89 protein-coding genes and 1 tRNA gene (1 of these 90 running past the window's edge) are annotated in these 115343 nt (G+C 31.4%); 57 read left to right on the forward strand and 33 right to left on the reverse strand.

Annotation, left to right across the window (positions count from 1 at the left end):
• Window positions 1–971: OmpA family protein (locus tag GFJ99_RS05130; protein ID WP_153207812.1), on the forward strand; the 971-nt coding region annotated here is incomplete at its 5' end.
• 55 nt (window positions 972–1026) lie between these two features.
• On the opposite strand, the gene GFJ99_RS05135 is transcribed toward GFJ99_RS05130, so the two are convergent.
• From GFJ99_RS05135 to GFJ99_RS05170, 8 genes are all read right to left on the reverse strand, one after another.
• Window positions 1027–1476, reverse strand: coding sequence for a 6-carboxytetrahydropterin synthase (locus GFJ99_RS05135; protein ID WP_153207813.1), 450 nt, complete (start codon window positions 1474–1476; stop codon window positions 1027–1029).
• 6 nt (window positions 1477–1482) lie between these two features.
• Window positions 1483–1662, reverse strand: coding sequence for a hypothetical protein (locus GFJ99_RS05140; RefSeq protein ID WP_153207814.1), 180 nt, complete (start codon window positions 1660–1662; stop codon window positions 1483–1485).
• Complete coding sequence (locus tag GFJ99_RS05145) at window positions 1659–2408, reverse strand: enoyl-CoA hydratase/isomerase family protein (RefSeq protein WP_153207815.1); 750 nt, start codon at window positions 2406–2408, stop codon at window positions 1659–1661. Before GFJ99_RS05145 ends, GFJ99_RS05140 begins: the two co-directional genes overlap by 4 nt.
• A 6-nt stretch (window positions 2409–2414) precedes the next feature.
• On the reverse strand, window positions 2415–5861 hold the full coding sequence (locus tag GFJ99_RS05150; RefSeq protein ID WP_162523949.1) for a T9SS type B sorting domain-containing protein: 3447 nt from the start codon (window positions 5859–5861) through the stop codon (window positions 2415–2417).
• 60 nt (window positions 5862–5921) lie between these two features.
• Window positions 5922–9326 (reverse strand): hypothetical protein, encoded by a 3405-nt coding sequence (locus GFJ99_RS05155; RefSeq protein ID WP_153207817.1) that lies wholly within the window; start codon window positions 9324–9326, stop codon window positions 5922–5924.
• Window positions 9327–9453: 127 nt separating this feature from the next.
• Window positions 9454–9795: a hypothetical protein gene (locus GFJ99_RS05160; protein ID WP_153207818.1), complete on the reverse strand. Its 342-nt coding sequence runs from the start codon at window positions 9793–9795 to the stop codon at window positions 9454–9456.
• 161 nt (window positions 9796–9956) lie between these two features.
• Entirely contained in the window at window positions 9957–11210 is a 1254-nt protein-coding gene (locus tag GFJ99_RS05165) for an aspartate kinase (RefSeq protein WP_153207819.1), read from the reverse strand.
• An 83-nt stretch (window positions 11211–11293) separates the two neighbouring features.
• Complete coding sequence (locus GFJ99_RS05170; protein ID WP_153207820.1) at window positions 11294–11764, reverse strand: GNAT family N-acetyltransferase; 471 nt, start codon at window positions 11762–11764, stop codon at window positions 11294–11296.
• Between the two features lie 114 nt (window positions 11765–11878).
• On the opposite strand from GFJ99_RS05170, the gene fbp reads away from it, so the two are divergent.
• Complete coding sequence (gene fbp, locus GFJ99_RS05175; RefSeq protein ID WP_008254957.1) at window positions 11879–12886, forward strand: class 1 fructose-bisphosphatase; 1008 nt, start codon at window positions 11879–11881, stop codon at window positions 12884–12886.
• Between the two features lie 75 nt (window positions 12887–12961).
• On the opposite strand, the gene GFJ99_RS05180 is transcribed toward fbp, so the two are convergent.
• The gene (locus tag GFJ99_RS05180; RefSeq protein WP_008254954.1) at window positions 12962–13393 is read right to left on the reverse strand and encodes a TerB family tellurite resistance protein; all 432 of its coding nucleotides are present in this window, start codon (window positions 13391–13393) and stop codon (window positions 12962–12964) included.
• 142 nt (window positions 13394–13535) lie between these two features.
• On the opposite strand from GFJ99_RS05180, the gene GFJ99_RS05185 reads away from it, so the two are divergent.
• Genes GFJ99_RS05185 through GFJ99_RS05195 form a run of 3 tightly spaced genes read left to right on the forward strand, consistent with a single transcriptional unit; the run spans window position 13536 to window position 16130 of the window.
• Window positions 13536–14129: a HupE/UreJ family protein gene (locus GFJ99_RS05185; RefSeq protein WP_153207821.1), complete on the forward strand. Its 594-nt coding sequence runs from the start codon at window positions 13536–13538 to the stop codon at window positions 14127–14129.
• Window positions 14129–14557, forward strand: coding sequence for a dCMP deaminase family protein (locus GFJ99_RS05190; protein ID WP_008254951.1), 429 nt, complete (start codon window positions 14129–14131; stop codon window positions 14555–14557). The genes GFJ99_RS05185 and GFJ99_RS05190 overlap by 1 nt, the downstream gene beginning before the upstream one ends.
• 4 nt (window positions 14558–14561) lie before the next feature.
• The gene (locus GFJ99_RS05195; RefSeq protein WP_162523948.1) at window positions 14562–16130 is read left to right on the forward strand and encodes a S41 family peptidase; all 1569 of its coding nucleotides are present in this window, start codon (window positions 14562–14564) and stop codon (window positions 16128–16130) included.
• 6 nt (window positions 16131–16136) lie between these two features.
• On the opposite strand, the gene GFJ99_RS05200 is transcribed toward GFJ99_RS05195, so the two are convergent.
• From GFJ99_RS05200 to GFJ99_RS05215, 4 genes are read right to left on the reverse strand one after another with little or no spacing between them, the layout of a single operon-like run.
• A complete protein-coding gene (locus tag GFJ99_RS05200) occupies window positions 16137–16589 on the reverse strand; it encodes a hypothetical protein (protein ID WP_153207823.1) in 453 nt (150 codons plus the stop codon).
• Window positions 16590–16606: 17 nt separating this feature from the next.
• Window positions 16607–17215 carry an FAD-dependent oxidoreductase gene (locus tag GFJ99_RS05205; RefSeq protein ID WP_153207824.1) on the reverse strand — a complete coding sequence of 203 codons (609 nt, stop codon included), beginning with the start codon at window positions 17213–17215 and terminating at the stop codon, window positions 16607–16609.
• A gap of 6 nt (window positions 17216–17221) precedes the next feature.
• A complete protein-coding gene (locus GFJ99_RS05210) occupies window positions 17222–17416 on the reverse strand; it encodes a hypothetical protein (protein WP_153207825.1) in 195 nt (64 codons plus the stop codon).
• Window positions 17417–17428: 12 nt separating this feature from the next.
• Window positions 17429–18010, reverse strand: a complete 582-nt coding sequence (locus tag GFJ99_RS05215) for a MarC family protein (protein WP_153207826.1) — start codon at window positions 18008–18010, stop codon at window positions 17429–17431.
• Window positions 18011–18462: 452 nt separating this feature from the next.
• Here GFJ99_RS05215 and GFJ99_RS05220 point away from each other — a divergent pair, with 452 nt between their 5' ends.
• The 6 genes from GFJ99_RS05220 (at window position 18463) to GFJ99_RS05245 (ending at window position 28052) form a co-directional block, all read left to right on the forward strand.
• Window positions 18463–19029 carry a DUF3109 family protein gene (locus GFJ99_RS05220; protein WP_008254941.1) on the forward strand — a complete coding sequence of 189 codons (567 nt, stop codon included), beginning with the start codon at window positions 18463–18465 and terminating at the stop codon, window positions 19027–19029.
• A 266-nt stretch (window positions 19030–19295) separates the two neighbouring features.
• Window positions 19296–20273, forward strand: coding sequence for a ribonucleotide-diphosphate reductase subunit beta (locus GFJ99_RS05225; protein ID WP_008254939.1), 978 nt, complete (start codon window positions 19296–19298; stop codon window positions 20271–20273).
• Between the two features lie 252 nt (window positions 20274–20525).
• Window positions 20526–22958, forward strand: coding sequence for a ribonucleoside-diphosphate reductase subunit alpha (locus GFJ99_RS05230; protein ID WP_153207827.1), 2433 nt, complete (start codon window positions 20526–20528; stop codon window positions 22956–22958).
• Between the two features lie 112 nt (window positions 22959–23070).
• Window positions 23071–23295, forward strand: coding sequence for a hypothetical protein (locus tag GFJ99_RS05235; RefSeq protein ID WP_040470453.1), 225 nt, complete (start codon window positions 23071–23073; stop codon window positions 23293–23295).
• 43 nt (window positions 23296–23338) lie between these two features.
• Complete coding sequence (locus GFJ99_RS05240) at window positions 23339–24682, forward strand: deoxyguanosinetriphosphate triphosphohydrolase (protein ID WP_040470311.1); 1344 nt, start codon at window positions 23339–23341, stop codon at window positions 24680–24682.
• Window positions 24683–24770: 88 nt separating this feature from the next.
• The gene (locus GFJ99_RS05245; RefSeq protein WP_153207828.1) at window positions 24771–28052 is read left to right on the forward strand and encodes a PA domain-containing protein; all 3282 of its coding nucleotides are present in this window, start codon (window positions 24771–24773) and stop codon (window positions 28050–28052) included.
• Between the two features lie 249 nt (window positions 28053–28301).
• On the opposite strand, the gene rpmA is transcribed toward GFJ99_RS05245, so the two are convergent.
• A complete protein-coding gene (gene rpmA / locus GFJ99_RS05250) occupies window positions 28302–28562 on the reverse strand; it encodes a 50S ribosomal protein L27 (protein ID WP_008254927.1) in 261 nt (86 codons plus the stop codon).
• Between the two features lie 18 nt (window positions 28563–28580).
• Window positions 28581–29003, reverse strand: a complete 423-nt coding sequence (gene rplU, locus GFJ99_RS05255; protein WP_008254924.1) for a 50S ribosomal protein L21 — start codon at window positions 29001–29003, stop codon at window positions 28581–28583.
• 188 nt (window positions 29004–29191) lie between these two features.
• On the opposite strand from rplU, the gene GFJ99_RS05260 reads away from it, so the two are divergent.
• Together GFJ99_RS05260 and GFJ99_RS05265 are read left to right on the forward strand one after the other, a co-directional pair.
• Entirely contained in the window at window positions 29192–30517 is a 1326-nt protein-coding gene (locus GFJ99_RS05260) for a pitrilysin family protein (protein WP_153207829.1), read from the forward strand.
• A gap of 12 nt (window positions 30518–30529) precedes the next feature.
• Entirely contained in the window at window positions 30530–32581 is a 2052-nt protein-coding gene (locus GFJ99_RS05265; protein ID WP_153207830.1) for a pitrilysin family protein, read from the forward strand.
• A gap of 46 nt (window positions 32582–32627) precedes the next feature.
• Here the strand turns inward: GFJ99_RS05265 and GFJ99_RS05270 are convergent, their stop codons facing one another.
• A complete protein-coding gene (locus GFJ99_RS05270) occupies window positions 32628–33497 on the reverse strand; it encodes a DMT family transporter (protein WP_153207831.1) in 870 nt (289 codons plus the stop codon).
• Between the two features lie 110 nt (window positions 33498–33607).
• Between GFJ99_RS05270 and GFJ99_RS05275 the strand changes: the two genes are divergently transcribed.
• Entirely contained in the window at window positions 33608–33976 is a 369-nt protein-coding gene (locus GFJ99_RS05275) for a heavy-metal-associated domain-containing protein (protein ID WP_153207832.1), read from the forward strand.
• 107 nt (window positions 33977–34083) lie between these two features.
• Here the strand turns inward: GFJ99_RS05275 and gldD are convergent, their stop codons facing one another.
• The 4 genes from gldD to mutY are packed head-to-tail and all read right to left on the reverse strand — an operon-like array spanning window position 34084 to window position 37441.
• Window positions 34084–34641 carry a gliding motility lipoprotein GldD gene (gldD, locus tag GFJ99_RS05280; protein WP_153207833.1) on the reverse strand — a complete coding sequence of 186 codons (558 nt, stop codon included), beginning with the start codon at window positions 34639–34641 and terminating at the stop codon, window positions 34084–34086.
• Between the two features lie 5 nt (window positions 34642–34646).
• Window positions 34647–35936, reverse strand: a complete 1290-nt coding sequence (locus tag GFJ99_RS05285; protein WP_153207834.1) for a gliding motility-associated protein GldE — start codon at window positions 35934–35936, stop codon at window positions 34647–34649.
• Window positions 35937–35952: 16 nt separating this feature from the next.
• The gene (locus tag GFJ99_RS05290; RefSeq protein WP_008254913.1) at window positions 35953–36354 is read right to left on the reverse strand and encodes a single-stranded DNA-binding protein; all 402 of its coding nucleotides are present in this window, start codon (window positions 36352–36354) and stop codon (window positions 35953–35955) included.
• A gap of 37 nt (window positions 36355–36391) precedes the next feature.
• Window positions 36392–37441, reverse strand: a complete 1050-nt coding sequence (gene mutY / locus GFJ99_RS05295; protein ID WP_153207835.1) for an A/G-specific adenine glycosylase — start codon at window positions 37439–37441, stop codon at window positions 36392–36394.
• A 130-nt stretch (window positions 37442–37571) separates the two neighbouring features.
• Between mutY and GFJ99_RS05300 the strand changes: the two genes are divergently transcribed.
• Entirely contained in the window at window positions 37572–37865 is a 294-nt protein-coding gene (locus tag GFJ99_RS05300) for an HU family DNA-binding protein (protein WP_008254909.1), read from the forward strand.
• 326 nt (window positions 37866–38191) lie between these two features.
• The gene (locus GFJ99_RS05305; RefSeq protein WP_153207836.1) at window positions 38192–39742 is read left to right on the forward strand and encodes an Rne/Rng family ribonuclease; all 1551 of its coding nucleotides are present in this window, start codon (window positions 38192–38194) and stop codon (window positions 39740–39742) included.
• 61 nt (window positions 39743–39803) lie between these two features.
• Here the strand turns inward: GFJ99_RS05305 and pbpC are convergent, their stop codons facing one another.
• The 5 genes from pbpC to GFJ99_RS05330 all read right to left on the reverse strand — a co-directional run bounded on the left by pbpC (window position 39804) and on the right by GFJ99_RS05330 (window position 49862).
• Entirely contained in the window at window positions 39804–42161 is a 2358-nt protein-coding gene (gene pbpC, locus GFJ99_RS05310; RefSeq protein ID WP_153207837.1) for a penicillin-binding protein 1C, read from the reverse strand.
• A 47-nt stretch (window positions 42162–42208) separates the two neighbouring features.
• On the reverse strand, window positions 42209–43084 hold the full coding sequence (locus tag GFJ99_RS05315; protein WP_153207838.1) for a hypothetical protein: 876 nt from the start codon (window positions 43082–43084) through the stop codon (window positions 42209–42211).
• Between the two features lie 58 nt (window positions 43085–43142).
• On the reverse strand, window positions 43143–43733 hold the full coding sequence (locus GFJ99_RS05320; protein ID WP_153207839.1) for a transposase: 591 nt from the start codon (window positions 43731–43733) through the stop codon (window positions 43143–43145).
• 113 nt (window positions 43734–43846) lie between these two features.
• Window positions 43847–49336, reverse strand: coding sequence for an alpha-2-macroglobulin (locus GFJ99_RS05325; protein WP_153207840.1), 5490 nt, complete (start codon window positions 49334–49336; stop codon window positions 43847–43849).
• Window positions 49337–49421: 85 nt separating this feature from the next.
• Window positions 49422–49862: a nucleoside deaminase gene (locus tag GFJ99_RS05330; RefSeq protein ID WP_008254900.1), complete on the reverse strand. Its 441-nt coding sequence runs from the start codon at window positions 49860–49862 to the stop codon at window positions 49422–49424.
• Window positions 49863–49921: 59 nt separating this feature from the next.
• Here GFJ99_RS05330 and GFJ99_RS05335 point away from each other — a divergent pair, with 59 nt between their 5' ends.
• The 21 genes from GFJ99_RS05335 (at window position 49922) to GFJ99_RS05435 (ending at window position 75272) form a co-directional block, all read left to right on the forward strand.
• Window positions 49922–50800, forward strand: a complete 879-nt coding sequence (locus GFJ99_RS05335; protein WP_153207841.1) for an energy transducer TonB — start codon at window positions 49922–49924, stop codon at window positions 50798–50800.
• A 36-nt stretch (window positions 50801–50836) separates the two neighbouring features.
• Window positions 50837–52606: a 1-deoxy-D-xylulose-5-phosphate synthase gene (locus GFJ99_RS05340; protein ID WP_153207842.1), complete on the forward strand. Its 1770-nt coding sequence runs from the start codon at window positions 50837–50839 to the stop codon at window positions 52604–52606.
• Between the two features lies 1 nt (window position 52607).
• A complete protein-coding gene (locus GFJ99_RS05345) occupies window positions 52608–53552 on the forward strand; it encodes a DUF3078 domain-containing protein (protein ID WP_153207843.1) in 945 nt (314 codons plus the stop codon).
• 64 nt (window positions 53553–53616) lie between these two features.
• Window positions 53617–53698 (forward strand) — tRNA-Leu (locus GFJ99_RS05350).
• A gap of 136 nt (window positions 53699–53834) precedes the next feature.
• Window positions 53835–54707 (forward strand): hypothetical protein, encoded by an 873-nt coding sequence (locus GFJ99_RS05355; protein WP_153207844.1) that lies wholly within the window; start codon window positions 53835–53837, stop codon window positions 54705–54707.
• 85 nt (window positions 54708–54792) lie between these two features.
• On the forward strand, window positions 54793–55083 hold the full coding sequence (locus GFJ99_RS05360; protein ID WP_153207845.1) for a helix-turn-helix domain-containing protein: 291 nt from the start codon (window positions 54793–54795) through the stop codon (window positions 55081–55083).
• A gap of 2 nt (window positions 55084–55085) precedes the next feature.
• Window positions 55086–55415 (forward strand): hypothetical protein, encoded by a 330-nt coding sequence (locus GFJ99_RS05365; RefSeq protein WP_153207846.1) that lies wholly within the window; start codon window positions 55086–55088, stop codon window positions 55413–55415.
• The gene (locus tag GFJ99_RS05370) at window positions 55412–56608 is read left to right on the forward strand and encodes a primase-helicase family protein (RefSeq protein WP_153207847.1); all 1197 of its coding nucleotides are present in this window, start codon (window positions 55412–55414) and stop codon (window positions 56606–56608) included. The genes GFJ99_RS05365 and GFJ99_RS05370 overlap by 4 nt, the downstream gene beginning before the upstream one ends.
• A 217-nt stretch (window positions 56609–56825) precedes the next feature.
• Window positions 56826–57116 carry a helix-turn-helix domain-containing protein gene (locus tag GFJ99_RS05375; RefSeq protein ID WP_162523947.1) on the forward strand — a complete coding sequence of 97 codons (291 nt, stop codon included), beginning with the start codon at window positions 56826–56828 and terminating at the stop codon, window positions 57114–57116.
• Window positions 57117–57266: 150 nt separating this feature from the next.
• On the forward strand, window positions 57267–60467 hold the full coding sequence (locus GFJ99_RS05380) for a DNA methyltransferase (protein ID WP_153207849.1): 3201 nt from the start codon (window positions 57267–57269) through the stop codon (window positions 60465–60467).
• 3 nt (window positions 60468–60470) lie between these two features.
• Window positions 60471–61694, forward strand: a complete 1224-nt coding sequence (locus GFJ99_RS05385) for a HEPN domain-containing protein (RefSeq protein ID WP_153207850.1) — start codon at window positions 60471–60473, stop codon at window positions 61692–61694.
• A 24-nt stretch (window positions 61695–61718) separates the two neighbouring features.
• Window positions 61719–62006: a helix-turn-helix domain-containing protein gene (locus GFJ99_RS05390; protein WP_153207851.1), complete on the forward strand. Its 288-nt coding sequence runs from the start codon at window positions 61719–61721 to the stop codon at window positions 62004–62006.
• A 260-nt stretch (window positions 62007–62266) separates the two neighbouring features.
• Complete coding sequence (locus GFJ99_RS05395) at window positions 62267–62551, forward strand: hypothetical protein (protein ID WP_153207852.1); 285 nt, start codon at window positions 62267–62269, stop codon at window positions 62549–62551.
• A 216-nt stretch (window positions 62552–62767) separates the two neighbouring features.
• Window positions 62768–64402 carry a T9SS type A sorting domain-containing protein gene (locus tag GFJ99_RS05400; protein ID WP_153207853.1) on the forward strand — a complete coding sequence of 545 codons (1635 nt, stop codon included), beginning with the start codon at window positions 62768–62770 and terminating at the stop codon, window positions 64400–64402.
• A gap of 13 nt (window positions 64403–64415) precedes the next feature.
• Entirely contained in the window at window positions 64416–67799 is a 3384-nt protein-coding gene (locus GFJ99_RS05405; RefSeq protein ID WP_153207854.1) for a hypothetical protein, read from the forward strand.
• Between the two features lie 6 nt (window positions 67800–67805).
• Entirely contained in the window at window positions 67806–71303 is a 3498-nt protein-coding gene (locus GFJ99_RS05410) for a DUF6443 domain-containing protein (protein ID WP_153207855.1), read from the forward strand.
• Between the two features lie 5 nt (window positions 71304–71308).
• A complete protein-coding gene (locus tag GFJ99_RS05415) occupies window positions 71309–71788 on the forward strand; it encodes a hypothetical protein (protein ID WP_153207856.1) in 480 nt (159 codons plus the stop codon).
• Between the two features lie 350 nt (window positions 71789–72138).
• Window positions 72139–72606, forward strand: a complete 468-nt coding sequence (locus GFJ99_RS05420) for a hypothetical protein (RefSeq protein WP_153207857.1) — start codon at window positions 72139–72141, stop codon at window positions 72604–72606.
• Window position 72607: 1 nt separating this feature from the next.
• Window positions 72608–73822: a protein kinase gene (locus GFJ99_RS05425; protein ID WP_153207858.1), complete on the forward strand. Its 1215-nt coding sequence runs from the start codon at window positions 72608–72610 to the stop codon at window positions 73820–73822.
• Window positions 73823–74419 (forward strand): hypothetical protein, encoded by a 597-nt coding sequence (locus GFJ99_RS05430; RefSeq protein WP_153213618.1) that lies wholly within the window; start codon window positions 73823–73825, stop codon window positions 74417–74419.
• A gap of 154 nt (window positions 74420–74573) precedes the next feature.
• Window positions 74574–75272 (forward strand): IS1 family transposase, encoded by a 699-nt coding sequence (locus GFJ99_RS05435; RefSeq protein WP_153207860.1) that lies wholly within the window; start codon window positions 74574–74576, stop codon window positions 75270–75272.
• Between the two features lie 13 nt (window positions 75273–75285).
• Here GFJ99_RS05435 and GFJ99_RS05440 read toward each other — a convergent pair whose 3' ends face one another.
• Window positions 75286–76578, reverse strand: a complete 1293-nt coding sequence (locus tag GFJ99_RS05440; RefSeq protein ID WP_153207861.1) for a site-specific integrase — start codon at window positions 76576–76578, stop codon at window positions 75286–75288.
• Window positions 76579–77110: 532 nt separating this feature from the next.
• Here GFJ99_RS05440 and GFJ99_RS05445 point away from each other — a divergent pair.
• Window positions 77111–77572, forward strand: a complete 462-nt coding sequence (locus GFJ99_RS05445; RefSeq protein WP_153207862.1) for a hypothetical protein — start codon at window positions 77111–77113, stop codon at window positions 77570–77572.
• A 311-nt stretch (window positions 77573–77883) separates the two neighbouring features.
• Here the strand turns inward: GFJ99_RS05445 and GFJ99_RS05450 are convergent, their stop codons facing one another.
• From GFJ99_RS05450 to GFJ99_RS05465, 4 genes are all read right to left on the reverse strand, one after another.
• The gene (locus GFJ99_RS05450; RefSeq protein ID WP_153207863.1) at window positions 77884–80775 is read right to left on the reverse strand and encodes an alpha-amylase family glycosyl hydrolase; all 2892 of its coding nucleotides are present in this window, start codon (window positions 80773–80775) and stop codon (window positions 77884–77886) included.
• Window positions 80776–80842: 67 nt separating this feature from the next.
• Window positions 80843–81904 carry a SusE domain-containing protein gene (locus tag GFJ99_RS05455; protein WP_153207864.1) on the reverse strand — a complete coding sequence of 354 codons (1062 nt, stop codon included), beginning with the start codon at window positions 81902–81904 and terminating at the stop codon, window positions 80843–80845.
• 16 nt (window positions 81905–81920) lie between these two features.
• Window positions 81921–83516 (reverse strand): RagB/SusD family nutrient uptake outer membrane protein, encoded by a 1596-nt coding sequence (locus GFJ99_RS05460; RefSeq protein ID WP_238990084.1) that lies wholly within the window; start codon window positions 83514–83516, stop codon window positions 81921–81923.
• 13 nt (window positions 83517–83529) lie between these two features.
• Complete coding sequence (locus GFJ99_RS05465; RefSeq protein ID WP_008254881.1) at window positions 83530–86460, reverse strand: TonB-dependent receptor; 2931 nt, start codon at window positions 86458–86460, stop codon at window positions 83530–83532.
• Between the two features lie 224 nt (window positions 86461–86684).
• Between GFJ99_RS05465 and GFJ99_RS05470 the strand changes: the two genes are divergently transcribed.
• The 9 genes from GFJ99_RS05470 (at window position 86685) to GFJ99_RS05510 (ending at window position 100038) form a co-directional block, all read left to right on the forward strand.
• Window positions 86685–87710, forward strand: a complete 1026-nt coding sequence (locus GFJ99_RS05470) for a LacI family DNA-binding transcriptional regulator (RefSeq protein ID WP_153207866.1) — start codon at window positions 86685–86687, stop codon at window positions 87708–87710.
• Between the two features lie 197 nt (window positions 87711–87907).
• Window positions 87908–89314, forward strand: coding sequence for an MFS transporter (locus GFJ99_RS05475; protein ID WP_153207867.1), 1407 nt, complete (start codon window positions 87908–87910; stop codon window positions 89312–89314).
• Between the two features lie 10 nt (window positions 89315–89324).
• Window positions 89325–89981, forward strand: a complete 657-nt coding sequence (pgmB, locus tag GFJ99_RS05480) for a beta-phosphoglucomutase (protein ID WP_153207868.1) — start codon at window positions 89325–89327, stop codon at window positions 89979–89981.
• Window positions 89982–89985: 4 nt separating this feature from the next.
• Window positions 89986–92304, forward strand: coding sequence for a glycoside hydrolase family 65 protein (locus GFJ99_RS05485; RefSeq protein WP_153207869.1), 2319 nt, complete (start codon window positions 89986–89988; stop codon window positions 92302–92304).
• 3 nt (window positions 92305–92307) lie between these two features.
• Complete coding sequence (locus tag GFJ99_RS05490) at window positions 92308–94422, forward strand: glycoside hydrolase family 97 protein (RefSeq protein ID WP_153207870.1); 2115 nt, start codon at window positions 92308–92310, stop codon at window positions 94420–94422.
• Window positions 94423–94516: 94 nt separating this feature from the next.
• On the forward strand, window positions 94517–96352 hold the full coding sequence (locus GFJ99_RS05495) for a glycoside hydrolase family 13 protein (protein ID WP_153207871.1): 1836 nt from the start codon (window positions 94517–94519) through the stop codon (window positions 96350–96352).
• 2 nt (window positions 96353–96354) lie between these two features.
• On the forward strand, window positions 96355–97293 hold the full coding sequence (locus GFJ99_RS05500) for an alpha/beta hydrolase (RefSeq protein WP_153207872.1): 939 nt from the start codon (window positions 96355–96357) through the stop codon (window positions 97291–97293).
• A gap of 14 nt (window positions 97294–97307) precedes the next feature.
• A complete protein-coding gene (locus GFJ99_RS05505; protein ID WP_153207873.1) occupies window positions 97308–98741 on the forward strand; it encodes an alpha-amylase family glycosyl hydrolase in 1434 nt (477 codons plus the stop codon).
• A gap of 76 nt (window positions 98742–98817) precedes the next feature.
• Window positions 98818–100038, forward strand: a complete 1221-nt coding sequence (locus GFJ99_RS05510) for an NAD(P)/FAD-dependent oxidoreductase (RefSeq protein ID WP_153207874.1) — start codon at window positions 98818–98820, stop codon at window positions 100036–100038.
• Here GFJ99_RS05510 and GFJ99_RS05515 read toward each other — a convergent pair whose 3' ends face one another.
• A complete protein-coding gene (locus GFJ99_RS05515; protein ID WP_153207875.1) occupies window positions 100039–100515 on the reverse strand; it encodes a TspO/MBR family protein in 477 nt (158 codons plus the stop codon).
• Between the two features lie 82 nt (window positions 100516–100597).
• On the opposite strand from GFJ99_RS05515, the gene GFJ99_RS05520 reads away from it, so the two are divergent.
• The 6 genes from GFJ99_RS05520 to GFJ99_RS05545 all read left to right on the forward strand — a co-directional run bounded on the left by GFJ99_RS05520 (window position 100598) and on the right by GFJ99_RS05545 (window position 105424).
• Window positions 100598–101683 carry a diphosphomevalonate/mevalonate 3,5-bisphosphate decarboxylase family protein gene (locus GFJ99_RS05520; protein WP_153207876.1) on the forward strand — a complete coding sequence of 362 codons (1086 nt, stop codon included), beginning with the start codon at window positions 100598–100600 and terminating at the stop codon, window positions 101681–101683.
• A gap of 9 nt (window positions 101684–101692) precedes the next feature.
• Entirely contained in the window at window positions 101693–102043 is a 351-nt protein-coding gene (locus GFJ99_RS05525) for a four helix bundle protein (RefSeq protein ID WP_153207877.1), read from the forward strand.
• Between the two features lie 37 nt (window positions 102044–102080).
• On the forward strand, window positions 102081–103019 hold the full coding sequence (locus tag GFJ99_RS05530; RefSeq protein WP_153207878.1) for a mevalonate kinase: 939 nt from the start codon (window positions 102081–102083) through the stop codon (window positions 103017–103019).
• Window positions 103020–103106: 87 nt separating this feature from the next.
• On the forward strand, window positions 103107–104027 hold the full coding sequence (locus tag GFJ99_RS05535; protein ID WP_040470301.1) for a geranylgeranylglycerol-phosphate geranylgeranyltransferase: 921 nt from the start codon (window positions 103107–103109) through the stop codon (window positions 104025–104027).
• Between the two features lie 103 nt (window positions 104028–104130).
• Window positions 104131–105024: a pseudouridine synthase gene (locus GFJ99_RS05540; RefSeq protein ID WP_153207879.1), complete on the forward strand. Its 894-nt coding sequence runs from the start codon at window positions 104131–104133 to the stop codon at window positions 105022–105024.
• Between the two features lie 40 nt (window positions 105025–105064).
• The gene (locus GFJ99_RS05545) at window positions 105065–105424 is read left to right on the forward strand and encodes a nuclear transport factor 2 family protein (RefSeq protein ID WP_008254853.1); all 360 of its coding nucleotides are present in this window, start codon (window positions 105065–105067) and stop codon (window positions 105422–105424) included.
• Window positions 105425–105492: 68 nt separating this feature from the next.
• Here GFJ99_RS05545 and GFJ99_RS05550 read toward each other — a convergent pair whose 3' ends face one another.
• Window positions 105493–106239 (reverse strand): hypothetical protein, encoded by a 747-nt coding sequence (locus GFJ99_RS05550; RefSeq protein WP_153207880.1) that lies wholly within the window; start codon window positions 106237–106239, stop codon window positions 105493–105495.
• Window positions 106240–106338: 99 nt separating this feature from the next.
• Window positions 106339–107334 (reverse strand): tRNA dihydrouridine synthase DusB, encoded by a 996-nt coding sequence (gene dusB, locus GFJ99_RS05555; protein ID WP_153207881.1) that lies wholly within the window; start codon window positions 107332–107334, stop codon window positions 106339–106341.
• A 332-nt stretch (window positions 107335–107666) separates the two neighbouring features.
• On the opposite strand from dusB, the gene lepA reads away from it, so the two are divergent.
• The 4 genes from lepA to GFJ99_RS05575 all read left to right on the forward strand — a co-directional run.
• Window positions 107667–109463: a translation elongation factor 4 gene (gene lepA / locus GFJ99_RS05560; RefSeq protein WP_153207882.1), complete on the forward strand. Its 1797-nt coding sequence runs from the start codon at window positions 107667–107669 to the stop codon at window positions 109461–109463.
• Window positions 109464–109587: 124 nt separating this feature from the next.
• Window positions 109588–113847 (forward strand): choice-of-anchor L domain-containing protein, encoded by a 4260-nt coding sequence (locus GFJ99_RS05565; protein WP_153207883.1) that lies wholly within the window; start codon window positions 109588–109590, stop codon window positions 113845–113847.
• Window positions 113848–113907: 60 nt separating this feature from the next.
• The gene (locus GFJ99_RS05570; RefSeq protein WP_153207884.1) at window positions 113908–115173 is read left to right on the forward strand and encodes a Y-family DNA polymerase; all 1266 of its coding nucleotides are present in this window, start codon (window positions 113908–113910) and stop codon (window positions 115171–115173) included.
• Window positions 115164–115343 carry the start of a LexA family transcriptional regulator gene (locus GFJ99_RS05575; RefSeq protein WP_008254844.1) on the forward strand. Its footprint extends 258 nt past the window's final position, so the window shows 180 of its 438 coding nt (coding positions 1–180); it begins with the start codon at window positions 115164–115166; its stop codon lies off the right edge, out of view. Before GFJ99_RS05570 ends, GFJ99_RS05575 begins: the two co-directional genes overlap by 10 nt.

Below are 115343 nucleotides of genomic sequence, written 5' to 3' on the forward strand. Positions count from 1 at the left end.
GAGGAGAAGATATTTGGAAAGTATCAGTAAACGGAGATGAGTATGGAACACCAGAGAACTTAGGTGCAAAAGTAAATACGGAAGCAAATGAGAGTTTTCCATTCATTACCGATGATAATGTGTTGTTTTTCTCATCAAACGGAAAAACAGGTTTTGGAGGATTGGACGTTTTTAAGATGGACTTAAACAAAAGCGATGAAGGAATTAATGTAGGAGAACCAGTAAATACATCAAAAGACGATTTTGCTTTCACATACAATACATCAAAGAAAGTAGGTTTCTTCTCGAGTAACAGAGACGGAGTAGATAACATCTACAAAGCAGATCCGATTTGTAATTTTAGAGCAGTAACTACTGTAAGAGATGAAATTACAGGAAAAGAAATTGAAGGAGCTTTAGTCGTTTTAACAGATGAAAAACAAAATATTCTATCAAGTTTTACAACTGATATATCTGGAAGAACAGAAACAACATTAAAATGCCTTCCAGTTTATATTAGTTACGCAACAAAATCAGGTTATGAGAACAGTAATGTTTATAAAGTAGAAATTCCAGAAAATGAATTTGGACAAGATATGGCTGTAGGTATAACTTTAAAACCAATTGTTCCAATAATTACAGAAACAGAAGTAATCTTACAACCGATCTACTTTGAGTTCAATAAAAGTAATATTACAGCAGAAGGAGCAGCAGAGTTAGATAAGTTGGTAGCGGTTATGAATGAGTATCCAGAAATGGTAATATTCGCTAAATCGCATACTGATAGCAGAGGTAGTGATAGTTACAACATGAAATTATCAGACCGAAGAGCAAAATCTACTGTTCAATACTTAATCAGTAAAGGAATTGCAAAAGAAAGAATATCAGGACAAGGATTTGGGGAAAGCGAACCAAAAGTAGCTTGCAAATCATGTACAGAAGAAGAACATGCTCAAAACAGAAGAAGTGAATTCTTAATTGTTAAGAAATAACCAATTCAATACTTTTAACAAAAAAGTCCTCAATATATGAGGACTTTTTTGTTTCTTAATTATCACAAGCAAACCATTCTGCAAATGAAGTTTCTGTTTCTTGTAATCTAAGTGAATGTAATTTAATGTTTTCAGGTAAAAGATTTTTAATTTTATTAGAAAAATCAATAACCATATTTTCACTTGTAGGTTGATAATCTACTAAAATAACATCATGACCTCTTGATTTCAATTCGTGTGCTAGTTCTATATGAGGAGTATTTTTATTAAAAACAGTTGCATGATCAAAAACATCAACAATTTGTTCTTTTACAATTTTCTTTAAATCGCCAAAATCTATAACCATACCAAACTTAACATTCGTTTTGTCTGTTATTGGTTTTCCAATCACGGTTACCGAAAGTTTGTAACTATGGCCGTGAACATTTTTGCATTTTCCATCATAACCATATAAAGCATGACCAGTTTCAAAGTTAAATTGTTTTGTAATTCTTATGTTTGACATGATTTGTTATTTTAAATTTTGCTCTTTCTTTTTTGCTCTATAATAAAGGGCATAAGCAATTCCGATTAAAACTATAAAGGGAACAAATGAACCAATTAATACGCCTATTTGATATTGATTATCTGGAGCTGCTTTTAATTTTTGCTCAACATTTACTTGTTGAAGAAAAAGGATTAAACTTCTCATTTTTTAAATTTTTCTAGTGCTTTTTTTGTAAAATCAGATAAAACCAATTTACCTGAAATAGAGGCTCTCTCATAAAGTAAATTTTCCCAATGGTCTGTTCCTTCCCAAAGCACCTTTTTCATTTCAAATAGAGCTTCTTCGTTATATGATGAAAGCTCTTTTGTATATTCTTCAAGCCTAAGATCTAATTCTTCAATAGTCTCAAATAATTCGGAATAAAGTCCTTTTTCAAAAGCCCATTTAGAGGATTTCCAAGCGGTTGGATTTAGTGTCATTTCAGACATGGCTGTTTTGCCAATTTTCCTTGATACAGCTGGTTCGATTACAAACGGACCAATTCCAATAGCAATTTCAGAAAGTTTAATTTCACTTTTGGTACACGCAAATGAATAATCACATGCTGCAGCTAATCCAACGCCACCGCCAACTGCTTTTCCGTGAATTCTACCAATAATTAATTTTGGACATTTACGCATAGCATTAATAACATTTGCAAATCCTGAAAAAAATTGACTCCCTTCTTCAAAATTACTTACTAAAAGCAACTCGTCAAAAGAAGCACCTGCGCAAAAAGCACCTGTTCCTGAGCTTTTAAGTACAATTACTGATATCGATTTGTTGTTTCCTAAAGCATTGATTTCTTCAGTTAATTGTTGCAGTAAAGTGCTTGGAAATGAATTGCTTGATGGATGAAAAAAAAGTAAAGTTGCAACTTTTCCATTAATTATAGTCTCTATTGTTCCCATTGCAAATTATCTTTTTAAACTAAAATGAGATTTAAATTCTTTTCTTGTGTTGTCTTCTATATACTCAACTTTAAACCAATAGTCGGTTGATGGTAATAATCCTCCATTATAGGTGCCGTCCCAACCAGAACTATCTGGGCTAATTTGCTTAATTAATTTGCCATAACGGTCATAAATGGTAATTAAACCTTCGTATTCTATAGGTAAATTAATATTCCATCTGTCATTATAACCATCTCCATTTGGAGTAAAATAATTAGGAAATGTTATGGTTTGAATCGTATTAGTCAATAGCAAACCACATCCCTGAATATCTCTAACGTAAATAGTGTAAGATCCATTAGGTAAGTCGCTAAATAATGGGCTTAACTGCCAGTCTAAAGCGTTTAAGCTATATTCGTAAATTCCAAAACCTCCAACTGCAGTAGCTTCAATGGATGCTAATCCAGAAGAAAATGCAGGTGTTAATAAAGCGGCACTTACACTTTGTGGTTCAGATGAAAATGTTGCGGTTACCGAATCTGAAAAGCTACATGATGTAACTGTATTCGTAACAATAACACTATAGGTGCCTGGAGAGGTTATGTTGTATGTTGCAATATTCCCTGCCGGATTTGCAGGTGTCCAGTCATAGGTGTAATTGCCTGGTGTAGCTGGCGTAGCATTTATTTCTTGAGAACCTATGCCTGTTGTAGGATCGATACAAATAACAAAATCATCACCCAAATTTGTATCAGGTAAAGGATTTACAATTAACTCTAAAAATGGTCCTAGGCCAGCACATTCATATAAATTACTTTCAATTCTAACCCAAATAATTTGATTGTTAGCAACGGTATTTCTGAAATTATTGATGTCTGTTATTGCATTTTGCTCTGTTTCGGCATCTATTTGATTTTGGTAATAGCTAAATGTATAAGATTGTCCTGGTGGAAATTGATTAACTAATACGGTTTCAATTTCTGTTAAATTAAAATATCCAATTCCGTCTCCATCTGGGTCAGTAGCACTTAAATAATCGTCGCAAACATCATCAATATAATATCTAAAAGTTTGAGGTATTGTGGTTGCAGAAACTATTAAGTTTACTCTTGAAGTTCTGTAACAGCCATTACTATTTGAAATTCTAGCCCAAACAAAACTTCCGTTTGATGCCGTAAAAGAAATTTCATTAGAAACAAAATCGTTATTATTTTCTGCTCCAGCTAAACTATTGTGGTATGAAAATATTAAAGTATTGTCGTTTGAAATTAAAATATTAGCTTGAGTTAAGTTGAAAGTTGTACTTGCATCTGTATCGGTGTCACATTGTTTCAAAGTTACTAATGCATTTACAACAGGTTTAGGATTTACAACTAAATTAAACGATGCAGTAAAATAACATCCGTTTGTTGAATTAGTCAATCGTACATGAACGGTTCTATTTGTATCATAAATTGAAGTAATGTTGTTACTCCCAGCAATTGCTTCTGTTATATCGGTATGATACGTAATATTATATCCTGGTACTAAATTTGAAATTTCTGAATTTTTCTGAGTTAAATCAAAAGTTACGAATCCATTTGTGTCATCTCCGTCAAGATTATTATCACATAAATTAAAGTCGGGAATTACAGGAGCCGAAGGAATAGGATTATTAGTTACCGTAACGCTTGCCGAAACAGATTCACATGCGCCACTTGCTAAAATTCTATACGTATAAACTCCTGACATATCTAATGCCGGATTATACATGCTTGTTCCAGAAGAAAGCGCTGGCGACCAAGTGCCTCCCGTAGTTACATTACTTCCTAATAGAGTAAATAAATCAAAAGCATTTGCATTTACACAAGTTGAGTAGTTTAGGCTATTTCCAGCATTAGGTGCTTGTTGTACGATTACATTAATTTTTACCGGAATAGTTGTAGGGGTTGAGTTGCAATCTTTTGTAAATTCATAAATATATTCTCCAGCAATATTCACCGCAGGATCAAAAATATTGTTGTTTAATACTGCACCTCCAACAGGTATAGTCCATGTGCCATTATCACCTGGATTTCCGGTTATCGCATCAAATAAATCTACAGTTTCATTTGAACAAATAGTAATATCAGTGTCCTCGGGTGTGCTTCCAAAACCTGAATAATAACCAGCAAAACCTGAAGCACTACCAAGGTATCCAAAAACGCCTACAGCTAAAGGACCAGTTGATTCGATCGTTACATTATTACTAACATTTGAAATTCTGTACGTAACCCAATCAGTATTTCCTAGCACTGCTTGAGCTTGTGTATTTGGAATAGTGGCTCCGTTTAAAGTTAGGGTTGCAGAAGCATAAGTTAAAACCATTAAATCTGCAGTATAAGATGTTCCTCCAATTCTATTTACACTAGGAATATTAACTGAATTTTGAAAGAAACAACTTAAAGGTGGAATAAAATTTAAACCCGCAGTTGCAGTATCATTTCCTCCTCCTAATAATTGATAGGCATAAACATTTTTTGAAGTTTTTACATAAATATTTCTATTATTAGTTCCTTGATAAAAACTGTTGTCTACTAAAAAATAGTCTCCTGCATTAATTGTTGCTGCAGGTGTTGCAGAACCATTAATAAATATTTCGGTATTATCTTCATTTGCAACGATTAATGGTAACTCCATAGTAGAAAGTCCATTTCCTTCAATAAAAATATATTCGTCGCCAATTTGTGAAGCTGATACTATTTGATCTAGTGCAAAATCAGCTCTTCCACCTTCAATACCTCCTAAAGCATTGCCACTGTTTACAGCAACTGGTTTGTCTGAGGTTATTAAAGCACCTATTGCTCCGTCTAAATTATTAAATACATCGCTATATCCTGTAATAATGACACTTTGCCCCGCATTTAATAGGAAATTTTGAGAAGCAACAATAAGTGTACCTGTACTTGTTGTAAAAACAACATTTGGGTCATAATCAGTAAAACTTACACTAGTATTGTCTTCTGTTGCCATTATACTGGTAACAAATGATTTTCTATTGTCAAAAGATTCGTTAATGATATGTCCTAATCTAAAACTGGTTCCAATGCCAGGTCTCCCTTTTGAAACTAACATTTCGGCATGGTTTTGAGACCTAACTCTAAAACTCACATAAAAATCTTTAGTTCCTTCAAGTATAACACCACGATCATTTAAAACTATATTTACATTTTCCTGACCTACAAACATTTTAGTATTTTGGCCAAAGCCTAAATCTATTGTTAAAGGAGTTGTTGCAGAAATAGTATACGGGTTTGTTCCTATTAAATTACCAGCACCATCCGTAACTGTAATTTGAAAAGGAGTTGTTTCTTGAGTTGATAAATATAAATAATGATCTGCTACAGATCCTGCATCTCTACAATGCAAAGGGGGTAACCAATGTTTGTTACTTAATTGAGAATAACAAATGGTTGTAAATAGAAATAATGTAATAGAAATAGTTTTAAACATAGCATTTTTAAACATAGCTTGTAAAATTAAGCAGAAATGTAGAATTAATCTAAATATTAACTAAAAAAAGGCTCTTAATTGCACATTTCCTGTGTGAATGGTTTTACTAGTTTCGCTATTTCTTCCTTGATAGTTAATATTGATGTCTAAATATTGCGTTAGATTTTTCTGTAAAAGCAAACGCCATGTTTGATTTTTCCCTGGTTGTAATCCTTCTAACATTTGAAATCCTACTGCAGATAGCACATTTCCTTCAAAAGAATTGTTATACATTGAAAACTCTCCATTTATACTAAATCCTTTTTCACTATTAAAAGTAAAAGATGTTCCTAATCGGTTTTGTGTTAAGGTTTCAAATGCACCTATTTGATTTTCTTTTTGTTGGTATTCATAAAAAATATCCCAACTCGCATTTTTGGAAAACAAATAGCCAATTTTAGGCTCTATTTGATAACTGACTATTTCAAAATTTCTACTAGGATAATTTTCAGAATTAGACTTGCTTGTTGTAGCGCTTCCTAAAAGGTTAAATAACCAACTTTTCTTTACCAAATGCTGATATTGTATTTGATGTGAATTATTTTTAGATGAAATACTTCCCACTGAAAGTAAGTTTTGACTTTCGTTTAACAAGTACGAATAAGTGGTTGAATGATATTGCTTACCTCGGTTAAAAAACAAACTATTTCTAAAATTCGTATTCAAACCTATCAATCCATCTTCGCCTTTTGAAAACGGATTCAAATCGAAATTATCACCATTTCTTTTTATTTTTCTGTCGATTAAAAATGATGTTTGATTATAAAAGTGCGAGGCAAATTTCTTAAATCCATTTTCGTTTTGCCATTGGTTAAAATTGAAATTCAATGCTTGAGAAAATTTGTTTTGATGTGTTCTTATAAAAACCTGATTGGGTAAAAACACACGAACATAAATCGCTAAATCTGGATAAGGGGCAATTTCAAATTCTTGCAATTCCTGAATTCCGTTGCCGTTATAATCGTTCCACATGTAAACTCCTTGTCCGGGTTCTACTTGTAAATAGGTGAATTCTTGCTGAGCAATTGTTCCTGAACTGGTTTCATAAGCCGTTGTAGTTTGAAGTATTTGTCCAAAATAACGGTCAGAATACAAAATTCGAGAATTCAAAGAAGGCTCATTTTGCTTGTTCAAATCTTCATATTTCAGTCTTCTGTAATTCAAATACACACTCAAATTACTTTTTTCGGTTTTAATTAATTGCGATTTTAAGTAATACGAATTAGAATGATTCACTTTTTCAATGCGATTATTTTGCAAACTATCATTCTGACGTTGTAAAAATCCCAATTCTACATAAACTTTAGTCGAATCACCTCTTCCCACAAAAGCGCCATATTCGATAAAGCGCTGGCTCAAGCCCGAAAAAGTATTCGTTGCTTTTAGTTTTTCTGAATTATCTTCCAAATTTACAGTGGCTCCAACCCAATTTTTTCCCAATTTATAAGACGAACGATTTTCGCTTCTTGAAAAAGCCGAATTGGAAAGTTCAGAATCGCTTTTCATTACACTTGAATTACTCCAAATCATCCATTTTTTTGTAGCATATCTTCCTGATAGAGTGTGTTTGTTTCCCGAAAAAATATCCCCAAAAGTTAAGTTTTCAAATTGATACAATGCTTTTCCTTTGTTATTGAAATTAAAATCCAATCCTGAAGTTAAAATGCTTTGATTGCCTAATAAAGTTGAAGTAATATTCCAGTCGCGATTAAATTCGATGTTAAATAATCGTTCAATAGGTTTGAAGTTTTCTTGAATTAATTGGTAATTCGCAAAGGCATCAATTTTTGTTTTTCCATCAAAAAGTCGTTGTTTTCCATTGAATTTTCCGGCAAATCCTTTATTGTTAGTATCGTCTAAATTCGAATATAAATTTTGATCGCTATTGCTTAGTGCTACTTCAAAATCTAAATTTGTTTTTTCACTCGGATTGTATTTTCCTAAAATGGTTGCTATTTGAATTTTTGTAGGAGCAATCAAACGAACAATAGGTTCGTAATTTCCTTGCGGAATGCCGCCAATTGGCGCTACATATTCGTATATTTTCCCAACCGCTTGATTGTTGACTAAAATATAATTTCCTACGTTATTTTCCACCAATGAAAATCGAACATTATACAATTCGTCAGTTGGGTTATTGGAATATTCAAACACTTCAACGCCACCAATCAATACTTTTCGATATAAAATTTTATTTTCGGAATAGGAATCTAAATAGGCTGATGGTCCGTTCATTTGCGAAATATCATCACCCGCATTTTGTAAAATAGCAATTTGTTCTGTAGATAAATTTTGTTGTAAAGGTTGGTTTTTTACATCGCTTTCCGAATACACATAACCACCAATTTGCCAATTTTCTCGCTCGTGCGAAATACCTCCATAGGTTATAAATCGCGTATAATTTCTATCGGTATATTGATATTCTACGTTGATTCGCATTTCGGAAGTAATCGGAAATAAAGAAGTAAAAATGATTTCTCCAGCGTTGTAATCGATGATATAATCGTTGTTTTCTCCACGAGTTTTCAAAATTCCGTTTACATAAACGCGCTCCGAACCTGAAATAACTAAAACATACAATTCGTTATTGTTGCCACGCAATTTATACGGACCTTGATTACCTTCTTGTCCTGTAAATGTACTTCGCGCATATTGTCCGCGAACCAAAGCGCCAGAGGCAACGACTTCGGTTTTTTTATCAGGCGTTCCAAAGGCAAAACGAGTCGCTAAACCTTGTACTTTTTTGTTAAAATTCAAGAAAGATGATTTTCTATTTTCCAGAAATAAGTCTCCAGCGCGAATGTTCCATTTATCCGAAAATAATTCGATGAAAATTTGGTCAAACTCATCTAGTTTTTGCGAATATCCTCCTTCTTGCAAAGGAATATTACTGTCTTGAATGGAAGCGCGCAAACTCACTTTATCCGAAATTTTTCCTGTGATTTGCAAATCTAAATTCGAATTCACTACCGTGTTTTGATTGTTTCCAACCGTAATGCCACGCGTAATACTTCCCGAAGTATTTAATCCGTCAAAAGGTTTGAATTTGGTATTTTTTTCTTTTTTGAAAACAACTAATTTTCCAGCTTCGTTCGAAACCACTTTGTCGTCATCATAAATGGAATAGGTTTTTGTTAAAAATTCTGGAAATTTAGAATAACGAACAACTAAAGAATCAGAAGTATTGATTTCTTTGGTAAAAACTAAGGTTCCTTTTTGAAAATTTACATTGTAAAAACTGCTATCAATGACTTTTCCATTTTTATCTTTAATTTCAAAAAAGGAATTGTTTAAACTGAATTTTTCAATTGAAATGGTGTCTTTTGAAAACGCAATTTTCTTAGTTGGATACGATTGTAAGGTTTCCTGAGCAAAACCACTCAAAAAACAAAACAGAAATCCCACTAAAAAAACAATTTTTTGCATAAATACTATAACTCCGAATCTTCAAAAGTAGTATTTATTGTTGGAAAAAAGGAAGTATTTTGTTTGAACCGCAGATTCACAGATTTTTTTAAATAGCAATCTACGAATCTGCGGTAAATTATTTTAACTATTTGTTTTCGTATATAGAAATTATCTCATTATAAATATAATAACTAAATGCTTTGTCTTTGTTTGTAAAACGTTTAAAATTTGATTTACTATTTTTATTGTTCAAATGATAAACATTGTAAAAAAAGAAATTCTTTTCAATAACCCAGCCTTCATCTGTTCGTTTATCTTCACAAAACAATAACCAATTATTATGTGTTGAATTATTTTTAATCAAATATTCATACACAAATAATTCAGAAAAATCATCAAAATAATATCCTTTAACCAAATTATAAACTGATAAATTTGGATTTGAATTCAACTCTTTCGGAATATTTAATAATATTTCTATACTCATAATCACTTTTATGTTTTAAAAAGCAAATTGCAATTTAAAATCAATTTTGAATATATAAAAGTAGGATTTATTGTTGGAAAAAAGGAAGTATTTTGTTTGAACCGCAGATTCAAAGATTTTTTTAATAGTAATCTGCGAATCTGCGGTAATTTATTTTAAGACTACTCCTTCGTAATCACCTGCATCGTTTCTCTCGAAATTTGGCGTAGTAATATCGTTTTATTCGTTTCTACTACTTTTGCAGCGTTTTCATCAAAGTGTCTTATGGTGTAAAGCGATACGTTTTCGTTGTACGAAACTTTGAATTTTTTAGCCAATACTTTTCGCAACTCTTCGAAGTTGTTGTATTTGTCTTCTATACATACCGAGAAACTAATTGCCGTATTTTGAATTAAATTCACTTTTACTTTGTATTTCGCAAACAAAGCAAAAATTTCACTGATGTGATTTTCCATGATAAAATCGAAATCAATAGAGGATAATGATAACAACAATTGGTTTTTCTTAACAATAAAACATGAAGTTTGCGGAATTAAATCGGCTCCTCTTGAAACACTTGTTCCAGGTAATGTTGGGTTTACAAACGATTTTACAAACAACGGAATTTCCTTTTTCTGTAAAGGCTGTAAGGTTTTTGGATGAATTACGGATGCTCCGTAAAATGCTAACTCAATCGCTTCTCTGTAAGAAATTTGATTCAGCAACACCGCATTTTCAAAATATCTTGGATCGGCATTTAAAACACCAGGAACGTCTTTCCAAATAGTAACGCTTTCGGCACCTAAACAATAGGCAAAAATTGCTGCTGTATAATCAGAACCTTCACGTCCTAAAGTCGTGGTAAAATTATTCTCATCTGAGCCTAAAAATCCTTGTGTAATGTTTAACGTTTTTTTCTTTATACCTTTTGTAATCAATTTTTGAGTAGTTTCCCAATCTACTTGAGCATCTCGGTAATTGTTGTCGGTTTTTATCAATGGACGAACATCAATCCAATTGTTTTTCAAGCCACTAAAATTAAAATAATGACTTACAATAGTCGTAGAAACTAATTCGCCAATACTTACCACTTGGTCGTAAACAAAACTGTAATTTGGTGATTTATTGCTACGAATAAAATATTCTAAATCGTCAAAATGCGCGTTTACATCAAAAAACACTTCATGATCTTCGTCTTCAAATAAATCTAATAAAATTTGATTGTGGTATTTTCTAACTTCCTGAAGTGAGGCATTCAATTCATTAGATTTATCAAAATAATTTTTGATAACCAATTCTAAAGCGTTGGTAGTTTTTCCCATTGCAGAAATTACAATAAGAACATCCTCGTATCCAACCGTTTTTAATACTTCTAATACGTTTTTTACGCCTTCGGCATCTTTAACTGATGCGCCTCCAAATTTGAATATTTTCATTTTGAGAATTAGTTGTGTTTATATTTAGGAACACAGATTGTAGAAATTTCTAAAATTTTTAAAATCGGTGTTCCAAAAATAATTTATTCGTTTAAAAAATTAGTAATTCCGTTTTCATCCATGTGCACTACACGCCAATCGCCTAAAACTTTAGCACCCGATTTTTCATAGAAATCAATGGCTGGCGTATTCCAGTCTAAAACGTTCCATTCAATTCTGCGAACATTTTCGGCTTTTCCTTGTTTCATGATTTCTTTATATAAAGCAAAACCAGCTCCTGTTCCTCTATTTTCTGCTTTTACAATTAAATCTTCTAAATGAATCGTTTTTCCTTTCCAAGTAGAATAGCGATAATAATAAAGAGCCATTCCAATAATAGTATTTTCTTCTTCAGCAACAAAACATTGAAAAAGAGGATTTTCTGAAAAGCCATCATGAATTAAATCATCTACCGTTACTACAACTGCAGTAGGTTCTTTTTCAAAAATAGCTAATTCCTGAATTAATTCAAGTACAAATGGCATGTCTTTTTTTGTCGCTTTTCTAATAATCATTTTTAGTAATTTTTTACAAAAGTAAAATTAACTTAAACATCTTTTCAAATTAATATACTCTTTTAACAAAATTCACGATATTTGTGCCTTAAACACAACTACATCGTTTTCGTAATGGAAGAAAGAAACACCACATTAGGCGAATTTATCATTGAACATCAAAATTCGTTTCAGTATTCAACAGGAGAATTATCACGTATTATAAACTCAATACGATTAGCCGCTAAAGTAGTAAATTACAAAGTGAATAAGGCTGGTTTGGTAGATATTGTAGGTGCTGCAGGAGAACAAAACATTCAAGGCGAAGACCAACAAAAATTAGATGTTTACGCTAATGAGGTTTTTATTCAAACTTTAATTAATCGTGAAATCGTTTGTGGAATTGGTTCAGAAGAAAATGATGATTTTATTACCGTTGCTGGTTCGGATAATTCACATAATAACAAATATGTAGTTTTAATGGATCCTTTAGATGGTTCATCTAATATTGATGTAAATGTTTCGGTAGGAACTATTTTTTCGGTTTTCAGAAGAATTACACCAGTAGGAACTCCTGTAACTATTGAGGATTTCTTGCAACCAGGAGTCAATCAAGTAGCGGCAGGCTATGTAATTTATGGAACTTCGACAATGTTAGTATATACTACTGGCGATGGCGTAAACGGATTTACATTAAATCCGGCAATTGGAACGTTCTATTTGTCGCATCCAAACATGAAATATTCAGAAGACGGAAAAATTTACTCAATTAATGAAGGGAATTATGTTCATTTTCCACAAGGAGTAAAGAATTATTTAAAATACTGTCAGTTAGAAGAAGGTGATAGACCTTATACTTCTCGTTATATCGGAAGTTTAGTTTCTGATTTCCATAGAAACATGATTAAAGGAGGGATTTATTTATATCCAACTACTTCTAAAACTCCAAATGGTAAATTACGTTTGTTATACGAATGTAATCCTATGGCTTTTATTGCCGAACAAGCAGGAGGAAAAGCTTCGGATGGTTTTACAAGAATTATGGAAATTCAACCAACCGAATTACACCAACGCGTTCCGTTTTTTTGCGGAAGTAAAAACATGGTAGAAAAAGCAGAAGAATTTATGGAGAAAGCGAAGTAAATTCTTCAAATAATAAAAATAAAAAAAGCACAAATTCTAATGAGTTTGTGCTTTTGTATTTTAAAACAGTTTTGATTATCTGTTCATGTGTTGCATTTCATAAGTGAACGTGTCTAAATCCACATTCATATCTACTAATTTTAACGCTTTATCTACGATATAACCTACGTTTCCAGCAGTAAATCCTAGAGCTAAAGAAAAACGCGTTAATAAATCTTGTTGTTTGTCTCCTAAAACATCGTCGGCATACACCATTCTTGCTAAATCATACAAACGCTCTAAACGGTGCGAATGCATTAAAGGAGGATTAACTGGATATTTTAGAGGGTTTTCTAAAATTTCTTCATATTCTGCATGAGAAATTTCTAATTTGATGGATAATTTCTCTAGGAATTGTTTCTCATTAGGAGTAATTGTTCCGTCTGATAACGCAACTCTAACAATTGCTGAAAAGTGTCCTTTGTTTCTATTTCTAAAACCGCTATCGAATAAATCTGAAATTGACATGTTGTTTATTTTTTTTATTGCGGTAAAATTACACAAAAAATCTATTTTTTTACAACAATTTCACACGCTTTTATGACTAATTATTGGTTTACATATAAAAATAAATCGTAAGTTTGAATTTCACCTAATTAATAATAAAACTATGTCAGAATTTTGGATGTACTTTAATATTGGTCTAAAACACGTGTTAGATGTTAGCGCATACGATCATGTGTTGTTTTTAATAGCTTTGGTAATTCCATATGCTTTTAAAGATTGGAAAAAGGTATTTGTATTAGTGTCACTTTTTACACTGGGGCATACTTTAGCTTTACTTTTATCTGTTTTTGGTGTGGTTCAAATTCAAGCCAGTTTGGTAGAGTTTTTAATTCCTATTACCATTTTAATAACTGCTGTTTTTCAGCTTTTTACTGCTGGTAAAACAGCTAAAAATGAAAGCATCACTTTTGTAGCAATCGTAACATTATTCTTTGGAATTATTCACGGATTAGGGTTTTCTAATTATTTTAAAACCATATTACCCGGAAGCGCTTCTGATAAATTGTTACCGCTTTTAGAGTTTGCATTAGGTATAGAAGCTGCTCAAGTAATTGTTGTTTTGGTTGTTTTAATTATTTCCTATGTGGTGCAAACTTTTTTCCGTTTTTCAAAAAGAGATTGGACTTTGGTTATGTCGGCATTTATAATTGGTGTAGTTTTGCCAATGATTATAGAAAGTGAAATTTGGAACCGATAATGAAAAAGGAAAAAAAAGAGAAATACGATAAAGCGTATTTACGAATTGCCAAAGAATGGGGTAATTTATCCTATTGCCAGCGAAAAAAAGTGGGCGCAATTATTGTTAAAAATAAAATGATTATTTCTGATGGTTACAACGGAACTCCATCGGGATTTGAAAATTGTTGCGAAGATGATGCTAATATAACAAAGTGGTATGTGCTTCATGCTGAAGCAAATGCTATTTTAAAAGTGGCACGTTCTACACAATCTTGCGAAGATGCAACATTGTATATTACACTTTCACCTTGTAAAGATTGTAGTAAATTAATTCATCAATCGGGTATTAAACGAGTGGTGTATCATCAAGAATATAAAGATACTTCGGGAGTTGATTTTTTAAGGAAAGCCGGAGTTGAAGTAGAATTAATTGAAGATTTGAGCTAGAAAAATGAAGATGAATAAAGTATATTTTCCATTAGTAATCGCTGCTGCAGTTGCAGTGGGTTTGTTGCTAGGAAGTAAACTCAATCCTTCTACTGAAAACGCGTTTTTAACTAAAAATGCAAACAAAAACAAACTCAACAAACTTATCGATTTTATTGAAAAAGAATACGTTGATAGTCTCAATACCGATTCTATTGTTGATTTAACTGTTAACGGAATTCTTGAAAAACTCGATCCGCATTCGATTTACATTCCAAAGAGCGAATTACTTGCTGTTGAGCAAAGTATGCGTGGCGATTTTGTAGGAATTGGAGTCAATTTCTACATGTATAACGATTCGGTTACGATTATTAAACCAATTCCAAATGGACCTTCGGAAAAGGCAGGTTTAAAAGCGGGAGACCGAATTCTTTTTGCTGATAAATTTCAACTCTACAATAAAAAATTAGAGAACGACAGCTTGTTTTCTGTCTTAAAAGGAGAACAAGGTTCAAATGTAAAATTAACAGTTTATCGAAAATCTGAAAAGAAGAAATTTGCTGTAAATGTTACCCGGGATGTTATACCGATTAAGAGTGTCGATGTGGCTCAAATGGTAAATAAAACAACAGGGTATATCAAAATCAATCGCTTTGCAGAAAAAACCTACGATGAATTTTTATCGGGTTTAACCCAATTAAAAAAAGAAGGTGCTAATCATATTATTATCGATTTACGAGATAATGGAGGAGGTTATTTAGATTCAGCCGAAAAAATAGCCGATGAATTTTTAAAAAACAAAGAGTTAATTGTAAAAACAAAAAATAAAAAAGGAAAAATTGATACTACTCTTGCTACTGAAAAAGGAATTTTTGAAACAGGAAAAGTTAGTATTTTAATTAATGAAAATAGCGCTTCGGCAAGTGAAATTTTAGCAGGAGCCATTCAAGATAACGATAGAGGTTTAATCTACGGAAGACGCTCTTTTGGAAAAGGATTAGTTCAGCGCGAAATGCCTCTAGGCGATGGGTCGGCTGTACGATTAACCGTAGCTCGATATTACACCCCTTCGGGACGTTCTATTCAAAAGCCTTATGAAGACAAAGGGGAGAATTACTTTAATGAATTTGATAAGCGTTTTCAAAGTGGAGAGTTATACGATAAAGATAAAGTTAAAATTGCCGATAGTTTGAAATTCAAAACCAAAAAAGGAAGAATTGTTTATGGTGGAGGCGGTATAATGCCAGATATTTTTGTACCGTTAGAAGATTCGCACGGGTCAGAAGGTTTAACGATGTTAATGCAATCGGGATTAGTGAATTATTTCGTCTTTGAACAATTGGATCAAAACAGAAAGAAGTTTGAAAAAATTACCACCGAAGTTTTAGATAAAGAAATCAGAACTGGAAATTACTTTAATAATTTCAAGGAATATATGGCAAAAGGAGGCTTGCTTTTTAACTTAGACAATCAAAAGGAAAAAGTGCTATTTTATCTTCATGCAGAATTTGTGCGTCAATTGTTTAACGAAAAAACCTATTACCAATTAATTCTAAAGAAAGACGATATGGTGAATAAGGTGTTGAGTAAGTAATTTATTTTAGAATAGTTTTTTAAAAAGTTTTATTGAAAAATCGCTTAGTAAAATAACTTGAGATAGAACCATTAATCCAAGTATAACTAGGCATAAATAGGTTAAGCGTTCTTTATATCTTATGTTTTTAAGCATTTCTTCAAAGCTTAAAATATCATTTTTGTTAATTTCTTTGATTAAAAACCATATTAAAATCAGACCCAGAATTGATATAATTGTATGAGATGCAATTGTCAAATCATATAATTTTACTTCGTATGTTTTTGATAAAAAATGGATACTAGCTAATAAGAAATAAACGATTGATAATAAAATTCCCAAGTGAGAATTTTTTATAACGTAATAGGTGTCTCCAATATTTACATCAAAAGTTTCTTGAGGCTTAATAAAAGCTAAAACCAATATAATTGGTATTATGATTAAAAATGGTATGTAGGATTTGCTCAATATTAATTCCATGTACTACGGATTAAAAATTATTTCCCCAAAGCATCGTGCACCATTGTATGGTTTCCTTCGTTCCACAATGTTAAAATATCGGTAGCAACCGCAGCACCACTACCGGCAGCTATACTCAACTGACTTCTATGTCCGGCTAAAACGCCAGCTACATAAATGCCTTCAGTAACTAAATGGTCGGTGTTTTTCAATTGGATTCTATTTTTTATCGCTGGAATTTTCTGATGAGGTTCAATAAAACGCTCCAACCCTTCAATTGTAAACGGATTTCCAGCACCAATTGTAATAACTACATTTTTTGCTTGGTAAATAGATTTGTTTGTAGTAATTGTAAAATTTCCGGCTTCACCCAAAACAGAGATAACTTTCTCTCCATGAATTTGTTGTACATGTGGATAAGAGTTCGTCAAATGTTCCAAACTTTCATCCAATAATTCGCTTCCTAATTTCCCGGCAGAGATTCCATAAGCATTATTAAAAACAGCATTTTGTAATGAAGACGCTTTTTGATGTGCAATAATAGCAATCTTTTTATCTGTAGCAAATGGTTTGTTTTGAGCAGAACCTAAAATTAAAGCACACGAAACGCCAGAAACACCTGCGCCAATTACTAAAACATCAAGCATAATATTTTATTTTGTTTTATCTACAATAATTTTTGAATAACGCAATAGTACTAGTAATAAAACGGCACAAATACCAGCAACTACTCCAATTAATGCTACAGTACTTTGACCTTCAAACGGATTTGAATAATCAATTTGAATTAAATTAAAAATTATTAATCCTAAAGCAATGGCAATCGCCACATAAGTAAATATTTTCATTTTTGTAATTTTCTATATAAATAAACCTTTAACATTGGCAGCAAATAGTTTTACCGCTATAGCGAGTAAAATTACGCCAAATATTTTACGAATTACGCCTAATCCGTTATTTCCTAAAAAACGTTCAATTTTTCCAGACGATTTTAAAACAGCATAAACAACTACTACATTTAATACTATTGCAATTATAATATTTATTTTGTCATAAGCTGCACGAAGTGAAAGAATGGTTGTCATTGTTCCTGCGCCAGCAATTAATGGAAAAGCAATGGGTACAATTGAAGCTGTACTTGGGTTGTCTTCTTTGTACAATCTAATTCCTAAAATCATTTCTAATGCTAAAAAGAACAAAACAAACGAACCAGCTACGGCAAACGAATTAGCGTCAATACCAATTAATTTAAGGATTTCTTCTCCAACAAATAAAAAGGCTATCATTATTACAGCTGCCACAATTGTTGCCTTTTCCGACTGAATGTGTCCCATTTTACTGCGTAAATCCACAATAATCGGAATACTTCCTACAATATCAATTACTGCAAAAAGAATCATCCCAATTGTAAATACGTCTTTCCAATTAATTCCTAATTCCATACAAACTGAATATTTCTGCAAATATAAGGATATTGAACAAAGTACGATTTTAATTTAACGATACATTATCAATTACAAGGGCAAAAATCAAGGGCAAATTCAAGTAGCTATACGATTTAAACGCAAATCCCGAAGCTTCGGGAGCAAAGGTTTTTCGCAAAGAGCGCCAAGAAGAAAGTGAAACGTCCGAAGCTTCGGACTCGGTGTGTCTCTAATCAACGCAATCAAATTCATGAAATCTCAGTGTAGCTCTGTGAAAATTTAATCACAAAGAGCGCCAAGTTTTTTTTACAAATAATTACAAAAGAACTCTGTGAAACTTTGTTTTAAAAAAATCCGTCATCATTCGCGCTTCGTAGAATCTGTGTCATCCGCGTGCCAATATCAAGTTCGATTTAAAATCTGAAAATCTAAATTCAAAATCGTATCTTTGCACTTTAATATACACCTATATGTTTCAGCTAAATAAAACCATCGTCTCGGAAGAAATCTTTGAAAAAGAATTTGTTTGTAACCTATCAGCTTGTAAAGGAGCTTGTTGCGTTGACGGAGATGCTGGGGCACCTTTAGATGAAGCAGAAACTAAAATTTTAGCCGAAATTTATCCAAAAGTAAAACCGTTTCTTCGCCCTGAAGGAATAAAAGCTATTGAAGAACAAGGAACACATGTTACATCTGATTTTGGTGAATTAGAAACACCACTTATTGAAGGGAGAGATTGTGCGTATGTAATTTTTGATGGAAAAACGGCGCTTTGCGGAATTGAGCAAGCCTATAATCAAGGAATTGTAGATTGGAAAAAACCAGTTTCTTGTCATTTATATCCTATCCGTGTTAAAGAATATTCTGATTTTGCTGCCGTTAATTATCATAAATGGCATATTTGTTCAGATGCTTGTGCTTTAGGAGAAGAATTAGGTGTTCCGGTATATCAATTCGTAAAAGAAGCACTGGTTAGAAAATTCGGACAAGAATGGTTTGACGAGTTAGATAAAGTAGCTCAGGATTTAAAAAAATAACCTCTTTTTTTTATCTAAAAATCTTATGTGAATAGCTGATTTTTCAGTTACTCACAAGGTTTTAACTTTTGTTTCAACTGTTTTTAAGTAATTGACAATCAGGTAATTAAAAACCTATATTAATTTACTGACAATTTTCAACTTTGTTAAAAACTTCGCATAATTGTGAATAAGTTTGGCTTTCATTTCTCGTTTCAAATGACAAACTTTGTAATCCCCAAATAAGTCATTTAACCAATCATTAACATTATAAAAATCAAATAGCTATGTCTATAGTAGAGCCTATTTTGCAAGAAAACAAAGATCGATTCGTAATTTTTCCAATCAAACACCAAGATATTTGGGAATGGTATAAAAAACAAGAAGCGTGTATTTGGACTGCAGAAGAAATCGATTTACATACCGATTTGAACGATTGGAATAATAAATTAAATGATGATGAAAAATATTTCATTAAACACATTTTAGCATTTTTTGCTGCTTCTGATGGAATCGTAAACGAAAATTTGGCTGAAAATTTTGTAAATGAAGTACAATATCCAGAAGCTAAATTTTTCTACGGATTTCAAATCATGATGGAAAACATTCACAGCGAAACCTATTCGTTGTTGATTGATACCTATGTAAAAGATGAAGTAGAAAAAAATAAATTATTTCATGCGATTGAAACATTTCCTGCGATTAAGGAAAAAGCACAATGGGCATTAAAATGGATTGAATCAGATTCTTTTGCAGAACGTTTAATTGCATTTGCTGCTGTTGAAGGAATTTTCTTCTCAGGTTCGTTTTGTTCTATTTATTGGTTAAAAAAACGTGGATTAATGCCGGGATTAACGTTTTCAAACGAATTAATCTCTCGTGACGAAGGAATGCATTGCGATTTTGCAGTTCATTTACATTCACATCATATTGTGAATAAAGTACCAAAAGAAAGAATTACTGAAATTATAGTTGATGCTTTAAATATCGAGCGTCAGTTTATTACAGAGTCACTTCCGGTAAGTTTAATAGGAATGAATGCGACTTTAATGACACAATATTTAGAGTTTGTTACTGATAGATTGTTAGTAGAATTAGGTTGCGATAGAGTGTATAATTCTTCAAATCCGTTTGATTTTATGGACATGATTTCATTACAAGGAAAAACAAATTTCTTTGAAAAACGTGTAGCTGAATATCAAAAAGCAGGTGTAATGAATTCTGATTCTGAGTCTGGCAAAATTAGCTTCGACGCTGATTTCTAAAAATATTTAAACACATAGGCACATAGTTTTTTCTTAGAGTTTAAGACATTATACTTTTTAAAAGTTGACAAAGTACTATGTGTATTCAGAATGAACTATCTAAATCTGTTTTTTTAAAAGTTTTATCTATGTTTCTATGTGTTTAAAAAAATACAAAGCGCTATAAAATGTCGGGAGACTTGCGCTTGAATTCAATTAATAATAATCGAAAATAGAGAAGGGATTGTCTGTTTTCAAAAAACTAAAAAGCTTATGTATGTAGTAAAAAGAGATGGCCATAAGGAGCCAGTAATGTTCGACAAAATCACTGATAGAATTAAAAAACTATGTTATGGATTAAATGACATGGTAGATGCTGTAAAAGTGGCAATGCGTGTAATTGAAGGTTTATACGACGGAGTAACCACTTCTGAATTAGATAATTTAGCAGCAGAAACCGCAGCATCTATGACTGTTTCTCATCCAGATTATGCGCAACTTGCAGCTCGTATAGCAATTTCTAACTTACATAAGAATACAAATAAATCATTCTCGGAAACGATGAATGAAATGTATCATTACGTAAATCCTAGAACGAATCAAGAAGCACCTTTAATTTCTGATGAGGTGTATGAAGTAATTAAAGCCAATGCTGAATTTTTAGATTCTCATATTATATATACTCGCGATTTTAACTATGATTATTTTGGTTTTAAAACCTTAGAACGTTCGTATTTATTACGAATTAATGGTAAAATCGTAGAGCGTCCACAACACATGTTAATGCGTGTTTCTGTTGGAATTCACATGAATGATTTAGAAGCAGTAATTGAAACTTACGACTTAATGTCTAAAAAATTCTTTACTCACGCAACGCCAACTTTATTCAATGCCGGAACTCCAAAACCTCAAATGTCTTCATGTTTCTTGTTAACCATGAAAGATGATAGTATTGATGGTATTTACGATACTTTAAAACAAACGGCTAAAATTTCACAATCTGCCGGAGGAATTGGTTTGGCTATTCACAATGTTAGAGCTACTGGTTCTTACATCCGCGGAACAAATGGAACCTCAAACGGAATTGTTCCAATGTTGCGTGTTTTTAATGACACCGCTCGTTATGTAGATCAAGGTGGAGGAAAACGTAAAGGAAGTTTTGCTATTTATTTAGAAACTTGGCATGCTGATATTTTTGAATTTTTAGATTTAAAAAAGAATACAGGTAAAGAAGAAATGCGTGCAAGAGACTTGTTTTTTGCCATGTGGACTTCTGATTTATTCATGAAACGTGTTGAAGAAGATGCAAATTGGACCTTAATGTGCCCTAACGAATGCCCTGATTTAGATAATGTGTACGGAGACGAGTTTGAAGCATTATATACTTCTTACGAAGCAAAAGGAAAAGGAAGAAAAACAATTAGAGCACGTGAATTATGGGAAAAAATTCTTGAATCTCAAATAGAGACAGGAACGCCATACATGTTATATAAAGATGCTGCAAACAGAAAATCAAATCAAAAGAATTTAGGAACTATTCGTTCTTCTAATTTATGTACTGAAATTATGGAGTATACGTCTCCAGATGAAATTGCAGTATGTAACTTAGCTTCTATTTCGTTGCCAATGTTTGTTGAAAACGGAAAATTTGATCATGAATTGTTGTTTACGGTAACAAAACGAGTAACACGTAACTTAAATAAAGTAATTGATAGAAATTATTATCCAGTAAAAGAAGCAGAAAATTCAAACATGCGTCATCGTCCGGTAGGATTAGGTGTGCAAGGTTTGGCAGATGCTTTTATTATGATGCGTTTGCCTTTTACAAGTGATGAAGCTAAAAAAGTAAACCAAGAAATTTTTGAAACCTTATACTTTGCAGCTGTTACGGCTTCAATGGAAATGGCAAAAGAAGAAGGGCCATATTCAACATTTGAAGGTTCTCCAATTTCTAAAGGAGAATTCCAACACAACCTTTGGAATATTAAAGACGAAGAACTTTCTGGTCGTTGGGATTGGGCAAGTTTAAGAAAAGAAGTTATGGCAAATGGAGTAAGAAACTCATTATTAGTTGCGCCAATGCCAACAGCCTCAACATCTCAAATCTTAGGAAATAACGAAGCTTTTGAACCTTACACTTCTAATATTTATACAAGAAGAGTATTGTCGGGAGAATTTATCGTAGTAAACAAACATTTATTACACGACTTAGTGGATAGAGGATTGTGGAACGAAACATTAAAGCAAGAAATTATGCGTCATAATGGATCGGTACAACATATCGATAGAATTCCAGCCGATTTAAAAGAATTATACAAAACCGTTTGGGAAATGTCAATGAAAGACATTATCGACATGTCGCGTCAAAGAGGTTATTTCATTGATCAATCACAATCGTTAAACTTGTTTATGCAAGATGCGAATTATGCAAAATTAACTTCGATGCATTTTTACGCTTGGAAATCAGGTTTAAAAACCGGAATGTATTACTTAAGAACAAAAGCGGCAGTAGATGCGATTAAGTTTACTTTAAATAACGATAAAGTAGCCGCCCCAATTGAAGTACAACCACAAACAGAGGTTAAAAAAGTGGAAGCTATTGCGGTTTTAGAAGAACCAGCGGAAATGACTGCTGAAGAATACAGAGCAATGGTAGAAATGGCAAGAAATGCCGGACCAGAAGATTGTGAAATGTGCGGTTCTTAATTATAGAATAGAATATATAAAATAGAATTTAGAAAACAGCCATCACACGATGGCTGTTTTTGTTTTAAAAAATTGCGTTTCAATTCGTACATTTGAAAAAAATAAACAGATTATGTCAAAAGATAAAAAAGGAGTTCATACCGGATTCATAGAAAAAGACGCAGACGGAAATTATTTCTGTGGCGAATATTTGTTGGATTACCAATACACAGAAAAAAGTTTTAAAGTAGGAGATGAAATCAACATCAAATCGGTAATTGTAAATCCGAGTGATAAAAGCTACAATCAGTATCCAAAAAAATCGAGAAATTTCTTTTTGGCAAACGAAAAAGAATAGTTCTAAAATCTAAAATCCGCAATTTTCAATCTAGAATCACATGATGCAATGGGAACAATTATTGTCCTTAAAAAGACAAGGCGATACCAGTAAACGTTTACGTAAAGAGCAAGACGACACGCGTTTAGGTTTTGAAGTCGATTATGATCGAATTATTTTTTCTGCCGCTTTTAGAAGTTTGCAAGACAAAACGCAAGTCATTCCGCTTTCTAAAACCGATTTTGTACACAATCGATTAACGCATAGTTTGGAAGTTTCGGTTGTGGGTCGTTCATTAGGACGTTTAGTTGGAAAGCAAATCATTGCAAATTATCCGCATTTACAAGAAGTTCATGGTTATCAAGCTAATGATTTTGGTGCTATTGTAGCCGCTGCAGCCTTGTCGCACGATATTGGAAATCCACCATTTGGACATTCAGGAGAAAAAGCCATTGGCGAATATTTCAAAACTGGAAACGGATTGCAATACAAAGATCAATTGACTGAAAAAGAATGGCAAGATTTGATAGATTTTGAAGGAAATGCTAACGGATTTTCGGTTTTAGCAGCTTCCCGTGAAGGAATTGAAGGTGGTTTGCGTATTTCGTATGCAACTTTAGGTGCTTTTATGAAATATCCAAAAGAAAGTTTGCCCAAAAAACCAACCTCAAAAATTTGTGATAAAAAATACGGTTTCTTTCAATCCGATAAATCTTTTTTTAACGAAGTGGCTGCTGAATTAGGATTAATTTCAAACAAATCAGGAAATGATATTGGATTTGAGCGTCATCCGTTAGCGTATTTAGTAGAAGCAGCTGATGATATTTGTTATACGATTATCGATTTTGAAGATGGGATTAATTTAGGCTTAATTCAAGAAGAATTTGCTTTAGAATACTTAATTAAATTAGTAAAAAACGGTATCGATACTAAAAAATACAACGAACTTATTACGAAGGAAGACAGAATTAGTTATTTGCGAGCATTGGCTATTGGAAGCTTAATCAATGATGCAGTGGCAGTTTTTATGAAAAATGAAAAAGCTATTTTAGCCGGAGAATTTCCATTTGCTTTGATGGATAAAAGTCAGTATAAAGCCCAAATGAACGACATTATTCAGATTAGCGTAAAAAACGTCTATCAAAGTAAGGAAGTTATTCAAAAGGAAGTCATGGGTTATAAAATTATTAATAATTTGTTAGATGGATTTTGCACTGCTTACAATAAAAAAGTAAACGGTACTGCTTCAAACTATGATGAATTACTTTTAAAATTATTACCAGAACGTTTTCAATTTCAAAAAGAAAATTTATACGATAGATTATTACATATTTGCCATTTCGTTTCTTTATTAACAGATGGTAAAGCATTAGAATTATATAAGACTATTCAGGCAAACAAAAGTTAAAATGTAAAATTGGAGTAAAAAAATTTTGATTTTATTTGTAAAATGCTAATTTTGTTAGAATTAAATCAATTTTAACCCCAATTTAATCATGAAAAAACAATTACTATTTTTATTTAGTGCTTTGTTTGTTTTTTCTTTAAGTTTTGGTCAGTCTAACACTGATAAAAACAAGGAAAAGTCTAGCAAATCTGCTAATGTAGCATCTGTTAATAAGCAATTAACAAAGAAGCAAGCAAAGGCAGTAAGAAAAAAACATGCTAAAAATTTAGCAAAATCTCCTTTCAAAAAAACATTATTGCTTTCTAAACAGGAAAGAAAGGCTGCGGCAATTCCTCCAAACAAGTACTATGAAACCGAATGGGAATTAACAATGGATCCAGAAACAGGAAAGCCTACTCCTGAAAAACTGATACAAGTAAGAGAACAATTAAAAAGAGAAAGACAAAATGCTTTAGCTTCAGGTAGAACACCAGGAGATGCTTCAGATAACAATTGGGTTGAAAGAGGTCCTAATAATGTTGGAGGTAGAGTTAGAGCCATTATGTTTGATCCTAATGACGCTACTTTTAAGAAAGTTTTTGCAGGTGGAGTAAGTGGTGGTTTGTGGGTTAATAATGATATTACTACAAACACGGCTTGGACAAGAGTAGGTATTCCTGAAAACTTATCAGTTTCAGCAATAACTTATGATCCAAATAATACGAATACTTTTTATTTAGGAACAGGTGAATCGTATGTTGGTGGTGATGTAAATGGAGATGGTGTATGGAAATCAACAGATGCAGGTGTTACTTGGACAAAAGTTTTTGGAGGGATTACAGGTCCAACTTCTTTTCAATCAGCAGCAGATTTAACTATTGATAGCCCTGCAGGAATAGCTGGTAATTACGCTTGTTATCCAACAACTGCTTTTGGAATAAACCCTGTTGCGCCAATAACAGCTAACGTTGTTTTAGTAAGTGATAATGTAGCACCATCTTCTGATGGATGTGAAACAATAACAAATGCAGCAGCGTTAAATGGTAAAATTGCACTTATAAGAAGAGGTAGTTGTACTTTTGTTTTAAAAGTAAAAGCAGCTCAAAATGCAGGTGCAATTGGTGTGATTATGATGAATAATGTAGCAGGAACTCCAGTTGCTATGGGTGGTGATGATCCAACCATTACGATACCATCAATAATGATATCACAAGAAAATGGAGATTTAATAGAGGCTGCTCTTTTATCTGGTGCAGTTACAGCTACTTTAAATCCTGTTGTAGCAGGTGCGTTTACTGGTAATTTAGTACCAGGACAACAACATATCAATGATATTAAAGTTAGAAACAATGGTGGCGTTTCTGAAATATTTGTAGCAGTAGGTGATACTTTCTATAGTGCTGCCAACCAAGCAACATATTTAGGAGGACCAGCTTTTGGTTTATATAAGTCGACAAACGGTGGGGCAAGCTGGACTTTATTAACTTTGCCTTTAACAGTAGATAGAAATAGAACATGTCCAAATGATATTGAAATTGGACCTGATAATACAATATGGCTAGCAACTACAAATAGTACGGTTTATGGTGATGGTGGAGGAAGAATTATGTCTTCTACAAATGGTACAACTTTTACAAATAGACATACAGTTCCTTCGGGAAAAAGAACTCAAATTGCAGTGTCTGCTACAAATGCTAATAAAATTTATGTGTTGTCTGAAGATTCTACAAATGGTGAAGCGAATATTTACTTAACAACTAATGGGTTTTCTACCGTTACTACTTTAGCTGAACCTGCTGCAATTCATGGGACAACAGCTACAGATTTTTGTAGAAGACAAGCTTTTTATGATTTAACAATTACTGTTGATCCTACAAATGATGCTATAGTTTATATAGGTGGAATTGATATTCATAGGTCATCAAATAGTGGTGGATCTTGGCAAACAATTTCAAAATGGTCTTCTGGATATGGTACCGGAGTTTCTGTTGCGCATGCAGATCAGCACGCAATGGCTTTTAGACCCGGAAATTCTAATCAGGCCATATTTGGTCATGATGGAGGTGTAAGTTACGCGTCGAGTTTATCTACAGCAGCTTCTTCTACGACAGCAATAGCAACAAGAGTAAATGGTTTAAATATTACTCAGTTTTATAGTGTAGGTGTTGCTCCAACACAGGTAGTAAGTGGTTTAACAGGAGAATATTTTGCTGCAGGAGCACAAGATAATGGTACGCAATATTTTGCAAATGCCTCTGCTGGTTTAAATTCAACAACGCAATCACAAGGAGGAGATGGTGCATATACTTTGTTTGATCAAGGGGCTGATAAATATTATATTTCAAATTATGTTTATAACAATAGTATAAATTATAGACCAGTAAGTGGATTAACAAGGGTAATAAATAATGAAAGTTTTAATAATGGTGCTTTTATAGCTCCTATGGCTTTAGATTCTAATTTAGACATATTATATTCTGATTATTCAACTTCATTAGGGGCTTTTCAAATTAGAAGGTATAAGAACTTAAAGTCTGGAACTGTACAAAAAACAATTTTAACAAATGCTTTATTAACTGCTTCACCAACTGCAATAACTGTTTCTCCTTATACAACTACTACATCATTATTGCTTGTTGGTACTAGACTGGGAAAATTACTTAGAGTTTCTGTTTCAAATCCAACGACTACAGCAACCCCATCTACAACTTGGACCGATATCACAGGACCATCTTTTGTAGGAAGTATCTCTGATGTAGAATACGGAGCATCAAATAATGAAATTTTTGTTACTATTCATAATTACAATGTTGTTAGTATATGGTATACTAAAGACGGAGGAACTACTTGGTTAAATAAAGAAGGGAATTTTCCAGACATACCAGTTAAATCAATTTTACCAAATCCTTTAAAAAATGTGGGTGGTTTTGCTACCGAAGTAATTATTGGAACTGAATTAGGGGTGTGGTATTGTAATAATTTTGATTCGGCAACTCCGGTTTGGAATCAATCATATAATGGAATGAGCAATGTAAAGGTTGTTGATTTAGATATGAGAAATGATTATACAGTTTATGCAGCTACTTATGGAAGAGGTGTTTTTTCGGGTATGTTTACAAATACTACACTTTCATCTTCTGATTTTTCTCAATCAAATAATATAAAAATTTATCCTAATCCTGCTAAAGAATTAATTAATATAGCTATTTCAAATTATTTAGGGGATTTAAAAGTAGAAATGTTTGATATAAACGGTAGATTAGTAAATACTAAATCGGTAGATTTTTCTGGTAATTATTCAATCGAGTTAAACGCATTAACTGCTGGAGTATATATCGTTAAATTAACGGGAACAAACTTAAATTATTCAGAGAAAATAGTTGTAAACTAGTTCTGAACTAAAGATTTTAAAAAGCCGGTGAATTTTATTCACTGGCTTTTTTGTTTTATATCATTAGGTTTCTTTTAAAGGATTATTCTAAAGTTTTGTATGCTTTCCAATGCAAATAAGAATTTTGTTTTGTAATGGAATAAAACGAGTAAAATATATAGCTTTTCTTTTTCTAAAGAAGTTAGAAGATTGTATAAAATAAAAAACCTCTCCATTGGAGAGGTTTTAATATGTTGCTAATAAAGATTATTAAGCTTCAAACGGAACTACAGATACATATGATTTGTTTTCCGCTTTCTTTTGGAATTTTACAACTCCATCAACTTTAGCATGTAAAGTATGATCTTTTCCCATGTAAACATTTTCACCTGGGTTGTGCTTAGAACCTCTTTGTCTAACAATGATGTTTCCAGCAATAGCAGCTTGACCACCATAAATCTTAACGCCTAAACGTTTCGATTCTGATTCTCTACCATTCTTCGAACTACCGACACCTTTCTTGTGAGCCATGATGTTATATTTTAAATGTTATTCTTCAGTTTTTGGTTTTTTAGTCGCTTTTGCTTTTGGCTTAACTTCTTCAGTAGTTGTAGCTGTTTCAACTTCAACTTCTTTTTTAGCAGCTTTTTTCTTAGCTCCAGCAGCAACAATTCCTTCAATTAAAATTTGAGTGAATGATTGTCTGTGACCGTTTTTCTTTTTGTAACCTTTTCTTCTTTTCTTTTTGAAGACAATTACTTTATCACCTTTTAAGTGTTGTAACACTTTGGCTTCTACAGAAGCTCCTTCTACAGCTGGGGCGCCTAAAGTTACTGTTCCGTTTTCATCTAATAAAAGAACTTTGTCAAAAGAAACTTTAGTTCCTTCTTCTGAAGCTAAACGGTGAACATAAACCTTTTGGTCTTTGCTTACTTTGAATTGTTGCCCTGCTATCTCTACGATTGCGTACATAACAATGATTTTAGTTAAAAATTTTAAGGTTGCAAATATACAATAATTTATAAACCAAACAACTATTCTTTAGATTAAAATAACGAAAAATATATTTTAGTCATTTTTTTTAAATTTAAATTGCATTTTATTGTAACATTATTTCGAAATTGCGTCTTATTAAAATTATATCAACAAATTAATAACGTATGAAAAAATCTTTAATGGCTTTAGGAACTGCACTTATGCTTGGCGGAACTGCTTCAGCTCAAAAAGTAACATTCGAAGAGTTTGATTTAGACAACGGACTACACGTTGTGTTACATCAAGACAATTCGGCTCCAGTAGTAATTACTTCGGTTATGTACCACGTAGGAGCAAAAGACGAACAGCCAAATCGAACAGGATTTGCACACTTTTTTGAACACCTTTTATTTGAAGGTACAAAAAATATTGGTCGTGGTGATTGGTTTAAACTAGTTACAGCAAATGGTGGAAACAACAATGCAAATACTACAGACGACAGAACGTATTATTATGAAGTTTTTCCTTCAAATAATTTAGAATTGGCAATTTGGATGGAGTCTGAAAGACTAATGCATCCTGTAATCAACCAAATAGGTGTTGATACACAAAACGAAGTTGTTAAAGAAGAAAAAAGATTACGTGTTGACAATCAGCCTTATGGGAACTTAATTAAAGCTGTAAAGCAAAATATGTTTAAAGTGCATCCATATAAATGGACTACCATTGGAGAAATGGAACATTTAGATGCTGCAACTTTAGAAGAATTCTTAGCTTTTAATAAAAAATTCTATGTGCCTAATAATGCTGTTTTAGTAATTGCAGGACAATTTGATAAAGCGCAAGCTAAAGAATGGGTGAATAAATATTTTAGCTCAATTCCAAAAGGTGCTCCTGTAACTCGTCAAAAAGTTGAAGAAGCTCCTATTACACAAGAATTTAAAGCTTCTTGGGAAGATCCAAACATTCAAATTCCTATGTTGGTTGCTTCTTACAGAACTCCTTCAATGAAATCTCGCGATGCAAGAATTTTAGATATGATTTCTACTTATTTATCAGATGGTAAAAGTTCTAAGTTGTACAAAAAAATTGTTGACGATAAAAAAATGGCTTTACAAATTGGAGCTTTCAATTATAGTCAAGAAGATTATGGTATGTATTTAATTTATGGTTTACCAATGGGAACTAATACAACAGAATCTATCTTAAAAGAAATTGACGAAGAAATTGTTAAAATGCAAACAGAATTAATTTCTGAAAACGATTTTCAAAAACTTCAAAACAAATTTGAAAGTAACTATGTAAGTAATAATGCTTCTGTGGAAGGAATAGCTGATAACTTAGCAACTTACTACATGTTATATGGTGATATCAACTTAATTAATACTGAAATTGATATTTATCGTTCTATTACAAGAGAAGAAATCAGAGAAACAGCAAAAAAATACCTAAACTCAAACCAAAGAATGATTTTAGATTATGTTCCTGCTAAAGACAAAGCTCAAAACTAAGATCGAAAGAATATGAAAAAATTTATATACATCGCAGCCAGTTTATTTTTAACAATAACTATGCAAGCTCAAGATAGACCACAACCAAAAGCAGGTCCTGCTCCAACTATTAACATTAACAAGCCACAAAGTTTTGTGCTTAAAAATGGTTTAAAAGTGTTAGTCGTTGAAAATCATAAATTACCAAGAGTATCTTTTAACTTAACATTAGACAATCCTCCTTATGCAGAAGGTGCTAAAAAAGGAGTTTCAGATATTTTAAGTTCAATGATTGGGAATGGAACAGAAACAGTTTCAAAAAATGCTTTCAATGAAGAAATTGATTTCTTAGGAGCTAATATTGGCTTTTATTCATCTGGAGCATATGCTAGTGGATTGTCTAGATATTCAAAAAGAATATTAGAATTAATGGCAGACGGAGCTTTGAATCCTTTATTTGTTCAAGAAGAATTTGAAAAAGAAAAAGAAAAAATAATCGAAGGATTAAAATCTAGTGAGAAAAGCGTTAGCGCTATTGCGGGTAGAGTTGAAAATGTTTTAACTTACGGTAAAGAACACTATAAAGGTGAATATACTAGCGAAGAAACATTAAATAATGTAACATTAAACGATGTAATTTTAAACTATAACACGTATTTTGTTCCTGCAAATGCTTATTTAGTAATTGTTGGTGATGTTAATTTTAAAGAAGTTAAAAAAGAAGTTGAAAAACTTTTTGGAAAATGGAAAAAAGCTACAGCTCCTCAATTGTCATACTCTAATCCAAAAGATGTTCAATATAGCCAAATTAACTTTATCGATATGCCAAACGCAGTTCAATCTGAAATTGCTTTGGTAAACTTGTCAAATTTAAAAATGACAGATAAAGAATACTTTGCAGCTTTATTGGCTAACCAAATTTTAGGTGGCGGTGGAGAAGGAAGATTATTCTTAAACTTACGTGAAAAACACGGTTGGACATACGGAGCTTATTCTTCAATTGGTTCAGGTAAATACATTAATAAATTTCGTTCAGGTTCGTCTGTTAGAAATGTAGTAACAGATAGTGCTGTTGTAGAAGTTTTTAATGAATTAAAAAGAATTAGAACAGAATTAGTTTCTGAAGAAGATTTAAAAAATGCTAAAGCAAAATACATTGGAAACTTTGTAATGCAAATTGAAAAACCATCAACAATTGCGGGTTATGCATTAAATAAAGAAACTCAAGGTTTGTCAGATGATTTTTACGAAAACTACATTAAAAATATTAATGCAGTTACTGCAGAAGATATTAAAAATGCAGCAAATAAATATTTCTTAGCAGATAAAACAAGAGTTGTAATTGTAGGAAAAGCAGCCGATGTTTTACCTGGTTTAGAAGCAATGAGTAAAGCTGAAAAATTACCAATTTTCTATTTTGACAAATATGGTAATCCTACAGAAAAACCAGAGGTTAAAAAACCAGTTCCAGCAGGTGTAACAGCTCAATCGGTTTTAAATAATTACATCAATGCAATTGGTGGTGAAAAAGCAGTTAAAAACGTAAAAACGTTAGCTGTTTACTCATCAGGAACAGTTCAAGGAACAGCTTTAGAATTAGTTGTTAAAACGACATCTAAAAAACTAGGTGTTGAAATGAAGGCTATGGGAATGACAATGATGAAACAAGTAGTTAATGAAAAAGAAGCTTACATGGTACAACAAGGTCAAAGACAGGATTTCAAAGACCAAGAGTTAAAAGACATGCAGGCTGATGCTACTACTTTTAAAGAATTAGCTTTATTAACAGATAAAGATGTTACTTTAACTGGTATAGAAAACATCAATGGAACAGATGCTTATGCTATTAAAAGCGGAAAATCTACTTATTTCTATGACGTAAAAACTGGATTTAAAGTAGCAGAAGCTAAAGAATTAGAGCAAGCGGGTCAAAAAATGACACAAACTACTTACTACCAAGATTATAAAGATGTAAAAGGATTAAAATTCCCTTACAAAACAATCATGAATGTAGGTATTGAAATCGAATTAACTACTACTGAAGTTAAAATTAACGAAGGTGTAACGGATGCCGATTTTAAATAAATAAAGCATAAATTACTAAGAGCGCTCAAGAAATTGAGCGCTTTTTTTATTTTCTACTAGAAAAATATACACCAATTAAAACAATTAATGCACCCAATAACTGAATTAACGAAAGGGTTTCATTCATAAATAAAGAGCCTAATGTAAAAGCAACTACAGGAATTATATAAGTTACTGAAGAAGCAAATACAGGTGATGAAAGCTGAATTAACTTAAAGAATAATATGTTTGAAAATCCGGTTCCAACAATTCCTAAAACAGCAATAAAACCTAATGATGTTTGTACTTTAGTTTCGTGAATTATATCAAAAAATCCTGTAAAATACAAAACGATTAATGCAGGAATAAACATAATTACAAAATTTCCGGTACTTATTGTTAGTGGTTTTAAATCAGATAAATATTTCTTAATTAAGTTAACATTAATGCCATAAAATATAGAAGCAATTATGATTAATATGGCATAATAATAATTTTCGGTTGTGTTTTCTCCACCTCCAAATAATACTAATAACACACAGCCAAAAAAACCAATAATTACACCAAATATTTGTCTTCGTTGTACGTCTAATCCAAAAAAGAAAAGGCCAACTAATAATGTGTTTAATGGTGTTAGTGAATTTAAAATGGAACTTACTGAACCATCAATTTTTGATAGTGCTATTGCAAACAAATAAGCAGGAACAAATGTTCCAAAAAGAGAGGTTAATGCAATATATTTCCATTTGTATAATGGAATTTTTGAAATATGTTTGTATCCTACAATCATTAAAAAAATGGCAGCAAATAAAATACGTAAACTTCCTAGTTGAATAGAATTTACGCCTTTTAAGCCAAACTGCATTAAAATAAAAGAACTTCCCCAAACGCAGCCTAAAAAGCCTAATAAATACCATTTTGTCGAATTGTTTTCCATAGCATAATTTTATCTGTCAAAATTCAGTCTTTATTTTTAAAATCACACTATGAATTTTTGTAATTTTGCAAAGTCTTTATTTAGAGACAAATAATTTAATTTAAACGTGTATGAAAAATTTAAAAAATATCGGTTTTACTCTTCTAATTGCGCTAACTTTTGCAAGTTGTAAACAAGAAAGTAAAGAAGTAGCTTCAGAAGTTGCTAAAAAAGAGGTGGTTTCAGAAGCTGATTTAGCTAAAATGCAAACTGCTAGCTTTACAATTGATGGTATGACTTGTGCTATGGGTTGTGCTAAAACAATTGAAAATAAATTAGCTAATCAAGATGGAGTAGGAGAAGCTGTTGTGGATTTTGATACTAAAATAGCGACGGTTAAATTTGATGCTGAAAAGCAATCGTTAGAATCGTTAACTAAAACCATTGAAGCTGTTGCTGGTGGTGATTCTTATAAAGTAACAGAATCGAAAGAAATGTAATTAATTTTGTTGTTCTGAACTTGTTTAAGTTTGTTGAATCTTCGATTAATTCTGTTTTAATTCTAAATTTTTAGAAGCTTAATCGAGTTCAGAATAACAATACATATTTACTTCCACTCCAAAGTTTCCATAATTCTTTTCATATCTTCTTTTAGATATTGTGCGGCAGGGTAAATAGAATCGAAATTAGGTTTTGCATAAAAATATACACTTCCTACTATAAAGTTTTTTGTGCTATCAGTTGCGTAAAACTGAGCATTTGTTGCCGCATTTCCGCCTACTTCATAAAACATTCCGTAGACTTTTTTGTTGTCATTTATAAAAGGTTGCTCTATAATGTCATCTGCTTTTACTACGTGGTTGTAAGTTAGTGTTTGAGCATCTCGCAATAATTTATCGATGTCATTATTTACCGATTTATGTGTAATGTAAATCGTAGCTTTCATTTTTGGATAATTAATCTCAAATGAACAAGACTTGTTTTTTATTGTAGTTAAATCGTTTTTTTCAAAAGTAAATAAACAATCAGAATCTAGTTCGGAGTATTTAGAGCGTGGATATTCTAAACTCAAATGACTTTTTGGTTTTGGTACTGCGTCATCTCCGCAAGAAATAAACAGTAAGAACAAACTTAAAAAACTAATTTTCAATATTTTTTGTATCATGATTACTATAACGTAACTTTTATTTGTTTTATTCTTCTCTTATCTACATTTTCGATTGTAAAAATAAGATTATGAAATGTTATTTTCTGACTTTTTTTAGGGAAATTACCCGAAATTTCTAGTAAAAATCCAGCTAAAGTTTCGGCTTCTCCTTTTTGTCTTTCAAATTCTTCTTCGTTAACATCAATTATTCGATAAAAATCTTTTAAACTAATTTTTCCTTCAAATAAAAAGTTGTTATCATCAATCTGAGAATAAATCAAATCTTCATCGTCAAATTCATCACTTATATCGCCTACGATTTCTTCCAAAACATCTTCTAAAGAAATAATTCCCGATGTTCCACCATATTCGTCAACAACAACTGCCAAGTGGCTTTTCATGCTTTGAAAATCTTTCAATAAATCGTCTAGTTTCTTGTTTTCAGGAACAAAAAAGGGTTCGCGTAAAAGTTCTACCCAATTGAAATTATCGTTGTCAATATGTGGAATTAAGTCCTTAATAAACAAAATACCTTCAATTTGGTCGATATTTTCTTTATAAACAGGAATTCGCGAATATCCTTTTTCAATAATTTTAGGCATTATTTCCTTAAAAGTTTCTTCAATATTTAAGGAAAAAACATCAATTCTTGGACTCATTACTTGTCGGACTTCGGTATTTCCAAAAGTTACAATGCCTTCTAATATTTTCTGTTCTCCATCTGTGGTGTCTGACTGCGAAGTTAATTCTAGCGCTTGAGAAAGTTGGTTTACTGAAAAATTTCCTTTTTGTACATTCAGTTTCTTTTCAATAAAATGAATACTATTTCGCATAGGAACACTAATAGGCGATAATATTTTGTTTAATAATGAAATTGAAACTGCTACTTTTTGAGCAAATACAATATTATTACGATTTGCGTAAATTTTAGGTAAAACTTCGCCAAATAATAACAAGAAGAAAGTAACAAGTACAACTTCTAGAGTAAATCGTAATGCTGAAGAAGCTATGCTGTTAAACATTTTTCCGCTAAAAGATGAGAAAAGAATTACGACAGCTATATTTACAAAATTATTGGCTACTAAAATGGTAGCTAATAGTTTTTTTGGTTTTTCTAATAGTTCAGAAATTAGATTTCCTTTATTGAAATCTTTTTCCATTATTTCGTCTATATCTTTTTGAGATAAAGAAAACAGAGCTACCTCTGAACCTGAAATAAATGCAGAGCAAATAAGCAATAATACAATTGCTATAATTCCAATTAGAAACTCAAAATCTATCGAATAAAATAAACTGGCGGGATCAGGATCCAAATTTCACTAAATTAAATTAAACATTAAAATCTTCTGGTGCACTACCTGTTGGTAAAGAAGATTTACTTAAATCGGTATCTTTTTTAGTAGTTAAAAAAGTAAATTCAGTTACCTGAATTTCTGTAGTATATTTTGTTGCACCATCTTCAGCTTGCCATTGTCTAGATTTTATGCGGCCTTCAATGTAAATTTTATCTCCTTTAGAAAGGTATTTTTCACATATTTCGGCTGCTTTATTACGAACAACAATATTGTGCCATTCTGTAGAGGTGATTTTTTCTCCGGTAGTTTTATTAATATATACTTCGTTTGTAGCTAATGGAAAACGGCCTATGCAATTGCCTCCTTCGAAATAATGCATTTTCACTTCGTCACCTAGATGACCTATCAATATTACTTTATTTAATGTTCCATTCATGGCTTATAAATTATTAGGGTTAATCAAAAATAGTAATTTAATACGAATTAAAATAATTTGAAACCATAAAATTATGAATTACAATTGGGAAAGGTAATTTTACTATTTCTGTAAATGGTTTTGCGTCAGGTAATTTAGAATTGAAATGAAGTGCAAAAAACCGAATATTCAAGTGTTGATGCGATAATTTATGAAGAATTACATCGTTGTGTAAAATTAAAATCTCGGAAGGCTTTTTGTTGTAAAATTGCATTCCTTTAATTTGATTAATTGCTTCTTTTTCAGTGAGTAAATTTTCGGTTTCAAGAACTGGAAATTCATATAAATTTTCCCAAATTCCTTTTCCTTCTCTTTTTTGTACTGTAAAATTAGAATCAGAATCTTTTAATACAAGATAATTGAGATATCGGTTAGTAACTTTTGTTTTTTTTGTTTTTACCGGTAATTCTGCTACTTTTTTGTATTGAAGCGCAGCACAACTCGTATTTAAATCACAAGAAGTGCAGTTTGGATTTTTTGGTACACATTGCAACGCTCCAAATTCCATAATGGCTTGATTAAACAATGCCGGATTATTTTTGTTGAGTACTTCTTGTGCTAGTTGTTGAAATTCTGTTTTAGTTTTAGGCAATGAAATATCGCTATCTAGATTAAAATAACGGCTCAATACTCTAAAAACATTTCCGTCTAAAACAGCTACAGGTTCATTATAGGAAAAAGAGGCAATAGCTGCTGCCGTATATTCTCCAACACCTTTTAATTTTAGCAATTCTTTATAATTTGATGGAAATTTGCCATTTAATTCAAAAGCAATATATTTTGCTGTTGCGTGTAAGTTTCTTGCTCTGGAATAATATCCTAAACCTTGCCATAATTTTAAAACTTGCTCTTCTTTTGCGTTTGCAAGATCAAAAACTGTTGGAAAAGTTGCTGTAAAAGTTAAAAAATATGGCAATCCTTGCGCAACACGCGTTTGTTGTAGCATAATTTCAGACAGCCAAATTAAGTACGGATTATCGGTGTTACGCCAAGGTAAATCGCGCTTGTTCTGTAAATACCAATTAATTAAAGAGTTAGAAAATTCCATGATTTTTTATATGGCAACAAAAATAAATCTTTAGTAATTAAAATTTAATCAATTAACGTTGAATTATTGTTTTTTTAATTCTTATATTTGCAAACTCAAAAAAATACACAAAATATAAATACGAAAGAAAATGACGAAAGCAGATATCGTAGCGAAAATCTCAGAGAAATTAGGACTTGAAAAAGGAGATGTTCAAGCAACAGTTGAGACTTTTATGGAAGAAGTGAAAAACTCGTTAGAAACTGGTGATAATGTTTATTTAAGAGGTTTTGGAAGTTTTATTATTAAAACTAGAGCTGAAAAAACAGGAAGAAACATTTCTAAAAACACTACAATTAAAATTCCTGCACACAACATTCCAGCTTTTAAGCCTGCTAAAGTGTTTGTAGAAAGCGTTAAAGAAAAAACAGAAGTTACAGTATAAAAACTATTTATTAATCTAAACACCAACATGTTATGCCAAGTGGTAAAAAAAGAAAAAGACATAAGGTAGCAACTCACAAACGTAAGAAAAGAGCGAGAGCAAACCGTCATAAAAAGAAAAAGTAGTTTAAAACTACTTTTTCTTTTTTAGAAAAAAGTTCATTGAAATTAATCAATTCAAAATTGATTATCGGGAAAAATCCTGTAAAATTATTTTTAATCCATCTGTGAAAATGTTAGATGATGGATGTTATATGACGGATGAATTTAAAAACATCAATCAACAAAACATCAAGAACCGAGCACAAACAGATAAAAATGTACTGCATGAACAAAGAATTAATTATTCGATCAGGTTCAGACGCTGTAGATTTTGCCTTATTAAAAGATGGAAAACTAATTGAATTACACAAAGAAGAAGAAAAGCAAAGCAATTTTGCGGTAGGCGATATTTTTATAGCCAAAATCCGTAAGCCAGTTGCTGGTTTAAATGCAGCTTTTGTGAATTTAGGTCATGAAAAAGATGCTTTTTTGCATTATCATGATTTAGGTCCTAACTTACCTTCTTTGACAAAATTCATTAAACTTGTAAGCGCAGGTAAAATAAAAGATTATTCACTCAAAAATTTTCCTTTTGAAGCTGAAATAGATAAAGATGGTTCTATAAATGATATTCTTAGTGCCAATCAATCTGTTTTAGTTCAAGTAGTTAAAGAGCCTATTTCTACTAAAGGTCCCAGAATTAGTTCTGAGATTTCTTTAGCAGGAAGATACGTGGTTTTAGTGCCTTTTTCTGATCGAGTTTCTGTTTCTCAAAAAATAGAATCGAGAGAAGAAAAAGATCGATTAAAACGACTGGTTCAATCTATTAAACCAAAAGGATTCGGTGTTATTGTACGAACAGTAGCCGAAGGCAAAAAAGTAGCCGAACTTGATAAAGATCTACAAACATTGCTCGACCGATGGTCAGCCATGTGTAGAAGGTTACAAACTGCTCATCATCCATCAAAAGTTTTAGGAGAACTTAACAAAGCTTCTTCTATCTTAAGAGATGTATTTAATGATACCTTTACGGGTATTTATGTAGATGATGAAGATTTGTACCTAGAAACGAAGGAGTATTTGCAAGAAATAGCTCCCGAAAAAGTGTCTATCGTAAAACACTATCAGTCTAGAGACTTACCTCTTTTTGAGAAGTATAATATTGAACGACAAATAAAAACGTCTTTTGGAAAAACAGTTTCCATGAGCAAAGGTGCTTATTTAATTATTGAACATACAGAAGCTTTACATGTTATAGATGTGAATAGTGGAAATCGTTCAAGTAAAGCAACTAGCCAAGAAGGTACTGCACTTGAAGTAAATATGATTGCGGCAGCAGAAATTGCCAGACAATTAAGACTGAGAGACATGGGCGGAATTATTGTGGTGGATTTCATTGATATGCAAAATCCAGAAAACCGCAAAGTTTTATATGATTTCTTAAGAGAAGAAATGAGTGACGATAAGGCCAAGCATAAAATCTTGCCTCCTAGCAAATTTGGATTAATTCAAATTACTAGACAAAGAGTCAGACCTGAAGTTAATATTAAAACAAGAGAAGAAGACCCTAACAATGAACACGGGGAAATTGAAGCTCCAATTTTAATTGTTGACAAGATTGCAACTGACCTTGAACGCATTATAAAAGACCATAAAAAAGTTGTACTTAACGTGCATCCGTTTGTGGCAGCATACCTTTCTAAAGGTTTTCCATCCTTACGTTCGAAATGGTTTTTCGAATATAAGAAATGGGTGAAAATTATACCTCGTGACGCTTACACGTATCTAGAGTTTCATTTCTTCGACAAAGAAGGAAATGAAATTATAGTAAAATAATATGGGATGTATCCTGTAAACACAAAAACCGCTTTTCGTAAGATTAGCGGTTTTTTTGTGTTTACTCACTTTCAAATTCTATTTTTCGCCTAATTTCATTGCCAAAATCATCTACCACAGTAATTACATGAACTCCAGATGTAGCAAAAATGGGTTTTTCATGAAAGGTTTTTGTGGTTCCTACATATTTATCGTCTAAATACCAAAACAACTCTGCTTTAGGATTTGAATGTGCTACTTTTATAATTACTGGTTGCACTTTACTTTCAAAATCTTTAGCAAGTATAATTTTAGTATTGGCCTTTGGGTAAATAAAATCCATACTTTTTTCTTGCAAAGCATCTACACAATCACTTCTATAAGGTGGTAAATTTTGATAGTTTACATTCTTGCTTTTATAATGCCATTCCATTACTGGAGGCAAAACAAACCATGATTTACTTATCATTTCATCAACACTTTCGCAATTACTATTGACTCTAAATTGCTGGTTTTTATCTAAATGAATAATTTTATGATACGGGCAATTGTCTGTTTTTTTTGCTGTTTTTGGAATCCATTGCTTTGATTTAGGACAATGTGTTTGCGCTAAATATCCAGAAGTTTTACAAATTTCAACGTCTTCTAAATCGTTATAAGGTTTTTCAAACCATTTCGATTTTGGTAATAATCTAAAAACATCAAATAAAATAGGAGCAGCACTATCAACTCCTGTTAATAATGGTCTTCCTTCTCCTGTGGCATTTCCAACCCAAATTCCCACTACGTAATCTTTAGTAATTCCAATTGCCCACGCGTCTCTGCTGCCAAAACTTGTTCCTGTTTTCCAAGCTATTTCTAATGAAGAATCATAGAATTTCCATGCTTCATCACCTTCAGGTCGGTTGACTTCTTTCATTGCATTAAATGTCTGCCAAATAGCGCCTGCGCCAAAAATATTTTTCTGACGTGAACTTTTTCCAAAATCAGGTTGAAAATTGGCATCATAATTCAAATTCAGCATCTCATTTTTACGATATTTCGATTCATTTTCATTGAAATAAGACAGCGTAGACGACATATAAGCATAGGCTTTACATAAATCCCACAAATTAGACTCGGCACCACCTAAAATCAAAGATAAACCATAATTAGAAGGTTGTCTATTGACGTTTCGTAATTTCAATTGTTGTAATTTTTCATAAAACTGATTCACCGAATAGTCTTGCAACATCAAAACAGACGGGATATTCAAAGAACGAGCTAACGCCCTGCTTGCTGGGACTGCTCCGTCATATGTTAAATTATAATTTTGTGGCGAATAGCCAGAAATTTGTGTTGGAATATCAGGAATTAAAGTTTCAGGTAAAATATAGCCATCATTTAACATTGAAGCATATAAATAGGGTTTTAAAATGCTTCCTGTACTTCTAGGTGCTTCAATAATATCAACGTCTTTTTGGTGGTCTTTATCTGTTGGACTGTTTCCAACATAAGTAATAATATTTCTTGTTTTTACATCAACCACTAAAACCGAAATATTGTACACCTGATTTTGTTTGTAGTAGTTATAATATTGCTTTACGATTTCGTTGGTACGCTCTTGCAAATCCAATTGAATGGTAGTTTTTGTTTTTTTCTCTGGATGTTCTTTTGAAATTTTTTGGACTAAGTGAGGAGCAATTTGCGGAACATCAAATGGCTTTTGAGGCAAATTTTCTTGTAATGATAGTTCATAAGTTGATTTATCGATTATTTTATCTTCGTACAATTTCTTTAATAATCTATTACGTTTTGCCAATAATCGTTCTTGATTTTTCCCAGGATAAATTAAACTAGGTGCATTTGGTAAAACGGCTAAAGTAGCTGCCTCTGCCCATGATAATTGATGCGGTTGTAATCCAAAATATTTCCAAGATGCCATTTCTAAACCTACAACATTACTTCCAAAAGGGGCATGAGCACAGTATAACTCCAAAATTTTATCTTTTGAATGTCGAAATTCTAATCGGGTTGCGAGAACCATTTCAATTCCTTTTTCAAAATAGGAACGCGACTTTACATTTCGGTGCAAACGAATCACTTGTTGGGTTAAGGTACTTCCTCCTCGAACTACACGATTTGCTTTTCGATTTTGTTCAAATGCATGAAACATTGAAATTGGGTTAAACCCGAAATGCTTATAAAAATATTGATCTTCAAATGCGACGATACATTTTTGAAATTTATAAGGAATACTATCACTTTCAGGAAAACGCCATTGTCCATCGGAAGCGATTTTAGCTCCTAAAAGTTGTCCATCTTGACTTTCAATTACGGTAGAATAGTTGTTTTCGAAAAGTTGTCTTGGGAGTGAAAAATAGTAAACTACCAAAAGCAAAATACTTATGGTAGTTTTGATTTTGTTTGATTTTATGTAATTAATTATTCTATTTTTCATTTAAGTTTTATCCTAACAGGTTTTTGAAACTTATTAGGTCTTTAAGTTTAATTATTTTCAAAAAAGTTATCATAAAATTGATTTAACTTTTTACCTCGAAACGATTTTTTATACACTAATTGAACCGAATCTTTCTCCAAAGTTAAGTTTTCTGAATACTTAATATATTGAGCATTATGTTTCATGTCTACAATTTTTAAACCTATTTCAACTTTTTTAAAAGGAATAAGTTTTTGATTTTTCCAATAATAAATGGTTTTAGTATTGGGCATATACCAGCTTCCGCCGTATTCAACTTCAATTCTGTTTAATTGAGGTTTAAATTCGTACATACTTGAAAAAAATCCACCACCATCTATAAACTTATTTTCTTTTTCAGAATAACTGTAAAAATTATTCCAATAATTTCCGTTCATATTGGGATAACCAATTGATTGAATTTCTCTAATTCCATTATTGTTTATATCTACAATTTCAAAGGAATTAACTTCACTAGAATCCAATTTGGAAACCAAAACCCATTCCTTGTTTTTAAGAATATAAAACAAAACATTTGGCTGTTTTTCCTCATCTAAAGTAATTGGATATACCACTGCAAATAGTTCTTTGTCCTCTTTTAATTTTGTAAACGCAACTATCTGACCATTTCCGATAGGATAAAACTCTCTGTTTCCTAATACGTAAACCAAACTATCTTGATAATCAATTTTGATATTGATATTTGCTTTTAACACACTATCAATATTTACAACTATCTCTTTTTCAGTTTCTTGAATATTTTGATAAGTTATAGTGTCAGCAATAACAACATTAGTAGTATCACTAATTGAATCACTTTCACTTTTAGTCAAATTTGATTTATTGCTTTTACAACTTATAATTGTAAATAGTAAAAGCATTCCGATTTTTAGAACTATTTTCATTTGGAAAGAATATTGTTTTTAGACCTAACAGGTTTCCAAAACCTGTTAGGTCTTATAATTAATCATCAAAATCATCTATTTCATTAACAACTCCTTCATATTTTATCATGCTTTCTTTGTGTTCGAAGATGAAATTTTCTTTTCCTCCAAATAATTCAAGAACATATTCTCTGGATAAATTTGAAGGTTTGTCACTTGTGTAACTTAAAAATGAAGAATGTTTATATTCTCTAAAATCATCACAAAATTTATGTTTTACTGGATTCAAATGAACATATAAAACTAAATTTTTCAAATAATTTTCATCATGAATTTTATTTCGCTTTAAATGCTCTTGAAATAAACTACCGGTTCTATCATAAGCTTTGTTAATAGCCTTTGAATACGCGTTGAAAAAATTAGAAAACGGTAAATGAATTTTATCTCTATATTTCTCAGAAATTTCATTTTTATCTTTAATTCTAATTATTAAATGAAAATGATTTTTTAATAAACAATAAGCATAAATTTCAGCTACTCCTAAAAGATGATTTTTGATTAATTTTAGGAAATAACTGTAGTTTTTATCTTCAATAAAAATATCTTCTTTATTGTTTCCTCTGTTGTAAACATGGAAAAAAGTGTCATATTCAAATTTTTCTTGTTTCATGTATTTTTTGTTTGCATACCTAACAGGTTTCAAAAACCTGTTAGGTCTTTTTTATTTCTATTCTAATACTATTCTAAACCTAACAGGTTTTAAAACCCGTTAGGTCTTTTTAGTTATTTCACTATTTGCACCCATTGACCTTTGGTTCTTGCCAAGTAATTATTATCGTACATAGCTTCACATTGTATACCAGGTAAATAATATTTTCCTAAATAAGTTGCATTTAACAACATTGTAAATGTTTTGGTTTCGCCAGCTCTTATTCCAAAATAGAATTGTGTTCTATCATCACGAATATCTATGTAATCGGCTTTGTTTTCGGCATAACTTCCAAAATCGGTATAGCGCGAATTCATAATTTCAAATCCAGATGGAACTATTTGAGAAAGTGCTACATTTTCTAAAGATTCATCCGATTGATTTCTTATGGAAATTTGAGCAACAATTTCAGTTCCTTGTTTTACTGAATTTAAATCTAATGTATTTCCTTTTCTATCCTTATAAACAATAGTTGTTGCAATATTTTTCTGAATTTCTTTTTCCTCACCAATTGGTAAAATTCCACTATTTAAAACACGAACATAAAGAGTGCCATTGTTTTTATTTTGAATCGTAACCGAATTTAAACCATTTTTCGCAACGATATTTCGATCTGCAAAACTTTTATTAGAACTAATAACTTGCGGTTTTCCTGCAATTGAATACGTTATGTTAATTCCTTTTCCACCGTTTTTAAGCGCAAATTTTGACATCGCATACAATCCAAAAGCAGTAGTTTGTGTACTCATGTATCGATTAGAAGATAAATCTTTAGCTAGTTTGTTAGCAATTTCATAAGCTTTGGTTTTATTGTCAACTAAAATATACGTTTCTAAAACCATTGCTCTATTTCGTTCTTCTGATCCATAATAATAATTTACAAATCTGCTGTCATTTTGAATAGTGGTTGTTCCTATTAAAGATAATGCAGCTTTCTTTTGACCAGCTAAGGCATAGGCCGCTGCTAATCGTAATTTAGTTTCATTAGAAATTCCAGTAGTCTCTCGTAACCTATTCATAGAACCCATATCTGCCATGCCAGTTAATGCTAGAGTATATAATCTATACGCTTGAGCAAAATCATTACCATATTGTGCATTGAATCGCCATTTTTTTGCTTCTGATTGTTGATATGAAATCCATTTGTTTTTAAATCCAATTGGTAAAACGTAGCCTTTTTTTTCTGCTTCAATTAAAAAATGCCCCGCGTAAGAAGTGGCCCAATCATTAGCAAAATTATTTCCTTGCCAGTAACTTAATCCGCCATTTGATAATTGGAAATTGCCTAATTTTTGAATTCCTGCATTAATATTTCGTTGAATTTCAGTTTTCTTTTTATCATCAATATCCATAATATCTGATAAGTATAATTGAGGAAAGGCAGCGGATGTGGTTTGTTCCACACAACCATGCGGGTATTGAATTAAATAACTCAATCGTCCATTAAAATTGATTGTTGGAAAAGATGAAACTTCAAGCCTTGCTTTGTTACTTCCGGGTATTCCAAATGTGTTCCAATTAATTGTTTTAGAACTGTTTGCTGGAATTACCATATCTACAAAATCGTTTGTTATTGGATTAGGGTTTGTAATATCTACTTCAACCACATAAGTAGATTTTTCTTTTCCAGAAGTTGCAATAACTTCAATTTTCCCTATTCCTGTTGCGGTTCCAACTTCCAAATTAAAGAAAACTACTTTTTCATCTGGTGAGCTAAAACTTACATTTTGAGTTGTGTTTCCGATAATTCTTACTCCGTTATTTGTTTTTAATTGCACATTAACATTTTTTACTTGGCTTTCCATTGCAAAAACGGTAACAGGTAATGTTATTTTTTCGTTTGGAGAAATTTTTCTAGGCACCGAAGCCAATACCATAACAGGTTTTCTTACAAAAGATGTTTTTTCTACACTTCCATATGCACTTGTTTTAGCATCACCTGCCACAACCATTGTTCGAACCGAACCTACGTAGTTTGGTAAAGTTATCGTATGTGATTTGGTTTGTCCTTTTTCTAATTTGAATGGGCCTAAATAAATGACTACGGGTTTAAATCTATTTGCTTTTTTTGCATTTCCACCAGCCAAATCTTGATCTCCTCCAATGCTAAAAATTTGGTTAATTTTGCCGCCATAAGCACCAATAACGTCATCATAAATATCCCATGTTTTTACACCAAGTGCTTGTCTTGAATAGAATTTATCCCATGCATTTGGAGTTTTAAATCGGGTTAAATCAAGCAAACCATCATCAACAATAGCTATGGTATAGGTTATTTCTTTACCTTGTTTTTCGCTAACTTTTAAGGTTGTTTTTTGTTCTGGTTTTAAAACAGATGGAATCGTTACTTCTGGTTCTAAAATGGTGTTTTTGTTTATTACTTCAACGGGTAAAATACCATACATTCTAATAGGTGTATCGTTAATAGTTGAAGCGTGTGGTTTTAATAATGAAATATGAAAATACACATTTGGCGCCATGTCACCAGTAATCGGAATTTCAACTTGAGTTTCCCCTTTTTTAGTGGTTGCCCATAGCGTTTTTATTACTTTGGAACCATTTTCAATTGAAATTAAAGCTCTTCCGCCTTCACTTGAAGGGAAAGAAACAACAGCGTTTTCACCTACATTGTATTTTTCTTTATTAGCTGTAAATACTAACATGTTAGCCGTTTCGCTATTTCCTTGTCTCGATTTTCCTGACCAATATGGCCAATCAATATACGAAGTTAGACTAGTTGCATGACCATCTGAATTGTCTGAAACTCTAATAAGGTATCTTCCCCAATCGGCTTCGGGAACCTTAAATTGAATACTTCCTTTTCCAGATGCATCTGTTGTAACCATATAGTTTTTATAAGCAGTTGTAACTTCAGATGAATTGTATTTTGATAAATCATCTCCATTAGAATTCCACCACCAGCGCCATTCTACTTTATACACACGAACTTCTAAATTTTTAACCGATTTTGGTTTACCCAATTCGTCTAAAGTTACTATATCATAACGATTTAATTTTTCTGTTTCTAACAAGCCATATTTGTTTGGTTCAGGTGCTTTTATTCCAACGTAAGTTTTATAAGGTGAATAAGTAGCAGTAGCCACATCTGTGCTAAAATCGCCTCCATTTTCAAAAGCTTTTGTTTGAAATACTAATTTTAATTTTCCTGGCGCTTGGCTTGTTATTTTAGGTTGGATTGTTATATTTGTTTTTCCTAATTCGTTTACTTTTCCAGAAAAAACATTTACTTCTTCTGTATGAAATTTCCGTACTTCGTCATCAAAATCATACTTCTCGTATTTTTTAAAAGTAGTTTTTTGTTCTAAAAATTTGGCTTGCATTTCAATCTTTAAATTTTTAGCTATTGCACCATGTAACCAAGCTACTTCTATTTCTCCTCCGTTTAATTTATTACCAGACAATTGTTTGTCTGCAAAGCTATTTTTTATTTTTAATCGGTTTGGTTTTATAGTTTCAATTTTTATACTTTTATAAAAATGTACGCCACCAATAGAAATTTTAGCTTCCCAATTTCCAGTTGGATCATTATCTTTTGTTGTTATTTTAAATTTATAATGATTCAAATCGTTATATTTTTGCACTGTTTGATAGCGCATTTTTCCTTGTGGATCGCTTAATTTAAAAGTAATTGGGTGCGATTTTCCTAATTTACTTTCAATATCATTCAACATAAAAGCTACATGAAGGGTATCGCCTGGACGCCAAACACCTCTTTCGCCATAAATAAAGCCTTTTAAGCCTTTTTGTAATTCTTCTCCACCTACATTAAAATTACTTACAGATAATGATTGACCTTCGTCTAACTTTACATATGTTGTGTTTTTGTCTTTTGATACTATAGCAAAAAAAGCATATTTATTTAGCTCTGTTTTGGCAATTCCATCATTATCGGTTGTAATAGTTCCAAGAAGTTGTTGTTGGAAATTATACAGTTCAATTTTTGCACTTGAAACAGGTTCTGTAGAAATAATATTATTAACGGCAAATGTGTATGACCCATTGCCTCCTCGTTTTGCAATTACACCTAAATCTGAAGCAATTACATTAGTAAAAATGGTATTGTTATAATAGTAGGAATCTGAACAAGGATCTTCTCTTTCATACCAATCGTATCCTTCATAATAGTAATCATCATAATAGTCTTGATTGCTTCTTACTTCTTCATCTTGTGTAATTTCTTCATTTTCATCAGCAACATAAGTAGAGCTACATTTGTATAGAGAATGTTTTCGTTTATAGGAGATTTCTACTCTATATATAGCGCCTGGATCTGGGTTGATTATTGTGGATAAATCTATTGCATAGGCATTCCATTTACTAGAATTCTGTAATTTGTTTTTATTTAATGCAATTGTTTTTTTTGCTATGGGTTGTGCTACTTTTCTTAGATTTCTGCTTCCGTTTAGTTCGTTGTCTTGAAGGAATTGAAGAATGTTATTTTTGTAAATTTGGTACACTTTAACATCAACTGCACTCAAATTCACCGATTCGAAATTAATTTTTAAGTTGTTAGAACTTGGTAAAATAGTTCCGCTTTTTATAAAACGAATTCCGGGTTTAGTTTGTTCAAAAGTTACTTTTTTAGAAAAATTTTGCTTCATTTTAAAACCATCTTCGCTTTCAATTCCTTGAAAAACTTCCACTAAAAGTTCTCCTTTTAAAGGTTGGTCTAAAAATACCTTCAATATGTTTCCGGCTGTTGCAAAACGTAAATTAGTAGCCGTTTCAACTTGAACCAAACCACTAAAATCTTGGTCTCTATTTAAAGGGTCTGAAAAATTAAGCGCTAAAATTTGATTATTCCCTTCTTCAACTTCTGCAGATACAATTTTGAAATTATTTTTACCTGGAATTTCATATTCCATTTCACCTTTCTGCTCTATTTCAAAGGGGTTTCCGTTCCAAGAAATTTTTATTTTACTATCTTCTACTAATCTTTTAATGCTGTCGATAACAAATTTATATTCTTTTTTTGTGCTTAATTCTTTACTAAATTTAATTTTTAAATTATTGTTTTCTTGTGTAGCTGCAATTAATTTTTTTGCAGTTTCAAAATCTAAATCATCGCTTGATGTTATTATCCCATTTAGGTATTGAAATTCTTTACTATACGATTGTAAATCGTTTGTTGTAACCAAAAAATCTTGTTTAATGGTTTTTATAGTGAAATGAAAGTCTTTCAGTTCGCTAGGAACATTTGTTAATTTAGACAAATGCAATGAAATTTGATATTCTTTATTTTGGTCTAATTTTTTTTCTGGAATAAAAGCAATTGTGTTATTTGAAAGTGCAATTACTTTTCCGTCAACACTTGGGTTGATACTAAATAAATTTTTGTCTAACTCTTCGTTTGGTGACCACTCTTTTTTGTCAAAAGCTAAAACCACTCTTATGTCGCTATTAGCAGAAACCAAGCCAGAACTAAAGTTTAAGATATATGCTTTAAAAAGAGAAAAATCAGAATTAAAATTTTTGGTGCTTTTAGAACAAGAAGCGGCTACAATTACTATAAAAAGTAACTGGATGAAACGTATTTTTTTCATATGGAACAAAAATTAGAGCGTTATTTTATTTTTTATGCAACATCAAAAGATATACCAATTTACAAAATTTAAGTTACTTGGTTAATTATCTTTTGTTTTTAAAAAAAGACTTCATTAAATCGGCACATTCTTTTTCTAAAACACCTGAAATTACTTGGGTTTTTGGGTGCAATTGTGTTCCCATTTTTTGAAATCCACGATTTTCATCGGATGCGCCAAAAACAATTTTAGAAATTTGTGACCAATACAAAGCACCGGCACACATTTGGCAAGGTTCTAAGGTAACATATAAAGTGCAGTCTTTTAAATATTTTCCGCCCAAGAAATTGGCAGCACTGGTTATGGCTTGCATTTCGGCATGAGCGGTAACATCATGCAATAATTCGGTTAAATTATGTGTGCGAGCAATTACTTTATTATCAATAACGATAACAGCTCCAACAGGAATTTCGCCTTTCTCAAAAGCAGTTTCTGCTTCCTGTAAGGCTTTCTTCATAAAATAGTCGTCTGTATACAAAGTAATCATAAAACAAAATTACATTATTTTGGAACAATATTTGTATTGCTTTTGCAAACTATTAAGCGATGAAGAAAATAAACGTTACAATTCCAACTCCTTGTAATGAAAATTGGGACACCATGTTACCGGAAGAAAAAGGAAGATTTTGTCAATCATGTGCTAAAACCGTAATCGATTTTACTACTAATTCAACCGATGAAATAAACGATTATTTTTTAAAAAATAAGGGAACGAAAACTTGTGGACGATTCAAAAAGGAACAATTAAAAGAGATTCAAATTGAAATTCCTAAAAATATAATTTACCAACAAACTTCTTTTAGAAATGTCTTTATATTGGCTTTATTTATTTCTATGGGCACAACCCTTTTTAGCTGTAAAGATCACAATAATAAAACACAACCAGTTAGTAAAATTGTGTTGATTGATGATAGTTTATCTCTTTCTAACGACAGTTTAATTTCTCCAACTAATAATTTAGATACGACAAAGCATATTGAAGGACTTAAAGGGACGAATAAAATTCAAAAACCTTTTCCCATATTAGTTGGTATTGTTGAAGTGGAGCCTACTATAATTGAAGAGGAAATAATGATGGGTGATGTAATTCAGGAACCAGTTGAAATAGATACAGAAAAAATATATAATGCACTTCAGGTAGATAAAAAACCCGAATTTCCTGGTGGTGAAACTAAATTAAATCAATATATTCTTGAAAATTTATCGCTTAAAGAACCAGTTGAGCCTGAACTGATGCTTTTTCAATTTGTTATTAATACAGAAGGAAAATTAGAAGATATTAAAGTTGTTAGAGGAAAAGACAAGGTGTTAAAAGATAAAATTATCAATCTGTTTCAAAATGCACCTTTATGGAAACCGGCAGAACTTCAAGGAGAAAAAGTAAAAGTAAAGATGACATATCCTATTCGTATAAAATCGCAATAATCTAAAACAAAAGCTTAAATTTGCTTTTTATTATTTATGAACTGCAATTTACTAGCAAATATTAATAACCCCATAGATTTAAGGAAATTGCCTGAAAATCAACTACCTCAATTAGCCAAAGAATTGAGAGACTTTATTATTGATATTGTTTCGAAAAAAGAAGGGCATTTAGGCGCGAGCTTAGGTGTTATTGAATTAACGATTGCACTTCATTACGTTTTTAATACACCTGAAGATTTGTTGGTTTGGGATGTAGGTCATCAAGCTTACGGACATAAAATCCTAACAGAAAGACGAGACATTTTTCATACGAACAGAGAATTAAACGGAATTTCGGGTTTTCCAAAGCGAAGTGAGAGTGTTTATGATACGTTTGGTGTTGGACATTCCTCCACTTCGATTTCGGCTGCTTTAGGAATGGCGTTGGCTTCGCAATTAAAAGGAGAAATTGAAAAACAACACATTGCAGTAATTGGCGATGCTTCCATTGCAAGTGGAATGGCTTTTGAAGGCTTAAATCATGCAGGTGTTACCGATGCGAATTTATTAGTAATATTAAATGATAACGCCATTGGAATTGATCCAAGTATTGGTGCTTTGAAGAATTATTTAACCGCTGTGAAAGAAGGTAAAAATCCAAAACAAAATAATATTATCAAATCCTTGAATTTTGATTATTCCGGTCCTATTGATGGTCACGATTTACCAAAATTAATCTCGGAACTAGAACGTTTAAAACTAGTTAAAGGTCCAAAGTTTTTGCATGTGATAACTACCAAAGGAAAAGGATTACAATTAGCAGAAGAAGAGCAAGTTAAATATCACGCTCCAGGGAAATTTGATGCCGAGACAGGCAAAATTCATCCGAAAGATGAATCGCATTTGCCTCCAAAGTTTCAAGATGTTTTTGGACATACTTTGGTTGAATTAGCTCAAAAAAACGAAAAAATCATTGGAATAACTCCGGCTATGCCTACCGGAAGTTCTATGAAATATATGATGGAGGCTTTTCCTAAAAGAGCTTTTGATGTTGGAATTGCCGAGCAACATGCCGTAACCTTAGCAGCCGGAATGGCAACGCAAGGAATGGTTGTGTTTTGCAATATTTATTCTACTTTTTTACAACGTGCTTACGATCAGGTAATTCATGATGTGGCATTACAAAATTTGCCGGTTATTTTTTGTTTAGACAGAGCAGGCTTAGTAGGAGAAGACGGTGCCACACACCATGGCGTTTTTGATATTGCTTATTTGAATTGTATTCCGAATTTAATTATTGCGTCACCAAAAGATGAAAAAGAGTTGCGAAATATTATGTATACTGCTTCAGAAGGCTTACATCATCCAATTGCTATTCGTTATCCTAGAGGAAGAGGAGAGGTTGTAAATTGGCAATTGCCTTTTGAGAAAATAGAAATTGGAAAGCTAAAAACTCTTCAAAAAGGTACTCAAGTTGCAATTTTATCTACAGGAACCATTGGAAATAATGTAACGAAAGCTTTAAATGAGGTTGAAAACCCAAGTTTCTTTTCGCATTTTCATTTTCCATTTATAAAACCATTAGATTTAGAAGCTGTGAAATCAATTATAGCTGCTCACGACCAATTAATTACTATTGAAGATGGTGTTATTACTGGTGGATTTGGAGAGCAAATCAATACAATTATTGCTACAAATAATTTAAAGAAACCTATTGTAAATTTAGGAATTCCGGACGCATTTATAGAGCATGGAACAGTTTTAGAGTTGCAACATCTTTGTAAAATTGACGTTACAAGTATTATACAATTATTAAACACATTTTAAAATGTTAAAAAAAGTCTATTTATTCGGATTGTTATTTTTTGTTTATCAGTCTAATTTCAGTCAAATAATTAATACTGAATTGCCAGATACAATCTCGTATTGGTCAAAAGAAAATAAAGTAGGTTTAGATATTTCGCAAATTACCTTTGTGAATTGGAATGCGGGTGGTAATAATTCCATTTCAGGCCTTATAAAAGGACAGTTTATTCGTACGTATACAAAAGAAAATATCAATTGGAAAAACGAATTGATTATGCGTTACGGAATAAACAAACAAGAAAGTCAAGAGGTTAGAAAAACAGATGACCAATTTTCTTTTAACTCAACTTTTGGCTACAAAAGAGATACTATTACTAATTGGTATTATGCCGGAAAATTTAATTTTAACACGCAATTTGCTAATGGATATGCGTATCCAAACGTTGATTTAGCTATTTCAAGACCTTTTGCTCCAGCTTATGCCTTTTTAGGTATTGGAGCTGAATATTCTAGAAAAGATTTAAATTTAAACTTTTATCTTTCACCGTTAACGCAAAAAACAACCATGGTTTTCGATCAAAGATTGGCAGATCAAGGTGCTTTTGGAGTAGAAAAAGCGGTTTATGATGAATTTGGAACGTTACTAAAACACGGTAAAAATATTAGAAATGAAACAGGTATTTTAGTTACAAATCAATGGAAAAAAGAGATTTATACCAATATTAACCTTGAGAATAGAATTGCATTATATACTGATTATATTAATAATTTTGGAAATATTGATGTAGATTGGCAAATTCAGTTAGATTTAACGGTAAACCAATATGTAAAAGCGAATATAGGAACGCATCTTGTTTATGATGATGATATAAAATCGAAAGAAGAGGAGGGTGGAGTTCAGGTTGTCAAAGGACCAAAGATTCAATTGAAACAATTATTAGGAGTTGGTGTTGTATATCAATTTTAATAAAAATAATTTGTTTTTTGTTTGATATATATATACGAATATCTATATTTGCACTCCAATTGTCGCGGGTATGGTGAAATTGGTAGACACGCCAGACTTAGGATCTGGTGCCGCAAGGTGTGAAGGTTCGAGTCCTTTTACCCGCACTTAAAAAGGTTTAAAGTTATTGAAAATCAATACTTTAAGCCTTTTTTGTTTTTATATTCCCCGAATATTCCCCAATATTGTTATTATAATCGCTTTTAATACTAATTTTAATCATTATTAATTAAATAATTGAAGATGACAAAATTATTCTACGGTATTATTGACCACGATTTATTCTTAAAATTAAGTTTAGATGAGAAAATCAAAATTTTAATTGACAAAAAAGTAATAACGACTAAAAAATATAATTTTGCAATCAAAAAAAATCCAAAAATAAAGCACGAACCATATTTTAAAGAAATACGATTTTTAGATTCTCCTATTCAATTTAATCAATCTTTCTATTTTTTTAGTGAAGAATTATTAGAAGAAATATTTCTAGAGTGTAAAATTTTTTTCGATTCTATTTATGAAAATCAAAATGAATCAAATGTGCTTTTTAAAGAACAATTGTATTATTATTTACAAGCTGAACTAACCAATTTAGAATCAGAGATATTAAAAAAGAAAAGAGAATTGATTTGTAATAGTCTCATAATGGAGCTAAATAAAAAATGTGATTATACCGACATAGAAAGTCATTATGAAATTCTTAAAACTTATTTGGTTTATGATTATAATGCAATTTATAAATATGTTGTTGGAGATTTTGATGACAGACATTTTATATTTTACAAGTATGTTGAATACTTATCAAATGAGATGCAATTATTTAGTTTAAATGAATTTAAGGAAAATTATAAAGACACTTCAAAACTATCAAAACCTCAAAGATTAGCTTTACTCCATGATTTAGGCTATTTGGATTTAATTAATTTTAAAAACCTTACTGAAAAGCAAAAACATATAATAACAGCATATGTATTAGGCGTTTCTCCTGATAGCAGAAATATCATGGATACTATTAGAAGAAATTTAGCAACATTAAATCCTGCTTCATCAGAAGATATTTCGAAGTATACTATCACTAAATTCACTAACAAAATTTTAAAAGAGCTTTTAAAATAATCTTTAACTTGAATTAATGCGGGAGTTTTTTTGGGATTCCCCTACCTTTTTTCTATTTTAATTTTACTCCATTAAAAACCATTAAATGGAACAATTTATTCAAATTAAAATCGAAAACTCCGAAGATTTCAAAAACGAAATCATCAGAGGGGTTGTTTCCCAAATCAAGGATTTAGGAATCTTCAACCAACCAAAAGAGGAAAATTCAAACGAATTAATTTCCCGAGCCGAAACGGCAAAAATCTTAAACATTTCTTTAGTAAAATTGTGGGAAATCACAAAAAACAACTTACTACCAGTGTATAAAATTGGTGGGAAAGTGTTATACAAAAGAAATGAGATTAAGGACTTTATTAACTCCCAAAATAAGTCCTAATTATGCAATCTTCAATAATTAAAAAAACAGAAACGTATTTAGGTGATGTAAATTTTCACTTAGAGAATTTAAGGTTAGGAATTGAAACCTTGCAACTAGATTACAACAAAGAAAAACCAATTTATTTGTTCTGTAATGTGGCTATTGAACAACTTAGTTTAATAGATAATTTATTAAACAAAACAAACTTAGCTACACCAATTATAATTGCAACAGAGGTTAACGAACTTTTTTCAATAGACGATAATTTAAGTATCGTTAATATGCAATTTATCAATTCAAAACGATTGTTCAACCCAAGCGGAATCGCTTATTTAAAAATTACATTATGAAAGATATAAATCAATACATCAGAGTAGGGGTTGATTATTTCAAAGAAGTAACAATTCCAATGAATAATGAAGACGTAAAAACTTTAAAAAGATGGAATAAGCAAACTATCATTGACGATTTTGGCAAAAAGTCTATTGCTGATATTACAAAATATGAAGGATTTTGTTTTATTCCCGACCATGTAAATTTTCAAAAATCTATCAATGGTTTTTATAACAGCTATGAGCCTATTTCTTATAAGTTAGAACCAAACGGAACTTGGGATAAAATAGATATGTTATTACGACACGTTTTCGCAGAACATTATGATTTAGGATTAGATTTTTTGACTTTACTTTGGCAAAAACCAACGCAAGTTTTACCCATTTTATGTTTAGTAAGTGAGGAGCGTAATACTGGTAAAACTACCTTTTTAAACCTACTAAAAGCAATATTTGAGGGTAATATGACCTTAAATACAAATGAAGACTTTAGAAGTCCTTTTAATAGTGGTTGGGCTGGAAAATTAATAATTGGAGTTGACGAGGTGCTTTTGGACAAAAAAGACGATAGCGAACGGATAAAAAACCTTTCAACGGCTAAATATTTCAAAGCTGAAGCTAAAGGAAAAGACAAAGAAGAGGTCGAATTCTTCGGTAAGTTTATTTTATGTTCCAACAATGAAGAAAATTTTGTTAAAATTGATGCTAATGAAATTCGTTATTGGGTAAGAAAAGTGCCAACACTAGGAGATTCAGTTGACCCAAATTTATTTAATGAATTAGTTAAGGAAGTGCCAGCATTTGCTTATTTTCTTAGCCAAAGAATGATTGCAACCCCAAAAGCAACTAGAATGTGGTTCACCAAAGAACAAATCCATACAGAAGCTTTAAATGTTTTAATTAGAGGGAATAGAACAAGTATTGAAAAAGAACTCGAAGAAATGCTTTCAGAAGAATTTGCATTTTTTGAACTTGATTCGTTGTGTTATTCAGCTACAAATTTAAGTGATATGCTTAAAAATAGAGGTTTGTTCGTTTCTAATAATTACATTTCAACTACTTTACAAACTAAATACGGTTTAACCTATAAAAATTCAAGCTATAAATGGTATCGTTCTGAAGCTTGTGGAAATGGTAATCCAATTACAATGGGTTACACTTCTGAAAAAGGGAGGTTCTTTGAATTCACAAGAGAGCTCTTTGCAAATTAGTGTTGCAATGTTGAAAATACGCCAAACCCTTAATAAATTAAGGAGTTAACGTAGCAACAATTTAGCAAAAAAATGTCAACAGCACAAATACTAGTTAGTTGTTGTTGATTTTTTAAAAGCAATTGTTGAAATAATGTTGAATATTTGTTGCTTGCTTAAAGTGTTGTATTTTAGTATTTTAATTAAAATTATCAACAATTCAACAAAAAATATGCACATGGCTACACAACACTTTATTCAAATCGAATGTATCTCGGTAGAGCAATTTAAAAACGAACTACTTGCCGAAATTAAATTATTACTTGAAACGTTTAATAATTTACAAACGGAACAGGACGAAATACTTTCAAGAGAACAAACGGCTGAACTTTTAAAAATTTCCCTTGTTACGCTTTGGAAGTGGACAAAGAAAGATATTATTCCAGCCTATCGCATTGGTTATAAAGTTCGTTATAAAAAATCGGAGGTTTTAGCGAGTTTAAAACCTAAAAATCGATTTAATTTTTAGTTGCAACCAAAAATTGCAAAATCGGTTGCAACCAAAATACTTGTTGATAACTTGTTTTTGCGTTCATTAAAATATTGTCTAATTTGGTAAAATCAAAACATTTGAAAATTCTTACTATTTTCAAAACATTATCAAATTAATTTCGTTGCAATGGCATTATTTCAAACCGCAGTAATTAAAAAGTATTTACAAGCCCAAAATAAAGAGCAATTAAAAGAAAAGTGGTTGCAATTTCAACACCATTTTCACAACCCTACTATTCAAGAAAATATTCGTAATAGTAAGGAGGAACAATATCAAGGGGAGTTTTTAATTGATTTGTTTGTTAATGTTTTAGGTTATACAAAAAATCCGCAACCAAATTTCAACCTTACAACGGAATACAAAAATGTAAAAGACAGCAAAAAAGCCGACGGAGCTATTTTGATTGACGAAAAAGTACGTGCCGTAATTGAATTAAAAGGAACAAATACAACCGATTTAAGTAAAATAGAAACCCAAGCTTTTGGCTATAAAAATAACCAACCCGATTGTATTTATATCATTACTTCCAACTTTGAAAAAATACGTTTCTACATTGATAACGCAATTGAATATTTAGAATTTAATTTATTTCAGTTGCAACCAAATGAGTTTGAGTTGCTGTATTTATGTTTAGCACACGAAAACCTTTCCAAAGGAATTGCAAAAAGCATCAAAGAAGAATCGGTAAGCCAAGAAGACGTTATTACAAAAAAACTATATAAAGACTATTCGCTTTTTAAACGTGAATTATATCACAATCTAGTTGCTTTAAATCCTGAATTTGAACCTTTAGAGCTTTTTCAGAAATCTCAAAAGTTATTGGATAGATTTTTATTTATCTTCTTTGCCGAAGACCGCAACTTATTACCAACCAATTTAATTTTTCGTATCAATAAAGAGTGGCAAAACTTACGATTAATGCGTATTGAAGTTTCTTTATATGAAAGATACAAAGTATATTTTAACGACTTAAATAGTGGTGCAAAAGTAGTTTTACCAGCCTTTTCAGAAACAGCTAGTAAACAAATTGAAGAACATCAAATTTTTGCCTATAATGGTGGTTTATTTAAAGCCGATGAAATTTTAGACACCATTAAAATTGACGATTCCGTTTTATTTAAGCATACCGTAAATTTAAGCAACTACGATTTTGCAAGTGAAGTCGATGTGAATATTTTAGGGCATATTTTTGAAAATTCGTTAAATGAGTTAGATGAGATAAAAGCGAAACTAGAGGGCGAAGTAATTGACAAAACTAAAACCAAACGAAAAAAAGACGGTGTTTTTTACACACCAAAATATATAACCAAGTACATAGTTGAAAATACGATTGGAAAATTATGCAACGAAAAGAAAATTGAGTTGCAACTAAACGAAGAAGACTATACTACTGATAAAAAACGCCAAAAGAAGACTTTACAAGGGCTTATTGACAAGTTGCAACTATATCGCAACTGGTTATTGCAACTAACTATTTGCGACCCTGCTTGTGGAAGTGGTGCTTTCTTAAACCAAGCTTTAGACTTTTTAATTGAAGAACATAAGTACATTGATGAGTTGCAAGCTAAGTTGTTTGGCGACACGTTTATTTTAAGCGATGTTGAAAACAGCATTTTAGAAAACAACTTGTTTGGAGTAGATTTAAACGAAGAAAGTGTTGAAATTGCAAAACTCTCCCTTTGGTTGCGTACGGCTCAACCTAACCGAAAATTAAACGATTTAAACGGTAATATTAAATGTGGTAACTCTTTAATTGACAACCCTGAAATTGCAGGTAAAAAAGCTTTTAATTGGCAACAAGCATTTCCAAAAGTGTTTGCAAAAGGTGGTTTTGATTTAATTATAGGTAATCCGCCTTATGTTAGGGTACAAAATTTAAATTATGCTGAAATTGATTTTTATAAAAATAATTTTACATCAGCTCATAAGCGAGTTGATATTTCATTGTTATTTTTCGAAAAAGGATTTGATATCTTAAAAGACAAAGGACTATTAGCATTTATTACAACAATCCAGTTTTTGAATGCAGATTATGGCAGAAAAATTAGAGGGTTATTACTTAATAAACAAATATTGGAGTTTATTGACTATAATGGACTTCCTGTTTTTGAAGGAGCAACGACATATCCAGGAATACTAATATTAAAAAATTCTGAACCTGACATTTTTAAATACAAGAAAATGACTGAAATAGGTCCAGCTATGTTATTTCAAAATTCTGAAAATTTTTTACAGATTAATCCGAAAGTACTTTCTGAAGAAGTATGGGTTTTAAATGAATCAGATGAGAAAGACTTACTTAAAAAGATTGAATCTAATTCTTTTAAATTAAAAACTATAGCTAATCCTTGTACAGGTCTTACTACGGGAGCTGATAGTGTGTTTGTGATAAAATGCGAGGATGTATCTAAGTTAGATTTAGAGACTGAATTGTTATTGCCAGTTGTTCGTGGAAGAAATATAAGTCGTGGACGAATCAATGATAAACTTGATTTTGTAATATATCCTTATGAATTGATTAATGGTAAAACAGAAATAATTTCATTAGAGACATTGAAAACAAGTTTTCCTAAAGCATATAGTTATTTGGTTGAACATAAAAATGTTCTTGCAAATAGAATGGATTCAAGAAAGGAAATGGGGTCTGAAAACGAGGATTGGTATAAACTTGTAAGAAAGGGTAAGTTAGATTTGTTTAAATCAGTTAAGATACTTACTCCAGGACTTAGTAAAGGAAATCGTTTTGCTATTGATAGAAAAGGTATGACGTACTTATGTGGTGGTGCTGGTGTTTTTGGGCTTGTTCAAAACAAAATTGATAATGATGTTTTGTTATCAATTTTGAACTCTAAGGTTATAGAATTTTATTTACATTCAATAAGTACAAAAAAACAAGGAGGTTATTATTCATATTTAAATCGTTTTTTGGAAGAAATTCCAATTTCGAAAAAATCAAATTCAAAACTTAAAGAACTTTCGGTAAAGTTGCAACTGCTTCATGAAGATTTTAATAAGATTGAAGTAAGTTTATTGTCTTTTATTGAAAAAAGAATGGAAGGAATTAATTTATCAGAAAAGATTTTAGGGTGGGTTGATTTATCGTATGTGGATTTTATTTCTGAATTAAACAAATGCCTAAAGGCATCAAAACTTGAAATGTTTACTGCAAAACAAGAGTTTGAATGGATGGATTTGTTCGAAGATAATAAGAAAAATGCTTTGATTTTAAAAAATGAGATTGCTAAAATTGATAAAACTATAGATCAAATTGTGTATGAGTTATATGGTTTGAGTGATGAGGAAATTAGTATTGTGGAAAATAGTTAGGGTATGAAATTTAAAAAAGAAAAATACTTTGGCGAAGTATGGTTACCTGAACAATCTGAAAACAAAAAATTTTGTTCAATTGAAATTATAGACAATGAGGTTTATTTGCACACAAATTTAATTTGTAGTAAATCGAGCTATAAAGTTGAAGTAATTTATGGTCTTTTTAATGATTTAGGTAGTTTAACTTTTGTAAATTGTACAATTCAACGAAGTGAAAATGGAGTCATTGAGTATAAAAAATATAATCCTGATTATATTTTTGCTTCCATTAATCATATTATTGAACCTATAGGCTTGCGTTTAAAAACCATTGAAATTGAAAATACCACATTTAATAACTTGATTAGAAGTTTTCATATTGTAAATCCACTAGAAAATAAAGTTGAACTCGAATCAATTAAAACTCATGAGATTAAAATCAATGATGATTTAATTTTTTCGTTTTATAAAAACTATGGAATAGAATCTAATAAGTTTGGAACTAATATCGTAAATCAAGCAATATTAAAGGTTGATTTTGCTACTGAAAAATCTTTATTGGAAAGTATTGAGGTTTACAAAAAGTTTCAGAAGTTTTGTGTAATTTTTTTTAATGGAATAGAAAGGTACAATACGTTCCAATCCGTTTGTCTTGAATGTGGAAAAAAATTTAATATACTTTTTTATGATAATTTAGCTTTTACACATCATCAAGGGATTTTTGATGATGAATTAATTAAAGATGATGAGACTTTTAACGAAGTAATTTCTAACTGGTACAATAATGAAGACGTAACATATTGTTTTGATATTGTAATCGAAAATTATTTATCAAAGAAAGTTAGTAATGCGAGGAGATTCACAAATTCCCTAGCTTCCTTTGAAGCTTTTTACAAGTTGTTTTCTTCCAAAAAGCATAAGGATTTAGATAAGCAAATAAATGAATTTAAAGAGGTTTTTGAAAGGATTGATAATACAATAACCAATATCAATGATTTTGCTAAAAAGATGGTAAGAATTAGAGATTTTTATGTTCATGGTAATAGAAAACAAGATGTAAAACATGACAATTTTGATTTACTTCATTTTTCATTGCTTTTTGATTTTGTTGTAATTAGAGAGCTTGCTAAAGAACTTAATTTCAAAGATCAACATTTAAGAGAAATTGAAGAGGAGGGAGCTTCTGTTTTCAAGCATCAAATGCCAATAAATAGAATGTTAAATAGTAATAAAATAATTGATTAAGGAAAAAATATTTTAATTAATTTAATGGCAAACAAAACAATAATAGAAATAGAAAACGTTTCAGTTGATGAATTGGTTGCAACCATAACCAATAAAGTGTTAAAGGGTATAGAAATCCGTTTAGAGCAGTTGCAACAAAAGAACCAGCAAGAGCAACTTTTAACAAGAACAGATACGGCAAAATATTTAAAAGTTGATATTTCAACGCTTTATAACTGGACAAAAAAAGGTAAACTTCAAGCCTACGGAATTGGAAATAGAGTGTATTATAAAAAGAATGAGATTGACGAAGCTTTGATTAGGATAAATTAATTTTGTTGTGAATAATTAAATGAAGCCTTGAATAGATAGGAATTAAATCTCTAAAATAATTTCATAATTTTTTACGTTAAACGTAAAACCAATTCACGTTCATTTCACGTTAAACTTAAAACTAATTTACGTTCATTTCACGTTAAACGTAAAACTAATTCACGTTCATTTCACGTTAACCATAAAACCAATTTACGTTCATTTTACGTTCATTTCATGAATTTAAAGTAAAAAACATCATTGCTCCTGAACCACAATGTATGCAGTGGCAAAAAAATCATTATGAAGTTGTTGATTGCAAAAGTGAAAATCAACAAGCGTTATTAAAACAATATGATATAATTCCATTTGATGAGCATCAAAGTAAATTAATCAAAATAGAAGTTTCTGATACAACTACATTTTTTAAAAATGGTAAATCCTTATACTGGTATTGTAAAGTAAATAGTACACCAGAATTTTTTAACACTCATGGAGTTCATCCAGAGACAGGGACTGCTTTGAAACCTGTTAGTAAATACATCGTTTACAAGTATATTAAATAAACATTAATAAATTATCATTTTGTTTTCTTTTACGGATTTACGTAAAATTAAATCAATTTTTATAATTTATTTTGTGAATGTTAAAGTCATACCTCCGTAAAAATACTTGGTTGACTAGGTATAAATACCTGGTTTAAAAATCAGGTATTTATACGGTTGTGTATGATAAATTTTAAAATTATATTTGGCAAATTTTGTAAGAATAACCCCCTATATATGAAAAACACAACTAACTATTTGTTAACTGCTGGCTTATTGGTAGTTACATCACTTCAAGCCCAAGACATCCTTTGGGAGCGCTCCTACGGGGGCAAACATGCTGAATATTTATTAGACGCAATTCCAACAGCCGACTACGGTTTTATATTGGCTGGAAGTTCAATTTCCAATAAAAATGGAAATAAATCGGAAGACAATAAAGGAGATTTGGACTATTGGATTTGGAAAATGGACGAAAAAGGAACTCCAGAATGGCAAAAAAGCTTTGGAGGTAGTGGCGTTGATATGCTGTACAGTGTTAAAAACACCAATGATGGTGGATTTATTTTAGCAGGAACTTCTTCTTCTAATAAAAGCACAGATAAAAAAGAGGACAGCAAAGGACAAGAAGACTTTTGGGTAATAAAGCTAGATGCCAAAGGAAACGAGATGTGGCAAAGAACCATTGGTGGAGTTAGTCAGGAAAAACTTTTAAGCGTAATTCAAACTAAAGATGGAGGCTACATTTTAGGAGGTTCTTCAAGTTCAAATAGAACTCTTGCCGATAGTAAAGGAAAAGTAGATGAATTTGGCAAATCTGAAAACAGCAAAGGTAATTTAGACTATTGGGTAGTTAAATTAGATAAAGAAGGAAAAGTACAATGGGATAAAACCATTGGTGGAAAATACTACGATGAATTAAAAAGCATTGTTCAAACAGAAGATGAAGGATATGTTTTAGGAGGTTATTCCAATTCCCCTGTTTCAGGAGATAAAACAGAAGCTAATATTGGACAAGGGGATTATTGGGTCTTAAAACTTGATAAAGATGGTTTAGTTCAGTGGCAACGTACCTTAGGAGGAGATAAAGACGATAACTTATTTGCATTAATTCAAACAAAAGACAAAGGGTTTCTTGTTGGAGGAAGTTCAAATTCAAGTGCTACCGATGCTAAATCAGAAACCAGTAAAAATGGTTCTGACTTTTGGGTTTTAAAATTAGATGAAATTGGAAATGTTCAATGGCAAGAAGCCTATGACTATGGAAAATACGATGTATTATCTTCAATTGTGGAGAATCCAGATGGCACTTTTTTGATTGGTGGTTATGCGCAATCTGAAGCTAAATCCAAATCAACAAATGCAAAAGGTTTAAAAACAACAAAAAAAGACAAAGAAGGAATCAATGATTACATCGCTTTAAAAATAAAAGCAGATGGCGAAGAGTTATGGACACAAACCGTTGGTAGTAATGGGGATGAAGTGTTGAAAAAGCTTTTTGAAATGCGAGATGGTGGTTATTTGTTAGCAGGAACATCAAATGGAACGATTTCTAGAGATAAAAACTCGATGAAAGGCGGACAAGATTTTTGGATTGTAAAATTAAAAGACAAGGACAAGGAGGAAAAAGTAAAGCAAAATGTTGAAGCGATTCCTAATCCAGCTTTGTCCTACACCAATGCAATTATTGGGTATGAATATAAAGAAGGAACAGTAACACTTTTTGATTTAAACGGAAGAAGCTTGCAAACAATAAACATAGATGGTGAACGAACAATTCCCATAAATTTAAGTGGATTACCGCAAGGAGTTTACTTAATTGAAGTAAAAACAGATGTAAGTAGAGATGGTGTTAAAGTGATTAAGAACTAAGCAAGTAGTAAAAATGAAGACAAATTTTAAAATAATATTATTCTTAGTATTGATGAGCATGACAATAAATGCTCAAGAATTACCCCAAGTAGTGCCACCAAGTCCAGAGGCTTCGGCATTATTTAAATTCAATGAGATACCTGTTTCTTTGAATAATGGATTACATAACACATCAATTCCTTTATTAGAAATTAGTTCAGGCGGTGTAAACATTCCAATTACTTTAGGTTATCATTCAAGAGGAGTGCAAGTAAACGAGATTGCCTCTAGAGTTGGAACAGGATGGGCATTAAGTTATGGTGGAATGATTTCGAGACAAATTAGAGGTAAGGCTGATGATATAGATTTGGGCTATAATTCAAATCCAAACTCTGTTTCGACTTATTATTCAAGTGATAGTACTCGAACATATCAAGCTTTATTAACCGAAGGAGAAAATGGCTACCAGTATTACGATTATTATCCTGATAAATACATGATAAGTACCAACTTTTTTAGTGGAGAATTTTATTATGATAAAAATACGGGAACATTTTTAACGCAAAAGTTTAGCGATATTAAAATTGTACCTGAGTATACTGGAGGAGGTCTGTCGGGATTTAGAGTAACAGATAATCAGGGGAATATTTATATTTTTGGAAATATAGTTTACCCAACTTCATTTTCAAACGAATACGAATGGACAGAAACCACTTATACATACAACAACAATGGATTACAAAGTTCTGGAGGAAATAATGTTAATATAGCATATAGTTCTTGGTTTTTAAAGAAGATTGTAACCAATACAAATGAAGTAATTGAATTTATTTATGAAGACGAAACAACCTCTTTTATTAGACGTAGTGGAGATACAGATCAATATACTGAAACAATAACTTCTTCAACATTACAAAATGGTTCAACCTATGATGTAGTTCACCCTGTTACTTGTCATTTTTCAAAAATATTGTCTTTCCAAAAAAGACTTTCTGAAATTCATTTTGATACAGGAAAAGTAGTTTTTGTAAAGTCAGAAATACCAAGAGAAGATTTACAAAATGGATATAGTTTAGATAAAATAAAGTTATTTAATAAAACCAATCAATGTGTTAAACAAATACAACTTAACTATTACTATACCAACTTTACAGGAATTGATAATATAAATCCAAATAGCGTTATGTTGGATGATGATTTTGCAAAAAAACGTTTGTTTTTGGAATCAGTAGAATTTAAAGATAGTTTAGGAACAAACACGGAGAAGAAATATCAATTTGAGTATGATAGTCAAGTTTTACCAAGTAGACATTCAAATTCAATAGACTTTTGGGGGTATTATAATGGAAAAAATAGAGGGGATTTTATCAATTGGGGAAATACTAATTACGATGACGCTGTTGTAGATCCAATAAAAGTTCAAGCGGGATTGTTAAAAAAGATTATTTATCCTACTGGTGGTTATACTACTTTTGAATATGAACCTAATATTGTTTTAAATCAATTGCCTAGACCATCTTCTTTATCTTATAATGGACCAGTTGGATATGTAATTCCAAATACAAATCCTATTAATTTTAGAGAAGTAACTCTCGGATATTTTAATTATGATAAATACAATATAACAAGAGCAAGATATGAAGAAACATTTACTGTTTCAACAAGTGTATTTGGACGTTGCCAAGTAAATATCAATACCAGTGGAAGTTACCGATATTTTTGTTATTTACTAGATTCAAATAATAATTTTTATATTTCTCTTCAAAACTTAGGAACAAATTCATTAGAATTAGAACCAGGAACTTATACATTAGTATTTGATCCTGACGTTCCAGACTGGAGTCAATTACCTACTTACTTGCCAGATGGTAATCCTGATTTTGAGGCAAATATTGCGCGATTCTTTTTTGTGCATTTAAATTGGGATGAAACAATTAATAGCAGTTATATTTATGCTCCTGGTAATAGAATTAAAAAGATTAACAACTTTACCGCTGATTCTAACCTCGAATTTTCAAAATTATTTTCTTATGAAAATGAAACAGATAATTCTCCTAATGGGGCAATATTTAGTACATCAAATTATAAAATTATTAAACATAGAGTAGGGCAATATCCAATTTATGATCATGCTTACAGCCCAGCGAGTGGTCTTTTTGGAGCATATTCAAAAGACAATTTTGCATACCACACGGTAAATGAATATTTTTTGAATAATAGTGGCGACAGTAAAGACAAAATAACAAATAAATATAGTTTACCTTTTGATTTTGGACAATATTATACATTTCCACATCATCCCATTTCAGACTACGAATGGTTAAGAGGGTTAGAGTTGTCAAAAATATTTTATAAAAAAGAAAATGGTATTTTCAAAAAAGTAAAAGAAATTACTAATGATTATTTCTTAAATGGTTCTTTGTCAATTCCTTCATATCTATTAATGAGTGAAGATTTTATAAGTAATGTTTATCCTTTTGGGTTAGACGTTGTAAAACCACTTGCTGAAAATTTTTCTAGCTTCCCATATCTAAGAAATAAAACACAATTATGTTATCCTGTTTCAATAGGTTGTAATCTAAATTATTATGTTTATAATGCTACAACAAGTTTACCTGGTTACAGAACTTTCTTTTTCACAGGCGGTACATTAGATTTAAGTACAACCAAAGTAACCGAATATTTTGATAACGGTCAAGAAATGGAAACGGTATCAACTTATGGATATGATTACAACAATCATTATAATGTAGCAAGTGTATCCACTACAAATTCATTTGGGGAAACATCTGAAACAAAATACCAATATGCTTCCAATACATCAAATCAAGCTCTTAAAGATAAAAACATGGTCGCAATTCCATTAATAACCGAAAATTTTAAAAATGGAGAAAAATTAGCAACTATTGAAACTGTTTATAAAGATTGGAATGCCGATGCAAACATTACATTATTAGCACCAGAATTCATAAAAGCGTCAAAAGGTTCAGCTCCATTAGAAACACGTGTTATATACAATTTAGTAGATCCTGTTAACGGAAACCCACTACAAGTACAAAAAGAAGGCGGTATGACAATTTGCTACATTTGGGGATATAACAAAACCCAACCCATTGCTAAAATAGAAAATGCTACTTACAGTCAGATACAGCAATATGAAGCCAATTTACAAACGCTCTCAAATGGAACAAATGAAGCTAGTTTAATTACTGCTTTAAATAGCTTAAGAACTGCTCTTCCTAATGCTATGATAACTACTTACACCTACAAACCATTAGTAGGTATAAGCACCGTAACTGACCCTAAAGGTGACAAACAAACCTATCATTACGATGGTTTTAACCGATTACAGTTTGTAAAAGATGCTCAAGGGAATATTTTAAGTGAGAATCAATATCATTACAGAACACAAAACTAAAGCAAGATGAAAAAGTTATTATTTATTATTTCAATTATACCTGTTCTTGCTTTGGGACAAAGCACCGACCAGAATTATGTTAAAACCACCGCCTACAAACAAGCTACAGCAACATCAAACCCAAACCCTGATGTAAATGTTGCGAATGTTCAAGTAAGTTACTTTGATGGATTAGGAAGACCTATCCAACAAGTGGCACACAAACAATCCAACTCGGGTAAAGATATTATTACCCACATCGAGTACGACCAATTTGGTAGACAAACTAGAGATTATCTACCTTATGTAAGCACAGGTGCTTCGTTAAATTATTTGCCGTCAGCACAAACGGATTTATTAAATTTTTACGCCAGTCCAAACGCTACACAAACAGGAAATCAATATTTTGAAGGTACTGGAAATCCATTTAGTGAAAAACAATTAGAAAGTTCGCCATTAAATAGGGTTTTCAAACAAGCGGCTCCTGGCGATGTTTGGGCTATGGGTAATGGTAAAGAAATTAAGTTTGATTATCAAACCAATATAGAAAACGAAGTAAAATTTTTCAGAGTTGTTTCAACATGGAATGCTTCAAAAGGACTCTATGAACCTGCCATTGTTCAAACAAGCAATTATTTACCGAATCAATTATACAAAACGGTAACAAAAGATGAGAATTGGGTTCAAGCAGATAATCATAACAATACTTCAGAAGAATTCAAAGACAAAGAAGGTAAAGTAGTGTTGAAACGTACTTATAATGGTGGGGAAAAACACGACACTTACTATATCTATGACCAATTTGGAAATCTTACCTATGTAATTCCGCCATTGGCAGAAGGTAATGCTTCACAAACTAATCTTGAATATTTAGGCTACCAATATAAATATGACAGCAGAAACCGATTGGTAGAAAAAAAACTACCAGGAAAAGAATGGGAATTCATTGTGTATGATAAATTAGACAGACCAATTGCAACGGGTCCAGCTTATAATCCGTATGGTGATGGCACGCTAGGATGGATGATTACGCAATATGATGAGTTTGGCAGAGTATCACAAACTGGTTGGAAACAAATGACCGTAAATGAAACAGAACGTAAAAATCATCAAGAGGTATTAAATGCGGGTGGTAATCCATTTGTGTTAGTGCAAAATGATATTTTAACTAAAAATTTCTACGACAATTATACGTTTGCAGGTGCGCCTACCATGCCTCAAACAGTTGATGGGCAAGGGGCGGTAACTGCTGTAAGAGGTTTGCAAACAGGTTCATGGGTTAAAGTTTTAGATACACAAGGAAGCACAACAGCGGAAACATCTTACACTCTTTATGACTATAAATACAGACCTATAAGAACAAGAACCACTAACTTTTTAGGTGGTTATACAGAGGTTGATTCCAAGATTGACTGGGCTGGAAAAGTAGAAAAAATCGTTACCAAGCATAAATATAATACAAATGCAACCGTTTTAACAACTACAGAAACCTTTACTTATTCACCACAAGACAAATTAGTAGTACACAAGCACAAGATAAATGATGGTGCCGAAATGTTAATTGCTAAAAACAACTACGATGAGTTAGGGCAACTTATAAAAAAAGAAGTAGGAGGTCAAGATTTTACAGGAGCTAACTGCTATCAAAAAGTAGATTATAAATACAATATTAGAGGTTGGTTAAAAGAGATTAACGATGTTGATTCTAATACATCTAGCGATTTATTTGCATTTAAAATTAATTATAACGAAGGAACAACTCCGTTATATAATGGAAATATTTCAGAAACCTATTGGAAAAGTGAAAGCGACAATGTATTACGAAAGTATGAATATCACTATGATAATTTGAACAGATTGCTGTTGGCTAATTACAGCAAACCACTATCTACTACTATTCCTAGTGCGTTTACAACCAATAGCTATTTAGAAAAAATTGGATACGACAAAAACGGAAACATTACTAATTTAGTTAGAAATGGTGATTTAGACAGTAATGACTTTGCTATTGAGATTGATAATTTGGTTTATACCTATGACACAAACAATAAAAATAAGTTAGTAAAAGTCTTAGACCAAAGCAACCATCCACAAGGCTTTAAAGACGACAGCAACGGTATAACAGACCCTGCCAATGATTATGATTATGATGCTTATGGAAATTTAATTAAAGACACCAACAAGGAGATAGATTCAATAACATATAATCATTTAAATTTACCAGTTTCAATGCTTTTTATTGGTAGAAACAGAGGAATTACTTATCTTTATAATGCATTAGGACAAAAAATTCAAAAATATGTTCATGATGCCAGTACAACACCAGTAACTTCTACATATATGAATGGAGGTTTTCAATATACAAACAGCGTATTAAACTTTTTTCCACATGCTGAGGGTTATGTGAATAGAACGGTGGGTAAAAGAGGAAGTTTTACTTACAACTATGTATATCAGTATAAAGATCATTTAGGAAATAACAGATTAAGTTTTACGACAAATCCAAGTGTAATTCCATTGCCAGGAGCACCTGTTCCATTAACAATTTTAGAAGAAAATCATTATTACCCATTTGGTTTAAAACACACCAGCTACAACACCACAAAGTATGATTTTGTTGAGGTAGAAGACGGGGCTAATTATTATATAAACATTACGCAACTACCTGCTGGTTATAGTAGTGCTTATAAGTATAAGTACAATGGTAAAGAGTTTCAAGACGAGTTGGGGCTTAACATGTATGATTACGGAGCAAGGAATTATGACCCTGCACTAGGGCGTTGGATGAACATTGACCCGCTTGCTGAACTAGGACGAAGATGGTCACCATATACCTATGCTATGAATTGTCCAACATACTTTATCGACCCTGATGGAATGCTTTCACAGTCATTTATTGATGAAATGTGGAATGAATCAGGGGATGGTGAAACTACATGGATTAATAATAATAATGGAACTTTTTCTGCAAGCAATGGTGAAAGTGCAGATATTGGAGAAAAGGAAAAAGAAAAGAAAAAGACAACAAATTCTAAAACAGCTGATGGGGCTAGAGTAAAAAGAAAAGGGAATGGTGAAAACATAAACTATTTTGACCCTGATGACAAAATTCATATAGGTCTGTATTTAACAGCAGAAAATCAAATAGTTGAAGAAGGTGTTTTAAAAATATTTACACACGGTAACGCTAATACTACTTGCGGATATCAGACCGTTGAAGACATAGAAGCTGTTTTGTATAGGGATAGTGCGGTTTGGAGAAATTTTGTAGATAATGGAGGTGAGTTAACAGTTATATTATATAGTTGTTTAACAGCTGATAAGTTTACTGATGGTTCAAATACTCCAATAGCAGAAGAATTTGCCGTCTATAATTTTGAAAAAGGTAGAAATCTTCAGGTTATCGCACCTACTAGTAATGTAAGTGGAGACTATCATAGGAAAAGATTTATTGTACATAATGGAGGACATTGGGTTAAGTATGTAAAAGAAATTGTAAATAATTCAACAACAAAAAAACAATAATAGATATGAGGGTATTCATTTTTTTATTTTGCTTTTTCCTTTTTAATTCTTGTAATAATTACAAAAATGAAGGGGAGAAAATTGAAATTTCGGATAATCAAAAATATGTCGATAATCTAACGGAAAGATGTATTAAAAAAGGGGACTCTAGGGCTTTTGGAGAATTAATTACATATTATGGTAAAAACAATTCTGGAAGATATGAGATTTTGCCAATTGCTATAATTATGGCAGACAAATATAACAATGACAATGCAAGAGTAACTATTTATTTTCAAATGATAATGATTCATAATGAAGGTAAAAGAAATAAAGAGTTGTTTTTTAGTTTAAATCAAAATCAACAAGATTTTGTAGTGTCATACTTAATTGAAGGGGTAAAGAATAAAAATCCTGGATGTAAGGCTTTATTAAAGAAAGCTCTAATTGGGGGTTATGAACTTAAAAATGAGGACAAACAATATGAAAATTTTGTTATGGAATAGTTGTAATGGTAATAATTAGATTTAACCAAACAACCATTCATAAATCCTAAATTAAAATAGGATTAGTTAACTAGTTCGCAAAAAAATAAACGGCATTGATGTATGATTCAGAAATGCCGTTTTTTTATTCAAAATGTGGTTTTCCGTAAAATAGTAATAATTGATTTTCGGTTATTTGTGTATTATTGAAATAAATGACAAAATACCATTAGATAAAACCATGTTTTTCGGTTATTGTTTTGTTGTTATGCATTTCCGCTAATCACCGATTTGCAATTAATTATATTTTACAAAAGGAGTTATGTAATTTGATTTTGAACTATTAACATTAATTAAATAGATTTTCATTTATGAGGACAATTGGAATAAGAGCTAACCCAAAAGAGATTTTTTTTGCGGTTATCGAGCAAAATAAGGGAGAAAATACAGTTTTGGTGATTGATAAATTAATTTTACCAATATCATTATCCACTCCTGATAAATTAAATTTTATTAGAAAAACAATAATTGATATAATAAATCAGTATCAAGTAACCAAAGCAGGAATTAAAATTACTGAAGGAAATGCACAATCAATAAGTATAGAAAGAGTTTCGATTGAGGCTGTAATTCAAGAGTTGTTTTCCAGTTGCTCAGTGCAAAAATATTTTGGAGGTAATATTTCAAAAATATCTCGATTATTATGTATAGGAAATAATGGTGATTTTAAAAAAATTGTATCAGGTGAACAAATTCCTATTGGTTTAGAATTTCTTAAAGATAATAACGACCAAGAGAGAGAAGCAGTATTATCAGCATTAGCTGCATTAAATTTATAATATGAATATAGGATTAAGAGAGGCAACTTTAAACTTTGAATTAAAAAGAAATATTGGAGCAGAAGGAAAAAATTCAGATGTTTTCACAGCACATGACAAACAATTTGATGCTGATGTAGTTATAAAGAGGATACCTAAAAAAGACTTTACTTCACCTAACGATTATTATAGAGAAGCAAAATGTCTTTATGCTTCTAAGCATCAAAATATTGTAACTGTAAATTATTCTTGTGAAGATAACGATTACATTTACATTGCTATGCCTTATTATGGAAAAGGTTCTTTAGAATCTTTGACAAATAATCAGTTTTTGACAGTAAGAGAAATATTAAAATATTCAATTGATTTTCTTTCAGGAGTTAATCACATTCATACAAAGGGATTAATTCATTTTGATATTAAGCCCACAAATATTTTAATTTCAGATTCAAATGAAGCTTTAATAACAGATTTTGGTCTTGCAAAATTTACTAATATTCATAGTGTTGCTGAGCAAGATATGTTTTATGGCCCAGATGGTATGAGAATTAAAGACCCAGATAAAATTGTAGAAAATCATAAGGCTTCACTTAATCAAGCTATAACTGATATAAATGATTATATTAATAAAGGGATTATTAGTAACGAAATTGGGCAAATGCTGATAGGAGTAAATAAATCATCCTTAAAAGAAATTTCTAAATTAGAAAAATCAGACCAAGTTTATAATGTTCATTTTGATAGTACTGTAAACGGTGGTGGAGTTAGTTATGACATGTCGACTGAAGAAGTAATGATAGGAATAGGAGCAGATAGTAGTAAGGGAATGATAGGACATGAATTAAAACATGGTTATCAATTTGAAACAGGACAAATTTCTATTGTTGCGAATAATTCCAATTATGGTAGTTTATATGATATTGGAGATGAAACAGAATCTTACAATCGAGAAAGAGCCTTGGATGGTGGGATGCAATTTTTTAGTAGTTCAGGATTTAAATGGAATAACAATGATGTGTATAATTTTGGAAATACTCAGACGCCTCCAGCATATCAGACTCTCCCATCGATAGATGTTAGATTGAAGTCAACATTTCTATTTTTTAATATATATTCTCGTGAAGGTAAAAAATTACGTGATGCAACTATAGAAGCTGGTAGACTTGGAACACCTGTTTATGAAGTATATAAAGGCTGGAAAAAGGTTTATCAAAAAGGTATTAATAAAAGAACATAAATGATGAAGACAATATTTTTTTTGTGCATAATTGGTATTTATATTCCACAACTTAACGTTGTTGGGGTGTACTCTTTTAATAGTGGAAAATTTCATGAAGAAATCGAACTACTTCCCGACAACAAATTTGTATATCATCAAAAAAGAGAGTTTTTGGATATTAAGGTTGTTGGAAATTACAAAGTCATAAATGATGGAATTATTCTTGATAGTTATCCTCAGAGAGATAAAATCATTGTAAAAGAAAGTTCAAAAACAAAGCATGGTAAAACAGAAATCAGAGTTAAAGATAAGTTTGGGAGTTCATTTTATTACTCTGTTGATTTGTTTTTTATAGATGGAACAGTTATTTCTTTACAAAACCAATATGAAATTACATATACAGACAAGACTCTTTTAGGTTTTACAATAACTGATTCCAAAGGACTGTCTTCTCCAAAATATATTATAAAAGGGGGTAATTCAAAGTGTTTTGACGTTCAGTTTGAATCAAACAGAGTTTTCGAGAATGAGTTTTGGCAAATTAAAAACAAAGAAATTATTCCAATTGGCTTTGATGGACTTCCTCAAAAATATAGACTTGTAAAAACTCGCTGATGGGTAAGATAATGTGGTAATGTATCAGATTTAGTGTTGATTACATTTTGTGTTGTCAAAAGTCTGAAAATCAATAAAAAATGAAAATAATTGTAAAAAGGATGAGCTATATAGCTCATCCTTTTTTATGTTTAATGCTCTTAAATTAAAGAAAATGATAAAAAATGAGGCCTCGTGTGTCAAACTAAGTGATAGCAAAATTTGTCCAAGTTGCGGTTCTAATAATGTTATCAAAAATGGATTTACTGCTAACAAAAAACAACAGTTTATTTGTAAATTCTGTAAAAAGAGATTCATCGATTGTTATACTTATAAAGCCTATAATCATTGGGTAAATAAAAGAATTATTCAGTTTACAAAAGAAGGATTAGGAATTCGAAGTACTGCAAGAATCTTAAAAATATCCACAACTACTTTATTAAAGAGAATAATTGCAATTGCAAAGAAAATACCTAATCAGCCTATTTTTAAAAATAGAACTTACGAAGTTGATGAAATGAGAACATTTATAAAGAATAAAGAAAAGCCTATTTGGATTGTGTATGCCTTAGAAAGAAAAACAAAAAAAGTTGTAAATTTTAGCATTGGTAGAAGAACTAAAAGAACCTTGCAATATGTTACTAATACATTGTTGTTGTCTAATCCTAAAACTATTTACACAGATAAGTTGGTGCGTTATAAATCAATATTAAGAGATGAAGTACACAATACAAAACAATTTGGAACAAATCATATTGAAAGAAAGAATCTTTCATTAAGAACACATCTAAAACGACTTAACAGAAAAACAATCTGTTATTCAAAAAGCTTCATATTGTTGCAATGTGTATTAAGAATTTATTTTTGGGGATAGTATAATATTTGTTTTAAATCTTAGGGGCATTTTTCCAATAGGCTTTCAGTTTTTCGGCATATTCTTTTGGAGTTATTTTAATATAGCTTAAAAATTGAGCTTCCGTTTTATGTCCTGTTATTTTCATAATGGTTAATGTGTCAATTTTTCCATACAAGTTAGTTGCAAAAGAACGTCTACAAATGTGCGAGCTAACTAACTCATGTTTTTTATACATTCCTGCTTTCTTTCTATAAATGATTTCCTTTTTGCCGTCTTTTTTAGTTATTATTTCGTCCATTCTCGCTCCCTCAACTTCTTCAGAAATTCCAACTTCTTCACAAACTTTTTTTATGTAGTCATTAAATTTTTGGTCACTAATCTCTCTTGGAAATTTTCCATTCCTTTTGTCAAGAATAAATTGAACTTGTTCATGGATAGGTATTATTACAGGAAAATCTGTCTTTATTGTGTTTTTTTCAATAAACCCATCTACTAAATTTTTATTTGTCAATTTTAAAAAATCAGAAATTCTTAATCCAGTTCTTAATCCAATGATGAACCAATCTCTTGCATTGTCTAGATGATCTAAGTCGAATTTATGATTGAAAATTTTATTAATTTCTTCTTCTTTAAGGTATATATCTTTTGTTTTGTTTGTTGGAGTGTAGAATTCGTTAAATTTAGCCTCTTTGTTAATTTCAATTCCTTTTTTGTCGGCATAGTTAATCATTAATTTTATGTCATCTACATAGCCTCCAATTGTATTGGGATTTAGTTTTTGTTGCTTATCGAGAAATTCAATGAAAGAGTTGTGAAATTTTAAATCAATATCACTAATTCTTAATTTTATACTCTTGAAGTCTTCAAACGATTTAATTTTACTTAAAGTAGTATTGTAATGTTGTATTGTTCTGGGTTTAATAGGGGTGTTATTTCTTGTTTTTTTTGTTTTAGATTCCTCAATAAAAGTGTTTATATAATTGGTAAAAAAAATTATATTATCAGATAATTCATTTTTGGTTTCACGATTGAAAAATTTATTAATTTTTTCTTTTAACCATTTACTATTGAAGTTAATTCCTGATTTTAAATCTTTGTTGTATTCACCAATTATGAATCTATCTAAATCTTTTAAATCCAGGTTGACTTTGTCGCTATCGAAGTCTTTTGTCGGTAAAACTTCTGATTTTGTTGAACTCCATCTTTTATTTGGAATTTTAAGATTAGTAGAGCATTCAATATCAAAGATTTTAGATTGCTTAAACCTGTAATAAATTGTATTCCATTCATTGTTTGTTTTTACTCTAAAACTTCCTGTAGCCATAATAATAATTTTTTGCTAATATAATGCAAAAACTATTCCGTTCCCCTAATGTTCCCCTAAATTTATGAATTAATAGAAATTAGCAAGAATTTTTTAAAACTTTTACATTTGATTTATATCAATAAAATATGGGTTTTTAAGCAATTATGAATGATTTTTAATTTATTAATATTGGTTCAAGGTACACCTTTTACCCGCACAAAAAGCTTTAACGTAAGTTGGAGCTTTTTTTTATGGGTTAAGATTACTGAAAAAACCTCAGTACCAGCTTGTTTTTTATGCTTTCGCGAGCATCTTGCTCGTGACCACTGTAAAATCAACATAAACTTTAAATGGTTTATTAATTTTATATTTTTGAATAGTATGAATAGAAAATAATAAATTTATATAAAAAGAGGAGTAGGAGTTAAAAATTAATTTTCAATTAGTCAATAATTTTTGTATATTTTTGTTTAAAGTCGCGAGACTTTGCGCAGCGGGTAATCATCAAGTTGTTAGAGCTTGGTATAATAAATATTATAATTCATAAGATATGAGTAAGTTAAAATTTTTTATTGGTACTAGTTTTCTTTTGATAATAATTTACACTTGTTTTCAATATTATAATTATAAAATGTATTTTGGGACAACAACAACAAACTTATCAAATGATTTATTTTATCCAGTTTTAAATTATGCAACAAAATTTAAAAATAAGGATTTAACTCTTCCTGAAAATTTAAAAAAAATGGACAATTGGATCAAAAAAAATTATGCTGGTTTTGATAAGTACAAAGAGATTCTTTCATGTGGATATTGTATCAAATATGATAAAAGAAGTAATTTTTATTTGTTTGTAATTTTTGGAGAAGATAAAAAGATAAGTGATAAAAATTTATCAATAGTAGATTTAGATAATAATGAGGTTTTTAGTATCAAGAGTCCTAATTTTATTGAATACTTATTTAATGGAAAAGATTACGATATTGTATTGTTTGGTTACAATAAACCCTGACAGCTCGGATTTTTTGGAGCTCATGCTATAGAAACCCGATCGCTCGGATATGCGCAACGATAGCGCGGATTTGTAATCCGTGCCCACAATAAAAGGTAATGTATCAAAATTAGTAACACCCGCTCTGCGAAGTGTTCTAATTAAAACTAAACATGCTGCGTAAAGTCTCCTGACTTTGAGCAATAATAAACAAAAAGCTACAGTAGAAATATTGTAGCTTTTCCATGTTTCCACACTGATCCTTTTGAATGGTAAGTATTAAAAAAGCCACTTGAATATCAAGTGGCCTTTTCTTTTAACTAACTGTAAATTTACTCTTTTAACATTTTCTTTGTTTGGCTTATGCCGTTTATATCTGTTATCTTGATTAAATACAATCCTGTTTCTAGGTTTGTGATATCAAGTTGCTGATTTGAATTTATATCATTATATGTTTTAACTAATTGTCCTGCAATGTTATAAATTTCTACTTTAGACGCATCTCGAGAAATAGCAAAACTATTTTTTGCAGGATTAGGATATAAAGCAATAGTGTTTTGAGTTGCTTCAAAATCGTTTGAAGAAAGTGTAGACGGTTGATTTCCAAAAACTCTAAATCTTCCCGAATTAACACTAATAACATCTGTTGGGTTGTTTATCACAACTGGAGCATTATTATCCATTAAATCATACCATGTCATAGGATAGGTGTAAGCATCTGTTGGAAAACTTGGATTAATAGTTAAGTTAGCTACAGAAAAATTAGCAATTACCACTACATTTCTCAATTGTGTTGTAGGAAATGAATTGTTATAAATATAAATACGTTGTCTAACATTGTTAGCATCAGGACTTATACTGTGGTCTCCCATGAAAACAGGCTCAGAAGTTTTAAGTTTAATCATTTTAGACCAGTCACTTAAAATTGAAGTTCTTCTTGCATCTGCCAACCAATTTTCTGTCCATTGTACTTGTTCTTTAGTATCTAGCTTACAATCGCCTGGAAAAAATGTACTTTCGTCATTTACTGTTCCGTTAGCACAAGTGTAAATGGATTGATTGTTTCCAAGTTCTCCAAAATGCCAAATCATTTTTGGTCCTGGCACTAAAATACTAGTAGCTCCAATTGCTCCCATTCTATTTAAGGCATTGGTTAAATTTCCATTAACTGGAAAAGCACCTGCACCATTACCATAAGTTATGGCTTCATACATCATTCTGTCTTTATCATGACTTTCAGGGTAACCAATAAGTCTTTTACCTGTAAATCCTCTACTTGTATGCGACATTCTTGAAATATTTTGTGTAGAATATCCCATTGCCAATTCTTTGTATTGAGAATACATTTCACCCCACATCATAATTCCTTTTCCTTCGCCAATTCTGTAGTTTGCCCATTGTTGTTCTTCGCCATCTGTTCCTAAATGCTCAAAAATTACATAATGATCGTTGTCTAAAGACCAACAATAATCTGCGTATTCTTTTAGTACATCTACACGGTCCGGCTGATAAGCATTAGTACAAGCATCATCTCCACCACTACAATTTTGTGTAAACCCTTTTGTCAAATCCCATCTAAAACCATCTATTTTAAATTCTTCAATCCAGTGTTTTACGGTTTGTTTTACATAATTTCTGGTTAGAGTAGACGAGTGGTTAAAATCGTCACCCACGCTATAACTATGGCGTGCAGTAGTATTGAAATATGGATTATCTATTGCAGGACCTCCCCAGCCATCGCCATCAGGATCATTCATCCACATTCTTATCATGGGGTTTCTTCCAAAAGCATGGTTAAAAGCAATGTCAAGAATAATGGCAATTCCATTTTGGTGACATAAATCAACTAATTCTTTAAATTTTTCAGGAGTACCATAAAATTTATCTAAAGCCATATGAAAAGCGGTATTGTATCCCCAACTTTCATTTCCTTCAAATTCCATTATTGGCATTAGCTGAATTGCATTTATTCCTAAATCTTTAAAATATTGAATTCTATTAATTACATCTTGGTAGTTTCTATTCGCATCAAAGTCACGAATTAATAATTCATAAACGACTAATTTATCTTTGTTTGGTTTTGTAAAATTAGTTACTTGCCAATTGTATGGAGTGGTTCCTGTTTTAAACCATGTTACTTCACGATCTTGACCTGCTGGATATGCAGGTAAACTAGGAAAAGTAGTATTTGGTATCCATTCATCATCATATGGAGATAAAACCATTGTAGAGCAAGGATCTGCAGCTTTTACTAATGAAGGTGAGTTTGCAATAGGGGTTTGATCTACTACCCAATATTGATATGTATTATCTGCACCTGGAGTTAATCCTGTAAGTTCCAACCAAAATTTATCTGAACTTGGATCTTTTTTCATAGCATAATTTGAATCAGGATTGTAGTTGTTAAAACTACCCGCCACATAAACAAAATCTTTGCCTGGAGCTTCTAAAACGAGTGTGGCCTTTGTGTTATCTGATGTATTATAGTTAATTCCATTTACTAAACCACCCGGAATAGATTGTGCTGTACTTCCAGGGTTTACAATTACAGAAAATCTTCTAGTAATTGTTGATCCTGCTAAAGTTACTTCAAGTTCATAACTTGTATTTGCTGTAATATTTGTATGGTTAAACGAATAACTTGAAGTTGAACTTGTGTTTATGCTTGTTCCGTTTGCTTTTAAATTGTAATTAGCCGTACCACCTGTATTTGTTGCTGAAATAGAAATGTTTCCTCCTGAATTGATAATAGTTGTACTATTATTAACTGGGCTAACTAAATTTACCTGAAAAGTACCTACATTGAAAATAAAATCTCCGCATGATGGAGGTAGTTTTAAAGTTTGACTTCCGTTAGCGTTTCTGAAAACCATTCCTAATTTTGTAGCATTTGCTTGTTGTGTTCCGTTTAATCCAAAATAAGTACTTGGTGTTAAAGTGATACTCCATGTACCATCGCCATTATTAGTCATTAGTCCTACACTGTCATCTTGACCCCAATTCCCAACAACGTTAAATCCAAAAGCATTAGTATCGTCACCAATACCTGCATGCATGTAAACTTTTGCAGGTGATGTTCCCATTTGATTACAAGATTGCGCAGCAGTAGAAACAGTTATTGTTATGGCATCCGTTACATTAAAACTACTAGGAGTAATAGTAACTTGTGCTTGAATGTAAAATCCAGTAAATAGTGTTATAAAATATAGTATTTGTTTTTTCATAGCTTACTAATTTTAAAAAAAGGCTGCCGGATAAAGGACAGCCTTTTTGATAAATATATTAATTATTTTATAGAGCAATTAACTCATAAGTGTATTTTCTAGGATTAGATAAATCTAGTATAACTTTATAGTTACCAGCTGCTCCGTCAAATGTTAAATCGCCACCGTCAACTAAATAACCATCAGCATTTACTGTACCTAAATCAAATCCATTGCTCCAATCATTATTTCCTCTAAATTTGAAAGCTCCAGGCACTAATGCTATACTTGCAATTTCTAATTTTTGAGTAGTTGGATTGTAAATTAAATCAGTATCAGATCCCCAACCAGTTGGAGTTGCTGCACCAATGATTCCCCAGCTTACAGGGTCTGCAGACCAAGTTCCTGCTGTAGGATTTGCTCTAACTCTGTAATAACCTACAGTTGCAGTACAATCAGACTCTCCTGTTTCTACTAATACACCAGAAAAAGTACCATCGTCTCCATAATCTGTGTTACCCCAGTTGAAATTTCCAGTTGCATCAGGAGCAACAAATTTAAAACCACCATCTAACCATACATATCCTTCATAATCTGTTTCTCCAAAAGCAGAAGCTGCAATTCTAGGAGCTGTTGGTGGATTCCAACCTTGGTGATTTCCAGGTACTGAAAGTTTAGGTAAATCTGTAGAATATGGAGTAACTAAGTAGTTAATTACGTTTGAATATTGTACTTCGCTACTTTGAGCACCAACAGATGCTTTAATTCTAATGTCAATTGATCCTTGTGTAAAAGGAGTTAATCCAACAGCCACCACAGCACTATTTAATACATCAGATGTAGTTGTTACATATGTATTTGTAGTACTTGTAATTACTAATGGTGTGTCAAAATCATCACCTGTTTTGTCAATTTCCACTTCATAAGTAATTTCTGTTGGAGTTGATCCGTAATTTGCATCTTCCCAAGATAAAGTTAACCCTGGATTTAAAGGAGTAGTTGCATCTAAAACTACTTCATCTCCAGATGTTGGTGTAAGGATTTCAAAAGATCCTTCTGGAGTTAAGAACATTAAATTTTGTTCATCTTCGCAAGATACCAAACTTGCTACTAAAGCAATTGATAAAAATGATTTTACTATATTTTTCATATTTAATTTTTTTTGATTAATAACCTGTGTTTTGAGTTAAATTAGGGTTTGAAGCTAAAGTTGCAGGATGTAAAGGGAAAACTTTCATGTGTTGAGGTAAAGCAATACCATTAACTCCGTTTCCTTTCCAAGCCCAGTTATAACTTCCACCTGTAAATTTATTAAATCTGATTAAGTCTTGTCTTCTATGGCCTTCCCAATGTAATTCTCTTGATCTTTCATCTAATATAAAGTCTAAAGTTAAGTTAGATTGAGAAATGTCTGCGCTAGTTGAACCACTATTAGCTCTTTGGCGAATTAAATTTATATATGTTGTTGCTTGAGATAAAGTAGCAGTTGACGCTCCTCTTACAGCACATTCTGCATACATTAAATAAACATCTGCAAATCTAAATAAAGGGAAATCAGTATCTGCAAATGTTGAGTTTGAGCCTGCAATTCCTGTTGAAGTTTTGTTAGAATATTTAAAAAGAATATATCCTTGATCACGATCGGTTACATTAGTTATTTCTATATTTCTAGAACCTGAAATAATATTATTTCTTTGATCATTATTAAATTCAGAACCATTAAACTTTTCAACAAATTGTTTTCTCAATCTTAAAGCTCCTCCCCAGCCTTGAATTCCCATATCAGCTCCATTTTGCTCAAGAGAGCCTACTTGTCCATTAATCATTACAGTTGTAGGACCATAGTTTTGAGTTCTAACCCCGTCTGATTGAATTGCAAATATTAATTCTGGTGAAATATGATTATCTGCTGTAAAGTTGTTTTTATAATTTGAATTTAAAATATAACCTGCATTTATTAGTTCTGTACATTGTGTTGCACATTCGTCATATTTAGCAGTTCCAATATATACTTCAGCGTTAAGATATATTTTTGCCAATAACATTCTAGCAAAACCTTGATCTAATCTTCCATATTCATTAGTTCTAGCTGTTTTTAAATTTGGTAAAATGTCTACTAATTCACTTTCAATGAAATTAAACAATTGCGTTCTATTATATTCAGGACCTGCAACACCTACAGCATCATTTTCTGTGTTAAATGCCGCTTTTCCAAAGAAATCCATCAAATGATAGTAAGCCAAAGCACGTAATGCTCTTGCTTCTTCTCTATAGTATGCTATTTCCGCTTGTTCTGTTGCGCTAATCCCTCTTGAATTTAATTTGTCTGGAGTTGATTGTCTTAAAAATTCATTAGCTAATGCTACTTGAAGCATCGCACGGCTAAACATTCCTCTGAAAAACGGATTTGATGCATCCCAAATATTTCTTTGTAATTCACGAACTCCAATATCATTACCGCCTTCATATGACCAAATAGCCTCATCTGTAGTTAAGTTATTTAAATACCAAACAACACGTCCGTATTGACTAAATCCTGGGTCTATTCCTCCTAAGTTTGAAGAAGTGGCACCATTAGTGCTTGTAAGAGAAAGATTTCCATAAATACCTGCTATTGCATTAGTATATGCTCCAGGTTGAGAGTAAAACGCTTCCTCATCTAGTCTCAGAGGATCGTTTGGGTCAACTTCTAAATCACTCGTACATGAGTTAAAACTCAACGAAATGAATAAAAGAGTTAAGATTTGACTTATTTTTTTCATATTCACAATTTTTTTAAAATTTGACATTAGCTCCAAATAAAATTTGTCTTTGTCTTGGGTATATAGTTTGGTCATTTCCACCAGAGAATTCAGGATCTAAGCCAGAATATTTTGTTATAATAAAAGGATTTTGAACACCAGTAAATACTCTTAATGAAGCTTTGCCTTCTAACCATTTAGGAAATGTATATCCAAAGGTAGCATAATCCATTCTTAAGAAAGAGCCGTTTTCCACGAATAAATCAGATAATACTTGACCAACGCCTGGAGTTTGGAAATTATAATCAAGTACAGATGAAGGAAGGTTTTGTAATTCTCCATTCAAAATTTGGTTATAATAAGAAGAACGAGATTTAACAACATTTAATATTCTATTTCCAAAACTTGCTCTTAAGTTAAAACCTAAATCAAATTTTTTGTAATTAAAGGTTGTTGAAAATCCTAAAATTAAATCTGGATCAACATTTTTATAGATATATCTATCACTATTATTTACAATACCATCTCCATTTAAATCTGCAAATGCACCTTCAATTGGCATTCCATTTGAATTGTATAATTGTTTAAATACATAAAATGAATTAGGTGTATATCCTTCTTGCATAATTTGTGATTCTGTTCCTACGCCAATATTTCCTACGAAGATTGGCACACCTCCAGCAATTTCATCAATTCTTCTTTCAAATTTAGAAGCATTAAAGTTTACACTCCAATTTAAATTTTCTTGTTTTAAAACATCATAATTAATGTTTAATTCAAAACCTTTAACACTCATGCTTCCAATATTTTGAGGCCCTTCGTTAGTAAAATTACTACCATCTGCAAAAGGCGCAACTTGGAATAAATCATTTGATACTTTATAAAAGAAGTCTAAGCTACCATTTAAACGATTGTCTTTAATTCCAAAATCAATCCCTGCATTATAGGTTGTTGTCTCTTCCCACTTAAGATTTGGATTAAAACCTCCGGGTTGTGCAACGTTGTAATAATTACTATCAAATGCATATTGTGAATTTTGATCTCCCAAGAAGTATTGTGGTAAATAAAATAATCCCGCACCAATATCTTGTTGCCCTGTAATACCCCATCCAGCTCTTAGTTTTAATTCGCTAATGGTTTTGTTATCTTTAAGAAAATCTTCGTTTACTTTCCATGCTAAAGATGCTGCAGGGAAATTTCCCCATCTGTTCGCGTCAGAAAATCTAGATGTCCCATCTCTTCTATAGCTTAAAGTTAACAAATATTTATTTTTAAAGCTGAAGTTTGTTCTTCCAAAGAAACCAACATATACAATATCGTCACTCACAAAATATTGAGGAACGTCATCAGCGTTGTTTTGATTTCTACTTGTATATCCATTTCCTTCAAAAATTTGGTAAGAATAACCACCAGTAATATCAAATGTTAAATCATTTATAGTTTTGTTATAAACTAAATAGGCGTCTAATAATTTATTTGTACTAACGCCATCAGAATAGCTATTATTTCCAATTAAGACATTTTGTCTCACAGGAGAAGTTCTTGCAGTTGCTGGAGTGAAATTTTTACTATATCCTTCATCTCTATCTAAACCTAAATTTGTAACTAAACGAAGTTCAGGTAAAAAATGAAATTTATAATCAACTTCAAAATTACCAAAAAGTTTTCTATTTACACTTCTATTATTAGTTTGTAATAATTGAGCTACAGGATTTGCCGTTGCAATTGTAGCAAAATCATTAATTGAAGGTCCGTTTCTAAATTCAAAGAAACCATCAAAAGGAGATGTTGGATCATAAACTGGTTGCGTTGGATCCATTGCAATTGCGCCACCTTCAACCCCTGGTGCATTTCTTCTTTGAGTATTGGTGTAATTTAAAGATAATTTTGCTTTTAAATGGTTGTTGAAGAATGAAGGATTTAAGTTTAACGATACATTATTACGATTCATATAGTCAGTTAATCTTAAACCTTCTTGGTAAGTATTTCCAATAGTCAACCTTGTTGGTAAAAATCCTAAGAAGTTTCCTCTAAGACTAAGGTTGTTATCAATATAATCAGTACGTCTGTAAATTTCTTCTTGCCAATCTGTGTTAGCATCACCCATTTTATTTCTGATGCCTTGATTAAAAGCAGAATCAGTTATTCCTGGGCCTACAGGATATAGATTATTTACAACTTGTCTAAATTGATCGGCAGAAAGTACGTCAATTTTGTTAACTTTTTGGCCAGTACCGTATTGAACATTATAATCAACTTGTAGTTCTTTTGATCCTTTTTTAGTAGTTATGATAATAACTCCATTAGACGCTCTTGTACCATAAATTGCGGTTGCAGAAGCATCTTTTAAAATAGTGAAACTTTCAACATCACTTGGATTTAAAGTAGCTAAAACTCTAGAATCCATTGGTAAACCATCTAGTACAACAAGAGGGTCATTGTTTGCTAAAAGAGAAGAACCTCCTCTAATTCTAATTGTCGGAACAGAACCCGGAGATCCGCCATTACTGTTAATAGTAACTCCGGCAACTTTACCTGTTAATAAATTGTCTACAGTAACATTTGCACCTTTGTTAAAGTCTTTTGAACTAATTGTACTAACAGAACCAGTAGCATCTTTCTTTTTAACGGTTCCATAACCAATAACTACAACATCTTTTAATTCTTTAGAATCTTCTTCTAAAGTAATTGTAATATTGTTTTGATTGTTAAATGTGATTTTTTGGTCTTTATAACCAATGTAAGAGATAGTAATTACATCTCCTTTTTTAATGTTAGAAATTGTAAATTTCCCATCAAAATCAGTAGTAGCGCCATTTTTAGTGCCTTCTACTATAATATTGGCTCCAGGTAAAGGACTTGAATTAGCCCCATCCAACACAGTTCCGTTTAAAGTACTTTGTGCAAGTATACCTAATGGCAATATTAATAAGAAAAATAACAGCTTTTTTTGCAGTGTTTTCATACAAATTGTTTAGATTAGATTGTTTTTAATAGCTTATATATTCACTTCTAATGTTAAATTTATGTAAAAATTACATATAAAAAAACTCAACATTACGAAAACCCTTGCGAAAACGTTTTCGTGTTGAAAACTTTATTGTTTTACTAGGGTTTTCCTCAAAAAATTACGATACTTAAAAAAAAAATGGTACTTTTAAAACATATTAATATTTTGCATTTTTCATAATGAGAAAAAAAGTAACACTTAAGCAAATTGCCAAAGAATTAGATGTCTCTATTTCAACAGTTTCTAAATCATTGAGAGATAGTCATGAAATTAGCGAAGACACTCGTTTAAAAGTGCAAGCATTTGCTAAACTCTACAATTATAAACCTAATAATATTGCCTTAAGTTTAAAGAATAAGAAAACTAAGACAATTGGAATCATTATTCCCGAAATAGTACATCATTTTTTTGCTACCGTAATTAGCGGAATAGAACAAGTAGCAAATGAAAATGGCTATAACGTAATCGTATGTCTTTCAGATGAATCATTTGATAAAGAAGTCATAAACATGGAGCTTTTGGCTAACGGAAGTACAGACGGATTTATTATGTCGCTTTCTAAAGAAACACAGCAAAAAAAAGATTTTCATCATATTCAAGAAATTATAAGTCAAGGTATGCCAGTGGTCATGTTTGACAGGGTTACAAATGATGTTTTTTGCGACAAAGTTATAATTGACGATCAAGAAGCAGCCTTTAATGCAGTTCAGTTTTTTATAGATAGCGGATTTAAAAAAATTGGTTTAATAACAACCGTAGACTATGTAAGTGTTGGAAAATTAAGAACCGATGGTTACAAAAAAGCGTTACTTTCTAATGGTATTTCTGTTAATGAAGATTTAATAGTTAAAATTGAAGATATTGATAATTGTTCTGTTAAAATTGAAAACCTTATCAAAAATATAAAGTGCGATGCCATTTTTGCAGTTAACGAATTGTTTGCCGTAACAGCTATTAAAATTGCAACAAAAAATAATTTAAAAGTTCCTGATGATATTTCTGTAATTGGATTTACTGATGGAATTATTTCTCAATTTTCAACTCCTAGTATTTCAACGGTTAGTCAGAATGGTATAAAAATGGGAAGAAAATCGGCTCAAATGTTAATCGATAGATTAGAACTTGAAGACGAAGAAGACGAACATTATAAAACGGAATTAATTGATACAAATCTCATTTTTAGAGAATCTACGATAACGAAATAGTAAGACATAAATAACTGATTAATAGTTTTTTAAGTATTTTATAATTGCACTAAAACGTTTGAAATTAAAAAAAATTACTTGTTTTATTAAAAAAAATATCTTTAAATTTACAACATCAAAGCTTATACGTTCACTTCTAAAAAAACATAAGTTTTGATAAGCATAGCGCTTATCGTTTAATTAATTAAATTACGATAATGGAAAAGCGTAAATTAAGTTTCTGGGAAATTTGGAACATGAGTTTCGGTTTCTTAGGAATACAATTTGGATTTGCCTTACAAGGTGGATTCATGTCTCGAATTTTTCAAACTCTTGGTGCCGAAGTAGATGATATTCCCGGTTTGTGGATTGCCGCACCTTTAACAGGACTTGTGGTTCAACCCATAATCGGATATTTATCTGATAATACTTGGAGTCCAAAATTTGGAAGAAGAAAACCTTATTTCCTTATCGGAGCAATTTTAGCTTCAATCACTTTATTTATTATGCCACATTCTCCAGCATTATGGATTGCTGCAGGATTATTATGGGTTTTGGATTCTTCTATTAACATTAGTATGGAACCTTTCCGTGCATTGGTAGCAGATAAACTTCCAGAATCTCAACGTTCTAATGGCTTTGTGGTTCAAACATTAATTATTGGAATTGGAACATGGGTTGCTAGTAATTTACCTTGGTTAGTAAATAAATTAGGCGTTTCAAACGAAGCATCAGCTGGAGTTGTACCTTCTTCTGTTGTAGTTGCATTTTCAATTGGTGCTTTTGTATTTATTACAAGTATTGTTTACACCTTAATGACAACTAAAGAAGATCCGCCAGAAAATTTAGAAGAATTTCTATCTGAAAAAAAGAAGTCCAGATTTATTCCCGACTTATTTGAAAGCTTGAAAGAAATGCCTTCAACAATGAAAAAACTTGGCTTAATTCAATTTTTTAGTTGGTTTGCTTTTTTTACCATGTGGAGTTTATCTATGCCTGCTTTAACAGAACATGTTTTTCATGCAGCAAAACCAGATGTAAAAGAATATGCGCAATTAAATACTGAAGGCGAAGTTGTTAAAAACGACAAAAAAGAAGCTGTTTTTTTAAATATTGAAAAAGAACAAGCCTATAAAAGTAAAGACAAAGTATACAACGATGCGGCTGACTTAGTGGGTTCTTCAACAGGTGTGTATGGGTTGTCTTCAATGGCTTTTGCATTGTTGTTGTCTTTTTACACCATGAAAAATAAAATAAACAGAAAATACATTCACATGGCTTCTTTAATTTTAGGAGGCTTAGGTTTTATTTATATGTTTTATGCAACTCCGTCAACTTTAATGTATTCTTTTATATTAATAGGTTTTTCATGGGGTAGTATTCTTTCCATGCCTTATGCTATGTTATCAAGTTCTGTAAACCCTAAAAAAATGGGTATGATGATGGGTTTATTTAATATGTTTATCGTTATCCCTCAAATTATTGCAGCGCTTGGAGGAATTAATTTCTTGTATAAATTAATTGGTCATGAGCACATAAATGCTATGCTTTTGGCAGGAATTTCATTAATAATTGCAGGGTTATGTAATTTATTCATTACCGATAAAAACGCAATTTCAGGTTAAAATAAAAAAGATGAATAAAAAAACATTCATATTCGATCTTGATGGGGTAATTGTTGATACAGCAAAATATCATTTTTTGGCTTGGCAAAATTTGGCAAAACAAATTGGAGTAAACTTTACTCATGAAGATAACGAACAACTCAAAGGAGTTAGCAGAGTTCAATCTCTTGAATTAATTTTAGGGTGGGGAAATAAAACGGCAACTGAAGATGAAAAAGAGCGTTGGTTACATCAAAAAAATGAAGAATATTTAGCTTTCATTGAAAAAATGGATGAATCTGAAATACTTCCCGATGTAGAAAGAGTTTTACAATTTCTGAAATTGAATAATCAAAATGTTGTTTTAGGTTCAGCCAGTAAAAATGCGCGACCAATTTTAGAAAAAGTAAATATTATGCATTATTTCGACGCTATAGTTGACGGAAATGATGTGTCAAAAGCTAAACCAGATCCAGAAGTTTTCTTGGTTGGTGCAGCAAAGGTAAATACAATTAATAAGAATTGTATTGTGTTTGAAGATTCTGTTGCCGGAATTCAAGCAGCTAACAGTGCTAAAATGACCAGTATTGGCATTGGAGAGCAAAACGTTTTAAATGAAGCAGAATATTGTTTCATAGACTTTACAAAGATTTCTAATGAGTTTTTATTAGAACAGATTAAAAATTAAAAGAATGAATCAAGATTATATAGTACCAAATAATTGGTCGATTATTGAAGAAGGATTTGAAGCTGATAGAGTAAAATCGTCTGAAAGTTTATTTAGTATAGGAAATGGAGCCATGGGGCAACGTGCTAACTTTGAAGAGTCGTATTCCGGTAAAACTTTTCAAGGTTCCTACATTGCAGGGGTTTATTATCCAGATAAAACACGAGTAGGCTGGTGGAAAAACGGATATCCAGAATATTTTGCAAAAGTTTTAAATGCTCCAAATTGGATAGGAATTGATGTTGAAATCAACGGAGAAAATATCGATTTGGCAAATTGTAAAACAGTAAAAAATTTCCGTAGAGAATTAAACATGAAAGAAGGTTGGTATAACCGTTCTTTTGAAATTACGATGCAAAACGGAATAGAAGTTGCTATTAAGGTAATGCGTTTTCTTTCTTTGGATATTGATGAATTAGGGGCTATTCAATATGAAGTTACTCCTTTAAATTCAGATGCAAAAGTTACTTTTAAGCCTTATATAGATTCAGGAATTGAAAATGAAGACACCAATTGGGAAGAACAATTTTGGGAAACATTAGAAATAAAAAATCAAGATAATCAAGCGTATATAGTTTCTCGTACATTGAAAACTAAATTTACCGTTTCAACGTACATGCACAATGCTGTTTTAGTAAATTCTACTAATTCAAATATTAAACCTGTTGAGGTTAAAAAAGATTCTAAAAAAATAACTTTCACATACGAAATAGGAGTTACAAAAGGACAAAAGGTGGCGCTTCAAAAATTTGGAGGTTATGTTTCAAGTATGAATCATCCGTCAGACGAATTAATTTTGGCTTCTAGAAAAGTAATTGAAAAAGCCAATGAAATTGGATACAATCAACTATTAAAAAATCAAAAACAAGCTTGGGCGAAAATTTGGGAAATGAGCGATATTACTATTGATGGTGATGTAAAAGCCCAACAAGGTATTCGTTTTAATATTTTTCAGTTGAATCAGACCTATCTTGGCAAAGATTCTCGATTAAATATCGGACCAAAAGGATTTACTGGAGAAAAATACGGTGGTTCTACCTATTGGGACACAGAAGCCTATTGTATTCCTTTTTATATGGCAACTAAAGACCAAAATGTTGCCCGAAGTTTATTAGAATATCGTTATAATCATTTGGAAAAAGCCATCGAAAATGCTCAAAACAATTTGGGTTTCAAAAACGGAGCGGCTTTGTATCCAATGGTAACTATGAATGGTGAAGAATGTCATAACGAATGGGAAATTACTCACGAAGAAATTCATAGAAATGGAGCTATTGCTTTCGCAATTTTTAACTATTATCGTTACACAGGCGATTATTCTTATATTCCAGAAAAAGGTTTGGAAGTTTTAATAGGAATTGCTCGTTTTTGGCATCAGAGAGCAACATTTTCTTCGGCTAAAAATCAATACGTAATTTTAGGAGTTACGGGTCCAAATGAGTACGAAAACAATGTAAATAATAATTTTTACACAAACTATATTGCAAAATGGTGTATATCTTATACCATCGAACAAATTAATAAAATAGAAACTGAATATCCTTTAGATTATTCTCGAATAATAGAAAAAGTAAATTTATCTACTGCTGAAATTTCAGACATGAAAAAAGTTGCTGATAACATGTATTTTCCTTACTCAGAAGAACATGGCGTTTATTTACAACAAGATGGTTTCTTAGATAAAGAACTAATTACGGTTGCTAACTTAGATAAAAGTCAGCGTCCAATAAATCAAAAATGGTCTTGGGATAGAATTTTACGTTCTCCCTATATCAAACAAGCCGATACTTTACAAGGTTTCTACTTTTTCGAGGATCATTTTACCAAAGAACAATTAGAAAAACATTTCGACTTTTATGAACCATTTACTGTGCATGAAAGTTCACTTTCTCCTTGTGTTCATTCTATTCAAGCAGCTGTTTTAGGTCGAATGGAACAAGCGTATACATTCTATTTACGTACATCTCGTTTAGACTTAGATGATTATAACAAAGAAGTACACGAAGGATTACACATCACTTCAATGGCAGGAACATGGATGAGTATTGTAGAAGGTTTTGGAGGAATGCGTGTTAAAGATGGTAAATTGTCTTTTGAACCTAAAATTCCAAAAGAATGGAATGCCTATTCTTTCAAAGTTAATTTTAGAAATGCAATTGTTAAGGTAGAAGTTAATCACAATGAAACAAATGTAAGTGTAGAAGGCAATTCAGAAATTGAAATACTTGTAAACGGAATCAAACAAAATTGTCAGGCCGAACTTGTGTTGGCATCAAAAAAATAAACCATGAATAAAATAAAAGCACTAATTGTCATTTTTTTAGTTTCAGTTTGTACACTAAACGCTCAAGAATTGAAATCGCCAAGTGGAAATTTTACCATGAAATTTTCCTTGTTACAAGATGGAACACCTACCTATCAACTTTTTTATCAAAATAAAGAAGTTATTAAAACAAGTAAACTAGGTTTAGAACTAAAAAATGATGCGAAATCACTTTTAAATGATTTCAAAGTAGTGAGCGCTTTTCCTGCTGCTTTTAATGAAATATGGAATACCGTATGGGGTGAAGAAACGCAAATTCAAAATCACTACAATGAATTAGCTGTTCGATTAAAACAAAACGGAACTGAAAGAGAAATGATAATCCGTTTTCGATTATTTAACGATGGTTTGGGATTCAGATACGAATTTCCACAACAAAAAAATCTAGTCTATTTTGTTATAAAAGAAGAGCGTACCGAATTTGCCATGACGGGAGATCACAAAGCTTTTTGGATTCCGGGCGATTACGATACGCAAGAATACGATTATACAGAAAGTAAATTATCTGAAATTAGAGGTTTATTCAAAAAAGCGGTTACAGATAATGCTTCACAACAACAATTTTCGGAAACGGGTGTGCAAACCTCTTTAATGATGAAAACTGCTGACGGAATATACATCAACATTCACGAAGCGGCTTTAATTAATTATTCTTGCATGAGTTTAGATTTGAATGACAAAACATTTGTATTTCAATCGCACTTAACACCAGATGCAAAAGGAGATAAAGGATATATGCAAGCGCCATGTGTTTCGCCATGGAGAACAATGGTTATTAGTAATGATGCTAGAGCTATTTTAGCTTCAAGAATGACATTGAACTTAAACGAACCTTGTAAAATTGAAGATACTTCTTGGATAAAACCAGTAAAATATGTTGGTGTTTGGTGGGAAATGATAACGGGAAAAAGTTCTTGGTCTTACACTAATGATTTCCCCGCTATTCAGTTAGGAGTTACAGATTATTCAAAAGCAAAACCAAACGGAACGCACGCAGCAAATAATAAACACGTAAAAGAATATATCGATTTTGCAGCGCTTCACGGATTTGATGCTGTTTTAGTGGAAGGTTGGAATGAAGGTTGGGAAGACTGGTTTGGGCAATCTAAAGATTATGTTTTCGATTTTGTAACGCCTTATCCAGATTTTAATGTGCAGGAAATTCATGCCTATGCAAAATCTAAAGGAATTAAAATGATTATGCATCATGAAACTTCTGGCTCTGCTAGAAATTATGAACGTCACATGGATAAAGCATATCAGTTCATGAAAGATAACGGATATGATGCTGTAAAAAGTGGTTATGTTGGAAATATGTTGCCTAGAGGAGAACACCATTACAGCCAATGGATTTTAAATCATTATCAATATGCAATTGAAAAAGCAGCTGATTATAAAATTATGGTAAATGCACATGAAGCGGTTCGCCCAACAGGAATTTGCAGAACCTATCCAAATTTAATTGGAAATGAATCAGCCCGTGGAACAGAATTTCAAGCTTTTGGAGGTTCAAAACCTAATCATACTACCATTTTACCTTTTACAAGATTAATGGGTGGACCAATGGATTACACGCCAGGAATTTTTGAAATGGATATTGCAAAATTAAATCCAAATAATAATTCTCATGTAAATACCACTTTAGCCAATCAATTAGGATTATATGTGGTAATGTATTCGCCACTTCAAATGGCTGCCGATTTACCTGAAAATTACAATCGTTTCTTAGATGCGTTTCAATTTATTAAAGATGTTCCTGTTGAATGGGCTAAATCAAAATATTTAGAAGCAGAACCAGGATATTATATTACAATTGCAAGAAAAGATAAAAATTCTAATAATTGGTTTGTTGGAAATTCAAATGGAACAACTCCTCGAACTTCAGCTATTACTTTAGATTTTCTTGAAAAAGGAAAAAAATACGAAGCCACCATATATGCGGATGCTGCCGATGCGGATTTCAAAAATAATCCACAAGCATACAAAATTTCAAAACAAAAAGTGACTAACAAAACTATATTAAAGTTGAGAACGGCAGCAGGTGGTGGTTACGCAATTAGTATTGTTGAGGTTAAATAAAAAAATCGCATCTATTGTAAAGCTGAACTTGTTTCAGTTTCTCATAATATTAACTTAGATCCTGAAAGAAGTTCAGGATGACAAAAAGTAAGCTATGAAAAAATTAATTCTTTTATTGATTATTGCATTTTCAGCAAGTGTTGTCGCTCAAATCGACAAAATGGAACCACCATTTTGGTATGAAGGGATGAATAAGAGCGAAGTTCAGATCTTATTTTACGGAAAAAATATTGCCGAAAATACGGTTTCAATTTCTAACAATGTGGTAATTACAAATGTTACAAAAACAGAAAATCCAAATTATATTTTCGTAACTATAGATACTAAAAATGTATCGGCTCAATCATTGAAATTTACTTTTAAAAAGGGTAAAAAATCATTTACTAAAGATTTTGAAATAAAAAAACGCAGAGAAAACTCAGCTAACAGAAAAAGTTTCGATGCTTCTGATGTGATGTATTTACTAATGCCTGATCGTTTTGCAAACGGAAATGCATCGAATGATTCTTCACCAAAATTACAAGAAAAAGCAAATAGAAGTTTACCTGGTGGAAGACATGGTGGCGATGTGCAAGGAATTATTGATCATTTAGATTATATTCAAGAATTAGGAGCTACAGCCATTTGGAGTACACCAATGTGTGAAGATAACGACAAAGGATATTCGTATCACACTTACGGTCAATCCGATGTGTATCAAATCGATGCGCGTTACGGAAGTAATGAAGATTACAAACGATTGGCTGCTGAAATGCACAAGCGCGACATGAAATTAATTAAAGATTACGTTACGAATCATTGGGGAGCCGAACATTGGATGTTTAAAGATATGCCAACATACGATTGGTTTCATCAATTTCCAGGTTACGCTCAAAGTAACTACAGAATGACGACTCAATACGATACAAATGCTTCTAAACGCGATGCTAAATATTGCATGGACGGTTGGTTTGTACCAAGTATGCCCGATTTAAATCAATCCAATCCTTTAGTATTGAATTACTTAATTCAAAATGCAATTTGGTGGATTGAATATGCAGATTTAGATGGGTATAGAGTAGATACGTATTCTTATAATGATAAAGAAGGTATTGCAAAATGGACCAAAGCGATTACTGATGAATATCCTTATTTTAACATTGTAGGAGAAGTTTGGATGCACGATCAAGCGCAAATATCGTATTGGCAAAAAAACAGTCCTATAGCAAAAATTCAAAGTTATAATTCGTATTTGCCAAGTGTAATGGATTTTACAATGCACGATGCTTTTGGTAATGTTTTTAATGAAGATAATGCGTCTTGGAGCGATGGAATGATTAAGTTTTATGATAACTTAGCTAACGATTTTTTATACGACAATACAAATAATTTATTGATATTCTTAGAAAATCACGATACCGGTCGTTTCAATCAAATTTATAAAAACGATTTCAAAAAATACCAACTAGGAATGACGCTTCTTGCAACAATGAGAGGAATTCCACAATTGTATTATGGTTCAGAAATTGGAATGGCTGGCGACAAAGGCAAAGGCGATGCCGATATTCGTCAAGATTTTCCTGGTGGATGGAAAGGTGATACTAACAATGCTTTTTCTGCAAGTGGAAGAACAGCCGAACAAGCAAAATATTTCGATTTTTCTAAAAAAGTATTAAACTGGAGAAAAAATAAAGAAGTTATTCATACTGGAAAACTAACGCATTACATTCCAGAAAACAATGTATATGTGTATTTCCGTCATAACGATTCTGAAACGGTTATGGTAATTATTAATAATTCAAAAGATAATCAGAAAGTAAATCTTTCCAGATTTGAAGAAAATGTGAAAAATTTTACTTCCGGAAAAGATATTTTATCCAATCAAAATTTCGATTTAAAACAAGAATTATCAATTGAAGGAAAAACAAGTTTAATTCTAGAATTGAAATAAATATGAAACAGTTGTTGTTTGTTTTTTTAATCGCTTCGTTTTCTTTTGCTCAAAGTAAAATAGAAAGCTATCCTTTATCGAATACTGAAAAGTTTGAAGGAAGTATTGAAAGAATAGATAATTTTCCAACAAAGTTCATATCTCCTAGAACGGTTGATATTTGGTTGCCATCTAATTATTCTAAAGAAAAAAAATACAGTGTTTTGTACATGCACGATGGGCAAATGCTTTTTGACGCTTCTTCAACTTGGAACAAACAAGAATGGAAAGTAGATGAAGTAGCATCTCAATTAATGCAAGAAAATAAAGTGCATGATTTTATTGTGGTAGCAATCTGGAATATTCCAAATTTGCGCCATATGGATTTATATCCGAATAAGCCTTATCAGTTACTTTCTAAAGAAACACAAGAAAAAATTCAGGTGGAAGTAAAAAAATCGCAATTTCCATTTGATGATAAAAAAATTAATTCTGACAATTATCTAAAGTTTATTGTAGAAGAAGTAAAACCTTTTATTGATAAAAATTATTCTGTTTATACAGATGCTAATCATACGGCTGTTATGGGTTCTAGTATGGGTGGTTTAATTTCTATGTATGCTATTTGTGAGTATCCTAATGTATTTGGAAAAGCAGCATGTTTGTCTACACATTGGGTTGGTTTTAGAGATTTTGAAAACAATCCAATTCCGGAAAGTTTCTTTGCTTATATGATGGAAAATTTACCAAATGCTGCAACGCATAAAATCTATTTTGATTACGGAACAGAAACTTTAGATGCTAGTTATTTAAAATATGAATATCGAGTAGATGAAGTTTTACAATCAAAAGGATTTAATCAAAACAATTATAAAAATTTAAAATTTGAAGGCGAAAATCATTCGGAAGCTTCTTGGCAAAAACGAATTGATATTCCATTTCTTTTTCTATTTGGAAAATAAAAAACACAATTAAAATGAAGAAAATCATTCTATCAACTTTCGTCTTTTTAGCATTAGTAAGTTGTAAAAACGAGACCGCAACTACTTCAGTAGATACAAAAAACGAAATAGCTCAATTTTCTCCAGAAATAGAGGAAAATGCAGTAATTTATGAAGTAAACATTCGTCAATATTCGCCCGAAGGAACGTTTAATGAGTTTACTAAAGATATTCCAAAATTGAAAGAATTAGGAGTAAAAATTATTTGGGTAATGCCTGTTTTTCCAATTTCTGAAACCAAAAGAAAAGCAACTGGTGGCGATGATAGTAAATTTGCTTCTGAAATGCCAAAAGAAGAGCAACACAAGTATTTAGGAAGTTACTATGCTGTTTCCGATTTCAAAAAAGTAAATCCCGAATTTGGTACTATTGAAGATTTTAGAGCTATGGTAAAAACGGCTCATGAAAACGGTATGTATGTTATTTTAGATTGGGTTCCAAATCATACGGGTTGGGATCATGTTTGGATTAAAGAACATCCAGAATTTTATACAAAAAATGAAAAAGGTGAAATTATCGACCCAATAAATCCTGAAACCGGAAAATCTTGGGGCTGGACAGATGTTGCCGATTTAAATTATGATAATAAAGAACTTCGCGCTGCCATGACAAACGATATGTTACATTGGATAAAAAATGAAAACATAGATGGTTTCCGTTGCGATGTGGCAGGAAATGTTCCAACGGATTTTTGGCAACAAGCGATTCCAACTTTAAGAAAAGAGAAAAATATTTTTATGTTAGCAGAAGCTTGGGAGCCTGAATTGTTTAAAAATAATTTATTTGATATGGGTTATTCTTGGGAAGGTCATCATACCATGAATAAAATTGCCAAAGGCAAAGAAACTGTTGCAAATTGGGATGTTTTCATGGAGAAGAGAACTAAAGAATATGAAGCAAATGATATATTGATGAATTTTGTGGATAATCATGATGAGAATTCATGGAACGGAACCATTCAAAGTAGGTTAGGAAATGCCGAAGAAGCAATGACGGTTTTGTCTTATTTAACTCCAGGAATGCCTTTAGTATATAATGGTAATGAATATGGATTAAACCATAGTTTGAAATTTTTTGAAAAAGATTCTATTCCTAAAACAAAAGGAGCAGCATGGCAATTAAGAGCTAAGTTAGGAAAACTTAAAAATGAAAACATAGCTTTAAATGGAGGAAAAAATAAAGCTTCTTACACAAGAATTAAGACTACTAACGAAAATGTTTTGGTTTTTGAAAGAGAAAAAAACGGCAATAAAATAATTTATATGGCTAATTTATCTTCTAAACCAGTAGATGTAAAAATACCATTAAATGGAACCTATATAGATGTACTATCGGGAGAAATGATTGGATTAAATGAAAAGCTAAATTATCCAATTAAACCCTGGCAATATTATGTATTAACCGAATAATTTTTTAAAGTCCTGTTGTTTTTCAACGGGACTTTTTATTTAAAAATTATAACCGATATTTGCAAAAAATAATCTTTTGAACACAAAATACGATATCATTGTTGTTGGCGGAGGCGCTGCCGGATTTTTTACTGCTATTAATATTGTAGAGAAAAGGACTAATCTTAAAGTAGCGATACTTGAAAGAGGAAAAAGTGTGTTAGAAAAAGTTCGTATTTCAGGTGGTGGACGATGTAATGTTACGCATGCCTGTTTTGTGCCAAATGATTTAGTGAAGTTTTATCCAAGAGGGGAACGCGAATTGAAAGGACCATTTAATCAATTCTGTTCTGGCGATACCATAGAGTGGTTTGAAAAACACGGAGTGGAACTTAAAATTGAAGACGACGGAAGAATGTTTCCTGTTTCTAATTCGTCTCAAACCATAATCGATTGCTTTCAAGAAGCGGTTAAGAAACTTAAAATAGATGTTTTAACAAATCATAGCGTTCAGGAATTATATAGAGCTGAAACTCATTGGAAAATTACTTCAACTCAAGAAGTTTTTACTTGTGAAAAGATAGTAATGGCATCTGGAAGTAATCCTAAAATTTGGGAATTATTACAAACCTTAGGGCATTCAATAATAGAACCCGTTCCGTCGTTATTTACTTTTAATATAAAGGATCCACGAATCAAAGATTTAATGGGACTTTCTGCTATTGCATCGGTAAAAGTAAAAAAGTCAAAGTTAGAAGCGTCTGGACCTTTGTTAATTACACATTGGGGTATGAGCGGACCCGGAATTTTGCGACTTTCTGCATGGGGAGCAAGAGAATTAGCAGATAAAAAATATCAGTTTGCCATTCAAGTCAATTGGTTAAATGAAATTCCTTTTGAAGAAGCTATAGATGTGCTAAAAGAAATTAAAGAAGAACAAGCAAAAAAGTTAGTTGCTAAATATGCACAATTTGAATTACCTAAACGCCTTTGGGAAAATTTAGTAAAAGCAGCTGATATTTCAGAAGAAACCAAGTGGGCCGATTTGAATAAAAAACAAATGAATGCTTTTGCAGAACAATTAACGAATGCCGAATTTCAGGTTAACGGAAAGAGCACATTTAAAGAGGAGTTTGTAACCGCGGGCGGAATCGATTTAAAAGAAGTTAATTTTAAAACCATGGAAAGTAAAGTGGCACCCAACATGTATTTTGCAGGTGAAATTTTAAATATAGATGCCATTACAGGTGGATTCAACTTTCAAAATGCTTGGACTGGCGGATTTATTGTGGCAAATTCTATTGCTGAAACAAATTAATTATCTATTCAGCCAATAAATACTTCCATTTAAAATAGTAGCAAAGCCAACCCAAGCTAAATACGGAATCAATAAATACGAAGCTCTTTTGTCAATTTGTTTGAAAACATGATAGGTTTCATAAATAATTAACCAAAGCAATATAATTTCAATTAATGCCAACAAAATATTGTTCAATCCAAAGAATAAATACGACCACAAGGCATTTAAAAGCAATTGAATAGTAAAAAATAACAACCCTTTTTTTACTAATTCTTTGTTTGATTCTAGTTTGTTCCAAATCATTCCTGCAGAAATTCCCATCATAATGAAAAGCATCGTCCAAACGGGTGCAAAAACCCAATTTGGTGGATTAAAACTAGGCTTTTTGATTTCTGGATACCAAGTGGTAATGCTCGATTGCGTTACGTTGCTCGACAAGTAACCAACAGCTAAACAGATGGCAACGCAATATATTATTTTGAGATATTTGTTCATAATTTTAATTTTATAGGCAAATTAACGAAATATCAAGAGAACAAATCAATCAAAATCGGTATTTTTGTCAAAATTTTAAGCCATGCTTACCGAAAAAGATTTTATTTCAACAACATATAATTCCATTGAATCGGCTAATTTTGAATGGAGTGCGCCTAGTAATATTGCATTAGTGAAATATTGGGGAAAAAAGGAAAACCAAATTCCGGCAAATCCATCGATAAGTTTTACGTTAAACAATTGCAAAACAATTACGAAATTAGAAGTAGTAAAAAAATTGGATAGCAATAGTTTTTCATTCGATTTGTTATTTGAAGGAAAACCAAAAGAAGATTTTAAACCAAAAATTCAAAAGTTCTTCGAAAGAATAGAGCAATATTGTCCGTTTTTGAAGGAATATCATTTCAAAATTGATACTCAAAATACGTTTCCTCACAGTTCAGGAATTGCTTCTTCGGCATCCGGAATGGCAGCTTTGGCAATGAATATTATGAGTTTGGAAAAAGCAATTAATCCAACTATTTCTGACGAATATTTTTATTCGAAAGCTTCGTTTTTAGCGCGTTTGGGAAGCGGAAGTGCATGTAGAAGTATCAAAGGCGAAGTGGTAGTTTGGGGCAATCATGCAGAAATTAAAGAAAGTTCTGATTTGTTTGGAGTAGAATTTTCAGAAATCCATCAAAACTTCAAAAATTATCAAGACACCATTTTATTAGTGGATAAAGGAGAAAAGCAAGTTTCGAGTACCGTTGGGCACGATTTAATGCACAATCATCCTTATGCAGAACGAAGATTTACTCAAGCGCATGAAAATTTATCCAAAATTAAATCAATTTTGACGAATGGAAATATTGAAGAATTTATCAAAATTGTAGAAAGCGAAGCCTTGACTTTGCATGCGATGATGATGACTTCGATGCCTTATTTTATCTTAATGAAACCGAATACCTTGGAAATTATTAATAAAATTTGGAAATTCAGAAATGAAACCCAAATTCCAGTTTGTTTTACGTTAGATGCAGGTGCAAATGTTCATGTTTTGTATCCTGAAAATGTGAAACAAAAAGTGTTGCAATTTATTCAAGATGAATTAGTTGGCTATTGTCAAAAAGGGCAGTATATTTGCGATTATATTGGAAACGGAAGTCAATTGATAATGAATAATTAACAATTGATAATGGAGAAGAAAAATGTTATAAAAGAAAAATCTTTTGAATTCGCTAAAGAAATAGTGTATCTTTATAAAGTTTTGGCAGATAAAAGAGAGTTTGTTTTATCAAAACAATTGCTACGTTCAGGAACTTCAATTGGAGCGAATATCAGAGAATCGGAACATGCACAAAGTAAAGCTGACTTTATTCATAAGTTGTCAATTTCGCTAAAAGAAGCAAATGAAACAGAATATTGGTTAGATTTGCTATACGAAACGAATTATTTAACAGATGAAGAGTTTCTTAATGTAAAAAATAAAAACATAGAAATATTGAAATTACTAACAAGTATAATCAATACTTCAAAAAACAAATAATTATCAATTATTCATTATTAATTGTCAATTAAATAATATGAAAGGACCACTTTTTTACTCAAAAATATTACTTTTCGGAGAATATGGAATTATCCAAGATTCGAAAGGACTTTCAATTCCTTATAATTTCTATAACGGTGCTTTAAAGAAAGATGAAAATCCTTCGGAAAGTGCAATTAAATCAAACGAAAGTTTAAAGAAATTTGTTGTTTATTTAGAACAATTGCAAGCAGAACAACCTGAATTGGCTACTTTCAATTTAGAGTTTTTACAAAAAGACGTAAACAGCGGAATGTATTTTGATTCAAGTATTCCACAAGGATATGGAGTAGGAAGTAGTGGAGCATTAGTAGCTGCTATTTATGATAAATATGCCAATAACAAAATAACGGTTTTAGAGAATTTAACGCGTGAAAAATTATTGCAATTAAAAACGATTTTTTCTCAAATGGAATCTTTTTTTCATGGAAAAAGTTCAGGTTTAGATCCATTAAACAGTTATTTAAGTATTCCAATTTTAATCAACTCGAAAGATAATATTGAAGCAACCGGAATTCCAACACAAAGCACACAAGGAAAAGGTGCTGTTTTCTTAATAGATTCTGGTATTGTTGGCGAAACGGCTCCAATGGTTTCTATCTTTATGGAAAACTTAAAAGATAATGGTTTCCGTACAATGCTTAAATCACAATTTATAAAATATACAGATGCTTGTGTGGAAAATTTCTTGCATGGCGATGTAAAATCGTTGTTAGAAAATACCAAACAATTATCAAAAGTGGTTTTAAATAACTTTAAACCGATGATTCCTGAGCAGTTTCATCAAATTTGGCAAAAAGGAATCGATACTAACGACTACTATTTGAAATTATGTGGTTCTGGCGGTGGCGGTTATATTTTAGGGTTTACTCAAGATTTAGACAAAGCAAAAGAGTCATTAAAAGATTATAAATTAGAAGTAGTTTATAATTTTTAGAATGGTAATAGGTCATCGGTAATTGGTAATAGGATTTTAAAGTCTTTTTCCATTACCTATCTCCCATAACCCATAACCCAAAAAGAAATGCTTACTCGCAAGTCCAAATTAGTCCTTATTAAAATTTTCAGCTTTTTCTCTGTGATTAGAGGATATAATATTTGGGTGATTGCATTGGCTCAATATCTTTCCGCTATATTTATTTTGGCTCCCGAGAAAAGAGCATTAGATATTATTTTAGATTGGCGCTTGTTTTTAATTGTAGTTGCTTCTACTTTAACTATAGCTTCGGGTTATATTATCAATAACTTTTACGATGCCAAAAAAGATTTAATTAATCGCCCTAAAAAAGCCATGATTGACCGTTTGGTGCGTCAAGAAACCAAGCTAAAAGTTTATTTTACGATTAATTTCATTGTGGCTCTGTTGATGTTTTTCATTTCATGGCGAGCAGTTTTATTTTTCTCAGCTTATATTTTTCTCATTTGGTTTTATTCACACAAGTTGAAAAAAATGTTTTTGATAGGAAACTTTACTGCTTCAATATTAGCAGTTTTGCCATTTTTTGGAATTTTAATGTATTACAAAAACTTTTACGAAGTCATTTTTGCGCATGCAACGTTTTTGTTTTTATTAATATTAATTCGAGAATTAATTAAAGATTTAGAAAATGTAGAAGGCGATTTAATAACCGATTATAAAACAATTCCCGTTGTTTTTGGTGATAAAATGGCAAAATCAATCATTTCAATTTTAGCAATTTCAACTTTAATTCCTATTTATTTTCTTGTTGAAATCTACGATGTGGGTTATATGGATATTTATTTTTATTTAAGTCTAATTACCTTATTGTTTTTTGCATTGCAATTGTGGAAAGCAACCTCAAAATCAGAATATTTAAAGCTTCATTTTTTGCTGAAATTCATTATAGTTGCAGGCGTTTTCTGTATCGTTTTAATAGAGCCATCTGTACTAATTCACGGAAAAAAATTGATTTTAACGCCTTAATTTTAAATAATTACATCAGGTACAACTCCTTTTTGTTATTTAAAAAACTAAAGTAGCCGTTTCAATTTATTAGTTATATCTTTGCAAAAATTTGTTTATAATTATGTCACGTCAAGGTAACGATAAAAGCCGTCCAGGTTCTGCAAGGCAGGGAGGATACAAAAAAGGCAGCAATTCAAGAGGTAATGCGCCAATTCGCAAGGCTCCTTCTAAATTCGCAACAAAACCTGAAGCTGCTCAAGAAGCTGCAAAGGCACCAAAATCTCCAAAGAAACCTTCTAATCCAGATGAAATTCGTTTAAATCGTTACATTTCAAATTCAGGAATGTGTAGTCGTAGAGATGCAGATATTTACATTCAGAGTGGAAATGTAAAAGTAAACGGTGAAGTTATTACCGAAATGGGTTATCGAGTTAAATTAACAGATTCGGTTCAGTTTGATGGTGTGAATATTACACCTGAAAAGAAAGAATATATTTTATTAAATAAGCCTAAAAACTTTTCAACTGCCGGAGACGATTCTGCCGGTTCTGCAAATGTGTTAGATTTAGTAAGAAATGCTACAAAAGCTAACTTAATGCCTGTTGGAAGAATGGATAAAACGACAACAGGATTGTTGTTGTTTACAAATGACACTGAAATTGTTCAGAAATTTACAGTTCCTAATCAACGTTCTTCAAAAGTGTATCAAGTAACTTTAGATAAGAATTTAAAATTTGAAGATTTAGAAAAAATCCAAAAAGGATTAACAATTGACGATCATAAAGTTTTTGTTGAAGAAGTAACGTATATAGAAGACCAACCAAAAAGTGAAATTGGTATAAAAATGAAAACTTCAAACGTAAAAGTGGTTCGTAAAATTTTTGAACATTTTAAATATGACGTTTTAAAAGTAGACCGTGTTACTTTTGCAGGATTAACTAAGAAAAACTTACCTAGAGGTGATTGGAGATTCTTAACAGAACAAGAAATCATCAATATAAAAAACACAAAATAATTCATAAGCCGCAACCAAAATTTGCGGCTCTATTTTTACTATGCCTAATCAATTACAACAAATTGCAATTCGCTGGTTTGATGCTTTTAATTCAAAGAATTTAGAAAACTTATTGGCGTTGTATGATGACGATGCCCAACATTTTAGTCCGAAATTAAAAATTCGCCAACCCGAAACCAATGGTTTAATTATTGGAAAAGAAGCCATGCGTGTTTGGTGGCAAGATGCTTTTGATAGATTACCAACACTTCATTACAAAGTAACTTCGTTAACTGCTAACACTGACCGAGTTTTTATGGAATACACACGTCAAGTAGCAGGTGAAGCAGATATGTTAGTAGCCGAAGTTTTGGAACTTAAAGAAGGAAAGATTGTGTTTTCTAGGGTGTATCATGGGTAGAGAACAGAAAATATTTCTTAAACTTTCTTTAAAAAAATATTTTATTAAATCTAACTAAAATTACTTTTTTAATCACATTTTTTGAAAGTATTTTTTGAAAGTATGTAAAGCCATTCTTCAGGAAGATATTGAATGTCAGATATTTTTTTTATCTGTCCATTTTCAAAATGTATCGTAATTGAAGCTAAAGTTTGAAATTTAGGTTTGACCTTCCAATTTATTGAAAGAAAATGACAGCCACCAGTTTTATTTTTTTCTAAAATTTTAAATTTTTTTGTGCTTCTTTTTTTTGTATCATAAAAATCGTCAAATCCTTCTATTTTTATTTGTATACTTTTTATTGGTTTATTTGTAAGGTTTATATATTGAAAGATAAAATTTTGACTTTTAACAAAATAATTTTCATCAATAAAATTAACTAATATAGTGCTATCAATTTTTGCTTTCTCAAAATAATCACTCGCTTTTCTATATTCAATTTGATAGTGTTTTTTTGAAATGTTTTTAGAAATTTCGTTAAGCAATTTTTTATTTTCTGGATTTAATTTTTCAATTTTTTGTAAAGTTGAATCAGCAATTATTAAGTTATTACTTTTTATTGATTCTTTACATCCGTTAATGTAGCCTTTATAAATTTTATTCTTTTCGTTAAAATCTATCAAATAAATTACATCTCCCTTGAATATTTTTTTAACTGAATCATTGAAGATAAAACTTGAATCTCTATATATTTCAGCACTTAATTCTTCAATACTCTGACAATAAACATTTAAAAAATTCAATGTTAGAAAAGTATAAATAAAAAAATATTTCATGTCGCAATATGGTTTTTTATTATAAATACTAACTCTGAAATATAAATTTAATTGTGTTGAATTTGATATTATTCTTGACTATCGGAGATGGTCTTTAAACTACCCCTCAAAAACATAATCCGCATACACTTGCTCAATTTCGGTAAATACATCCAATAATTGATTGATTCCATCTGTGGTAACCAATTTTTGTTTGTATTCTTTAAAACCATGAATACCTTTGAAATAATTGGTGTAATGACGACGCATTTCGTTGATACCTAATCGTTCGCCTTTCCATTCGATACTCCAAATTAAGTGATTTCTTGCCGCTTCAATTCGGTCATTCATACTTGGTGGTGCTAATTTTTCTCCTGTGGCGAAATAATGTTTAATTTCATTAAAAATCCAAGGATATCCTATTGCAGCACGACCAATCATCATACCGTCTAAACCAAATTTATTTTTGTATTCCAATGCTTTTTCAGGAGAATCAATGTCACCGTTTCCAAAAATAGGCATGGTAATTCTTGGGTTCTCTTTAATTCTTTGAATATGGCTCCAATCCGAATGACCTTTGTACATTTGTGCACGTGTTCTTGCATGAACTGTTAGCGCTTGCACACCAATGTCTTGCAATCGTTCGGCAACTTCATCAATATTTATAGAGCTTTCATCCCAACCCAAACGTGTTTTCACGGTAACAGGCAAACTAGTTCCTTTAATAACTGCTTTAGTTAAGCGAACCATTAAATCTACATCTTTTAAAACTCCTGCACCAGCACCTTTACAAACCACTTTTTTTACAGGACAACCAAAATTGATGTCTACTAAATCAGGTTGTACAGCATCTACAATTCTTGACGACATTTCCATCGCTTCTTCATCACCACCAAAAATCTGAATTCCAACTGGGCGTTCGTAATCAAAAATATCTAGTTTTTGTTTACTTTTCATGGCATCACGAATCAATCCTTCTGAAGAAATAAATTCAGAGTACATCAAATCGGCACCATGTAGTTTGCACAATCTGCGAAAAGGTGGGTCGCTCACATCTTCCATGGGAGCTAATAATAGAGGAAAATCGGGTAGTATGATGTTACCAATTTTTGGCATGGTGCTTGAATTTTTTTTGCAAAAATACGACAAGATTTTTAATTATTGTTTTTTTAGGTTTTTTACCACATAGAAACATAGTTCATTTGGATTGAAAAAATAAAAGCTTCGCTTTAAGATAGTTTGCATAGATTTTAACCTATGTACGAATGTAATTACTATGAATTCCTCAGTATATTTATTGAAAATCTATGTTTCTATGTGGTTAATACTTTTTTTGGTGTTTGGTATTGCTTTTTGTTGATATACAATCAAAACTTTAGCTTATATTTGCAGATTAATTGTTCGAAAGAATTGCTATTGAAATTTGAACTTGACATTGAACTTGAAGAATGAAACACATTAGAAATTTTTGCATTATTGCGCATATCGACCATGGTAAAAGTACTTTGGCTGATCGTTTATTAGGAGCTACACAAACCGTAACAGCTCGTGAAGAAAAAGCGCAATTATTAGATAATATGGATTTGGAACGTGAGCGTGGGATTACCATAAAAAGTCACGCTATTCAAATGGAATATACCTACAAAGGAGAAGATTATATTTTAAACTTAATTGACACTCCAGGTCACGTAGATTTTTCTTACGAAGTTTCGCGTTCTATTGCTGCTTGTGAAGGGGCATTGTTAATTGTAGATGCTGCACAAAGTATTCAAGCTCAAACCATTTCAAATTTATATTTAGCTTTAGAGAATGACTTGGAAATTATTCCGGTTTTAAATAAAGTTGATTTACCAAGTGCTAATCCTGAAGAAGTTAGTGATGATATTATTGATTTATTAGGATGTAAATTAGAAGATATTATTCACGCATCTGGAAAAACAGGTTTTGGTGTTGAAAATATTTTAGCAGCAATTATTGAGAAAATTCCAGCGCCTAAAGGAGATAAAGATGAACCATTACAAGCATTAATATTTGATTCACATTATAATCCATTTAGAGGAATTGAAGTAATTTTTCGTGTAATTAACGGAGAAATTAAAAAAGGGCAAAAAATTAAATTCATGGCCACTGGCAATGAGTATTTTGCGGATGAAGTAGGAACATTGAAATTAAATCAAGTTCCAAAAAGTGTTATTTCTACTGGTGATGTTGGTTATTTGGTTTCTGGAATAAAAGAAGCTAAAGAGGTAAAAGTAGGAGATACAATTACCGATGCAAAAACGCCAACTACCAATATGATTACAGGTTTTGAAGATGTAAAACCAATGGTTTTTGCTGGAATTTACCCTGTAGATACAGAAGATTACGAAGATTTGCGTGCTTCTATGGAAAAACTTCAACTAAATGATGCTTCTTTAGTGTTTGCTGCAGAAAGTTCGGCTGCGTTAGGTTTTGGTTTCCGATGTGGATTCTTAGGAATGCTTCACATGGAAATTATTCAAGAGCGTTTAGAACGTGAGTTTGATATGACGGTTATTACTACGGTACCAAACGTTTCATATCATGCCTATACCAAGAAAGAACCAGATACTATTTTAATTGTTAATAATCCATCGGATTTACCAGAACCATCTAAATTAGATAGAGTAGAAGAGCCGTATATTAAAGCTACGATTATTACTAAATCTGATTTTGTTGGAAATGTAATGAGTTTATGTATTGAAAAACGCGGTCAAATTACTAATCAAACGTATTTAACAACGGAGCGTGTTGAGTTAAATTTTGATATGCCGTTAGCTGAAATTGTATTCGATTTTTATGATCGATTAAAAACAGTTTCTAAAGGATATGCTTCTTTTGATTATCATCCAATAGGAATGCGTGAATCAAAATTAGTTCGTTTAGATGTCTTATTAAATGCACAACCGGTAGATGCGCTTTCTGCATTAATTCATGAAAGTAATGCTTACTATATAGGTAAAAAAATGTGTGAAAAACTAAAAGAGTTAATCCCAAGACAGCAGTTTGATATTCCTATTCAAGCAGCAATTGGTGCAAAAGTAATAGCACGTGAAACGATTAAAGCCTTACGAAAAGATGTTACCGCTAAATGTTATGGTGGAGATATTTCGCGTAAGCGTAAATTATTAGAAAAACAGAAAAAAGGTAAAAAACGTATGCGCCAAGTAGGAAATGTAGAAATTCCGCAAGAAGCGTTTATGGCAGTATTGAAATTAAATGATTAACAAATAATCAATAAATTGTAAAAAAGTTTGAATTTTTATTAACATTCAAACTTTTTTTAATTTAATTAAGCTTGTTTTCTATTTTTTAGTTACATTTATGTCAATGATTAAATTCCGATAAATCTTGAGAAAAATACTTTTTATATTCGCCATTTTTTATTCTAGTTGTTTATTTTCGCAAGCAATAACGGTTGATAATACTACAAATTCACCCGCTCAATTAGTCGATTTGTTATTAGGAAATTCTTGTGTTGAAGTTTCTAATATTTCGGTTTCATCAACTCAGTCAGTAGCTTATTTTAATCAGAATGGCTCTGCTTTTCCTATTTCGGAAGGAATTATAATTAGAAATGGTATTGCAACTCATACGCAAGGTCCATACACAGGTGTTAATTTGAGTAGTAGTGTTAATTTGCCTGGCGATCCATTTTTACAGAGTTTAAGTGATAGCAACGGTGGGGTGAGCCCAATAGTAGATGCCGAATATTTAGAGTTTGATTTTATTCCGCTTTCAAATAGTTTTAGTTTTAACTTTTTATTTGCTTCAAACGAGTACGGTTTTTATCAATGCGAATTTAGTGATGTTTTTGCGTTTGAATTAACAAATTTAACTTCAGGAATTTCAAATAATTTAGCTGTAATTCCCGGAACAAATACACCTGTTTCTGTTACTACGATAAGAAATAGTATTTATAATGATCCATCTAGTCCTAATAATAGTTGTGCTTCTGTAAACCCAACTTTTTTCGGAATTTACAATGTGCCAAATCCAACTTCCTCACTTAATATGCGAGGACAAACAGTAGTAATGAATGCTTCTTCTGTTGTTGTTCCAAATACACCTTATAGAATTCGTTTAATAATTGGCGATTATGGTAATTCGGGTTTTGATTCTGCTGTGTTTATTGCTGCTGGAAGTTTTTCAACAACTTTAGATTTAGGTCCAGATCAAATAATATGTACAGGTGATGCATTTGAGTTAAATACTAATTTAGATAATAGCTTTACTTATACATGGTTTGAAAATGGGAATCCAATTTTAGGTGAAACCAATCCTTCTTATACTGTTACAACCGCTGGAATTTATACAGTTGAAGCGGTTAGAGGTTCTTGTTTAATTACGGATACTGTCGTTTTTACAGATTTATTGGTGACAAATCCTCAAGATTTACTAACCTGTGATACAGGTGCTGCATCTTACAATTTTAATTTAACTACTAATGATGAAGTAGCTTTAGGAATTGACTCTGCTATTTATGATGTTTTTTATTATGAATCGCCAGCAGACATTATTGCTAATAACCCAATTCCATCCGGAAATTTGTCTACTTATCCAAGTTTAGGCAGTCAAACAATTTATATAAAGATTTTCAATGCAGTTACCGGTAATTTTTGTGATGCAACATATTCATTTGATTTGATTGTAACAAATCCTGTAGTGGCAACACAGCCAAATCCAATTACAGTTTGTGAAGGTCAAGGAAATACAAGTTATGCTTTTACAAGCCTTACAACAACTGAAGTTCTAAATGGACAATCGGCTGTTAATTATACAGTAACTTATTATAATTCAGTAGCAGAAGCTACTTCAGGAACGAGTCCAATAACTTCGGTTTCAATTCCTAGTGGAACAACAACTGTAACTGTTGGAATTCGCATACAAGATAATTCGAATTCAAATTGTTTTGATGTTACTTCTGTAGATATTACTGTTAATCCTTTACCTATTGTAGATGCAATTCCAGACCCAGTTGAATGTAGTCAATTTCAATTGCCTACGATTGTTAATGGAACTTATTATCTTTTACCTGGCGGACCTACTACTTCAGGACAAGTACAATTGAATGCAGGAGATATTATAGACTTGAGTGGTACATATTATATTTTTGCTGGTCCTGACGCAAATGGTTGTACAAATGAAAGTTCTTTTAATGCTTATTTTATTGATGAGTACGTACCATTATTAGATCATTGTGGTGTGTTTACGGTTCCGTCTGTTCCATATAATATTGGCGATTTTTATACAGCGCCCGGAGGTCCTTTAGGTACTGGAGTTATTGTTCCTGCTGGAACTGAGTATCCTAATACTACATTTGCTAGTTTTACGGTTACTTTGTATCATTATGCTGAGGTAAATGGATTGTTTTGTAGAGATGAACAATTTGTGTTTTATGTACATCCATTGCCATTAGTTGATGATCCGGCTGATGTTGTAAGTTGTGATAATTATATATTGCCTCCATTAGTAAATGGTAATTATTTTTCAGCCCCTAATGGTTTAGGAACGCCTTTGTTTGCTGGAGATGTAATAAGTGTAAACGGACCTAATTTCCCCGGAACTTATTATGTTTATAATCAATTGGCTCACATTACAAGTTCAGGCGCTCCTGGTAGTTGTCCTGTAGAAAATCCTTTTCAAATTGATTTGGTTGATACTTCTGTTTTTACAGCTGTTTCTGGTTGTGGTATTTATACTTTGCCGACTGTTTCTTTCGGAGGTTATTTTACAGCCCCAAACGGCGGAGGAACTCCAATCACAGATTTAGATATAACGGCTTCTCAAGTAGTTTATTATTATACAAATACGACAACTTTACCTAATTGTACTTCTAATTTGAATTATAATATAACTGTTAATCCATTACCTTTAGTAGATACAATTACAAGTGATGTGTATTGTGGTGAGTTTATTTTACCTGTTTTAACAAACGGAACCTATTTTACTTTATCTGGAGGTCCGTCAATCATTGGACAACAACAATTAAATGCAGGTGATAGAATTGATTTGTCGGGTGTGTATTTGTCTCCAGGAACGTATTATATTTACAATGGTCCCGATTCTAATAATTGTGAAAACGAATCTAGTTTTACAATTGCTTTAAATCCGTTTCCGCCGGCAGATAATTATGCCAGCAGAACAGAATGCTTACCTTATTCTATACCAACACCAGTAAACGGCACAGTATATACAGCTCTTGGAGGTCCTTTAGGTGGTGGTTCTGTTGTGTCTTCATCAGAAGTTTTTACTGCTACACAAACTTTTTATTTGTACAATATAGATACTTCAACAGGATGCGAAATTAACCTTCCATTTACCATTACCTATAACGGAATTAATTTACCAGATTATCAAAATGTGAATGTGTGTGAATTTGAAAATTATCAATTACCAGCATTAACACATGTAGCGCCTACACCTTTTAATTATACTATTGGCTATTTTTATGATCCAAATGGAGTAAATCCAGTGCCGCCAGGAACTGTTTTCAATACACCAAACACAACTACTACTATTTATGTGTATGCAGTAAATGGAGATCGAATTATTTGTACACAAGAAGATAGTTTTGATATTATTGTATCAGAAACACCAAATTTAGCCGCGTTAGGATTGGTTTTCGATAATGAAGAATGTGGGACTTACGTGTTGCCAACTTTGCCAATAACAGCTTATACTATTGGTTATTATTCTCAATCAGGTGGAAATGCTGCTGATTTGATTACGAATTTGAATATTTCAGCTCCAGGAACCTATACGTATTATGTGTATGCTTCGGCTATTGGTAATCCAAATTGTAATGATGAAATTTCGTTTACATTTACAGTTCATCCGCTGTTAGATATAACGATTCAAGGAGGAATTATTTGTGTAGATTCTCAAACAGGAGATGTTTTAAGAACATTTACCATGAATTCAGGTTTAAATCCCGCATTTTTTACGGTGAATTGGTTTTTGAATGGTACGTTAGTGGGAACCGGCCCAAGTTATACTGCTTCTCAAGCGGGGACTTATACAGTTGAATTTATTAAATTAACTCCAGATGTGGGAGCCAATTGTAATTACAATTCTACAACCGTAACTATCGTTCAATCAGGACCTGCTGTTGCAGATTTCACAGTTAGTACTCCATTTGAAAATAACACGTTTATTACGGTTAATTTAACAGGTGGTTATGGCGATTATTTATATCAATTGGTGTATCCAAATGGAACTGTAACAGAATATCAGTCGAGTAATGTTTTTACAAATCTATCTACGGGAGAATATTATATTACTATTTACGATGTTTTAGGAGAATGTAATCCTACATTTTTAGGTCCTATTTACATTATTAATTATCCAAATTATTTTAGTCCTAATACAGATGGTGTAAATGATAATTGGAATATTTGGGATTTAAGACATCAACCCGATGCGATAATTTCTATTTTTGATAGATACGGTAAATTTATAAAACAAATTTCCCCAGCGGGTTCAGGTTGGGATGGAACTTTAAATGGTGAAAGACTGCCTTCTACTGATTATTGGTTTACCGTGAAATACTTGCCTCAGAATGGCACCGAAAATCAAATATTTAGAGCACACTTTTCTCTAATCCGATAACTTATTAACATTAACAATTGACTGATTCTCTTTTTGTAAAAGTTAGAGTAACTTTACATTATGTATGCTTTAGTTGATTGTAATAACTTTTACGTTTCTTGCGAACGTGTTTTTCAGCCTCAATATAATAACAAGCCAGTAGTGGTTTTGTCTAATAATGATGGCTGTGTTATATCGCGTAGTAATGAAGCTAAAGCACTTGGAATTCCCATGGGAGCGCCCGAATTTAAATTTCGTGATGTAATAAAACAACACAATATTCATGTTTTTTCTTCTAACTATGCTTTGTATGGCGATTTGAGTAATCGTGTTATGAAAATTCTTGAAAATTATACCCCTAATATTGAATTGTATAGTATTGATGAAGCTTTTTTAAATTTTGAAGGTCATCAAATTATAGATTTTCATAAACATGGTTTAGAAATACAACAGCGAATTTTAAGCTGGTTGAGTATTCCAACTGGAATTGGTTTTGCACCCACAAAAGCATTGGCTAAGATTGCAAATCGTATTGCAAAAAAGTTTTATGAAAGAACTCAGGGCGTTTATGTAATTGATACCGATGAAAAAAGAATTAAAGCCTTAAAATGGACTAAAATTGAAGATGTTTGGGGAATTGGTTTTCGGTTAACAAAGAAAATGCAAGCCAAAGGTATTTTAACGGCTTATGACTTTATTTTACCTCATAATGATTGGTTTATTAGAAAAGAAATGGGAGTGGTAGGAATGCGCTTAAAATTAGAGTTACAAGGGAAGTCGGTATTAGTAATTGATGAACCTAAAACAAAAAAGAGTATTGCTGTAACCCGAAGCTTTGAAAGAGAGATAACCGATTTTAATGAACTTAAAGAGCGTGTAGTAACTTTTGCAAGTGTATGTTCTGAAAAATTACGCAAACAAAATTCGTGTTGCCAAGTTGTTATTTTATACTTGCAAAAAGATAAGTATAAAAGCAATGGTGCTAAATATAGTTTTTATCAGCTAGAAACACTTCCATTTGCAAGCAATACGTTGTTTTCAATTAGTGATTTAGCAATTCAAATGTTGAAAAAATGCTATCAAAAAGGGGAGTTGTATAAAAAAGCAGGTGTAATTGTAACCGATATTATTCCTTCAAATCAAAGGCAATTTCATTTGTTTGAAGATGAGAATCCAAAATTTCAAAAATTAATGGAAGTCATAGATACATATCATGACAAAGTAGGTGAGCGTAAAATACGATTAGCTAGTCAAGATTTAAAACGTACTTGGAAAATGAAACAAAAGTATTTGTCAAAAAGATACACAACTAACTTTAATGAATTAATAGAGGTGCAATGCAAGTAAATCCAAAAATAACTTTTTTTATTCCCGATTTAGATAACCCTATCACTGCTTCTTTTATTTCAGAAGGAATTAAAGCAGGTTTTCCATCTCCTGCAGCCGATTTTGAAGAAATGAAGCTAAGTTTAGATCATTTGCTAATTAAAAATAGAGAAGCAACGTTCTATGCTAAA

The organism is Flavobacterium sp. LMO6 (assembly GCF_009495795.1).
In the GTDB taxonomy this organism is placed as follows: Bacteria; Bacteroidota; Bacteroidia; order Flavobacteriales; family Flavobacteriaceae; genus Flavobacterium.

Bases quoted from the DNA above. Each gene is read 5' to 3' on its own strand.
- GFJ99_RS05135 (WP_153207813.1), bottom strand. From the start codon at position 1,476: ATGTCAAACATAAGAATTACAAAACAATTTAACTTTGAAACTGGTCAT.
- GFJ99_RS05140 (WP_153207814.1), bottom strand. From the start codon at position 1,662: ATGAGAAGTTTAATCCTTTTTCTTCAACAAGTAAATGTTGAGCAAAAA.
- GFJ99_RS05145 (WP_153207815.1), bottom strand. From the start codon at position 2,408: ATGGGAACAATAGAGACTATAATTAATGGAAAAGTTGCAACTTTACTT.
- GFJ99_RS05150 (WP_162523949.1), bottom strand. From the start codon at position 5,861: ATGTTTAAAACTATTTCTATTACATTATTTCTATTTACAACCATTTGT.
- GFJ99_RS05155 (WP_153207817.1), bottom strand. From the start codon at position 9,326: ATGCAAAAAATTGTTTTTTTAGTGGGATTTCTGTTTTGTTTTTTGAGT.
- GFJ99_RS05160 (WP_153207818.1), bottom strand. From the start codon at position 9,795: ATGAGTATAGAAATATTATTAAATATTCCGAAAGAGTTGAATTCAAAT.
- GFJ99_RS05165 (WP_153207819.1), bottom strand. From the start codon at position 11,210: ATGAAAATATTCAAATTTGGAGGCGCATCAGTTAAAGATGCCGAAGGC.
- GFJ99_RS05170 (WP_153207820.1), bottom strand. From the start codon at position 11,764: ATGATTATTAGAAAAGCGACAAAAAAAGACATGCCATTTGTACTTGAA.
- fbp (WP_008254957.1), top strand. From the start codon at position 11,879: ATGGAAGAAAGAAACACCACATTAGGCGAATTTATCATTGAACATCAA.
- GFJ99_RS05180 (WP_008254954.1), bottom strand. From the start codon at position 13,393: ATGTCAATTTCAGATTTATTCGATAGCGGTTTTAGAAATAGAAACAAA.
- GFJ99_RS05185 (WP_153207821.1), top strand. From the start codon at position 13,536: ATGTCAGAATTTTGGATGTACTTTAATATTGGTCTAAAACACGTGTTA.
- GFJ99_RS05190 (WP_008254951.1), top strand. From the start codon at position 14,129: ATGAAAAAGGAAAAAAAAGAGAAATACGATAAAGCGTATTTACGAATT.
- GFJ99_RS05195 (WP_162523948.1), top strand. From the start codon at position 14,562: ATGAAGATGAATAAAGTATATTTTCCATTAGTAATCGCTGCTGCAGTT.
- GFJ99_RS05200 (WP_153207823.1), bottom strand. From the start codon at position 16,589: ATGGAATTAATATTGAGCAAATCCTACATACCATTTTTAATCATAATA.
- GFJ99_RS05205 (WP_153207824.1), bottom strand. From the start codon at position 17,215: ATGCTTGATGTTTTAGTAATTGGCGCAGGTGTTTCTGGCGTTTCGTGT.
- GFJ99_RS05210 (WP_153207825.1), bottom strand. From the start codon at position 17,416: ATGAAAATATTTACTTATGTGGCGATTGCCATTGCTTTAGGATTAATA.
- GFJ99_RS05215 (WP_153207826.1), bottom strand. From the start codon at position 18,010: ATGGAATTAGGAATTAATTGGAAAGACGTATTTACAATTGGGATGATT.
- GFJ99_RS05220 (WP_008254941.1), top strand. From the start codon at position 18,463: ATGTTTCAGCTAAATAAAACCATCGTCTCGGAAGAAATCTTTGAAAAA.
- GFJ99_RS05225 (WP_008254939.1), top strand. From the start codon at position 19,296: ATGTCTATAGTAGAGCCTATTTTGCAAGAAAACAAAGATCGATTCGTA.
- GFJ99_RS05230 (WP_153207827.1), top strand. From the start codon at position 20,526: ATGTATGTAGTAAAAAGAGATGGCCATAAGGAGCCAGTAATGTTCGAC.
- GFJ99_RS05235 (WP_040470453.1), top strand. From the start codon at position 23,071: ATGTCAAAAGATAAAAAAGGAGTTCATACCGGATTCATAGAAAAAGAC.
- GFJ99_RS05240 (WP_040470311.1), top strand. From the start codon at position 23,339: ATGCAATGGGAACAATTATTGTCCTTAAAAAGACAAGGCGATACCAGT.
- GFJ99_RS05245 (WP_153207828.1), top strand. From the start codon at position 24,771: ATGAAAAAACAATTACTATTTTTATTTAGTGCTTTGTTTGTTTTTTCT.
- rpmA (WP_008254927.1), bottom strand. From the start codon at position 28,562: ATGGCTCACAAGAAAGGTGTCGGTAGTTCGAAGAATGGTAGAGAATCA.
- rplU (WP_008254924.1), bottom strand. From the start codon at position 29,003: ATGTACGCAATCGTAGAGATAGCAGGGCAACAATTCAAAGTAAGCAAA.
- GFJ99_RS05260 (WP_153207829.1), top strand. From the start codon at position 29,192: ATGAAAAAATCTTTAATGGCTTTAGGAACTGCACTTATGCTTGGCGGA.
- GFJ99_RS05265 (WP_153207830.1), top strand. From the start codon at position 30,530: ATGAAAAAATTTATATACATCGCAGCCAGTTTATTTTTAACAATAACT.
- GFJ99_RS05270 (WP_153207831.1), bottom strand. From the start codon at position 33,497: ATGGAAAACAATTCGACAAAATGGTATTTATTAGGCTTTTTAGGCTGC.
- GFJ99_RS05275 (WP_153207832.1), top strand. From the start codon at position 33,608: ATGAAAAATTTAAAAAATATCGGTTTTACTCTTCTAATTGCGCTAACT.
- gldD (WP_153207833.1), bottom strand. From the start codon at position 34,641: ATGATACAAAAAATATTGAAAATTAGTTTTTTAAGTTTGTTCTTACTG.
- GFJ99_RS05290 (WP_008254913.1), bottom strand. From the start codon at position 36,354: ATGAATGGAACATTAAATAAAGTAATATTGATAGGTCATCTAGGTGAC.
- mutY (WP_153207835.1), bottom strand. From the start codon at position 37,441: ATGGAATTTTCTAACTCTTTAATTAATTGGTATTTACAGAACAAGCGC.
- GFJ99_RS05300 (WP_008254909.1), top strand. From the start codon at position 37,572: ATGACGAAAGCAGATATCGTAGCGAAAATCTCAGAGAAATTAGGACTT.
- GFJ99_RS05305 (WP_153207836.1), top strand. From the start codon at position 38,192: ATGAACAAAGAATTAATTATTCGATCAGGTTCAGACGCTGTAGATTTT.
- pbpC (WP_153207837.1), bottom strand. From the start codon at position 42,161: ATGAAAAATAGAATAATTAATTACATAAAATCAAACAAAATCAAAACT.
- GFJ99_RS05315 (WP_153207838.1), bottom strand. From the start codon at position 43,084: ATGAAAATAGTTCTAAAAATCGGAATGCTTTTACTATTTACAATTATA.
- GFJ99_RS05320 (WP_153207839.1), bottom strand. From the start codon at position 43,733: ATGAAACAAGAAAAATTTGAATATGACACTTTTTTCCATGTTTACAAC.
- GFJ99_RS05325 (WP_153207840.1), bottom strand. From the start codon at position 49,336: ATGAAAAAAATACGTTTCATCCAGTTACTTTTTATAGTAATTGTAGCC.
- GFJ99_RS05330 (WP_008254900.1), bottom strand. From the start codon at position 49,862: ATGATTACTTTGTATACAGACGACTATTTTATGAAGAAAGCCTTACAG.
- GFJ99_RS05335 (WP_153207841.1), top strand. From the start codon at position 49,922: ATGAAGAAAATAAACGTTACAATTCCAACTCCTTGTAATGAAAATTGG.
- GFJ99_RS05340 (WP_153207842.1), top strand. From the start codon at position 50,837: ATGAACTGCAATTTACTAGCAAATATTAATAACCCCATAGATTTAAGG.
- GFJ99_RS05345 (WP_153207843.1), top strand. From the start codon at position 52,608: ATGTTAAAAAAAGTCTATTTATTCGGATTGTTATTTTTTGTTTATCAG.
- GFJ99_RS05355 (WP_153207844.1), top strand. From the start codon at position 53,835: ATGACAAAATTATTCTACGGTATTATTGACCACGATTTATTCTTAAAA.
- GFJ99_RS05360 (WP_153207845.1), top strand. From the start codon at position 54,793: ATGGAACAATTTATTCAAATTAAAATCGAAAACTCCGAAGATTTCAAA.
- GFJ99_RS05365 (WP_153207846.1), top strand. From the start codon at position 55,086: ATGCAATCTTCAATAATTAAAAAAACAGAAACGTATTTAGGTGATGTA.
- GFJ99_RS05370 (WP_153207847.1), top strand. From the start codon at position 55,412: ATGAAAGATATAAATCAATACATCAGAGTAGGGGTTGATTATTTCAAA.
- GFJ99_RS05375 (WP_162523947.1), top strand. From the start codon at position 56,826: ATGGCTACACAACACTTTATTCAAATCGAATGTATCTCGGTAGAGCAA.
- GFJ99_RS05380 (WP_153207849.1), top strand. From the start codon at position 57,267: ATGGCATTATTTCAAACCGCAGTAATTAAAAAGTATTTACAAGCCCAA.
- GFJ99_RS05385 (WP_153207850.1), top strand. From the start codon at position 60,471: ATGAAATTTAAAAAAGAAAAATACTTTGGCGAAGTATGGTTACCTGAA.
- GFJ99_RS05390 (WP_153207851.1), top strand. From the start codon at position 61,719: ATGGCAAACAAAACAATAATAGAAATAGAAAACGTTTCAGTTGATGAA.
- GFJ99_RS05395 (WP_153207852.1), top strand. From the start codon at position 62,267: ATGCAGTGGCAAAAAAATCATTATGAAGTTGTTGATTGCAAAAGTGAA.
- GFJ99_RS05400 (WP_153207853.1), top strand. From the start codon at position 62,768: ATGAAAAACACAACTAACTATTTGTTAACTGCTGGCTTATTGGTAGTT.
- GFJ99_RS05405 (WP_153207854.1), top strand. From the start codon at position 64,416: ATGAAGACAAATTTTAAAATAATATTATTCTTAGTATTGATGAGCATG.
- GFJ99_RS05410 (WP_153207855.1), top strand. From the start codon at position 67,806: ATGAAAAAGTTATTATTTATTATTTCAATTATACCTGTTCTTGCTTTG.
- GFJ99_RS05415 (WP_153207856.1), top strand. From the start codon at position 71,309: ATGAGGGTATTCATTTTTTTATTTTGCTTTTTCCTTTTTAATTCTTGT.
- GFJ99_RS05420 (WP_153207857.1), top strand. From the start codon at position 72,139: ATGAGGACAATTGGAATAAGAGCTAACCCAAAAGAGATTTTTTTTGCG.
- GFJ99_RS05425 (WP_153207858.1), top strand. From the start codon at position 72,608: ATGAATATAGGATTAAGAGAGGCAACTTTAAACTTTGAATTAAAAAGA.
- GFJ99_RS05430 (WP_153213618.1), top strand. From the start codon at position 73,823: ATGATGAAGACAATATTTTTTTTGTGCATAATTGGTATTTATATTCCA.
- GFJ99_RS05435 (WP_153207860.1), top strand. From the start codon at position 74,574: ATGATAAAAAATGAGGCCTCGTGTGTCAAACTAAGTGATAGCAAAATT.
- GFJ99_RS05440 (WP_153207861.1), bottom strand. From the start codon at position 76,578: ATGGCTACAGGAAGTTTTAGAGTAAAAACAAACAATGAATGGAATACA.
- GFJ99_RS05445 (WP_153207862.1), top strand. From the start codon at position 77,111: ATGAGTAAGTTAAAATTTTTTATTGGTACTAGTTTTCTTTTGATAATA.
- GFJ99_RS05450 (WP_153207863.1), bottom strand. From the start codon at position 80,775: ATGAAAAAACAAATACTATATTTTATAACACTATTTACTGGATTTTAC.
- GFJ99_RS05455 (WP_153207864.1), bottom strand. From the start codon at position 81,904: ATGAAAAATATAGTAAAATCATTTTTATCAATTGCTTTAGTAGCAAGT.
- GFJ99_RS05460 (WP_238990084.1), bottom strand. From the start codon at position 83,516: ATGAAAAAAATAAGTCAAATCTTAACTCTTTTATTCATTTCGTTGAGT.
- GFJ99_RS05465 (WP_008254881.1), bottom strand. From the start codon at position 86,460: ATGAAAACACTGCAAAAAAAGCTGTTATTTTTCTTATTAATATTGCCA.
- GFJ99_RS05470 (WP_153207866.1), top strand. From the start codon at position 86,685: ATGAGAAAAAAAGTAACACTTAAGCAAATTGCCAAAGAATTAGATGTC.
- GFJ99_RS05475 (WP_153207867.1), top strand. From the start codon at position 87,908: ATGGAAAAGCGTAAATTAAGTTTCTGGGAAATTTGGAACATGAGTTTC.
- pgmB (WP_153207868.1), top strand. From the start codon at position 89,325: ATGAATAAAAAAACATTCATATTCGATCTTGATGGGGTAATTGTTGAT.
- GFJ99_RS05485 (WP_153207869.1), top strand. From the start codon at position 89,986: ATGAATCAAGATTATATAGTACCAAATAATTGGTCGATTATTGAAGAA.
- GFJ99_RS05490 (WP_153207870.1), top strand. From the start codon at position 92,308: ATGAATAAAATAAAAGCACTAATTGTCATTTTTTTAGTTTCAGTTTGT.
- GFJ99_RS05495 (WP_153207871.1), top strand. From the start codon at position 94,517: ATGAAAAAATTAATTCTTTTATTGATTATTGCATTTTCAGCAAGTGTT.
- GFJ99_RS05500 (WP_153207872.1), top strand. From the start codon at position 96,355: ATGAAACAGTTGTTGTTTGTTTTTTTAATCGCTTCGTTTTCTTTTGCT.
- GFJ99_RS05505 (WP_153207873.1), top strand. From the start codon at position 97,308: ATGAAGAAAATCATTCTATCAACTTTCGTCTTTTTAGCATTAGTAAGT.
- GFJ99_RS05515 (WP_153207875.1), bottom strand. From the start codon at position 100,515: ATGAACAAATATCTCAAAATAATATATTGCGTTGCCATCTGTTTAGCT.
- GFJ99_RS05520 (WP_153207876.1), top strand. From the start codon at position 100,598: ATGCTTACCGAAAAAGATTTTATTTCAACAACATATAATTCCATTGAA.
- GFJ99_RS05525 (WP_153207877.1), top strand. From the start codon at position 101,693: ATGGAGAAGAAAAATGTTATAAAAGAAAAATCTTTTGAATTCGCTAAA.
- GFJ99_RS05530 (WP_153207878.1), top strand. From the start codon at position 102,081: ATGAAAGGACCACTTTTTTACTCAAAAATATTACTTTTCGGAGAATAT.
- GFJ99_RS05535 (WP_040470301.1), top strand. From the start codon at position 103,107: ATGCTTACTCGCAAGTCCAAATTAGTCCTTATTAAAATTTTCAGCTTT.
- GFJ99_RS05540 (WP_153207879.1), top strand. From the start codon at position 104,131: ATGTCACGTCAAGGTAACGATAAAAGCCGTCCAGGTTCTGCAAGGCAG.
- GFJ99_RS05545 (WP_008254853.1), top strand. From the start codon at position 105,065: ATGCCTAATCAATTACAACAAATTGCAATTCGCTGGTTTGATGCTTTT.
- GFJ99_RS05550 (WP_153207880.1), bottom strand. From the start codon at position 106,239: ATGAAATATTTTTTTATTTATACTTTTCTAACATTGAATTTTTTAAAT.
- dusB (WP_153207881.1), bottom strand. From the start codon at position 107,334: ATGCCAAAAATTGGTAACATCATACTACCCGATTTTCCTCTATTATTA.
- lepA (WP_153207882.1), top strand. From the start codon at position 107,667: ATGAAACACATTAGAAATTTTTGCATTATTGCGCATATCGACCATGGT.
- GFJ99_RS05570 (WP_153207884.1), top strand. From the start codon at position 113,908: ATGTATGCTTTAGTTGATTGTAATAACTTTTACGTTTCTTGCGAACGT.